The sequence below is a fragment of the Alloalcanivorax sp. C16-2 genome (assembly GCF_046507615.1).
GTDB lineage: Bacteria > Pseudomonadota > Gammaproteobacteria > Pseudomonadales > Alcanivoracaceae > Alloalcanivorax > Alloalcanivorax marinus_A.
On sequence record NZ_JBKFTL010000004.1, the window covers coordinates 113,695 to 229,037 of the forward strand.

General features: G+C 66.2%; 99 protein-coding genes and 1 tRNA gene (2 of these 100 only partly in view). 45 read left to right on the forward strand and 55 right to left on the reverse strand.

The genetic code is table 11. The features are described from left to right. Together ACLD02_RS15820 and ACLD02_RS15825 are read right to left on the reverse strand one after the other, a co-directional pair. Positions 1 to 338 carry the 5' portion of a PilN domain-containing protein gene (locus tag ACLD02_RS15820; RefSeq protein WP_203105876.1) on the reverse strand. The gene continues 250 nt to the left of window position 1, outside the view, so the window shows 338 of its 588 coding nt (coding positions 1–338); the start codon lies at positions 336 to 338; the stop codon falls past the left edge of the window. After that, positions 335 to 1,402: a type IV pilus assembly protein PilM gene (locus tag ACLD02_RS15825; RefSeq protein ID WP_203105877.1), complete on the reverse strand. Its 1,068-nt coding sequence runs from the start codon at positions 1,400 to 1,402 to the stop codon at positions 335 to 337. Before ACLD02_RS15825 ends, ACLD02_RS15820 begins: the two co-directional genes overlap by 4 nt. 197 nt (positions 1,403 to 1,599) lie before the next feature. Here ACLD02_RS15825 and ACLD02_RS15830 point away from each other — a divergent pair, with 197 nt between their 5' ends. Further along, on the forward strand, positions 1,600 to 4,137 hold the full coding sequence (locus ACLD02_RS15830; protein WP_203105878.1) for a penicillin-binding protein 1A: 2,538 nt from the start codon (positions 1,600 to 1,602) through the stop codon (positions 4,135 to 4,137). 92 nt (positions 4,138 to 4,229) lie between these two features. Here the strand turns inward: ACLD02_RS15830 and ACLD02_RS15835 are convergent, their stop codons facing one another. After that, complete coding sequence (locus tag ACLD02_RS15835; RefSeq protein WP_203105879.1) at positions 4,230 to 5,504, reverse strand: malic enzyme-like NAD(P)-binding protein; 1,275 nt, start codon at positions 5,502 to 5,504, stop codon at positions 4,230 to 4,232. 100 nt (positions 5,505 to 5,604) lie between these two features. After that, positions 5,605 to 5,826, reverse strand: a complete 222-nt coding sequence (rpmE, locus tag ACLD02_RS15840) for a 50S ribosomal protein L31 (RefSeq protein WP_203105880.1) — start codon at positions 5,824 to 5,826, stop codon at positions 5,605 to 5,607. Between the two features lie 129 nt (positions 5,827 to 5,955). On the opposite strand from rpmE, the gene ACLD02_RS15845 reads away from it, so the two are divergent. The 15 genes from ACLD02_RS15845 (at position 5,956) to tatC (ending at position 21,251) form a co-directional block, all read left to right on the forward strand. Beyond that, entirely contained in the window at positions 5,956 to 8,142 is a 2,187-nt protein-coding gene (locus ACLD02_RS15845) for a primosomal protein N' (RefSeq protein WP_410299129.1), read from the forward strand. A gap of 106 nt (positions 8,143 to 8,248) precedes the next feature. Continuing rightward, positions 8,249 to 9,805, forward strand: a complete 1,557-nt coding sequence (locus ACLD02_RS15850; RefSeq protein ID WP_410299130.1) for a DHA2 family efflux MFS transporter permease subunit — start codon at positions 8,249 to 8,251, stop codon at positions 9,803 to 9,805. A 33-nt stretch (positions 9,806 to 9,838) separates the two neighbouring features. Further along, on the forward strand, positions 9,839 to 10,978 hold the full coding sequence (locus ACLD02_RS15855; protein WP_410299131.1) for an HlyD family secretion protein: 1,140 nt from the start codon (positions 9,839 to 9,841) through the stop codon (positions 10,976 to 10,978). Between the two features lie 82 nt (positions 10,979 to 11,060). After that, positions 11,061 to 12,824, forward strand: a complete 1,764-nt coding sequence (gene argS, locus ACLD02_RS15860) for an arginine--tRNA ligase (protein WP_203105884.1) — start codon at positions 11,061 to 11,063, stop codon at positions 12,822 to 12,824. Next, complete coding sequence (locus tag ACLD02_RS15865; RefSeq protein WP_410299132.1) at positions 12,824 to 13,456, forward strand: SPOR domain-containing protein; 633 nt, start codon at positions 12,824 to 12,826, stop codon at positions 13,454 to 13,456. Before argS ends, ACLD02_RS15865 begins: the two co-directional genes overlap by 1 nt. A gap of 265 nt (positions 13,457 to 13,721) precedes the next feature. Then, complete coding sequence (gene hslV, locus ACLD02_RS15870; RefSeq protein WP_203105886.1) at positions 13,722 to 14,261, forward strand: ATP-dependent protease subunit HslV; 540 nt, start codon at positions 13,722 to 13,724, stop codon at positions 14,259 to 14,261. Further along, positions 14,261 to 15,589: an ATP-dependent protease ATPase subunit HslU gene (gene hslU, locus ACLD02_RS15875; protein WP_203105887.1), complete on the forward strand. Its 1,329-nt coding sequence runs from the start codon at positions 14,261 to 14,263 to the stop codon at positions 15,587 to 15,589. Before hslV ends, hslU begins: the two co-directional genes overlap by 1 nt. Positions 15,590 to 15,720: 131 nt before the next feature. Continuing rightward, positions 15,721 to 16,422 carry an FFLEELY motif protein gene (locus ACLD02_RS15880; RefSeq protein ID WP_410299133.1) on the forward strand — a complete coding sequence of 234 codons (702 nt, stop codon included), beginning with the start codon at positions 15,721 to 15,723 and terminating at the stop codon, positions 16,420 to 16,422. Next, the gene (gene ubiE, locus ACLD02_RS15885) at positions 16,419 to 17,177 is read left to right on the forward strand and encodes a bifunctional demethylmenaquinone methyltransferase/2-methoxy-6-polyprenyl-1,4-benzoquinol methylase UbiE (protein WP_410299134.1); all 759 of its coding nucleotides are present in this window, start codon (positions 16,419 to 16,421) and stop codon (positions 17,175 to 17,177) included. The genes ACLD02_RS15880 and ubiE overlap by 4 nt, the downstream gene beginning before the upstream one ends. Continuing rightward, positions 17,177 to 17,806 carry an SCP2 domain-containing protein gene (locus ACLD02_RS15890; RefSeq protein WP_410299135.1) on the forward strand — a complete coding sequence of 210 codons (630 nt, stop codon included), beginning with the start codon at positions 17,177 to 17,179 and terminating at the stop codon, positions 17,804 to 17,806. Before ubiE ends, ACLD02_RS15890 begins: the two co-directional genes overlap by 1 nt. Continuing rightward, positions 17,806 to 19,422, forward strand: coding sequence for an AarF/UbiB family protein (locus ACLD02_RS15895; protein ID WP_410299136.1), 1,617 nt, complete (start codon positions 17,806 to 17,808; stop codon positions 19,420 to 19,422). Before ACLD02_RS15890 ends, ACLD02_RS15895 begins: the two co-directional genes overlap by 1 nt. A gap of 83 nt (positions 19,423 to 19,505) precedes the next feature. Next, positions 19,506 to 19,844 carry a phosphoribosyl-ATP diphosphatase gene (locus tag ACLD02_RS15900; protein WP_203105892.1) on the forward strand — a complete coding sequence of 113 codons (339 nt, stop codon included), beginning with the start codon at positions 19,506 to 19,508 and terminating at the stop codon, positions 19,842 to 19,844. 2 nt (positions 19,845 to 19,846) lie between these two features. Next, positions 19,847 to 20,074 (forward strand): Sec-independent protein translocase subunit TatA, encoded by a 228-nt coding sequence (gene tatA / locus ACLD02_RS15905; RefSeq protein ID WP_203105893.1) that lies wholly within the window; start codon positions 19,847 to 19,849, stop codon positions 20,072 to 20,074. A 33-nt stretch (positions 20,075 to 20,107) separates the two neighbouring features. Next, complete coding sequence (gene tatB / locus ACLD02_RS15910; protein WP_203105894.1) at positions 20,108 to 20,485, forward strand: Sec-independent protein translocase protein TatB; 378 nt, start codon at positions 20,108 to 20,110, stop codon at positions 20,483 to 20,485. Further along, positions 20,478 to 21,251: a twin-arginine translocase subunit TatC gene (tatC, locus tag ACLD02_RS15915; protein WP_203105895.1), complete on the forward strand. Its 774-nt coding sequence runs from the start codon at positions 20,478 to 20,480 to the stop codon at positions 21,249 to 21,251. Before tatB ends, tatC begins: the two co-directional genes overlap by 8 nt. Positions 21,252 to 21,268: 17 nt before the next feature. On the opposite strand, the gene ACLD02_RS15920 is transcribed toward tatC, so the two are convergent. The 4 genes from ACLD02_RS15920 to dtd all read right to left on the reverse strand — a co-directional run bounded on the left by ACLD02_RS15920 (position 21,269) and on the right by dtd (position 25,258). Beyond that, positions 21,269 to 22,234 carry an alpha/beta hydrolase gene (locus ACLD02_RS15920; RefSeq protein WP_238401175.1) on the reverse strand — a complete coding sequence of 322 codons (966 nt, stop codon included), beginning with the start codon at positions 22,232 to 22,234 and terminating at the stop codon, positions 21,269 to 21,271. Positions 22,235 to 22,299: 65 nt separating this feature from the next. Next, entirely contained in the window at positions 22,300 to 24,114 is a 1,815-nt protein-coding gene (locus ACLD02_RS15925) for a DUF4105 domain-containing protein (RefSeq protein ID WP_410299137.1), read from the reverse strand. Positions 24,115 to 24,194: 80 nt separating this feature from the next. Continuing rightward, positions 24,195 to 24,674: a DUF3015 domain-containing protein gene (locus ACLD02_RS15930; protein WP_203105897.1), complete on the reverse strand. Its 480-nt coding sequence runs from the start codon at positions 24,672 to 24,674 to the stop codon at positions 24,195 to 24,197. A gap of 146 nt (positions 24,675 to 24,820) precedes the next feature. Next, entirely contained in the window at positions 24,821 to 25,258 is a 438-nt protein-coding gene (dtd, locus tag ACLD02_RS15935) for a D-aminoacyl-tRNA deacylase (RefSeq protein WP_410299138.1), read from the reverse strand. A gap of 57 nt (positions 25,259 to 25,315) precedes the next feature. Here dtd and ACLD02_RS15940 point away from each other — a divergent pair, with 57 nt between their 5' ends. Further along, positions 25,316 to 25,882, forward strand: coding sequence for a DUF3261 domain-containing protein (locus ACLD02_RS15940; protein ID WP_410299139.1), 567 nt, complete (start codon positions 25,316 to 25,318; stop codon positions 25,880 to 25,882). On the opposite strand, the gene pip is transcribed toward ACLD02_RS15940, so the two are convergent. Further along, complete coding sequence (gene pip, locus ACLD02_RS15945) at positions 25,782 to 26,756, reverse strand: prolyl aminopeptidase (protein WP_203105900.1); 975 nt, start codon at positions 26,754 to 26,756, stop codon at positions 25,782 to 25,784. The genes ACLD02_RS15940 and pip overlap by 101 nt on opposite strands. Between pip and ACLD02_RS15950 the strand changes: the two genes are divergently transcribed. Next, positions 26,755 to 27,210 (forward strand): nuclear transport factor 2 family protein, encoded by a 456-nt coding sequence (locus ACLD02_RS15950; protein WP_203105901.1) that lies wholly within the window; start codon positions 26,755 to 26,757, stop codon positions 27,208 to 27,210. The two genes, pip and ACLD02_RS15950, sit on opposite strands and share 2 nt — an antisense overlap. Before the next feature lie 71 nt (positions 27,211 to 27,281). Here ACLD02_RS15950 and ntrC read toward each other — a convergent pair whose 3' ends face one another. The 9 genes from ntrC to ACLD02_RS15995 all read right to left on the reverse strand — a co-directional run bounded on the left by ntrC (position 27,282) and on the right by ACLD02_RS15995 (position 38,396). Next, positions 27,282 to 28,706 (reverse strand): nitrogen regulation protein NR(I), encoded by a 1,425-nt coding sequence (gene ntrC / locus ACLD02_RS15955; protein WP_203105902.1) that lies wholly within the window; start codon positions 28,704 to 28,706, stop codon positions 27,282 to 27,284. Further along, a complete protein-coding gene (glnL, locus tag ACLD02_RS15960; RefSeq protein ID WP_274380714.1) occupies positions 28,703 to 29,812 on the reverse strand; it encodes a nitrogen regulation protein NR(II) in 1,110 nt (369 codons plus the stop codon). The genes ntrC and glnL overlap by 4 nt, the downstream gene beginning before the upstream one ends. Positions 29,813 to 29,942: 130 nt before the next feature. Continuing rightward, positions 29,943 to 30,656 carry a DUF4124 domain-containing protein gene (locus ACLD02_RS15965; RefSeq protein ID WP_203105903.1) on the reverse strand — a complete coding sequence of 238 codons (714 nt, stop codon included), beginning with the start codon at positions 30,654 to 30,656 and terminating at the stop codon, positions 29,943 to 29,945. 198 nt (positions 30,657 to 30,854) lie between these two features. Then, positions 30,855 to 32,261 carry a glutamate--ammonia ligase gene (gene glnA / locus ACLD02_RS15970; RefSeq protein ID WP_203105904.1) on the reverse strand — a complete coding sequence of 469 codons (1,407 nt, stop codon included), beginning with the start codon at positions 32,259 to 32,261 and terminating at the stop codon, positions 30,855 to 30,857. Between the two features lie 248 nt (positions 32,262 to 32,509). Continuing rightward, positions 32,510 to 32,758, reverse strand: coding sequence for a sulfurtransferase TusA family protein (locus ACLD02_RS15975; RefSeq protein ID WP_203105905.1), 249 nt, complete (start codon positions 32,756 to 32,758; stop codon positions 32,510 to 32,512). Positions 32,759 to 32,761: 3 nt separating this feature from the next. Beyond that, positions 32,762 to 33,865, reverse strand: coding sequence for a tRNA (5-methylaminomethyl-2-thiouridylate)-methyltransferase (locus ACLD02_RS15980; RefSeq protein WP_203105906.1), 1,104 nt, complete (start codon positions 33,863 to 33,865; stop codon positions 32,762 to 32,764). Positions 33,866 to 33,947: 82 nt separating this feature from the next. Beyond that, complete coding sequence (locus ACLD02_RS15985; RefSeq protein WP_410299140.1) at positions 33,948 to 35,786, reverse strand: sulfatase-like hydrolase/transferase; 1,839 nt, start codon at positions 35,784 to 35,786, stop codon at positions 33,948 to 33,950. Positions 35,787 to 35,862: 76 nt separating this feature from the next. Beyond that, the gene (locus ACLD02_RS15990) at positions 35,863 to 36,858 is read right to left on the reverse strand and encodes an alpha-L-glutamate ligase-like protein (RefSeq protein WP_203105908.1); all 996 of its coding nucleotides are present in this window, start codon (positions 36,856 to 36,858) and stop codon (positions 35,863 to 35,865) included. Next, positions 36,858 to 38,396 carry an inactive transglutaminase family protein gene (locus ACLD02_RS15995; RefSeq protein WP_203105909.1) on the reverse strand — a complete coding sequence of 513 codons (1,539 nt, stop codon included), beginning with the start codon at positions 38,394 to 38,396 and terminating at the stop codon, positions 36,858 to 36,860. The genes ACLD02_RS15990 and ACLD02_RS15995 overlap by 1 nt, the downstream gene beginning before the upstream one ends. A 357-nt stretch (positions 38,397 to 38,753) precedes the next feature. Here ACLD02_RS15995 and typA point away from each other — a divergent pair, with 357 nt between their 5' ends. Then, positions 38,754 to 40,562: a translational GTPase TypA gene (gene typA / locus ACLD02_RS16000; protein WP_203105910.1), complete on the forward strand. Its 1,809-nt coding sequence runs from the start codon at positions 38,754 to 38,756 to the stop codon at positions 40,560 to 40,562. Positions 40,563 to 40,761: 199 nt separating this feature from the next. On the opposite strand, the gene ACLD02_RS16005 is transcribed toward typA, so the two are convergent. Next, positions 40,762 to 41,121 carry a DUF2007 domain-containing protein gene (locus ACLD02_RS16005; RefSeq protein WP_410299141.1) on the reverse strand — a complete coding sequence of 120 codons (360 nt, stop codon included), beginning with the start codon at positions 41,119 to 41,121 and terminating at the stop codon, positions 40,762 to 40,764. Between the two features lie 93 nt (positions 41,122 to 41,214). On the opposite strand from ACLD02_RS16005, the gene ACLD02_RS16010 reads away from it, so the two are divergent. Further along, the gene (locus ACLD02_RS16010) at positions 41,215 to 41,682 is read left to right on the forward strand and encodes a tRNA (cytidine(34)-2'-O)-methyltransferase (RefSeq protein WP_203105912.1); all 468 of its coding nucleotides are present in this window, start codon (positions 41,215 to 41,217) and stop codon (positions 41,680 to 41,682) included. Here ACLD02_RS16010 and secB read toward each other — a convergent pair whose 3' ends face one another. Genes secB through ACLD02_RS16025 form a run of 3 tightly spaced genes read right to left on the reverse strand, consistent with a single transcriptional unit; the run spans position 41,683 to position 42,838 of the window. Next, on the reverse strand, positions 41,683 to 42,150 hold the full coding sequence (gene secB / locus ACLD02_RS16015; RefSeq protein WP_203105913.1) for a protein-export chaperone SecB: 468 nt from the start codon (positions 42,148 to 42,150) through the stop codon (positions 41,683 to 41,685). 12 nt (positions 42,151 to 42,162) lie between these two features. After that, a complete protein-coding gene (grxC, locus tag ACLD02_RS16020) occupies positions 42,163 to 42,417 on the reverse strand; it encodes a glutaredoxin 3 (protein ID WP_203105914.1) in 255 nt (84 codons plus the stop codon). Between the two features lie 4 nt (positions 42,418 to 42,421). Beyond that, positions 42,422 to 42,838, reverse strand: a complete 417-nt coding sequence (locus ACLD02_RS16025) for a rhodanese-like domain-containing protein (protein WP_203105915.1) — start codon at positions 42,836 to 42,838, stop codon at positions 42,422 to 42,424. A gap of 92 nt (positions 42,839 to 42,930) precedes the next feature. Here ACLD02_RS16025 and ACLD02_RS16030 point away from each other — a divergent pair, with 92 nt between their 5' ends. Genes ACLD02_RS16030 through ACLD02_RS16040 form a run of 3 tightly spaced genes read left to right on the forward strand, consistent with a single transcriptional unit; the run spans position 42,931 to position 46,248 of the window. Then, entirely contained in the window at positions 42,931 to 44,082 is a 1,152-nt protein-coding gene (locus ACLD02_RS16030) for a murein hydrolase activator EnvC family protein (protein WP_410299142.1), read from the forward strand. A gap of 43 nt (positions 44,083 to 44,125) precedes the next feature. Then, a complete protein-coding gene (locus ACLD02_RS16035; RefSeq protein WP_410299143.1) occupies positions 44,126 to 45,448 on the forward strand; it encodes a S41 family peptidase in 1,323 nt (440 codons plus the stop codon). Further along, a complete protein-coding gene (locus tag ACLD02_RS16040; RefSeq protein WP_203105918.1) occupies positions 45,445 to 46,248 on the forward strand; it encodes a divergent polysaccharide deacetylase family protein in 804 nt (267 codons plus the stop codon). Before ACLD02_RS16035 ends, ACLD02_RS16040 begins: the two co-directional genes overlap by 4 nt. A 38-nt stretch (positions 46,249 to 46,286) precedes the next feature. Here ACLD02_RS16040 and ACLD02_RS16045 read toward each other — a convergent pair whose 3' ends face one another. From ACLD02_RS16045 to hisB, 8 genes are all read right to left on the reverse strand, one after another. Continuing rightward, a complete protein-coding gene (locus ACLD02_RS16045; RefSeq protein WP_410299144.1) occupies positions 46,287 to 47,174 on the reverse strand; it encodes a bile acid:sodium symporter family protein in 888 nt (295 codons plus the stop codon). Positions 47,175 to 47,232: 58 nt separating this feature from the next. Further along, positions 47,233 to 49,044, reverse strand: a complete 1,812-nt coding sequence (locus tag ACLD02_RS16050) for a toxin-antitoxin system YwqK family antitoxin (RefSeq protein WP_410299145.1) — start codon at positions 49,042 to 49,044, stop codon at positions 47,233 to 47,235. Positions 49,045 to 49,061: 17 nt separating this feature from the next. Continuing rightward, a complete protein-coding gene (arfB, locus tag ACLD02_RS16055; RefSeq protein ID WP_410299146.1) occupies positions 49,062 to 49,475 on the reverse strand; it encodes an alternative ribosome rescue aminoacyl-tRNA hydrolase ArfB in 414 nt (137 codons plus the stop codon). Between the two features lie 170 nt (positions 49,476 to 49,645). Continuing rightward, positions 49,646 to 50,089: a YaiI/YqxD family protein gene (locus tag ACLD02_RS16060; protein ID WP_203106125.1), complete on the reverse strand. Its 444-nt coding sequence runs from the start codon at positions 50,087 to 50,089 to the stop codon at positions 49,646 to 49,648. An 8-nt stretch (positions 50,090 to 50,097) separates the two neighbouring features. Continuing rightward, a complete protein-coding gene (gene hisF, locus ACLD02_RS16065; RefSeq protein WP_203105923.1) occupies positions 50,098 to 50,871 on the reverse strand; it encodes an imidazole glycerol phosphate synthase subunit HisF in 774 nt (257 codons plus the stop codon). A 70-nt stretch (positions 50,872 to 50,941) separates the two neighbouring features. Beyond that, positions 50,942 to 51,688, reverse strand: coding sequence for a 1-(5-phosphoribosyl)-5-[(5-phosphoribosylamino)methylideneamino]imidazole-4-carboxamide isomerase (hisA, locus tag ACLD02_RS16070; RefSeq protein WP_203105924.1), 747 nt, complete (start codon positions 51,686 to 51,688; stop codon positions 50,942 to 50,944). A 60-nt stretch (positions 51,689 to 51,748) separates the two neighbouring features. Then, positions 51,749 to 52,393: an imidazole glycerol phosphate synthase subunit HisH gene (gene hisH / locus ACLD02_RS16075; RefSeq protein ID WP_161384304.1), complete on the reverse strand. Its 645-nt coding sequence runs from the start codon at positions 52,391 to 52,393 to the stop codon at positions 51,749 to 51,751. Positions 52,394 to 52,403: 10 nt separating this feature from the next. After that, a complete protein-coding gene (gene hisB / locus ACLD02_RS16080) occupies positions 52,404 to 53,012 on the reverse strand; it encodes an imidazoleglycerol-phosphate dehydratase HisB (RefSeq protein ID WP_161384305.1) in 609 nt (202 codons plus the stop codon). A gap of 87 nt (positions 53,013 to 53,099) precedes the next feature. Between hisB and ACLD02_RS16085 the strand changes: the two genes are divergently transcribed. After that, a complete protein-coding gene (locus ACLD02_RS16085) occupies positions 53,100 to 53,417 on the forward strand; it encodes an acetyl-CoA sensor PanZ family protein (protein WP_203105925.1) in 318 nt (105 codons plus the stop codon). Here the strand turns inward: ACLD02_RS16085 and ACLD02_RS16090 are convergent. Further along, entirely contained in the window at positions 53,386 to 55,308 is a 1,923-nt protein-coding gene (locus tag ACLD02_RS16090; protein WP_203105926.1) for a sensor histidine kinase, read from the reverse strand. The two genes, ACLD02_RS16085 and ACLD02_RS16090, sit on opposite strands and share 32 nt — an antisense overlap. An 87-nt stretch (positions 55,309 to 55,395) precedes the next feature. Between ACLD02_RS16090 and ACLD02_RS16095 the strand changes: the two genes are divergently transcribed. From ACLD02_RS16095 to ACLD02_RS16115, 5 genes are all read left to right on the forward strand, one after another. Continuing rightward, entirely contained in the window at positions 55,396 to 57,621 is a 2,226-nt protein-coding gene (locus ACLD02_RS16095) for an AsmA family protein (protein WP_410299147.1), read from the forward strand. Then, the gene (mutY, locus tag ACLD02_RS16100; protein ID WP_410299148.1) at positions 57,618 to 58,706 is read left to right on the forward strand and encodes an A/G-specific adenine glycosylase; all 1,089 of its coding nucleotides are present in this window, start codon (positions 57,618 to 57,620) and stop codon (positions 58,704 to 58,706) included. The genes ACLD02_RS16095 and mutY overlap by 4 nt, the downstream gene beginning before the upstream one ends. A gap of 19 nt (positions 58,707 to 58,725) precedes the next feature. Further along, positions 58,726 to 59,010 (forward strand): oxidative damage protection protein, encoded by a 285-nt coding sequence (locus ACLD02_RS16105; protein ID WP_203105928.1) that lies wholly within the window; start codon positions 58,726 to 58,728, stop codon positions 59,008 to 59,010. Positions 59,011 to 59,059: 49 nt separating this feature from the next. After that, a tRNA-Phe gene (locus ACLD02_RS16110) sits at positions 59,060 to 59,135 on the forward strand. A 662-nt stretch (positions 59,136 to 59,797) separates the two neighbouring features. Then, the gene (locus ACLD02_RS16115; RefSeq protein ID WP_410299149.1) at positions 59,798 to 61,114 is read left to right on the forward strand and encodes a PstS family phosphate ABC transporter substrate-binding protein; all 1,317 of its coding nucleotides are present in this window, start codon (positions 59,798 to 59,800) and stop codon (positions 61,112 to 61,114) included. Between the two features lie 53 nt (positions 61,115 to 61,167). Here the strand turns inward: ACLD02_RS16115 and ACLD02_RS16120 are convergent, their stop codons facing one another. Together ACLD02_RS16120 and ACLD02_RS16125 are read right to left on the reverse strand one after the other, a co-directional pair. Further along, positions 61,168 to 61,950: a helix-turn-helix transcriptional regulator gene (locus ACLD02_RS16120; RefSeq protein ID WP_410299150.1), complete on the reverse strand. Its 783-nt coding sequence runs from the start codon at positions 61,948 to 61,950 to the stop codon at positions 61,168 to 61,170. Between the two features lie 66 nt (positions 61,951 to 62,016). After that, a complete protein-coding gene (locus ACLD02_RS16125; protein WP_410299151.1) occupies positions 62,017 to 74,163 on the reverse strand; it encodes a filamentous haemagglutinin family protein in 12,147 nt (4,048 codons plus the stop codon). 324 nt (positions 74,164 to 74,487) lie between these two features. Between ACLD02_RS16125 and ACLD02_RS16130 the strand changes: the two genes are divergently transcribed. The 3 genes from ACLD02_RS16130 to ACLD02_RS16140 are packed head-to-tail and all read left to right on the forward strand — an operon-like array spanning position 74,488 to position 76,633. Then, the gene (locus ACLD02_RS16130; RefSeq protein ID WP_203105932.1) at positions 74,488 to 75,108 is read left to right on the forward strand and encodes an STN domain-containing protein; all 621 of its coding nucleotides are present in this window, start codon (positions 74,488 to 74,490) and stop codon (positions 75,106 to 75,108) included. Positions 75,109 to 75,110: 2 nt separating this feature from the next. Then, complete coding sequence (locus ACLD02_RS16135) at positions 75,111 to 75,656, forward strand: RNA polymerase sigma factor (protein ID WP_256245747.1); 546 nt, start codon at positions 75,111 to 75,113, stop codon at positions 75,654 to 75,656. A 2-nt stretch (positions 75,657 to 75,658) separates the two neighbouring features. Then, on the forward strand, positions 75,659 to 76,633 hold the full coding sequence (locus ACLD02_RS16140) for a FecR family protein (protein ID WP_203105933.1): 975 nt from the start codon (positions 75,659 to 75,661) through the stop codon (positions 76,631 to 76,633). Here the strand turns inward: ACLD02_RS16140 and ACLD02_RS16145 are convergent. From ACLD02_RS16145 to ACLD02_RS16175, 7 genes are all read right to left on the reverse strand, one after another. Beyond that, complete coding sequence (locus ACLD02_RS16145) at positions 76,626 to 77,090, reverse strand: YbjN domain-containing protein (protein WP_410299152.1); 465 nt, start codon at positions 77,088 to 77,090, stop codon at positions 76,626 to 76,628. The genes ACLD02_RS16140 and ACLD02_RS16145 overlap by 8 nt on opposite strands. Continuing rightward, complete coding sequence (locus ACLD02_RS16150) at positions 77,083 to 77,781, reverse strand: DNA repair protein (protein WP_203105935.1); 699 nt, start codon at positions 77,779 to 77,781, stop codon at positions 77,083 to 77,085. Before ACLD02_RS16150 ends, ACLD02_RS16145 begins: the two co-directional genes overlap by 8 nt. Positions 77,782 to 77,801: 20 nt before the next feature. Further along, on the reverse strand, positions 77,802 to 79,490 hold the full coding sequence (locus tag ACLD02_RS16155; protein ID WP_410299153.1) for a putative porin: 1,689 nt from the start codon (positions 79,488 to 79,490) through the stop codon (positions 77,802 to 77,804). A 64-nt stretch (positions 79,491 to 79,554) separates the two neighbouring features. Next, complete coding sequence (locus ACLD02_RS16160) at positions 79,555 to 80,271, reverse strand: energy transducer TonB (protein ID WP_410299154.1); 717 nt, start codon at positions 80,269 to 80,271, stop codon at positions 79,555 to 79,557. Positions 80,272 to 80,290: 19 nt separating this feature from the next. After that, the gene (locus ACLD02_RS16165) at positions 80,291 to 80,716 is read right to left on the reverse strand and encodes an ExbD/TolR family protein (RefSeq protein ID WP_161385425.1); all 426 of its coding nucleotides are present in this window, start codon (positions 80,714 to 80,716) and stop codon (positions 80,291 to 80,293) included. Positions 80,717 to 80,733: 17 nt separating this feature from the next. Then, positions 80,734 to 82,671, reverse strand: a complete 1,938-nt coding sequence (locus ACLD02_RS16170; RefSeq protein ID WP_203105938.1) for a DUF2341 domain-containing protein — start codon at positions 82,669 to 82,671, stop codon at positions 80,734 to 80,736. Between the two features lie 63 nt (positions 82,672 to 82,734). Next, a complete protein-coding gene (locus ACLD02_RS16175; protein WP_410299155.1) occupies positions 82,735 to 84,261 on the reverse strand; it encodes a ShlB/FhaC/HecB family hemolysin secretion/activation protein in 1,527 nt (508 codons plus the stop codon). 429 nt (positions 84,262 to 84,690) lie between these two features. Between ACLD02_RS16175 and ACLD02_RS16180 the strand changes: the two genes are divergently transcribed. The 6 genes from ACLD02_RS16180 (at position 84,691) to ACLD02_RS16205 (ending at position 90,053) form a co-directional block, all read left to right on the forward strand. Next, positions 84,691 to 85,074 carry a hypothetical protein gene (locus ACLD02_RS16180; protein WP_410299156.1) on the forward strand — a complete coding sequence of 128 codons (384 nt, stop codon included), beginning with the start codon at positions 84,691 to 84,693 and terminating at the stop codon, positions 85,072 to 85,074. 251 nt (positions 85,075 to 85,325) lie between these two features. After that, a complete protein-coding gene (locus ACLD02_RS16185) occupies positions 85,326 to 86,192 on the forward strand; it encodes a sugar phosphate isomerase/epimerase family protein (protein WP_410299157.1) in 867 nt (288 codons plus the stop codon). 10 nt (positions 86,193 to 86,202) lie between these two features. After that, positions 86,203 to 87,246 carry a fatty acid desaturase family protein gene (locus tag ACLD02_RS16190; protein WP_203105942.1) on the forward strand — a complete coding sequence of 348 codons (1,044 nt, stop codon included), beginning with the start codon at positions 86,203 to 86,205 and terminating at the stop codon, positions 87,244 to 87,246. Positions 87,247 to 87,257: 11 nt separating this feature from the next. Beyond that, positions 87,258 to 88,124 (forward strand): ABC transporter permease, encoded by an 867-nt coding sequence (locus ACLD02_RS16195; protein ID WP_410299158.1) that lies wholly within the window; start codon positions 87,258 to 87,260, stop codon positions 88,122 to 88,124. Positions 88,125 to 88,155: 31 nt separating this feature from the next. Beyond that, a complete protein-coding gene (locus ACLD02_RS16200) occupies positions 88,156 to 89,184 on the forward strand; it encodes an ABC transporter substrate-binding protein (RefSeq protein ID WP_410299159.1) in 1,029 nt (342 codons plus the stop codon). Between the two features lie 44 nt (positions 89,185 to 89,228). Further along, the gene (locus ACLD02_RS16205; protein ID WP_203105945.1) at positions 89,229 to 90,053 is read left to right on the forward strand and encodes an ABC transporter ATP-binding protein; all 825 of its coding nucleotides are present in this window, start codon (positions 89,229 to 89,231) and stop codon (positions 90,051 to 90,053) included. A 69-nt stretch (positions 90,054 to 90,122) separates the two neighbouring features. Here the strand turns inward: ACLD02_RS16205 and ACLD02_RS16210 are convergent, their stop codons facing one another. Beyond that, positions 90,123 to 90,731: a TetR family transcriptional regulator gene (locus ACLD02_RS16210; RefSeq protein ID WP_203105946.1), complete on the reverse strand. Its 609-nt coding sequence runs from the start codon at positions 90,729 to 90,731 to the stop codon at positions 90,123 to 90,125. Between the two features lie 97 nt (positions 90,732 to 90,828). Further along, positions 90,829 to 92,214 carry a type III glutamate--ammonia ligase gene (glnT, locus tag ACLD02_RS16215; protein WP_238401176.1) on the reverse strand — a complete coding sequence of 462 codons (1,386 nt, stop codon included), beginning with the start codon at positions 92,212 to 92,214 and terminating at the stop codon, positions 90,829 to 90,831. Between the two features lie 93 nt (positions 92,215 to 92,307). Here glnT and ACLD02_RS16220 point away from each other — a divergent pair, with 93 nt between their 5' ends. The 3 genes from ACLD02_RS16220 to ACLD02_RS16230 all read left to right on the forward strand — a co-directional run bounded on the left by ACLD02_RS16220 (position 92,308) and on the right by ACLD02_RS16230 (position 95,223). Beyond that, positions 92,308 to 93,303, forward strand: a complete 996-nt coding sequence (locus tag ACLD02_RS16220; RefSeq protein WP_410299160.1) for an alpha/beta fold hydrolase — start codon at positions 92,308 to 92,310, stop codon at positions 93,301 to 93,303. Between the two features lie 373 nt (positions 93,304 to 93,676). Beyond that, positions 93,677 to 94,396: a HipA family kinase gene (locus tag ACLD02_RS16225; protein ID WP_410299161.1), complete on the forward strand. Its 720-nt coding sequence runs from the start codon at positions 93,677 to 93,679 to the stop codon at positions 94,394 to 94,396. Further along, positions 94,393 to 95,223, forward strand: coding sequence for a DUF3037 domain-containing protein (locus ACLD02_RS16230; protein ID WP_410299162.1), 831 nt, complete (start codon positions 94,393 to 94,395; stop codon positions 95,221 to 95,223). Before ACLD02_RS16225 ends, ACLD02_RS16230 begins: the two co-directional genes overlap by 4 nt. A gap of 161 nt (positions 95,224 to 95,384) precedes the next feature. Here ACLD02_RS16230 and ACLD02_RS16235 read toward each other — a convergent pair whose 3' ends face one another. The 13 genes from ACLD02_RS16235 to ACLD02_RS16295 form a co-directional block, all read right to left on the reverse strand. Continuing rightward, on the reverse strand, positions 95,385 to 96,665 hold the full coding sequence (locus tag ACLD02_RS16235; RefSeq protein WP_410299163.1) for a peptidoglycan DD-metalloendopeptidase family protein: 1,281 nt from the start codon (positions 96,663 to 96,665) through the stop codon (positions 95,385 to 95,387). 91 nt (positions 96,666 to 96,756) lie between these two features. After that, complete coding sequence (hpxZ, locus tag ACLD02_RS16240; RefSeq protein ID WP_410299164.1) at positions 96,757 to 97,152, reverse strand: oxalurate catabolism protein HpxZ; 396 nt, start codon at positions 97,150 to 97,152, stop codon at positions 96,757 to 96,759. A 1-nt stretch (position 97,153) separates the two neighbouring features. Next, positions 97,154 to 97,837 (reverse strand): cysteine hydrolase family protein, encoded by a 684-nt coding sequence (locus ACLD02_RS16245; protein ID WP_410299165.1) that lies wholly within the window; start codon positions 97,835 to 97,837, stop codon positions 97,154 to 97,156. After that, positions 97,834 to 99,366 carry an ABC transporter ATP-binding protein gene (locus tag ACLD02_RS16250; protein WP_410299166.1) on the reverse strand — a complete coding sequence of 511 codons (1,533 nt, stop codon included), beginning with the start codon at positions 99,364 to 99,366 and terminating at the stop codon, positions 97,834 to 97,836. The genes ACLD02_RS16245 and ACLD02_RS16250 overlap by 4 nt, the downstream gene beginning before the upstream one ends. A gap of 2 nt (positions 99,367 to 99,368) precedes the next feature. Next, a complete protein-coding gene (locus tag ACLD02_RS16255; RefSeq protein WP_410299167.1) occupies positions 99,369 to 100,058 on the reverse strand; it encodes a cysteine hydrolase family protein in 690 nt (229 codons plus the stop codon). Position 100,059: 1 nt separating this feature from the next. Further along, the gene (locus ACLD02_RS16260; protein WP_203105952.1) at positions 100,060 to 101,064 is read right to left on the reverse strand and encodes a formamidase; all 1,005 of its coding nucleotides are present in this window, start codon (positions 101,062 to 101,064) and stop codon (positions 100,060 to 100,062) included. Between the two features lie 22 nt (positions 101,065 to 101,086). Then, positions 101,087 to 102,007 (reverse strand): ABC transporter permease, encoded by a 921-nt coding sequence (locus ACLD02_RS16265; RefSeq protein WP_194865632.1) that lies wholly within the window; start codon positions 102,005 to 102,007, stop codon positions 101,087 to 101,089. Further along, positions 102,000 to 103,124 (reverse strand): ABC transporter permease, encoded by a 1,125-nt coding sequence (locus tag ACLD02_RS16270; protein ID WP_410299168.1) that lies wholly within the window; start codon positions 103,122 to 103,124, stop codon positions 102,000 to 102,002. The genes ACLD02_RS16265 and ACLD02_RS16270 overlap by 8 nt, the downstream gene beginning before the upstream one ends. 27 nt (positions 103,125 to 103,151) lie before the next feature. Next, the gene (locus tag ACLD02_RS16275) at positions 103,152 to 104,264 is read right to left on the reverse strand and encodes a BMP family ABC transporter substrate-binding protein (protein ID WP_161385446.1); all 1,113 of its coding nucleotides are present in this window, start codon (positions 104,262 to 104,264) and stop codon (positions 103,152 to 103,154) included. Between the two features lie 219 nt (positions 104,265 to 104,483). Beyond that, positions 104,484 to 105,227: an ABC transporter permease gene (locus ACLD02_RS16280; protein WP_410299169.1), complete on the reverse strand. Its 744-nt coding sequence runs from the start codon at positions 105,225 to 105,227 to the stop codon at positions 104,484 to 104,486. Then, positions 105,220 to 106,038 (reverse strand): ABC transporter ATP-binding protein, encoded by an 819-nt coding sequence (locus ACLD02_RS16285; protein WP_410299170.1) that lies wholly within the window; start codon positions 106,036 to 106,038, stop codon positions 105,220 to 105,222. The genes ACLD02_RS16280 and ACLD02_RS16285 overlap by 8 nt, the downstream gene beginning before the upstream one ends. Next, positions 106,038 to 107,108, reverse strand: coding sequence for a ring-opening amidohydrolase (locus ACLD02_RS16290; protein ID WP_410299171.1), 1,071 nt, complete (start codon positions 107,106 to 107,108; stop codon positions 106,038 to 106,040). The genes ACLD02_RS16285 and ACLD02_RS16290 overlap by 1 nt, the downstream gene beginning before the upstream one ends. Continuing rightward, positions 107,105 to 108,163: an ABC transporter substrate-binding protein gene (locus ACLD02_RS16295; RefSeq protein ID WP_410299172.1), complete on the reverse strand. Its 1,059-nt coding sequence runs from the start codon at positions 108,161 to 108,163 to the stop codon at positions 107,105 to 107,107. The genes ACLD02_RS16290 and ACLD02_RS16295 overlap by 4 nt, the downstream gene beginning before the upstream one ends. A gap of 150 nt (positions 108,164 to 108,313) precedes the next feature. Between ACLD02_RS16295 and ACLD02_RS16300 the strand changes: the two genes are divergently transcribed. The 4 genes from ACLD02_RS16300 to ACLD02_RS16315 all read left to right on the forward strand — a co-directional run. After that, positions 108,314 to 109,216, forward strand: a complete 903-nt coding sequence (locus ACLD02_RS16300) for a LysR family transcriptional regulator (protein ID WP_410299173.1) — start codon at positions 108,314 to 108,316, stop codon at positions 109,214 to 109,216. A 363-nt stretch (positions 109,217 to 109,579) separates the two neighbouring features. After that, a complete protein-coding gene (gene atzF / locus ACLD02_RS16305) occupies positions 109,580 to 111,349 on the forward strand; it encodes an allophanate hydrolase (protein ID WP_410299174.1) in 1,770 nt (589 codons plus the stop codon). 1 nt (position 111,350) lies between these two features. Then, a complete protein-coding gene (uca, locus tag ACLD02_RS16310; protein ID WP_410299175.1) occupies positions 111,351 to 115,001 on the forward strand; it encodes an urea carboxylase in 3,651 nt (1,216 codons plus the stop codon). Positions 115,002 to 115,018: 17 nt separating this feature from the next. Then, on the forward strand, positions 115,019 to 115,343 hold the 5' end (the start) of the coding sequence (locus ACLD02_RS16315) for a GntR family transcriptional regulator (RefSeq protein ID WP_194865642.1). Its footprint extends 386 nt past the window's final position; the window shows 325 of its 711 coding nt (coding positions 1–325); the start codon lies at positions 115,019 to 115,021; the stop codon falls past the right edge of the window.

The following is a 115,343-nucleotide window of genomic DNA, read 5'->3' on the forward strand; positions in this document are numbered from 1 at the left end:
CCGTCGGGCAGGGTGCGCACCATCTGGTCAAACACGTAAACGATGGTCGGCCGGTTGCCCTGCAACTCCTGGATTACCTTCATGCGCGCCACCAGCTCGTCACGGCGGCGCTGCAGTTCCTTGATTTCCTTGATCTGGGTGTCCAGCTTGGCGATGGCGCTCTGAATATGGTTGTTGCGGCTCTGCTGGTCGGCGATCTGCCCTTCCACCATGCCCTTCCAAAGCCAGAAAATCAGCCCGGCGATGATCGCCGCGAAGATCAGCATGGCCACGAATTCGTTCTTTTTCTGCTTGCGCCGTTCTTCCCGCCACGGGAGGAGGTTGATGGTGGTGGTCATTGTTCGAAGCTCCTCAGCGCCAGTCCGCAGGCGATCATCAGAGCCGAGGCATCGTTCGCCAGGGCTCTCGCGTTGACCTTGTTGGCCAGCGCCATGTCGGCGAACGGGTCGGCCAGGGAGCAGCCGGTACCGACCTTGTCCTGAATCAGTTCAGGGAGCCCCTGGATCGAGGCGGAGCCGCCCGCCAGCAGGATGTAATCGACTTCATTGAACTGGGTGGAGCCATAGAAAAACTGCAGCGAGCGATTGATCTGCTGCACGATGGCGTCCTTGAACGGGCGCAACACCTCGGACTCGTAATCCTCCGGCAACTCCCCGGTTTTCTTGGCCAGCCCGGCCTCCTCCATGGAGATCCCGTAGCGGCGCTGAATTTCCTCGGTGAGCTGCTTGCCGCCGAACAGTTGCTCACGGGTGTAGACACTGCGGCCTTCATGAAAGACGTTGAGGGTGGTCATGGTGGCGCCGATGTCGAACACCGCCACGGTGTTCAGTTCCTCGGCGTTGGGCAGGGTAGGCAGAAGCATCTGGAAGGTGCGCTCCATGGCGTAGGCTTCCACGTCCACCACCTTCGGCTGCAGGCCGCCGATTTCCAGGGCGTCGGCGCGCATCTCCACGTTCTCGGTGCGCGACGCCACCACCAGCACCTCGGCCCGCTCCGGATTGTCCTGCACCGGGCCCAGCACCTGGAAATCCATGCGTACTTCGTCGAGCGGGAAGGGAATGTACTGATCCGCCTCCACCCGCAACTGGGTCTCCATGTCGTCCTCGCTGAGCGAGGCGTCCATTTCGATGGTCTTGGTGATGGTGGCGGAGCCAGGCACCGCCACGGCGGCGGTTTTCACCCCCGGCCGGGTGTGTCCCACCAGGCGGGCAACCACATCCCCGACGCCCTCCACGTCGTTGATGTTCTTTTCCACCACGGCGTTGGCCGGCAACGGTTCGACGCCATAGCTTTCTACCTTGTACCGGTTCCCCGCCCTGGAGAGCTCCAGCAATTTGACGGCGGTGGAACTGATGTCGATCCCCAGCAGTGTCTGGGCCTTTTTTCTGAGAAAAGGCAGCACAGTCGTCGTCCCGTGTGTTTGTAATGAAGGCTTTTTTGCTTCAAAAATATGTAGTTACGTGGTTTTTATGCCTAACCACTTTAGAAATTAGTAATAACAGAACGGATATTAGATCACAACAACCTTTCCACCGTATAATGACCTGCTTCACGGGTCTGCTAGGCCTTTCTTCCGATCGCCGGAGCAATTGCAACAATATGCGTTTGACCGTCTCCTGGATCCGGGCCCTCGCGCTGCTCGCGCTCGCCGCCATCGCCGGCGGCCTCCTGGTCCTCGCCGCCTGTTACCTCTATCTGGCCCCGCAGCTTCCCGCCGCCGGCGCCATCCGTGAAGTGGAGTATCAGATCCCGCTTCGAATCTACACCGACGACGGCAAGCTGCTCGCCGAATACGGCGAGAAACGCCGGGAACCGGTCACCTACGAGGAGTTGCCGCCATTATTCGTCAGGGCGGTGCTGGCCGCCGAGGACGACCGCTTCTTCGAACACCCCGGTGTCGACCCCAAGGGCTTGCTGCGCGCCGCCGTGGAGCTGGTGCGCTACCATGAGATCCGCTCCGGCGGCTCCACCATCACCATGCAGGTGGCGCGCAACTTCTTCCTCGACCGGGAGCAACGCTTCCTGCGCAAGTTCAACGAGATCGTTCTGGCGATCCAGATCGAGCGCATCCTGAGCAAGGAAGAGATCCTTGAGCTGTACCTGAACAAAATCTACCTGGGCCACCGGGCCTACGGCGCCGAAGCCGCCGCCCAGGTCTACTACGGCAAGCCGATCGGCGAGCTGTCGCTGGCGCAGTGGGCGATGATCGCCGGCCTGCCCAAGGCCCCTTCCGCCTACAACCCGATCACCAACCCGGAACGCGCCCTGGTGCGCCGCAACTGGATTCTGCAGCGCATGGTGAGCGTCGGCGCGATCAGCGAGGAGCAGATGGAAAGCGCCCGCCAGGCGCCGGTGACCGCCCGCTACCACGCCGCCCGTCCCGAAGTGGAAGGTGCCTATGCCGGCGAGATCGCGCGCCTGGCCGCGGAAGACCTGGTCGACCAGGACATCTATACCGAAGGGGTGCGCATCTATACCACCCTGGATGCCGACCGCCAGAATGCCGCCGTCACCGCCCTGCGCCAGGGCCTGCACGCCTATGACGAACGCCATGGCTACCGGGGCCCGCTGGGCCGGGTGGACACCGGCGGGCTACCGGAACTGGGCTGGCCGCAACCCGAGGACACCGAGGCCGCGCCGGACCAGGATCAGCCGGAACCGGAGCTGGCCGAGGAAACCGAGCCGGACCCCACGGACACCCTCGACGACGACCGCGCCGCCTGGGTGGACACCTTCCGCGACCAGACCAGCTATGGGCCGCTACGCACCGCCGTGGTCACCGAGCTGCGAGAACGGCAGGCCGCCGTGCTGCTGGCCGACGGCAAGCAGGCGCTGCTCGACTGGGACGACCTGCGCTGGGCCAAGCCGGCGCTGCGCAAGGGGTATGTGGGCGAAGCACCGAACCAGGCCGCCGATGTGCTGAACCCCGGCGACATTATTTACGTGCGCCCGGTGGGCGCAGGCGAGAACTCACACTGGCGCCTGGCGCAATTGCCCACGGCCCAGTCGGCGATCGTGTCCGTGGACCCGGACAGCGGCGCGGTACGCGCCCTGCAGGGCGGCTACAGCTTCTATGCCTCCAAGTTCAACCGGGCCACCCAGGCACGCCGGCAGGTAGGCTCCGCCTTCAAGCCCTTCGTCTATACCGCGGCCCTGGAGAACGGCTTCACGCCGGCCACCATCATCAATGACGCCCCGGTGGTGTTCGACGACAGCAACCTGGACGAGGCCTGGCGCCCCACCGGCGCCAGCGACCGTTTCTACGGCCCGACGCGGCTGCGCGAAGCGCTGTACCGCTCCCTTAACCTGGTCTCCATCCGTATTCTGCGGCAAATGGGCATCAGCCAGACCATGAATACCCTGGACCGGTTCGGCCTGCCGACAGAAACCTTCCAGCGCGATCTGTCCCTGGCCCTGGGCAGCGCCTCCCTGACCCCGCTGGAGGTGGCCACCGCCTATGCGATCTTCGCCAACGGCGGCTACCGGGTACAGCCGTTCTTCGTGGAACGCATCGAGGATAAGAACGGCAAGGTGCTGTGGAAGGCACCCGAGGTGGAGATGTGCGAGGCGCCCTGCGCCGTGGTCGCCGACACCGACAGCGTGCCGGAGAGCACGCCGGATTCCGACGACGAGGGCCGCTTCGTTCAACCGCCCCCCGTGAAGGCGCCCCGGGTGATCGACGCCGATGTGGTCTGGTTGATGAACTCCATCCTCCACGACGTGGTGGTGCGCGGCACCGGTCGTGATGCGCGCCGCCTGGGCCGCGACGACCTGCACGGCAAGACCGGCACCACCAATGATCAGGTGGATGCCTGGTTCTCCGGCTTCTCGCCGGCCCTGGTGGCCACCGTCTGGGTGGGCTTCGACAACCCCGCCACCCTGGGCTGGGGGGAGTATGGTGGCCGTGCCGCCCTGCCAATCTGGATCGACTACATGGGCAAGGCCCTGGACGGCGTGCCCGAACAGCATCCGCCGCAGCCGCCGGGCGTGGTGTCCGTGCGCATTGATCCGGAAAGCGGCCTGCGCGCCCGCCCGGAGAACGATGACGCCATCTTCGAATACTTCCGCCGCGACAATGTGCCGGAACTGGAAGCCCCCCACAGCAATGATGGCCGCAGCCCCGAGCAGATTTTCTAAAGCAACGGGCCACGTCCATCGCGGCTTCAGCCGCGAACAAAAAAGGCCGGCGAATGCCGGCCTTTTCCGTGGGGCGAGAAGAACAGCGCGCTTCAGAGTTCCGGGAAGATCTCATCCAGCGAATTGAGCGGGTAATGGGACGGGTAGCCCTTGCGGGCCACGCCGGATTCCACCGCCGCGTTGGCCACCGCCGCGGTCACCCGCCCCAGCAGGCGCGGATCGTTGGGCTTGGGAATGATGTAGTCGGCGCCGAATTTCAGCTCGCCGCCGCCGTAAGCGTCCAGCACCTCCTTGGGCGGCGCCTCGCGCACCAGCTCGGCGATGGCGTGCACGGCGGCGATCTTCATTTCCTCGTTGATGGACGTGGAGCGCACGTCCAGGGCGCCCCGGAACATGTACGGGAAACACAGCACGTTGTTCACCTGGTTCGGGTAGTCCGAGCGGCCAGTGGCGATGATCGCGTCGGCGCGGGCCGCCTTGGCCACCTCCGGGCGGATCTCCGGGTCCGGGTTGGCCAGGGCGAAGATGATCGGCTTGGGCGCCATCTTCTTGACCATTTCCGAGGTCAGCATGTCCGGGCCGGACACGCCAATGAACACGTCCGCGCCGTCCACGGCGTCGTCCAGGGTGCGCTTGTCGGTGTCGTTGGCCAGCGCCGCCTTGTACTGATTGAGGTCGTCACGGCGGCTGTGGATCACGCCCTTGCGGTCCAGCACCAGGATGTTTTCCTTGCGCGCGCCCATTTCGATCAGCAACCGCACGGAGGCGACGCCGGCGGCGCCGGCGCCCACGCACACCACCTTGATGTCCTGGATGCGCTTACCCTGGATCTCCAGGGCGTTGAGCAGACCGGCGCCGACCACGATGGCGGTGCCGTGCTGGTCATCGTGGAACACCGGCACGTCGCACTGCTCCTTGAGCACGCGCTCGATCTCGAAGCATTCCGGCGCGCGGATGTCTTCCAGATTGATGCCGCCGAAGGTGCGGTGAATGCGCATCACGGTGTCGATGAACGCCTGCGGGTCCTCGGCGTCCACCTCGATATCGAACACGTCGATACCGGCGAACAGCTTGAACAGGATGCCCTTGCCTTCCATCACCGGCTTGGAGGCCAGCGCCCCCAGATTGCCCAGGCCGAGAATCGCGCTGCCGTCGCTGATCACCGCCACCAGATTGCCCTTGGACGTGAACCGGTAGGCCAGTTCCGGTTCGCGCGCGATCTCGCGCACCGGCTCCGCCACCCCGGGGCTGTATGCCAGGCTGAGGTCGCGGCTGGTCGCCGCCGGCTTGGTCACCTCAACGCTGATCTTCCCCGGACGCGGTTTGGCGTGATATTCCAGGGCCGCCTTTTTCAGATCCTCGGACATGGGGGTCTCCACAAACACTCAATAACAAAAACAGACTTTGAAAAGTAAAAAGCACCCTGGCGGGTGCTTTTCACAGGCAAGACGAAGCGCTTTATAGTCGTTACTGATTCTTGCCTGAGCGCATCATGCCGAAACGCTGCTTGAACTTGTCGATCTGGCCACCGCTGTCGGCCTGCTTCTGCTTGCCGGTGTAGAAGGGGTGGCAGGCGGAGCACACGTCCACTTCATAGCTGCCGCCACGGGTGGACCGGGTTTCGATCACGTTCCCACAGCTGCAGGTAATGGACACGTCCTGGTAATCGGGATGAATCTCTGGTTTCATAGCAAAGCTCCTTCGGGTGTCGCTACCCGAGCCGATCGTCGGGCACCACACTGGCTTGCGCCGGGCAAAAGTGAAGGCGAATCATAACAGCTTGACACCGATGCGCAAGAGATAACCGGACCGCTCCCCGTGCCGTCTCCATCCGTTGTACAGGTCGCCCTGCCGGTCCCCCTCCCCGGCTGTTTCGACTACCGTCTGCCCCCCGGCGTCGCGGCGCCCGCCCGCGGTTGCCGCGTGGAAGTGCCGTTCGGTCGCCGTACCCTGGTGGGGCTGGTTCATGACCACCAACCCAGCGAGCTGAAACAGCTCAAAACCGTCAAACAGGTGCTCGACGACGAGCCGGTCATCGACCCGGCTCTGTATGCCCTGTGCGAACGGGCCGCCCGTTACTACCACCATCCCCTGGGCGAGGTGCTCAACTTCGTGCTGCCGGCGCTGTTGCGTCAGGGCCAGCCGGCCCGCGCCGGCGGCGAGGTGCGCTGGCGCCTCACCGACCGGGGTCGCCACGTGGACCCGGAACGTCTGGCGCGGGCACCACGCCAGCGCCAGGCCCTGGAGCTGCTCGGCGAGCACCCGCGCGGCCTGACCCCCGCCATGCTGGAAGCGCTGTCGGTATCACGACCGGCCCTGCAGGCCCTGCGCGACAAGGAGTGGGTGGAACGGGTGGAGGTGGCCGAGGCGCCACCGCCGGAGGTGGACGAAGTCCGCGCCGAACCGGCCCTGCGGGCCAATGCCGAGCAACGGGCCGCCATCGAGGCAATCATCGCCGCGGAGGGTTTTCAGCCATTCCTGCTCGACGGCGTCACCGGCAGCGGCAAGACCGAGGTCTACCTGCAGGCGATGGCGCCGGTTCTGGCCGCCGGCAAACAGGTACTGGTGCTGGTGCCGGAAATCGGCCTCACCCCACAGACCCTGCGCCGTTTCCGCCAACGCTTCGCGGTGCCGGTGACGGTGTTGCATTCCGGCCTCACCGATCGCGAACGGCTGGACGCCTGGGTGGCGGCCCGGGACGGTCACGCGCGCATTCTCATCGGCACCCGCTCGGCGGTGTTCACTCCCCTGGCGCGCCCGGGCCTGATCATCGTCGACGAAGCCCACGACGCCTCCCTGAAACAACAGGACGGCTTTCGTTACCACGCCCGCGACCTGGCTACCTGGCGCGCCCAGCAACTGGCGGTGCCGGTGGTCCACGGCAGCGCCACCCCGGCCCTGGAAACCCTGCAGCTGGCCCGCGACGGCCGCTACCACTGGCTGCGCCTGCGCCAGCGGGCCGGCGGCGCCGGCGCGCCGCCCATCGAGCTGCTGGACGCCCGCGACACTCCCCCGGACCGGCCACTGCTGCCCACCGCCCTTAAGGCGATCACCGAAACCCTGGCCCGTGGCGAGCAGGCCCTGGTGTTCCTGAACCGGCGCGGCTTCGCGCCGGTGATCCTGTGCCGCGACTGCGGCTGGCAGGACGAATGCCCGCGCTGCGACAGCCTGATGACCTGGCACCGCAGCGAGCACCAGCTACGCTGCCACCATTGCGGCCACCAGCACCGGGTGCCGCAACGATGCGGCCACTGCGGTTCCACCAACCTCACCGACGCCGGCGCCGGCACGGAAAAGCTGGAGAGCCTGCTCGCCGAGCACTGCGACGCGCCGGTGGTACGCATCGACCGCGACACCACCCGTCGCAAGGGCAGCCTGGACGCCAAGCTGGCGCAGATCCAGAAAGGCGAGCCGGCGGTGCTGGTGGGCACCCAGATGCTGGCAAAAGGCCATCATTTCCCGCGCCTGAGTCTGGCGGTGATCATGAACATGGACGCCGGCTTTCTCAGCGCCGACTTCCGAGGGCCGGAGCAGGCCGCCCAGTTGCTGTTGCAGGTGGCCGGCCGCAGCGGTCGTCAGGATCGCCCCGGCCGGGTACTGATGCAAAGCCGCCACGGCGACCATAACCTGGTGCGCCTGGCCGCCGCCGGCGACTATCACGCCCTCGCCGACACCCTGCTCGAGGAGCGGCGCGGCGCCGGCCTGCCGCCGTTCGGCCACCTGGCCCTGCTGCGCTGCGAGGCGATGACCATGGAACAGGCCATGGGCTTCCTGGAGGAATGCACCGCCCAACTACCGCAAGTGGCCGGCGCCCACGTGCTCGGGCCGGTGCCCGCGCCCATGGAAAAAAGGGCCGGACGCTACCGCGCCCAGTTGCTGGTGCAAAGCGCCAGCCGCCCCGCCCTGCATGGCCTGCTGGATGCCCTCATGCCCCTGGCCCGGTCACTGCCCTCGGGCCGGCGCTGCCGCTGGCACCTGGACGTGGACCCCATCGATCTGCTCTGACCCTGGCCGCCATCGAAAATAGCGATGGCAATAAGTCATGCAACTTGACTAAAATGGCCGCCTTCCCAAGCGCCCCGGCGCTTTCATTCCCGGCCAGGAGAGCTGCATGAGCCAGGTCGACGCCCTGTTCGACCGCTACGGCACCCGTTATCGAATCTGGGTCACCCTCACCGTGATGCTCGGCCTGGTGGCGCTGGGCATGTCGATCACCATCGTCAACGTGGCCATACCTTATATAAAGGGCGCCTTCGGCATGAGCGACAGCCAGGTGCAGTGGCTGTCCACCGGCTTCCTCGCCTCCACCACCGTCTCCCTGCTGATCGCCCCCTGGCTGGTGTCGGCGGTGGGCCAGCGCGCCACGTTCATGGGCCTGCTGATGGTGTTCATCGCCGCCTCCTTCCTGGGCGGCCTGGGCCAGAGCATGGCCATGCTGATCGCCGCCCGGGTCATCCAGGGCGGCATGACCGGGCTGATCCGGCCGGTGGCCATGGAAGCCCTGTTCGCCGCCTACCCGCCGCAGAACCGGGGCATGGCCACCGCCATGTACGGCATGTGCCTGGGCCTGCCACTGACCCTGGCCACGGTGATCGGCGGCTGGCTGGTGGAGCACTTCACCTGGCGCTATGTGTTCTTTATCACCCTGCCAATCTGCGTGGCGGCGGTGGTGATGGGCTTCTTCTTCCTGCCCGGCCGCGAACAAAAAGGCCCCCGGTCACCATTCGACTGGGCCGGCGTGGTGCTGCTGTTCACCGCCGTGTTCACGGTGCTGGCGGCATTGTCCAATGGCCAGCGCTGGGGCTGGGACGATCCGCGCGTCCCGATCCTGCTGCTGGCGGGCCTGTCCTGCGGCACCGCCTTCATTGTCTGGCAAAAACGCACCGCCCACCCGCTGCTGGACCTGGCGATCTTCCGCAACCGGGTGTTCGTCACCGGTACCCTGGCCATGTTCCTGTTCGGCGGGACCTTCTACGGCATCATGTACCTGCTGCCCCAGTTCGTGCAGTCGATCCTTCACTACAGCCCGATCTCCGCCGGGCAAATCTTCCTGCCTTCCACCGCGGTACTGGCGGTGCTGGTGCCCATGGTGGGCCGGCTCAGCGACCGCTATCCGCCGCACTGGATCACCCTGCCGGGGCTGGCCTGCACCCTGGCGGCGGTGTGGCTGATGACGCACATGGACTGGAACACCAGCTTCAACTATCTGGCCGTGGCCATGGCGGTGCTGTCCATCGGCATGGCGGCTTTTCCGCCGCCAACCCTGTCCAAGTCCATCGCCGCGCTGCCGCCCCGACTCACCGGCCACGGCTCCGGCGCCATCAACTTCGCCATGCAACTGGGCGGCGCCATGGGCACCGCCGCCCTGGTGATCCTGCTGGACCGGCGTACCGCCAGCCATGGCCAGCACCTCAACGCCGGGGTGCACGCCGGCAACAGCCTCGCCCAACAGCAACTGGGGCAGCTCGCCGAGCTGGCCGACCGGTTGGGCATTCCGGCCACCCAGCAGGGCGCCATCGCCGGCCATCTGATGGGCCGGATGGAAACCATCTGGGCCTCGATCCTGGCCTACCAGGACGGCTTCTGGGTTCTGGTCGCCAGCCTGGTGGTGGTGGCGATCCCCTCCCTGGTACTAAGCCGCCTGGGCCGGCCCGCCCACGCCCGATGAACTTATTCACGTGACCGAATCAAGGATTGCACCATGACTTCGTCCACCTCCGCTTCACCTCGTCGCCCGTCACGGCGACTCAAGCTCACCGCCCTGACGCTCCTGGTGCTGCTGTGCCTGGTATGGATGGCGTTCGCCATCGTTCACCGCCTCACCCATGTGAGCGCCCAGGACGCGCGGATCATGGCCAGCCAGGTCACCGTGAGCAGCCGCCTGGATGGCTGGGTCACCGATTTCACCATCACCGAAGGCGACCGGCTCGCCAAAGGCGACACCGTAGCGCGCCTGTACAGCGAGCCGGAACAACGGCGCCTGGCCTCCCTGGAAGCCGAGGTCGCCACCGTGCAGGCCAGGCTCGACTACGAGCGCACCCGGCTGGAGCTGGGCCAGCGGCAATTCGAGGGCGGCCTGACCATCACCAGCCAGGAACTGGACTCCGCCAAGGCCGCCGAGGAAGCCGCCCGCTCACGCCTGACCAGCGCCCGGGAGGACTACAAACGCACCGAGGCGCTGTATAAGAAGGGCTCCATCTCCAAACAGCGCCGCGACCAGGACTATTACGCCTATCAAACCGCCCGCGCCGAGTATCAACGTGCCAAGCAGGAAGTGGCGGTGAGTCAGTCCCAGGCCGACAACGCCCATGTGGGCTTCCTGAACGGCGTCCAGGTGCCGCTGCCGCCGCCGGAAGTGATGCGATCACGCATTAAGGTGGCGGAAAACGAACTCGCCCGGGCGCGCGCGGACCTGGAAGAGGAGCAGGTACGCCTGCGTGACCTTCAGGTCCCCAGCCCGATTGGCGGGGTGGTCAACAAGACCCTGGTGGACCAGGGCGAATACGTGAGCGCCGGGCAGCCGCTGCTGATGATGCACGACCCGGACGACCTGTGGGTGGAGGCCAACATCAAGGAAACCGACATCGGCGAACTGCGCCCGGGCCAGCCGGTGGCGATCACCGTGGACGCCTACCCGGACCAGCACTTCGCCGGCGAAGTGCGCATCGTCGGCCGCGCCGCCACCAGCCAGTTCGCGCTGCTGCCCGACCCGAACCCGTCCGGCAACTTCACCAAGATCACCCAGCGCATCCCCGTGCGCATCGCCATCACCGATGGCCCGCTGGAACGCATCGGCCCGGGGATGATGGTGGAGGTGGACATCGACGTGAGCGGCGGCTGAGGCCCGGATGCCGCCCCCGGGGGCGGCATTCCGCTGCGCTTTGCCGTACAATCGGCGGCCCAATCCATGGCCCCGGAACAACATGAAAGACCGTCTTGTCGCCCTGATCGAGCAAGCGCTGGAAAGCCTGACCGCCAACGGCACTCTGCCCGCCGACGCGCGGCGGCCGGTGCAGATCGATCGCACCAAGGACAAAAGCCACGGCGATTTCGCCACCAACATCGCACTGATGCTGGCCAAGCCGGCGGGCATGAAGCCCCGCGACCTGGCCCAGGCCCTGGTGGATGCCCTGCCCGAGGATCGGGCGGTGGCCAGGGTGGACATCGCCGGCCCTGGCTTCATCAACTTCTTCCAGGCGGAGAGCTGGCTCACCGATCAACTGGAAGCCGCCCTCGCCGACGCGCACCTGGCGGTGCCGCGCCCGGCGCGCACCCAGACCGTGGTGCTCGACTACTCCTCGCCGAACCTGGCCAAGGAAATGCACGTCGGCCACCTGCGCTCCACCATCATCGGCGACGCCGTGGCGCGCACCCTGGATTTCCTCGGCCACAAGGTGGTGGCGCAGAACCACGTGGGCGACTGGGGCACCCAGTTCGGCATGCTGTTGGCCTACCTGGAGGAGCGCAAGGACGAGGATGGCGACCAGGCTCTGAGCCGCGAGCTGTCCGACCTGGAAAATTTCTACCGGGCCGCCAAGAAGCGATTCGACGAATCCGATGAATTCGCCGACCGCGCCCGCGCCCTGGTGGTCAAGCTGCAATCCGGCGACGACTACTGCCTGAAGCTGTGGCGGGAATTCAACCAGGTGTCGCTGAGCCACTGCTTCGCCGTCTATGAGCGCCTGGGCGTGCGACTGGGACCGGACGATGTGCGCGGCGAAAGCGCCTACAACGACGATCTGCCCAAGGTGGTGGCCGACCTGGACGCCGCCGGCCTGCTCACCGAGGATCAGGGCGCGCGCTGCGTGTTCCTGGACGAGTTCAAGAACAAGGACGGCGACCCGCTGCCGGTGATCGTGCAAAAAGCCGGCGGCGGCTATCTGTACGCCACCACCGACCTGGCCGCCGTGCGCTATCGCGCCAACACCCTGGGCGGCGACCGGCTGCTGTACTTCGTGGATCAGCGCCAGGCGCTGCATTTTCAGCAGATCTTCGCGGTAGCCCGCAAGGCCGGTTTCGTCGACGATCATGTGGCCCTGGAGCATCTTGGCTTCGGCACCATGAACGGCCCCGATGGTCGCCCCTTCAAGACCCGCGACGGCGGCACCGTGAAGCTGATCGATCTGCTCGACGAGGCGGAACAGCGCGCCTACGACCTGGTGAAGTCCAAGAATGGCGACCTGGGCGAGGACGAGGCCCGCGCCATCGCCCGGGCGGTGGGCATCGGCGCGGTGAAATACGCCGACCTCAGCAAGAACCGCACCAGCGACTACATCTTCGATTTCAACCAGATGCTCAGCTTCGAGGGCAACACCGCCCCCTACCTGCTGTACGCCTATACCCGGGTGGTGAGCGTGTTCCGCAAGGCGGGCCTGAGCCTGAACCAGGTCGGCGACCTGAACGGCGATTTCCGGCTCGACCAGGACGCGGAGCAGGCCCTGGCCGCCCGCCTGGTGCAGTTCGGCGAAGTGGTGGAACAGGTGGCCGCCAAGGGCCAGCCGCACTTCCTGTGCGCCTACCTGTTCGACCTGGCCGGCCTGTTCTCGGCCTTCTATGAGCATTGCCCGATTCTGGCCGCCGAGGACGAGGCGCTGAAAACCAGCCGCCTGAAGCTGGCGGCGCTGACCGCCCGTACCCTGGCGCGCGGCCTGAACCTGCTGGGTCTGGAACCACTGGAGCGCATGTAATGGCGAAGAACACCCGCCGTGGCGCCAGCCGCGGTCGCAGCGGCAAGCAACAGAACCGCCGTCAGATCCCGGGTTGGGTATGGCTGTTCACCGGCGCCGTGGCCGGCCTGTTCGTGGCCTTCCTGGTGCATCTGGCCCACGTGCAGATGGAGCAGGGCGACGGCCCGCGCGCTGCCGACAAGACGCCGGCGCCGGCCCGGTCCGAGGAGCCCGAGCCGGCCGATAAGGACGACGGCGACAGCGAACCCAAGTTCGATTTCTACGCGGTGTTGCCGAAGATGGAAGTGATCGTGCCCAAGGGCGACGACGAGGAACGCCCGTCCAAACCGGTCAAGGAAGCCCGGCCCGCGACCTCGTCCGAGGACGACGACGCCCCGGTGGCCGGCCGCCACGACCAGCGCTTCGTTCTGCAGGCGGGCAGCTTCCGCAACCAGAAGGACGCCGACCGGCGCCGCGCGGAACTGATCCTCAAGGGCTACGACGTGCGCATCCAGCCGGTTAAGCTGGAGAACGGCGACACCTGGCACCGGGTGATGATCGGCCCCTACAACAACATCAACGCCCTGCATCGGGCCCAGGACAAACTCGCCGCCAACGGGGTGGAGACCCTGCCGATCCAGCTTAAGGAATAGGGCTGGACGCTGGCACGCTGGCACGCTGGCACGCTGGCACGCAACACGCTAAACCCGCTGCCGGGATGATTGCAGTGTTTTTCGGGAATAAGAGGTATAGCCGGCCCCTCACTCCGCCCCGCCAGGAAACACACCAAGCCTCTCCACCCTGGGTTTAGCGTGTTGCGTGTTGCGTGCTGGCGTGCCGGCGCGCTGGCGTCCCCACCACCTTGAATTTCCCCACCCCCACCCACACATCGAATTGACGTCAGAAAAGGAGACCTCCGTGGAGCAATATCACGGCACAACCATTGTTTCGGTGCGGCGCGGCAACAACGTCGTGATCGGCGGCGATGGCCAGGTGACCCTGGGCAACACCGTCATGAAAGGGAATGCCCGCAAGGTACGACGCCTCTATCACGGCAAGGTGATCGCCGGGTTCGCCGGCGGCACCGCCGACGCCTTCACCCTGTTTGAACGCTTCGAAGGCCAGTTGGAGAAACACCAGGGCCACCTGGTACGCGCCGCCGTGGAGCTGGCCAAGGACTGGCGCACCGACCGCGCCCTGCGCCGTCTGGAAGCCCTGCTGGCGGTGGCCGACAAGGACAACTCCCTGATCATCACCGGCAACGGCGATGTGGTGGAACCGGAGGAAGGCGGCCTGATCGCCATCGGCTCCGGCGGCCCGTTCGCCCAGGCGGCGGCCTCCGCGCTGCTGCGCAACACCGAGCTGCCGGCCCGGGACATCGTCGCCCAGAGCCTCAGGATCGCCGGCGACATCTGCATCTACACCAACCAGAATCACACCTTCGAGGAGCTTGAATAGTGGCCTCCCTGACTCCCCGCGAGATCGTCAGCGAACTGAACCGGCACATCGTCGGCCAGGAAGAGGCCAAGAAGGCCGTGGCCCTGGCCCTGCGCAATCGCTGGCGCCGCATGCAACTGCCCGAGGAAATGCGCGCTGAAGTGGCGCCCAAGAACATTCTCATGATCGGCCCCACCGGGGTGGGCAAGACCGAGATCGCCCGGCGCCTGGCCAGACTCGCCGACGCCCCGTTCCTGAAAATCGAGGCCACCAAGTTCACCGAGGTGGGCTACGTGGGCCGGGACGTGGAGTCGATCATCCGCGACCTGGTGGAAGTGGCGGTGAAACTGCTGCGCGAGAAGGAAATAGCGCGCAACCGGGACAAGGCCGAGGATGCCGCCGAGGAACGCGTGCTCGATGCCCTGCTGCCCGCCGCCCGGGGCGAACAGCCCGCCGATTCCAGCACCCGCCAGGTGTTCCGCAAGAAACTGCGCGAAGGCGAGCTGGACGATAAGGAAATCGAGGTGGAAGTGAGCAGTGCGCCCCAGGGCGTGGAGATCATGGCGCCGCCGGGCATGGAGGAAATGACCAGCCAGTTGCAGCAGATGTTCTCGCGCATGGGCGGCAATGGCCGCAAGCAATCCCAGAAGCTCAAGGTGCGCGATGCCCTGCGCATTCTGCGCGACGAGGAAGCCGCCCGCTTCGTCAACGAGGACGAACTCAAGGTGGCGGCGGTGGACCTGGTGGAGAACCACGGCATCGTCTTCATCGACGAGATCGACAAGGTCGCCAAGCGCGCCGAGTCCGGCGGCACCGACGTGTCCCGGGAGGGCGTGCAGCGCGACCTGCTGCCGCTGATCGAAGGCTCCACGGTGAGCACCAAGTACGGCATGGTGCACACCGATCACATCCTGTTCATCGCCTCCGGCGCCTTCCATCTGTCCAAGCCCAGCGATCTGATTCCGGAGCTGCAGGGCCGCCTGCCGATCCGGGTGGAACTGGACGCGCTCACCCCGGAGGATTTCGAGCGCATTCTCACCGAGCCGAAATGCTCACTCACCGAGCAGTACCGGGCGCTGCTGGCCACCGAAGGGCTCAAACTGGAGCTCACCGACGACTGCATCCGCCGCGTCGCCGAGGTGGCCTGGCAGGTCAACGAGCGCACCGAGAACATCGGCGCCCGCCGCCTGCACACGGTGCTGGAGAAGCTGCTCGAGGAGATCAGCTACGACGCCGACGACCTGGCCACCCAGTACCACGAGAAACCGCTGGTGATCGATGCCCAGGCGGTGGACCACTACCTGGGCCAACTGGCCGCCGACGAGGATCTGAGCCGCTACATCCTGTAAGCACCCCCTGGGCGCGATACAGGGTACAGGATGAAGGATGCAGGGGCGGGCCATGCCCTTCAGCCTGTATCCTGAATCCTGTATCGCGGCTCGCCGGGCCGCTTGCTATCATCCCTCGCCGGAGGGACCCCATGAACGCCGGCGAACACCTGCAACACTGCCTCGAACGCTTTTTCCAACTGCGCCAGCACCAGGACGACGCCGTGTTCCTGGCGCGCCTGGACCGTCTGCGCGCCTTCCAGCGCGAACGCTTTCTCGCCACCCACCGGGATTTGTTCGACGACCCGCTGCTCCGTCCGGGCATGGCGTTCCTCCTCGACGACGTCTACGGTGGCCGCGACCTGCCGCCGGTGGCCCGGGAAATCCGCCGTGCCCTGCCCAAGGCCATGCGCCTGCTGCCTGACCGGGTCATGGTCACCTCCGCCAGTGCGCTGGAAGCGGCGATCCTCACCCAGGAACTGGACGAGGCCCTGGTCCACGAACTGGCCGGCGCCCTGGATAACGCTCCCGCGCAGGCCGATTACACCACCGCCTACCGTGGCGCCGGTGGCGAGCCGGCTCGCCGCCGGCAACTGGCCCTGGTGGCCGGCCTCGGCCATCATGTCGACCGCTATGTGCGCTCGCGCGCCATCCAGACCACCTTCCGGCTGGTGCGCCGCCCGGCCCATGCGGCGGGCTTCGCGAACCTGTATGATTTCATGGACCGCAGTTTCCGGGTGATGAAGCCCGTGCCCAGCGTGGGCCGGCTGCTGGAACGGGTGGCGGAACGCGAGACCGCCATCCTGGACCGGGTCCTGGCCGATCACCCCGCTCCCTTCAAGGACGCCCGATGACCGATACCAACGACGACAAGGTGACCCACTTCGGCTACCAGCAGGTGCCGTGGCGGGAGAAACAGCAAAAGGTGGCCGGCGTGTTCCGATCGGTGGCCGGCAAATACGATGTCATGAACGACCTGATCTCGATGGGCAGCCACCGCGTTCTCAAGCGCATGACCATCGAACTGGCCGGCGTTCGCCCCGGCCAGCGGGTCCTGGACCTGGCCGGCGGCACCGGCGACCTGGCGATCAAGTTCTCGCGACTGGTGGGCGACAGCGGCGAGGTGGTACTCGCCGACATCAACGAGGCCATGCTGTCGGTGGGCCGCGACCGCCTGTTCGACGCCGGCTGCGGCCATAACACCCGGGTCGCCCAGGTCAACGGCGAGTGCCTGCCGTTCGCCGACAACAGTTTCGACTGCGTGACCATCGCCTTCGGGCTGCGTAACATCACCGACAAGGACGCCGCCCTGCGTTCCATGCTGCGCGTGCTCAAGCCCGGTGGCCGGCTGCTGATCCTGGAATTCTCGCACCCGGTGCACAAACCCCTGTCCAAGCTCTACGACCTGTATTCCTTCGCGGTCTGGCCGCGCCTGGGCAAGCTGGTGGTCAACGACTCGGAAAGCTACCGCTACCTGGCGGAATCGATCCGCATGCACCCGGACCAGGACACCCTCAAGGGCATGATGGAGCAGGCCGGCTACGCCCGCGCCGAGTACTTCAACATGATCGGCGGCATCGTTGCGTTGCACCGGGGTTTCAAGGTCTGATGCGCGAACCGGGCCTGCTCTCCACTACCGCCACGGCCACCGCCGAACGGGCCATCAACGCCGCCCTGCGCGGCGACCCGGCCAGCGCCGCGCGGCTCAGCCACCACGCTGGTCGGCTGCTGGCGGTGCGCCTCACTCTGCCCAGCACCGCCCTGTACGCGCTGATCGTGGAAGACGGCGTGGAGCTGTATCTGCGCAGCGAGGCGGAGCCGGACGTCACCGTCACCGGCAACCCGGTGGATCTGGCCGCCCTGGTCATGGACTGGCGCCGCCAGCCCGGCGTGATCGGCGGCCCGGTGCGGGTGGAAGGCAGCCGCGAGCTGCTGCAGGACCTGCGCGAGCTGGCCGCCGACCTGCGCCTGGACTGGGGCGCCCTGCTGGAGCCGCTGATCGGCGGCGAACTGGCCCAGCAGGTGGACCTGGGGGCGCGCCGCCTGTTCGGCTGGGCCCGCGACACCCTGAACCGGCTCGGCGACCAGGTCGGCGACTACCTGGGCAGCGAGGCCGGCCTGCTGGCCCTGCGCCGGGATCTGTACGAGTTCTACCAGGACGTGGACGAACTGCGCGGCGACGTGGACCGTCTGCAAGCCCGCGTGCAACACCTGAAAAACCGGAGTCCAGGCCGCTGATGCCCCCCGTCGCCCGTCTGTTCGTGGTGGTCCACGTGGCCTGCCGCTATCGTCTGTTTTCCCTGTTGCCGCGTCACCCGGCGCGGCCCTTGCTGCTGTTTTTCCAGTACCTGATGCCGGCCAGCTGGCTCGGCACCGGCGGCCTCAGCGAGGGCGACCGTCTGCGCCTGGCCCTGGAACGGCTGGGCCCGATCTTCATCAAGTTCGGCCAGCTCATGGCCACCCGCCGGGACATGCTGCCCCCGGAGTGGACCGAGGCCCTGGCCCGGCTGCAGGACGACGTGACCCCGTTCCAGGGCGCCGACGCCCGCGCCCTGGTGGAGGCCGCCCTGCCCCGCCCCCTGGACCAGGTGTTCGCCGACTTCGACGACGTGCCCCTGGCCGCCGCCTCCGTGGCCCAGGTGCACCCGGCCACCCTGCCCGACGGCGGCGAAGTGGTGGTCAAGGTGCTGCGCCCGGGCATCGAGGAGCGGGTGGAACGGGACCTCAAGGTGATGGATTTCGGCGCCCGGGTTCTGGAGCGCCTGTGGGCGGATGCCCGCTTCTTCCACCCGGTACGGGTGGTGCGCGACTACCAGCACGTGATCCGCGCCGAGCTGGACCTGGAGCGCGAAGCCCGCAACAGCGAGACCATGCGCCGGCATTTCCTGTTCAGCCCGCTGCTGCACATCCCCGCCGTGCACCTGGAATTGTCTTCGCGCCGGGTGATGGTGTCCGAACGCATCCACGGCATTCCGGTGAATGACATCGAACGCATCCGCGCCGCCGGCATCGATCCGCGCCAGCTGGCGGAACGGGGCGTGGAGATCTTCTTCACCCAGGTGTTCCGCCACAACTTCTTCCACGCCGACATGCACCCGGGCAACATCTTCGTCAATCCGGAGCACCCGGAATCGCCCCAGTACATGGCGGTGGACTGCGCCATCGCCGGGCGCCTGTCCAAGCAGGATCTGAACGTGCTGGGCCGCATGGTGCTGGCGGTGATGCGCGAGGACTACCCGGCCCTGGTCGATTTGGTGATCCGCGCCGGCTGGGCACGCGGGCCGGTGGACCGGCACCGCTTCGAGCAGGCGGTCACCGAGCTGATCGAGCCGGTGCGCGGCGCCTCCCTGGAATCCCTGGAGTTCGCGCCGCTGATCCTGAAGCTGTTCGATCTGGCGCGGGACTACCACATCGAGGCGCCGGTACAGTACATCCTGCTGATGAAGACCCTGGTGCACATCGAGGGCCTGGGCCGCAGCATCTACCCGCAGTTGGACATCTGGACCACCGGCCGGCCGCTGTTGGAACGCTGGATGATGGAGGAGTACGGCCCCACCGCCACCGCCCGCAAACTGCGCAACCGGCTCCCGGAGTGGACCGCCCAGCTGCCGGAGATGCCCGACCTGCTGCGCGACGCCCTGGAGAACCTGCGCCACCAGCCCCAGCAGCAGCGCGAGACCGCGCAGCGCTTCGAGGACGGCCTGCGCCGCCACCGCCATACCCTGCTGGGTGGGCTGGGAGGCCTGACCCTGGCCGGCCTGGCCGCCGGCGATGCCCTGTTCAACGGCGGTCGCGCCGCGCCCTGGCTTGCCACCGGCGCCGCCGTGCTGCTGTTCTGGGCCTGGCGCCGATAAGCCTTCACATTGCTGGGGTATAGTCAGCGCCGGTGCTAAACTGGCACGATCTTTGGAACCCGAACCGTCGAGAAAGCGCCCCCATGTCCGACATTCTCAACCAGCTCCACGAGGTCCTGGAGGCCCGCAAGGACGCCGATCCGGCGTCCTCCTACGTGGCCAGCCTGTACGACAAGGGGCTCAACAAGATTCTCGAGAAGGTCGGCGAGGAAGCGGTGGAGACCCTGCTCGCCGCCCGTGACACCGAAGCCGGCGGCGACCCGGAGGCCCTGATCGGCGAAACCGCCGATCTGTGGTTCCATTCCATGGTCATGCTGGCTCATCTGGGGCTCGGTCCCGATCAGGTCCTGGCCAGGCTCGAACAGCGTTTCGGTCTGTCCGGCCACGACGAAAAAGCCGCGCGAAAAGCGCGAGGAGAGTAATCATGTTTTCCGGTATCAGTATCTGGCAATTGATCATCATCCTGGCCATCGTGGTGCTGCTGTTCGGCACCAAGAAACTGCGCAACATCGGCAGCGACCTGGGCGGCGCCGTGAAAGGCTTCAAGGATTCAGTGAAGGAAGGCGAGCAGGAGCAGGACCAGAAGCGCCTCGCCGACGACGACAAGGACGCCCCCCAACAGGAACAGGAAAAGCACAAGGACCAGGCCTGATGGGGCCCGGCTTGATGCGGAGAGCCCCGGCGCATGTTTGATATCGGCTTTTCCGAGCTGACGCTGATCTTCGTCATCGGCCTGGTGGTGCTGGGTCCGGAGCGCCTGCCCAAGGCGGCCCGCACGGTGGGCTACTGGATGGGACGGGCGCGCTCCACCTTCAACCACCTGCGCGGTGAACTGGAGCGCGAGGCGCTCAACCAGGACATGCGCGAGCGCATGGAAAAGCAAATGCGCGAAATGGGCCTGGACGAGGACAGCATCCGCGAAGCCCGCGACAACCTGCTTTCCGAGCAGGACATCGCCCGCGCCCGGCGCCGCCCGCAGACCCTGGAGCACGACGAACACACCCAGCCCGATACGCCGCCCCACCACGACGCCCCGGAGTCCGAGAAGAAAGCCGATGAGTGAGGAATACGGGGAGGATACCCCGCAAACCCTGATCTCCCACCTGCTGGAATTACGCAACCGCCTGCTCAAGGCGGTGATCGCCGTGCTGGTGGTGTTTCTCTGCCTGTTCTACTTTTCCCGCGAGCTTTACACCCTGGTGGCGCGGCCGCTGATGGACGCCATGCCGGTGGGCACCCAGATGATCGCCACCGGGGTCGCCGCCCCGTTTCTGGCACCGTTCAAACTGACGCTTTATCTGAGCATCTTCGGGGCAATGCCGTTCATCCTGCACCAGGCCTGGGCGTTCGTGGCCCCGGGCCTGTACAAGCACGAGAAGCGGCTGGCGGTGCCGTTGCTGGCGAGCAGCGTGCTGCTGTTCTATGCCGGGGCCGCCTTCGCCTACTTCGTGGTATTCCCGCTGATGTTCAAGTTCTTCACCACCGTGGCACCGGAAGGCGTGGCGGTCACCACGGACATCAGCAGCTACCTGGACTTCGTGCTCGCCCTGTTCCTGGCCTTCGGGGTGGCATTCGAATTACCCATCGCCATCGTGCTGCTGGTGATCACCGGCATCACCACGGTGGAAAAACTGGCCGCGTCCCGGGCCTACGTAGTGGTGGGCTGCTTCGTGATCGGCATGTTGCTGACACCGCCGGACATCGTCAGCCAGACGTTGTTGGCGGTGCCCATGTGGCTGCTGTTCGAGGTCGGTTTGATCTTCGGTCGCCTGGTGCGTCGCCAGCAGGTGGAGCGCCAGGAACAGGAAGCCGCCGACCAGCGCGACTGAGCGGGGCCCCGCCCGGGTCAGAACCGGTAGGCGTCCACCGGCGTGACACGCGGCTCGCCGGGTTCCTCGGAGGCGCCGGTGGCGCGCCCTCCCCGACCGGGCAACGTGTCACCGTCCCGCGCCGGGGTACGCGCCCGCGGCGCCGGTTCGGCGCAGCCGTTCTCCTCCAGGAAATCCAGCATGCGATCGCGTACCGCCGGGTCCCGGGTGCCCTGGGCGTGACCGCCTTTCAGCGCCTGAAATGTCTTCGGCTCGGCGGCGGCGGCGAACAGACGCTCGCCCTGGGCGAACGGAATCACCGGATCTTCCGTGCTGTGCATCACCAGTAATGGACGCGGCGCCAGATCGGCGATATGCCGCTCCGGGTCCCGCCCGCGCTCCGGCAGGGTCGGCAGCACCATCCAACGTAGCGGCCACAGCAACCAGCTGCGTTTCATTACGTCGTTGGCGATGCCCCGGTAGCTGGCGAAGCTGGCTTCCAGCATCACGCAATCCACCTCGCCGTCGTTGTTCTCGCGGGACAGCACGCCGGTGCCCAGGGCGCCGCCCAGGCTCTGCCCGAATAGCACCAGGGGCTTGTCCGCCAGCCGGCCGGAGGCCTCCAGCCAGTCCAGCCCCAACTGCACGTCCGCCAGCGCCCCGGGCAAATCCGGGTCGCCCTCCGACAGACCATAGCCGCGATAATCCAGCAGAAAGACGTTGTAGCCACGCTCCGGCAGCCAGTGCACGTTCATCAGGTGAGTGCTGATGTTTTCCGCGTTGCCGTGCAGGAAATACACCGTACCCCGGCTGTACCCCTGGGCCGGCAACCACCAGCCATGCAGGCGCAGCCCATCAGGATGAATCAACACCACATCCTCGTAGGCCAGCCCCTGACGGGCCGGATTCTGGACCCAGGGCTTGGCGGGGTAGAAAAACAGGCTGCTGCAGCCGCTCATCACGGTCAGCAGCAGGACGCTAAGAATTAATCCAAGTGCTTTCAATGATGTCCCCGTTTAAACCGCTGAAACAGAGCATTCAGCCACCGGCCATGATCCGGCGGCGGGGCTCAGTCGAAGTACCAACGCCACTGCAGCTTGAATTCGGTGTCGCCGTCGCCGCGCCAGCCTTCCCGTTCCACCTCGGCACGCAAGCCGTGCTGCCGGGCAAGGGCGTACTGAACCGCCAGGGTGGTGCGATGCCGATAGACGTCGTTGATGAAGTAGTGGCCGGCGCCGCCAAGCTGCCATTGCCAGCGCCCGGCATGATACAGGATTCCCGCCTCGGCGCCGCCCCCGGTGGTGATCAGGGGCGCGAAGTCGCTGTTGTTCTCGGCCCGGGCGCTGGCCAGCAGATAGGGCTGCAGATTACCAAGCCGCCAGCTGGCGCCGGCGCCGCCCTGAACATAACGCGCCAGCCGTCGCCGGCCGGCCCGGACCCGCTCCAGGCCGCCCTCCACATACCAGCTCAGCGGCTTGGCGAATTCGGTCCGTGGCGCCAGGGAGCGAATGCTGACCACATCGAGAGCCTCCAGGTCCACCGCCTGGGATTCGGTGCCGCGCAGGGTGATGCCAAGCCCCTGGATCTGCGCGCCGTCCAGGAAACCGGCGCGGTTGTCCAGCAGGTCGTGGTAGGTAAGCCGGTAGGTCAGCTCGCCGAAATCGTCGGCACCGCGCTGACCGCCGGCGACGGCCAGCATCTGCGAACCGTGGCCCTGCTCCGGCGGCGTTCTGCCCGCCGGCGCCGGCTCCGGCACCGCCGGCAAACGGTTGACCAGCGACAGCAGCGCGAAGGAACGGCCAGCCACGTCCTCGGTACGCGCCGCCTTGCGGTTCACGAAACGTACATAGCGATAGGCGGTGCGCGCCATCAGCGCCCGCCGGGTCTCCGGGTAGGCCTGGAACGCGGCGCTGTCCGCCAGCCCCGGGTCGTCCGCCAGGCGCCGCGCCAGCACCCGCTCGTCGCGGTCCAGGCGCTCACTGAGCGCCTGCAATTCCTGCTCCTTGGAGGGACGGTAATGCCGCTCGGTGACCAGCCCCTCCTGATCAAGCGAGCGCACCGTGTTCACCGGCAGCTCGGCGAAGCGCAAATCGTCGAGCAGGCCGCTGCCGGGGCGCGCCACTTCCACCAGTTCCAGCAATCGGAACGAGCAGTTCTCGTCGAAAAAGTAATAATCGAAATTGATGTCCTTGAGTTCCCAAAGGTGATCGATCATCCAATCGATCTCACCCTGGTCGAGATCCAGGGTGTATTCCCAGATATCGCGGCTCTCCATGTTGGAGTACTGCTGGATCTTCTGAACATAGGGCACCAGGTTGAAACGCCCCGGATAACCGCCAGCCAGGCCACGGTAAATATAGAACAGGGAATTGTCGTCCTCGGTGGTGACGGCACCGAAGTTGATCGCCCAGGACAGCCACACCGCGCCGTCATCGCCCTGGTCGAGGCGCATCAGGGTGTGCCCGAACATGGACGAGGGGCTGTTCAGGTAGGACGCCGGAAACACCAGCACGGCGCGCTTGGCGTGCACGGCGGCGCGCCATTCCTGGTAGTCCGCGCAGTGCGCGAAGGGCGCCGGGTCGTCCCAGCCCAGCTGCTCGGCGAGAAACCGGTAGCGGGCCGGGAAGCGGCAGCGTTCGGCGGCGCCGGCCGGCGCCAGGGCGCGACGGGTGGCGCGCAGTTCGGCGAGCGGATCGTCGGCGCCGTCGGCGGCCAGAAAGAAATCGTCGTCGTCCACGTAGCTGCGCTGGCGATCACGCAGGGTGGCGCCGGGGTTGATGTGCAGCAGCGCCCGCCAGCGCGGTTGTTCGGCGAGCGTTTCAAGGTCGGCGGCCTGGGCCCCCAGACAATAGAAAAGAATTACGCACGACAGTGCGAAGCGCATGGATGATCCCGGGAAAGAATGACGGACACAAAAAGCCCGCCCTCAACGACTTGTTGGGGCGGGCCCGGGGTAAACCGGCCTTATACGTACTTGGCCAGTTTCTGGTCTTGCTGCATCACCGCGGTGATGTTCTGCATGACTTCCGCGGCGCTCACGTCCTGACGGGGGAAGATGGCGGCGAAGTTGTCGTGCATGACGCTGTTGAAATGCGCGCGGTCGGTGCCTTCCACGCCGATGGAAACGGACAGGGCGGTCAGGGCTTCACCGTCGCCGGTGGCCATGTCCTGGGCCACTTCCTCGAGCACGCCGTTCATGGACAGCAGGCTTTCACCGGAGTAGGTCAGCGCGCCGCTGGTGTCACAGCCGTTGGTGCCACTGGTCATGCCGAAGGTGGCGTTACCGGAGGTACCGTTGACGATGGTCGCCAGCAGGTGCACCGGCATGCCGGATTTGCCTTCGAAAATCAGGTTGCCCCAGCCGCAACCGGGACCGCCGGGCGCCGTGGCCTGAGCGGAAACGGAAGCACCAAGCAAGGCCGCTGCCAGAAAAACTTTTTTCATGGGATCTCTCCTGTTATCGATGATTGTCCATAGGCTCCCATGCGGATTCCCCCGGGAGCTGGAATTCATCATAAAGGAGGGTCATGGGGTTGCAATATAGCGTTGGTGCAAAAACCATCCGTTTACAAAAAGCAAGCGGACCTTGATCACATCTCCAACATAAAGGTGACCGGCCCGTCATTGGTCAGGCTCACCTGCATATCCGCGCCGAAGCGGCCAGTGGCCACGGTCAGCCCGGTGGCGCGCAGGGCGGCGACCAGGGCTTCGTAGAGACGCTCTCCATCCGCCGGGGCGGCGGCGCCGGAAAAACCCGGCCGTCGCCCCTTGCGGGTATCCGCCGCCAGGGTGAACTGGGACACCAGCAGCACGGCGCCACCCTGCTCGCGCACATCCCGGTTCATGCGCCCCTGGTCATCGTTGAATATGCGATAGCCGGCGACCCGTTCCGCCATGCGCGCGACCATGGCGTCGTCGTCATGGCGCTCCACGCCCACCAGCGCCAGCAGCCCGGCGTCGATGGCGCCAACGGTTTCTCCCGCCACCTCCACCCTGGCGGAGGTCACTCTCTGCAACAGTACTTTCATGGTTTTCCCGATCATCTTGTGTAGCGGGGGCCGGCACTGTGGTGTAATCAACCGGCCATGAAAAAACTCGCTCCGCTTTTGCTGCTATTGCTGGCCGGCTGCCAGGCCTGGCTGACGCCGCCGCCGTCGCCACGCCCGCTGGCGCCGCCGTTCGGTGAATTCCGGGAATTCCAGCGCGAGCTGACGATTCGCCTCGACGACGGACGCCGGGTCAACTACCGGGTCCGGCTGAGCCTGACGCCGGAGCGCTCGCGCATCCGCCTCACCGACATGCAAGGCCGGCCGGTGCTGACTTTCGAGCACGGCCCTGGACGTACCGAGATCAGCCGCACCCCGGCGCTGCCGGCGACGCTCTCCGCCGACGCCCTGATCGCCGACCTTCAACTGGCGCTGTGGCCGGAGCCGCGCCTGCGCGCGCCGCTGCGACCGCCCTGGCGGCTGGAACGGGACGGCGACACCCTGCGGCTTTACGACGGCCAGACCCTGGAAGCATGGGTGTCGTTCCAGAAGGGAGAGCCCCGGGTTACGCCGATCCCGGTGTATAACGCCCGCTACGGCTACCTGATGCTGCTGTTGCCCGTGGACGGCTCAACGCCTTCACCGAACGCACCAGGGCCTGGGTAATCGCCGGCTCCATGGTGGAATGCCCGGACGCCGCTACCCAGTGCAAACGACTGTTGGGCAACGCCTGGTGCAGCAGCCAGGCCTGCTCCGGCGGGCACACCATGTCGTAACGGCCATGCACGATTTCCACCGGGCATTGCAGTTCACCGAGCCGGGGCAGCAGGGGCCGCTCCAGGAAGCCACCGTTCACGAAGTAGTGGGTTTCCAGCCGCGCCATGGCCAGGGCGTTGTGGTCCACGTTCAGTTCCGCCGGCGGCGTCAGGCTGGACAGGCGCGCCTCCCACAGGGTCCATTCCCGGGCCAGCCGCTCGCCGTCCGGCCCCTCCAGGGCACGGTGGTAGCGATGCAGCAGGTCACCGCCGTCATCCTCCGGCAGAGCGTCCAGCAGGCGCTGCCAGTGATCCGGATAGAAACGGGCGGCGCCATGCTCGGTGTAAAGCCAGTCGATGTCCTGCTGGCGGCACAGGAACACGCCCCGCAGCACCAGGCCGGCCACTGAATCCGGGTACGCCAGGGCGTAGGCCAGCGCCAGGGTCACGCCCCAGGAGCCGCCCAGCACCAGTTCCCAGCGCGGGATGTCCAGGTGGGCGCGGATGCGCTCCAGGTCCGCCACCAGGTCCGGCAGGGTGTTATGCTCGGTGCAGGCGTAGGGCTGGCTGCGCCCGGCGCCGCGCTGGTCGTAGACCACGATGCGGAAGCGGTGCGGATCGAACAGCCGCCGCAGCATCGGCGAACTGCCCCCGCCCGGGCCACCGTGCAGCGCCACCACCGGCGGCCCGTCCGGATTGCCACTTTGCTCCACGTACAACCGATGGCCGTGACCCACGTCCAGGTGTTCACGATGATAGGGTTCAACAGGGGGAAATAACGACATGCGGACCTTCCGCCACGGGCGACGGCTTCCAGCATACTGTTTGCTGGTATTGCTGCAACTGGCTCTCGCCGGTTGTGACCGGCCACCGCCGGAACAGGCACTGCGGGACGCCGTGGCCGAGCTGGAAACCGCCCTGGAAGCCGGCGACGTGGATACCGTCATGGACCGGCTGGACGATGGTTTCCGCTACCGGGATCTGGATCGCAAGGCGGTGGGCCGCCGGCTGGTGGGCGCCTTTCTGCGCTACCCGAAACGCCAGGTCACCTTCATGAACGTGCGGGTGGAGCTGGCCACGCCGGCGGACAACGCCAGCGTGCGCTTCAATGCTCTCGTGTGGGGTGGCCGCGCCACCCTGCCGGACGACGCGGACGGCTTTCAGGTCAGCAGCCACTGGCGCCGTGACGGTGGCGACTGGTTGCTGACCGGGGTGGAGACGCGGGGGTGGCGACAGTAGCGACCGCCGTTATCGCGGCTGAAACGGAACGCCGCCCGACCGCTCCCGCCCCATTGCAAAGCCGCGATGTGTCAATCGTCGCCGCTGAATTCCGCCTCCATGTCCAGCTCCTTGATCTTGCGGGTCAGGGTGTTGCGTCCCCAGCCCAGCAAAGCGGCGGCGTCGCGCTTGCGCCCGCCGGTATGCTGCAGGGCCACCTCGATCATGGTGCGCTCGAAAGCCGGCACCGCCTGATCGAGAATGCCCCGGTCACCGCGCGCCAGAGCACGGTCCGCCCAATGGCGCAGGGATTTCAGCCAGTCGCCGCCGGCTTCCGCCGGTTTGCTGGCGCTCTGACGCAGTTCCGGCGGCAGATCATCCACCAGCACTTCCCGGCCGGAGGCCATCACCGTGAGCCAGCGGCAAGTGTTTTCCAGTTGTCGCACGTTGCCTGGCCAGGGCATGGCGGCCAGGTATTTTTCCGTATCCTTGTGCAGCACCTTGGGCTCCACGCCCAGCTCGTTGGCGGCGTGCTGCAGGAAATAACCGGCCAGGCGGGGAATGTCCTCGCGGCGCTCCGCCAGCTTGGGAATATGAATGCGGATCACGTTCAGGCGGTGGAACAAATCCTCCCGGAAATCGCCGTCGCGAACCAGCTTCTCCAGATCCTGGTGGGTGGCGGCGATAATGCGCACGTCCACGTGGATCGGCGTGGTGCCGCCCACCCGGTAGAACTCATTCTCCTGCAGCACCCGCAGCAGCCGGGTCTGGGCCTCCAGCGGCATGTCGCCGATTTCATCCAGGAACAGGGTGCCGCCGTTGGACTGCTCGAAGCGCCCCACCCGTTGGCTGTTGGCGCCGGTGAAGGCGCCCTTCTCGTGGCCGAACAGCTCGGACTCGATCAGATCCTTGGGGATCGCCGCCATGTTCAGCGCCACGAACGGCTTCTCCCGGCGCATGGAGTGGTTGTGCAGAGCCCGCGCCACCAATTCCTTACCGGTACCGGACTGGCCATTGATCAGCACCGTCACGTTGGAGTGGCTGAGCCGACCGATGGCGCGGAACACCTCCTGCATGGCCGGTGCCTCACCGATGATCTCGGTGGGCGTCTCCTCGGCGGTGGGCGCCACCTCCTGCTCCGCCTCCTGGCGGTGCTTGATGGCGCGCTTGACCAGCGCCACCGCCTCGTCCACGTCGAATGGCTTGGGCAGGTATTCAAAGGCACCGCCCTGGTAGGAAGCCACCGCCGAATCCAGATCCGAGTGGGCGGTCATGATGATGACCGGCAGATTGGGATTGTTGCGCTGCAGGATCTTGAGCATGCGCAGGCCGTCGGTGCCGGGCATGCGCACATCGGAAATCAGCACGTCCGGCTCCGGGCCGCCCTCGTCGAGACGGTTCAGGGCTTCGTCGGCGTCCTCGAAGCAGGCCAGTTGGTACCCCTCCTGACTGAGGGCTTTCTCGAGCACCCAGCGAATGGAACGGTCATCGTCGATCACCCAGATGGTAGCCGTCATGATCCATTGCTCTCCGTTGTGTCCAGCGGTTCCATGGGCAGCAGCAGGCTGAACAGGGTTCGCCCGGGTTCGCTCTCGCACTCAATCAGACCCTGGTGCTGACTGATGATCGACTGGGCGATGGACAGGCCCAGCCCGGAGCCATTGGCACGGCCGCTGACCATGGGATAGAAAATTGTTTCCTGCAGGTCCTTGGGAATCCCCGGACCGTTGTCCTCGATGTCCACGCGCAGCACCAGCCGGTGGCGCTGGGCGCCGATGGTGAACTGGCGCAGCACGCGGGTGCGCATCACCACCCGGGCGTTCTCGGTGCCCGCTTCCAGCAGCGCCTGCATGGCGTTGCGCATCAGATTGAGCAGCACCTGGATCAGTTGATCCCGGTCGGCGGTGACATCCGGCAGGCTGACGTCGTAATCGCGCACCAGGGCCACCCCTTCCGGGTATTCGGCGAGCAGTAGCTGGCGCACGTGCTCCAGGCATTCATGCACGTTCACCGGCGCGAAGGCCGGCGGCTTGCGCGGCCCCAGCATGCGATCCGCCACCGAGCGCAGGCGGTCCGCCTCATCGATGATCACCCGGGTGTACTCCGCCAGTTCCGGGTCCGGCAGGGCCCGCTCCAGCAACTGGGCGGCACCGCGGATGCCCCCCAGCGGATTCTTGATCTCATGGGCCACGCCTCGCACCAGGGCCCGGGTGGCCTGATGGGCATGGATCAGCCCCTCCTCCCGGGTAATGCGCAGCAGCCGGTCCAGGGACTGCATTTCAATCAACAGCGCCATGGCCTGGCCCGGTTCATGGATCGGACTGACGCTGTAGTCGACCACCGCCTGCTGGCCGGGCGCCACATTGAGCTTGGCCTCCCGGCGGGTGAAGGGATGCCCCTCCTCGATGCACTGTTTCAGTGCGGACCGGGCTTCCTCGTCGTCGAAGAAGTAATCCGGCAGCCGCTGCCCGAGTACGCGGGCGGCGCTGGTGGACAGCAGCATTTCCGCCGCCGGATTGAGGTAGCGCACGCGCAGGTCGTCGTCGAGCATCATCACCGCCGTGCGGAGGTGGTCGAGCAATCGTTTCTGCAGCACCGTGTCTGAATTCATCATTCGGCCCATAACAGGGCATAAGCAATTATCAGGCCACCCGTCATGGGGCTCGAAGGCCCCGGGAACGGGCGACCCGGCGGGTCGTCTCGGTGCAGTGTAGAAAGAAGAGGCGGGGAATGCACCGATTTGGTGCGAATTATCAGCGCGTGGCGCGCGTCGCCGGCGCTCCCAGGGCACCGGCGGCGCCCCGTTGCGCGGCACTCCCGCCCTTGGCGCTGCCTCCGGCGGCGGCGGCGCCCCCCCGTTGCGCGGCGCCGCCCACGGACGGCAGCCCACCGCCGGCGCCAGCGCCGTCGGCGGCACTGACCCGGTGCACATAGAGGGTGATCGGATCGGAAGTGATCAGGATCCGCCCCTGGGAATCCTTGATCACCGCGCGCAGGGAATGGGTGCCCGGGTCGGGAAAGTCCAGGGAGAGGCCCTGCACCGGCGTGCCATTGTCGATCAACTCCACCCGATGGCCCTCCGGCGGACGCGGCTCCACCCGCACTTCTATCGTCACCGGGTTATCCTGGGGAAGGCGCACCGTGGCCTGGTTGGCGGGGCTGACGATGGTGAGACTCCGGTAACCGTTGAAGTCCGTGGCGTCCGGCCCACGCCGCGGGTCGCTCGCCCGGTCGTCGTCCGGGGCGCGCGGAATGGCGTCCTCCCGGGGCCGGGGGCTGTCCATGGTGTTGGTGGGGCCGACGCTCACCGGCTCGGCGCCGCTGTTTTCCGGCGGGTTATCGGTAAACACCACATTGCCGTTCTCATCCACTACCCGGTAGATGCCCGCGGACGGCGCGGCGTCCGTGTCGGTCTGGGCCAGCGCCGCCAGCGGCAGCAGGATCAACAGCAGCGGCCAGGTTTTCATGGCATTCCCCCGAATAAGACGATGCCCCGATTCTGCGGCCTGCCCACCCCCGAAAAAAGGGCCCCCGCCACAAAAAAATGGTTCATCGCGCTTTGACGGAAAGTCTCGCTCCAGTCGGGGCGCGACTTTCCGTCAAAGCGCGATAAACCAAAAAACCCCGCCGGAGCGGGGTTTTTCGTGGTGCCTCGGGGCGAACCCTTAGCAGCTGTAGTACATATCGAACTCGACCGGGTGCGGGGTCATGTTCAGGCGCTCGATCTCTTCGCGCTTGAGCTCGATGTAGCCTTCCAGCATGTCCTTGGTGAACACGTCGCCCTGGGTCAGGAAGTCCTGATCCGCTTCCAGGGCGTCCAGCGCCATGGTCAGGGTATGCGCCACGGTCGGGATGTCCTTGGCTTCCTCGGCCGGCAGGTCGTACAGATCCTTGTCCATGGCGTCGCCCGGGTGGATCTTGTTCTTGATGCCGTCCAGGCCGGCCATCATCAGCGCGGCGAAGCACAGGTACGGGTTGGCGGACGGGTCCGGGAAGCGGGTCTCGATGCGACGCGCTTTCGGGTTGCTCACCCACGGAATGCGGATGGAAGCGGAGCGGTTACGGGCGGAGTACGCCAGCATTACCGGGGCTTCGAAGCCGGGCACCAGACGTTTGTAGGAGTTGGTGGAGCCGTTGGTGAAGGCGTTCAGCGCGCGGGCGTGCTTGATCACACCGCCGATGTAGAACAGCGCTTCCTCGGACAGGCCCGCGTACTCGTCACCGGCGAACAGGTTCTTGCCGTCTTTGGCCAGGGACATGTGCACGTGCATACCGGAGCCGTTGTCACCGATCAGCGGCTTGGGCATGAAAGTGGCGGTTTTGCCGTAGGCGTGGGCCACGTTGTGCACGCAGTACTTGAGGATCTGCACTTCGTCGGCTTTCTTGGTGAGGGTGTTGGCGCCCACACCGATCTCGCACTGGCCGGCGGTGCCCACTTCGTGGTGGTGCACTTCGATTTCCAGACCCATCTGCTCCATGGCCGCGCACATGGCGCCACGCAGGTCGTGCAGGCTGTCCACCGGGGGAACCGGGAAGTAGCCGCCTTTCACGCCGGGACGGTGACCGATGTTGTTCTTCTCGAACTCATCGGCGGACACCCAGGCCGCTTCCTCGGAGTAGATGCTGTACATGGAGCCGGACATGTCGGACTTCCACTGCACGGAATCGAATACGAAGAACTCCGGCTCCGGACCGAACAGCGCGCTGTCGGCGATGCCGGTGGACTTCAGGTATTCCTCGGCGCGCAACGCCACGGAACGCGGGTCCCGCTCGTAGCCCTGCATGGTGGCGGGCTCGACGATGTTGCAGCGCAGGTTCAGGGTGGCGACGTCGGTGAAGGGATCGAGGACGGCGGTTTCGTCTTCCGGCATCAGGATCATGTCGGATTCGTTGATACCCTTCCAGCCAGCGATGGAGGAACCGTCGAACATCTTACCGTCCTGGAAGAAATCGTCATCGATCTCGCCCACCGGCAGAGTGACGTGCTGCTCCTTGCCGCGGCTGTCGGTGAAACGCAGGTCCACCCACTTCACGTCGTTGTCTTTGATCAGTTTCAGCGTCTTTTCAGACATTATCGAGCGTCCTCCTGGAACGGGTATGTTTCTGGCTGCTCGCCGCCTTGGCTGCCGGCACGCGAAGAGCCGTTATTCTTGGGAGCCTCTGCTTGGCTACCCAGGCCACGGGGGCCCGCACGCCTATAGGGTGAGCAATTATTGTGCCAGCCCTTTTTTGGCGCACCCTCGGGGGTTTGACGCCCTCTGGATGTATTTTGCCCGGCGCAAAGCACCACAAGAGTGCACACCGACGGCACAACGCACCATTATAGTGCCACCGACGCTTCGCCGACCCGGAGGGTGATCACCACTTCCCGGTCGTCCTGCTCGGTTTTCAACACTTCATGGCCATTGATGCGGCACCAGGCGGGAATATCGTTGAGCGCGCCGGGGTCCGTGCAGGTTACCCGCAGGACGGCCCCTTGCGCCAGTTCATTGACCTTGTTCTGGGTTTTGATCACCGGAATGGGGCACAGCTGCCGGCGCACATCCAGTTCATGAACGTTTTCGGTCATGGTTCAGCCCACATGCCAGGAAAGAGGGATGTCATCGGGCAGCGCCGGGGCCACCGTGATTTCCCGGGCCACGCCGCCGGGCTCCTTCACTTCCAGGACCACCTCGTCGTCGCCACGGCCCTTGGAATAGCGCGCCACGATGGCCGCGGCCCGGCGCAATTCCTGTTCGGACTCGAAGGTGCCGTCCACCAGGGCCAACGGCCCCGGGCAACTGACCGTGGTGAGGCTGGTGAACTGGTAGCGGTAGCCTTCCAGGAAGCGGTTCTCGCCTTCTTCCCGGCTGATGATCAGCTTGTGGTGCTCGGCGGGCCGGATATGACGCCCCACCTTGAGCAGCATGATGTCGTCCAGCTCGTAGCGGCGCTCGTTGCGGGCGCGCCACAGGTCGGCCAGCTTGTTGGAATAGGATTCGTCGGTGAGGAAGCAGCAGCCGCCGGCGGGCTGGGCATACTCCTCCAGGCCAAAATGCCTGGCCAGGGCCATCTGCGGCTTGCGGTTGCGGCCGGAAAAGTCGTACAGCCGCTCGCGGTCCACCCAGCCTTCGCGCTCCGGCAGGGTTTCCGGCAGGTTGCGCGCGCTCAGCGGGCGCAGCAGCCGGTCGTCGGCGCCGGATTCGCTGCTGATGATGGGCATGGTTTCCTTGCGCTGGCTCTTGGGCCGCTGGCCCACCACCTCACCGGTGATGATGAAATCGAACCCCTTCTCGCCGGCCAGCTCGCGGGCCTTGTTGAGCATCAGGGTGGCCTGGTTGACCATGAAGATCTTGCAGTCCAGGCAGGGGTTCAGGTTGGCGCCGTAGCCGTGCTTGGGGTTGAGCACCACATCCTTGTACTCCTCGGAGATATCCAGGATGTGCAGCTTGATGCCCAGCTTCTCGGCTACCCAGAGCGCATTGTTGCGCTTGTTCTTTTCCTTATCCTTCTTGCGGATGGCGTGGGTATGGCCTTCCACGCAGAAACCGGTGAAGAAATTCACCCCTTCCACGTGGATGCCCTGCTCCTGCATCACTTTCACCGCCAGCATGGAGTCCAGCCCACCGGACACCAGGGCGATGGCGCGCCGCTGGATGGGTTCGGGGGTGGTGATCGGGGTTGCGGCCTCGGACATAGGATTTGCTCAGCGCGTTGCTCAAAAATCGGGCGGCGCAGTATAGCAAATCACACCCCGTTGACGAACCGGAGCGTCAAGTTCAGTGCCGATAGAAGCGCGACATGTCCCGCAGCACCGCCACCAGCCGGTCGCGAACCCGGACCATCACCGCGTCGCGGTCGGCCACCGGCTCGTCGCTGGAACCGGCCACCGCCATTTCGCCGAGTCCGCCGGCGTTCATCGGCATCGCCACCTTATAGCGGGGCCCCAGGTAGGCCACCGCGTCCCAACTGGCCGCCAGCCGGTAGCGGTCCGGCGGGGCCTGGTCCAGGGGCAGCCCCACCGCATAGTCCGTCGGCGGGTTGGTGACCCCGAGCAGGGCAAGCAGGGTGGGCGCCACATCCAGGTGACTGGTGGGGGTGGCGACCACGCCGCCGGGCACACCGGGGCCGGCCAGCACCAACGGTACGCGCACCTGCTCATCGTGGAACTCCGAGTTGTGCCCCCAGCGGCCATGTTCCATGAATTCCTCGCCGTGATCGCCGGTGATCACCACCAGGGTGTCATCCAGCCGACCATCGCGCTCCAGCCGGTCCAGCACCCGGCCCAGTTGCTGGTCCAGGTGATGCACCGAGTTGATGTAGCGGTTGAAGATGCCGGGCATGTCCTCGTGCACATCCATGGTGGCGTAGTTCAACTCGCGCAGGTAATCCGGCCGGATCACGCTCTCCTCGGGGAAGTAGTAACGGGCATGGGGGGATTCAAAGAACATGAAGCCGAAGAAAGGCCGGTTCTGGTCGGCGCCGATGAAGTCCAGCAGCCGGGTCACGTTGCGCCGATCGCGCTGCCAACCCGGTCCTTCATCGTCGCTGACCATGGCCGGGGAAGGCACGGTGGCGAACACGGTCTGGTCGAACTCCGGATAGCTGAAGCGGGCGCTGGTGAAGAGCCCCGGCCGATAACCGCGCCGCAGCAATTCGCTGACCAGCACCGGCGGTCGTCGGCTCTCGCGGAACGGGAACCAGTAATTCCCCGGTAAGCCGTAGAACAGCGAGAAGATGCCCATGCGGGTGCCATTGCCGCCACTCATGTGGTCGCTGTAGCGCCGCCCGTGGCGTTCCGCGAAACGCCACAGATTGGGCATGATCTCCGGGGTCAGCATGTCCGCGCGCAGGGACTCCGCCACCAGGAAAAGCACATTGGGCGACGGCGCCCCGGACGCGCTGCGCAGTGGGTGCAGCGGGTACTTCAGCGGACCATCGGCGGACACCGACCATTGCTCACGGGGCGGCGCCGTGTAGCCCAGATCCCGGGCCAGTCCCTCGAAGGTGGCCGGTTGATAGAACGGCACCGCCCGCGCCGCGTTCAGCACCGGCCGGTAGCCGTTCAGATCGCTCAGGCCGTAGGCCACCCGCTCGCCGGCCATGCACAGCAGCAACACCACCAGCAACCCGCGCCAACCACGGCGATGGCCGGGGTGGCGGCGAACCAGCGCCATCAGCGCCGCTTCCAGGGCCACCACCGCCAGGACCATCGCCGCCACCGTGGGCAGGGTACCGTCGCCACCGCCCATGGAATCGATACCCCCTGGCGTCACCAGCAGATTCCAGACGAACCCGTTGATATGGAACCCGTAAAGCTCATGGATCTGGCTGTCCACCAGCAACAGCAGCAAGGTCACCGAGGCCAGCAGCACCGCCAGCCCCCGCGCCAACAGCGGGCTCAGCCATCGGTGACACAAAGCACTCAGTAGCCAGGCGGGAAGCAGGTAGAGCGCCGCGTAACCGGCCAGGGCGGCGATCAGAAACACGGCGGCGCCGAGCGGGTCCGGCGGCAGCAGCGCGGCGCGACCGATATACCCTCCCACCGCCAGCAGCAGCAGGTAGTTAACGGTGAAAAAGGCGCCGGGGAAAGCGGCGCGGGGCTGGGCCTGATCCATGATGCGGGGTTACCGGTCGCTGCGGAAACCCCGCATCATGGTCATTGAAGCTTAACGAAACCTGAAAGCATGACGCTCAGGGAGGCGTCGGCGCCTCCGGCAGGTCCGGCACCGCGAACAGACGGCGGGACAGCGCCACCCGGGACGCGGCCGCTTCGGTGCCGGCGTCCTCGCCGCGCGCCTCCAGGTGGTCCTCGATCAGCCGGCAGCGGCGCAGCAGGCCATCGTCGTTGGCGATCTGGATGTTCAGCCCGGGGCGGGCGTTGAGCTCCAGCATCAGCGGGCCCTTGTGCTTGTCCATCACCAGGTCCACGCCCAGGTAGCCCAGGCCGGTGAGGTCGTAACAGCGCGCCGCCAGGGCCAGGCATTGGTCCCAGTCGGGCACCTGGACGCCAGCCACCGGGTGGGCGGTGTCCGGGTGGCGGTCGATCTTCAGGTTGTGCCAGGTGCCGCTCAGGGTGACGCCGGTGGCGATGTCCACGCCCACGCCGATGGCGCCCTGGTGCAGGTTGGCCTTGCCGTCGGACTGGCGGGTGGGCAGACGCAGCATGGCCGCCACCGGATAGCCCTGCAGCACGATGATGCGCACGTCCGGCACGCCGCCGATGCTGATGCGGTCGAACAGGTCCGTGGAGCGAACCCGGTACTCGATCAGGGCGCGGTCACGGTGGCCGCCCAGGGAATAGAGCCCGGAGATGATGCCGGAGATATGAAACTCCAGCTCCTCGGGGCTGATCATGCGGCCCGAGGCGCTGCGGTAGTAACCCTCGAAACGATCGGAGATCACCAGGATGCCATCGCCGCCGGCCCCCTGGGAGGGCTTGATCACGAAGTCACCATGGGTCTCGACGATGTGCTCGAGCTGGCTGATGCCCTGCTCGGTATCGATGATGCCGTACATGTCCGGCACCTGGATACCGGCCTCCAGGGCCATGTTCTTGGTGCGGATCTTGTCGTCCACCAGCGGGTAGAGCCGGCGGTCGTTGTACATCAGCACATAGTCGCCGTTGCGCTGGTTGATGCCCATCACGCCGCGGCGGCGCAGCGCCCTCCAGGTGGCGATCCCGAACATCAGCGCTCTCCTTCCTCGGTCATGGCCCGGAAGCGCACCAGCTCCATCAGCCGGTAGCCCCGGTAGTGGCCCATGAACACCATCACCGCCGCCAGAATCAGCAGCACGCCGGGGAAAGTGAACACGAAGTAGACCAGTGGCGACCACACCATCAGCAGGTGGCAGAGCACCGCCGCCACCAGGGTGCCGATGGCCACTTTCAGGGATTGGGCGCCACCGCGCTCCTCCCAGACGATGGACACCCGCTCGATCACCATGGTCAGGATCACCATCGGGAACAGGGCCACGGACAGGCCGGTGGACAGGCCCAGCTTGTAACCGAGCAGGCTGATCAGGCCCATCATGATCACCACGAAGGTGAGCACCACCGACAGCCGCGCCAGCAACTGCAGCTTGAGATGCTCCAGATAGCCGCGCACCGACAGGCCGATGGCGGTGATAAAGGTGAACAGCAGCACACCCCAGATCACCTGGGTCTCGCGGAACGCCAAGGCGATCAGCACCGGCGTGAAGGTACCCAGGGTTTCCATGCCGATCAGCGAGCGGATCAGCAGCACCAGCAACACGCCCACCGGAATCATGATCAGCACCCGGAACAGCTGCTGGGAAGGCACCGGCAGTTCATAGAGGGAATAATCGATGAAGCTGCTGGCGTCCTGGGAGCGCAGCGACTGCGCCAGCCGCAGGGCGCTCATCTCGTTGCGATGGACGCTGAAGCTGACCTTGGCGCCGCGGGCACCTTCCAGGGTCAGCAGAGGCTGCTCGCCGCTCCACCACACCAGCCGGTCCTCGGGCAGACCCTGGCGGCCATCGGCCGGATTGAAATACAGCCAGTTCTGGCCGTTGAAGGTGCGCAGCCACAGTTCCGGCTGCTGGCTGCTGGTCTCCTGAAGCTGCAGGGTATGCACCGGCTCGGCGGGAATGTGCGCCACCGCCAGCAACAGGTCCACCACCCGGGCCCGGTTCTCCGGGCTGTGGTCGCCGCCCAGCAGCAGGCGCACGTTGTCGCTGTCCTCGCTGTTGACCCGTTTGATGGTCTCGCTGACGAAGGTCTCCACATCGGCGGAGTGCTGGCGGATCGGCGCCAGCAGGGCGTCGGCGGCGACCCGCTCGGCGCCCTTGAGCTCAGGGCTGGGCCGGAACTGGGGGCCATTCTCCGGCGGCAACGCCGGGTCCGCGAAGCGGGAAGTGAGCATCAGCCGGTAATAAAGGTTCTGCTGGCCTTCACCCCGACGCGCCGACCAGGTCACCAGCCGGTTGCCGTTCTCCCGATTCACGTTCACCCCATAATTGTTGGAGATGAAGCTCTCGTTGAGGGCGGTGAAGCCGCTGTTCAGAGGCGGCACGAACATGCGCGCCTTGATCGGAGTGTTGGGACGGGCCTGGAAGCTCAACTGGGTGTCCACCACCCAGACCGGATCGCTCTCGCTTTCCGTCAGGGGGACATCCTGAACCAGAATCTGGTAGGCAATACTGCCCGCACCCAGCACCAGAAGAGCCACGGCCAGCAACCGGGCGTGCAATTTCACAGAACGCATTTTTCAGCCTTATTCCAATCTTCCCTTCGGCGAGGGCGCCGCGACCGCGCACATGGTCCGCTAACCGACCGGCGATGTCACCGCCTCCAGCGCCGGAATCCGGCTCCGGACGAAAATTCTTGTAAACGGGTCACGCTCGCTGGCCGCCGCAAAACCGTGCATGGGCCCGGATGCGCCCCGGAATGGCGCACATTCTGCCACGAATTCCGCCGTTATGGCGTATAAGTGGCTTCATCCGGCCAAGGGACTGTACAATGCGCCGCCGAATCCAATCGCCTCCCCCGTCGCCGGCCCCGCCGCGCGGCCGACCGCCGCTGAGCGGGCGGAGGCACATTTTTCTCTACGGAGCCACAATCTGTGATTGAACGCCTGCGCAATATCGCCATCATCGCCCACGTTGACCACGGCAAGACCACCCTGGTGGACAAGCTGTTGCAACAGTCCGGCACCCTGGGAGACCGCGCCGGCGACGTCGAACGGGTGATGGACTCCAACGACCTGGAGAAGGAACGGGGCATCACCATCCTCTCCAAGAACACCGCCCTCAAATACGGCGACTACCGCATCAACATCGTCGACACCCCCGGCCACGCCGACTTCGGCGGCGAGGTGGAACGGGTGATGTCGATGGTGGATTCGGTGCTGCTGCTGGTGGACGCGGTGGACGGCCCCATGCCGCAGACCCGCTTCGTGACCCAGAAGGCGTTCGACGCCGGCCTCAAGCCGATCGTGGTGGTCAATAAGATCGACCGCCCCGGCGCCCGCCCGGACTGGGTCATCGATCAGGTGTTCGACCTGTTCGACACCCTCGGCGCCAGCGACGAGCAGCTCGACTTCCCGGTGGTCTACGCCTCCGCCCTGAACGGCGTGGCGGGCATGGAACCGGACGCCCTGGGCGACGACATGACCGCCCTGTTCAACACCATCATCGAGCGCGTGCCGGCCCCGGAAGTGGACCAGGACGGCCCGTTCCAGATGCAGATTTCCTCGCTGGACTACAACAGCTACCTGGGCGTGATCGGCATCGGCCGCATCAAACGCGGTAAGGTCAAGGCCAACTCCCAGGTCAAGATCATCGACCGGGAAGGCGCCGTGCGTAATGGCCGCATCCTGCAGATCATGGGCTACCACGGCCTGGAACGGGTGGACGTGCAGGACGCCGGCGCCGGCGACATCGTCTGTGTCACCGGCATGGACCCTCTGGATATCTCCGACACCCTGTGCGACCCGAACAACGTGGAAGCACTGCCGGCGCTGACCGTGGACGAACCCACCGTGAGCATGGTGTTCCACGTCAACACCTCGCCGTTCGCCGGCCAGGACGGCAAGTTCGTCACCAGCCGCCAGATCCGCGAACGCCTGGAAGCGGAGCTCAAGCACAACGTCGCCCTGCGCGTGGAAGAAACCGGCAGCGCCGACCAGTTCCGCGTCTCCGGCCGGGGCGAGCTGCACCTGTCGGTGCTGATCGAGAACATGCGCCGCGAGGGCTTCGAGCTGGCCGTGGGCCGCCCGCAAGTGATCGTGCGTGAAGTGGACGGCCAGAAGCAGGAACCCTACGAAAACGTCATGGCCGACGTGGAAGAGCAGCACCAGGGCGCCATCATGGAGCAACTGGGCCTGCGCCGCGGCGAAATGACCAACATGGAACCGGACGGCAAGGGCCGGGTGCGCCTCACCTTCGTGGTGCCCAGCCGTGGCCTGATCGGCTTCCGCAGCCTGTTCCTGACGCTCACCTCCGGCACCGGCATTCTCAACAGCACCTTCAGCCACTACGGCGACTACAAGCCCGGCGACATGGCCTCGCGCAACAACGGCGTGCTGGTGTCCATGGTGAAAGGCAAGGTGCTGGCGTTCGCCCTGTTCAACCTGCAGGAACGCGGCCGCATGCTGATCGACCCCAACGTGGAAGTGTACGAAGGCCAGTTGATCGGCATCCACAGCCGGGGCAACGACCTGGTGGTGAACCCCACCAAGGGCAAGCAGCTTACCAACATGCGCGCCTCCGGCACCGACGAGAACGTGATTCTCACCCCGCCGGTGCGCTTCAGCCTGGAGCAGGCCCTGGACTTCATCGAGGACGATGAACTGGTGGAAGTGACCCCCCATTACCTGCGTCTGCGCAAGAAACTGCTTACCGAGACGGAACGCAAGCGCGCCAGTCGCTAGAAGGCCTCTCCATCGGGGCCGCGTCTTGGCGTGACCCCGATTCGACTAAAGCGGTGCGCCATCCTACCGCCGAGCCACCTCCCATCGCGACTAAAGTCGCTCCTACAACCCGTTTCTTTGTAGGAGCGACTTCAGTCGCGATCAACACCCTCTCCAACAAACACTTCGCCGCTCCGCGCCCCGGATGGAGAGACGGCGATCAGAGCGTCAACAACCAGGCCATCACCAGGCCGCCCAGCACCACGCCCACGAGCAAACCGTTGCGGAACGCCCGACCGGTGTCGCCGGCGCCCTGGCCGCGCACGCCATCGCGTAAACGCTGGCGCGGACCGGGCTCGGGGTTGGGCGGCTGCTCCGCCTCGAAGTTCCGCACCACGGCGCGGGCCCGCTGTTCGTCGTCGTCCGCCACCCAGACACTGGCCAGACCGGCGGCGGGCAACTCGCCCACCGCGCCCTGCAGCATGTCGCCGCGCACCTGGGCCATGATGCCGGCCTGTTCCATCAGCCCCGCCACCATGTGCGCCTCCAGGCCGTCGCGCGCTTCGTAGACCCGTTTCATGCTTGTCTCCGCTGGCTTTCCGGCATCATTATCACGCCAGCCCGGCGCCGGGCAAAGCGACGCCGGCACGCCAAGCGGTTACCATATGAGCCCATGCTGCACATCGCCCTGTACCAACCCGAGATTCCGCCCAACACCGGCAACATCATGCGCCTGGCCGCCAACACCGGCGCCATGCTGCATCTGATCGAGCCTCTCGGCTTCACGCTGGACGAAAAACGGCTGCGGCGCGCCGGACTGGATTACAGTGAATACGCGCGCGTGGAGGTGCACCCCGGCTACCCGGCGTTTTGCCAGACAATGGCGGGAGCCAGGCAGTTCGCGCTGACCACCAAGGGCGGGCCAGCGCCCAGTGACGTGGCCTTCCAGGATGGGGATGTGCTGCTGTTCGGCCCGGAGACCCGGGGGCTGCCGGCGGACCTGCTGGCGGCGATGCCGGAGGAGCGCCGGCTGCGTCTGCCCATGGGGCCCAACAGCCGCAGCCTCAATCTCAGCAACGCGGTGGCGATTACCTTCTACGAAGCCTGGCGGCAGCTTGGTTATCCAGGAGCGGTGCGGTAGCTACTGCACCGTGGCGCCTTCGGAGCCGGCCTGCTGCTGTTGGCGCTGCTGCTGGTAGAGCGCCTCGAAATTGAGCGGCTGCAGGATCATCTGCGGGAAGGAGCCCTTGGACACCAGGTCCGAGACCACTTCGCGTACATAGGGGAACAGCACATTGGGGCAGTAGGCGCCAAGCAACTGATCGCGCTCTTCGCCGTCGATGCCCACCAGGGTGAAGATTCCGGCCTGTTTGACCTCGGCCAGGTAGAAGGTCTTCTGCTCGTCCTCGGACTTGGCGGTCACGGTAACGGTGACTTCCACCTCGTACTCATTGCCGTCGCCAAGGCGTCGCGCGGCGTTATTAAGCTGCACGTTCATCTTCGGCTTCCAGTCCTGCAGGAAGATATCCGGCGCCCCCGGGCACTCGAACGAGGCGTCCTTGAGGTAAACGCGTTGCAACTGGAAGGTTTTCTTCTCTTCTTCGGCCATGGTCCTTCTCCGTTATCCGGCGAGCAGTTCGTCCAGTTCCCCCGCCCGCTCCAATGCAAAAAGTTCATCGCAACCGCCCACATGGCGGTCGCCGATCCAGATTTGCGGCACCGTGCGGCGACCGCTGCGCGTCATCATTTCCTGGCGCGCGCCGGGCTCCCGGTCCACGTCGATTTCGTGCACCTCGGCCTCTTTCCGCGCCAGCAACTGCTTGGCGCGAACACAAAACGGGCACCAACGGGTGCTGTACAGCGTAACCCCGGCCATGGCCTCAGCCCTTGGCCACCGGCAGGTTATCGTTGCGCCAGGCGGTCACCCCACCCTGCATGCGGTACAACTCGGCGAAGCCCTTGCCTCGCAGCTGGCGGCCCAGATGGGCGGCCTGATTGCCCATCTTGCAGGTCAGGATCAGCGGTTTGTCCTTGTGCCGCTCCAGCTCGCCCATGCGGTCGGTGGCCTGGCTCACGGGGATGTTCAGGCTGCCGGGGATATGGCCGGCGCGGTACTCGTCCGCCGGGCGCAGGTCCACGATCACCGCGTCCTTCTGATTGACCAGGTTGGTGGCCTGCTGGGGCGTGATCGCCTTGCCGCCGCGCCGCGACTCGATCACGAAGAACGCCGCCCACAATACGAAGAAGGCGGAAAACAGAAGGTAATGATTGCTGGCGAATTCGATCAGGCGATCCATACTAGGCCCCGTTGACGCGTTAGCCGCCTTGTCGGCGGAAAATCGGCGCCAAGTATACACATCACCGGTCGGTTAAGGTAAAACCCGCAGCCATGAAGCCGCTTTTTCTCTTGATAATGCTCCTGCCCGCGCTGGCCGGGGCGGAGCAGCCCAGCGAAGCCGACCTGGAAAAGCTCAAGGACCGCATCGAGGCGCTCTCCGAGCAGCAGCAGCAGGAAACGTCCCGGCGCGACGACCTGCAGGCGCGTCTGCGCGACACCGAAACCCGGGTCGGCGAATTGACCCGCCAGGGCCGCGAGCTGGAGCGCGAAGCGGAAGCCGCCCGCCAGCGCCTGGTGCGCCTGGAAGCACAACAAGCGCGCCTGGCCGGCGAGAAGCGCACCCAGTTGCGCTGGCTGGCGCGCACCGTGCGCGCCAGCTATCAGAGCGGCCGGGAAGCGCGCATCAAGCTGCTGCTCAACCAACAGGAGCCGGACCGCATCGCCCGCCTGCTGCGCTACCAGGAGTACATCCAGCGCGCCCGCACCGACCGGCTGGCGGTGCTGGAGGATGAACTGCTCGACCTGCGCCGGGTCGCCAAGGAGGTGGAGGGTGCCCGCGCCGATCTGCTCGACCGGCGCACCGACTTGGCCAGCAGCAAGCGTGAGCTGGAAGCCGCCGCCAAGGAACGCGAGCAGGCACTGGCCAGTCTGAACCGTTCCCTGGACGCGCGCGGAGGCGATATCGAACGCCTCAAGGCGGATCAGCAACGCCTCGAGAAGCTGCTCGCCGACATGCAGCGCAGCCTGCCGTCGGTACCGCCGCCGGGACGCGGCGAGCCGTTCGGCAAGCTGGCCGGGGAACTCCCCTGGCCGGTACCGGGTCAGGTAGTGGCGAGCTTTCACTCCGCACGGGAGGGCGCGTTGCGCTGGGAAGGCGTGGTACTGGCCGCCGACGAAGGCACGCCGATACGCGCCATCCACCCTGGGCGGGTGGTCTTCGCCGACTGGATGCGCGGCTACGGCCTGCTTACCATCGTCGACCACGGCGGCGGCTATCTGACGCTGTACGGCTACGCCCAGAGCCTGCTGCGCGACGTGGGCGAGTGGGTGGCCACCGGCGATACCCTGGCCCTGGCCGGTCGTTCCGGCGGCAACAGCCGCAGCGGTCTGTACTTTGAAATACGCCGCAAGGGGCAGGTGGTGAACCCGGCGCGCTGGTGCGACCGCCGTGTTACACTGCCGCCCATTGCCCGCAATGATTGAGACAAAGCCCCCGCATCGGGGGCGCCCAGCCTTGGGGATTCACATGCTGCACACTGCCCGTGCCCTGCTGCGCTCCGCGCTCGTTACTCTGGTGTTCATTGCCCCGGCCAGCCAGGCCAAGGACCCGCAAACCGACCGGCAAGCCGAGCAGGACGGCGTGCCCGTCACCGAACTGCGTGCCTTCGCCGAGGTGCTGGAACGGGTACGCGGCGCCTACGTGAACGAGGTGGACGAGAAGGAACTGATCCAGGCGGCGATCCGCGGCATGCTCATGGAGCTGGACCCGCACTCCGCCTACCTGACCCCGGATCAGTTCGAGGATCTGCAATCCACCACCAGCGGCGAATTCGGCGGCCTGGGCCTGGAAGTGACCATGGAGGATGGCTTCGTCAAGGTGGTGGCGCCGATCGACGACTCCCCCGCCAGCCGTGCCGGCATCCAGGCCGGCGACCTGATTCTCAAGATCGACGACACCTTCACCAAGGGCATCGGCCTGGCCGACGCCGTGGAACTGATGCGCGGCGAAGCGGGCTCCGAGGTGACGCTGTCGGTGCTCAGCGAGGGCGATGAAAAACCCCGCCCGGTGACCCTGAAGCGCGACCGCATCAAGGTCGAGAGCGTGAAAAGCGAAACCCTTGAGCCAGGCTACGGCTACCTGCGCATCTCCCAATTCCAGAGCCGCACCGGCCAGGACGCCAAGGCCGCCGTGGAAAAACTCACCGCCAACGGCGACCTGCGCGGGCTGGTACTGGATCTGCGCAACAACCCGGGCGGCGTGCTCGGCGGCGCCGTGGAAGTGGCCGACCTGTTCCTGGACAGCGGCCTGGTGGTCTACACCCAGGGCCGCGACCCGGAAAGCCGCAACAATTACGAGGCCACCCCCGGCGACCTGCTCAATGGCCTGCCCCTGGTGGTACTGGTCAACGGCGGTTCCGCCTCGGCCTCCGAGATCGTCGCTGGCGCCCTGCAGGATCAGGGCCGCGCCGTGGTGGTGGGCACCCGCACCTTCGGTAAGGGCTCGGTGCAAACGGTGCTGCCGATCAGCGGCGATAGTGCCCTGAAGCTGACCACCGCCCGCTACTACACCCCCAACGGTCGCTCGATCCAGGCCGAGGGCATTCATCCGGACATCCCGATCCAGGTGGCCAGCGTGGAGCTTTACCAGGAACGCGGGCCCCGCGAATCGGATCTGCCTCACCACCTGATCAACCAGGACGGCGAGGAGCAAGACAGTGACGGTAGCGAGGAACCCCTGGCCAGCCGTGACTACCCGCTGTCCCAGGCACTGTCGATCCTCAAGGGCATCAATCTGGCCGAGCGCCGCCGCCCGGCGGTCGACGACGGCAAAAACACCGCCTCTCAGTGAAACGCGGCGTCGCCCTGGTGGCGGCGCTGCTGACCGGGCTGCTGGCGGTGACGCCGGCCCCGGCGGCACCGCGTATCGCCATCATCATCGACGATCTCGGCTACAACCGGCGCGCCGGCGAGGCCGTTATCGCCCTGCCCGCCCCGGTGACCTGCGCGGTGATCCCGGAAACGCCCCATGGCCGGCGGCTCGGCCGCGAAGCCGCCGAGGCCGGCAAGGAAGTGATGATCCACCTGCCCATGGCCACCCTGGACGCCCGCGCCCTGGACCCGGGCGCCCTCCATGAAGGCATGAACGAGGCGCAGGTCGGCGCCGTGCTGGACCGCGCCCAGGCGGTATTGCCGGACGCACGGGGACTCAACAACCACATGGGCAGCGCCCTCACCGCCGAGGCGGCGCCCATGGCCCGGCTCATGGACCAGCTCCTGCACCGACATCTGTTCTTCGTCGACAGCCGCACCAACGCCGCCACCCAGGCGGAACGCGCCGCCCGCCGCGCCGGCCTGGCGGCGGGGCGACGGGACGTATTCCTGGACAATCAGCGCGACCTGGCCCACATCAACGAACAGTTCAACCAACTGCTGCGGCTGGCGCGCCGGCGCGGCCAGGCCATCGCCATCGGCCACCCCTACCCGGAAACCGTGGATTATCTGCGCCAGGTACTGCCGCTCATGGAGCAGGCCGGGGTGCGCGTGGTGCCGGTATCTGAACTACTGGCGCCCCCGGACAGGGCCGCTTCCGCGGCAGCGCCCCGGCGGCCCGCCACCTCAACGGCGACCAGCCACCGGACCAGGCCATAGCGGCATCGCGGCTGAAGCGGAATGCCGCCCAGCCGCTCCTACGGGATCGGGGAAGGCGACGAGCGACCGATGCCGGTGAGCCGGCTATAGCCGAGCATCAGGAAGCCGAACAGGAACATCAGCACCCCGTACACCGCCGCCGGCACCGACATGGCGTCGGAGTGCAGCAGGGTCAGCGTGACCATCAACCCCAGGGTGCCGTTCTTGATGCCCAGCTCGATGGCCACGGTGAACGCCTGGTCCCGGGGCAGCCCCATGAGCCGGCCACCGGCCATGCCCAACACCAGACCGATGATATTAAGCAGCACCACCGCCATGCCGCCCTGGCGCAGCAATACCAGGGCCTCCGCGCCCAGGTCGATAAGCAGCAAAGCGATCACCGCCACCAGCACCAGCAACCCGAACACGCTGACCAGCTTCTCGCCCTTCTCCGCCCAGCGTTGACGGAAATGCCGGATGGTCATGCCGATGCCCACCGGAATCAGAATGATCACCACCAGGGTGAGGATGGTGCGCAGCACCGGCAGCTCCAGCACCTGGCTGCTGTCCTGGAAATGGCCCAGGGCCCAGCTGGTGAACATGGGCAGGGTGACGATGGTGATCAGGCTGGCGGCCACGGTAAGCACGATGGACAGGGCCACGTCGCCACGACCGAGGAAGGCGAACAGGTTGGAGGTGGTGCCGCCCGGGCAGGCGGCGATGATCACCAGCCCCACCGCCAGCGCCGGTGACAGGTCCAGGCTCACCGCCAGGCCCACGCCCACCAGCGGCAGCAGGATGATCTGCGCCACCAGGCCGTAGACGGTGGCCCGCGGCGCCACCAGTACCTCACGGAAATCCTTGGGCGTGAGGGTAAGCCCCATGCCCACCATGATCAGAAAAAGCGCGGCGGGAAGCCCCACGGACACCAGAGCGGCCTGATCCATACGATGATCCTTTTGTTGTTATCGGGACGATCGTACCTTAGCGCGCCTCCGCCGGCCATCAGGGTGCGTGATTCAGCATCCGGTATTCCCAGGTGTTGTTGCGCACCATGGGAAAGCCGATCCAGCCCGCTTGCGGTTCACGGGCGTGGCGCGGCTCGCCCGCTTCAGGGGTTTCCCCCGGGCCGGCCAGGGCCACCAGCTCGGTGAACCAGGTGGCGGCGTTGTCCAGCAGTTGCTCCGCCGGGCGACCCAGCAGGTTCGGGTCACCGGATTCCAGGTGCGCCTTGAGCACCACCCGGCCGGCCTCCGGCGCGTACCACAGCAGCTCCCGGGTAAAGCCGTCCACCTGCCCGTCGCCGCCGTTCTCGATGCGCTCCAGAGCGTCGCCTTCGCCGCTGGCCTGATCCTTGCGCCAGGCGATCTCGCGGCTGATGCGCAGCGCCTTGAAGGTGCCGGCGCCCACCTGGATGGTTTCCACCGCGCTGACCTTGCTGGTGGTTTCGGTGCGGTAGCGGTACTGCCAGTGGGCGCCGTCCGTGGCCGGCACCTGGACGATGTCCTCGGTGCGGTAGCGCCACACGTCTCCGGGATGCAGGGGGAAGCGCAGCATCGGGCCGTCTTCCTGATCCACCGGCTGATAGCGGTCCAGGTCCTCTTCCAGGGTGGTCTCACCGACCCGGTAGCGGGCTTGCCCGTCACTCTTCCCGGTGAGAGTCAGCGCCACCGGTTGCGCGTCGTTGAACTGGTAGAGCCAGGTGGTGCCCACCTCGGGCAGGGTACGTTCGACGTCGCGCAGCGCTTGCGGCGCCGCCGGCTTACCGTCGTCGTCATGAACCACCAGATCGGCGCCGATTTGATAGCCGCCCTGGTACTCGCCCTGATCGTCGTAGCGGGTCACGGTCACCCGACCGCTGTCCGGGTCCACCTCGAACCAGCGGCCCACGGGCTCGTCGTCCCGGTAGAAGCCCCGCGCCAGCCAGGTATCGCCGCGCCGGCGGGTGAACTCGCCCTGCCGCTTGCCGTTGCGATAGTGATCCACCTGGCGCACACCGTCGTCGGTGGTGAAAATCTGCTCGCCGTCCTCTTTGTAGCCCGCCGACAGACGCCGTTGCCGGCCTACCAGCTCACCGTCCTCGTTGAAGCGCTCACGGATGGACCAGGTGTCCGCCTGGTCCATGGTGAGCCGCTCCACCACCCGACCGTTCTTCAGGTCCTCGCTGACCTGGGTGCGGTCGTTACTGACCCGGCGCCGGGTCAGCTCGCCGGCGGCGTCATAGCTCAGTTGCACCCGCTGGAAACCGCCCTGGTCCGCCGGCTCGGTGTATTCCCGCAGCATCAGCGAGCCGTCTTCCCGATACCGTTTCACGCGGTCGCCGCGATCACCCTTGTCCGGCAGGTTTTCCAGGGCCACGCTGCCGTCCTCGTGGAAACCCTTGAGCACGCGATAGCCGCGCGGTTTGAAGTCACGGACCTCGCGCACCCGTCCGTTCGGCCAATAGAGCGTGGCGCGGCCGTCCACGCGACCCTGGTCGCTGTAGCGGCCCTCCATGCGCGGCTGCCCATTGTCGTAGTAGTAGGTGAACCGGCCACGACGGTTGTCATCGTCGAGCAGGTCGTCCGCTTTTGGGTCGGCGATCCGGCCCTTGAAATAGAGACTGCCGTCGGCCTTATCCACCACCACCCGCCAGCCGCCCTCCACCTGCTCCAGCGGCCAGTGCAGTTGGTAATAGGGCTCGCCATCGGTGAACAGCATATTGCCATCCAGGGCACGGGTATCGGCGCCGGCCGGGCCGCTCAACAGCAGCGCCAGCAGGCCGGCCAGAATCGGCGCGGGCAGGGTCATGGAGAATCCTTGAGAAACAGGTTTCATGGGCAAATCCGGCGGGCTCAGGGCTGAACCTTGCCGCGCAGGGCCTTGGTCTGGCCATGCCGGGTTTTCTTGTCCATGCGTTTGTTGCGGGCCGCCTTGGAAGGCTTGGTGGGTTTGCGCTTCTTACGCTCCACCGTGGCGCTCTGGATCAGGGCGCGCAGGCGCTCCAGGGCGTCGTCCAGGTTCTTTTCCTGGGTACGGAAACGCTGCGCCTTGATCACCACCACGCCGTCGCCGCTGATACGGCGGTCGGACAGCGCCAGCAGGCGTTCCTTATAGAACTCGGGCAGCGACGAGGCCCGGATATCGAAGCGCAGATGGATGGCCGAAGCCACCTTGTTGACGTTCTGACCACCGGCGCCCTGGGCGCGAATCGCCTGCCAGTCGATCTCGGCGGCGGGGATGGTTACGGTGTTGGAGATTTGCAGCATGGTGTAATCCTGAGACGGTGGTACCGCGGCACGCTTGCACGCTAACACGCAACACGCTAAATGCGGCGGCGCCTGAAGGCCTTGCGAGTTCGCAGAGTCATACCTGCAAATCCGCAAGCTTTTCCGCCACGGGTTTTGACTTGGCGTGCAAGCGTGCTGCGTGTCAGCGTCTAGCGTCTAGCCAAAAACCGGTCCAGGGCATTGGCGAAGGTCTGCACGTCGCTCTTGCTCAGCGACGAGGGCCCGCCGGTCTGCATGCCGGCGGAGCGCAGCTCCTCCATGAAGTCGCGGCGGCCGAGGTGTTCGCGGATGCTCTCGGCGTCGTACAGGGTACCGCGCGGGTTCAGGGCGGTGCCACCGGCCTCCACCACCCGGGCGGCCAGAGGGATGTCACCGGTAATCACCAGATCCCCGGCGCTCACCTGCTCGGCGATGTGGTCGTCCGCCTTGTCGAACCCGGACGCCACCTGCATTGAGCGGATGTGCGTCGAGCGTGGCGCGCGGATGTGGTGGTTAGCCACCAGGATGGTGGTAATGGCCAGCCGGTTGGCGGCGCGGAACAACACATCGCGGATCACCGCCGGGCAGGCGTCGGCGTCCACCCAGATCGTCAACGACACGACTACAACCGCATCTCGATGCCGGCCCGGGCCATATACTCCTTGGCCTCGGCGATGCTGTACTCACCGAAGTGGAAGATCGACGCCGCCAGTACCGCGTCGGCGCCGCCCTGGATTACCCCGTCCACCAGATGCTGCAGATTGCCGACGCCGCCGGAGGCGATCACCGGCACCGGCACGGCATCGGAAATACGGCGGGTCAGGGCGATGTCGAAACCGTTCTTGGTGCCATCGCGATCCATGCTGGTGAGCAGAATCTCGCCGGCGCCGTAATCGGTCATCCGCGTGGCCCACTCGATGGCGTCGATGCCGGTGGGCTGGCGGCCACCGTGGGTGAAGATCTCCCAGCGGTTGCCCTCGCTCTCACCGCTCACCTTCTTGGCGTCGATGGCCACCACGATGCACTGCGAACCGAACCGCTGCGCCGCTTCGCGCACGAAATCCGGGTCCTTCACCGCCGCCGAGTTGATGCTGACCTTATCGGCGCCGGCGTTAAGCAGATTGCGAATATCCTGGATCGTGCGCACGCCGCCGCCCACGGTGAGTGGGATGAACACCTGGCTGGCCATGCGCTCCACGGTTTCCAGGGTGGTGTCCCGGTCCTGATGGCTGGCGGTGATGTCCAGGAAGGTGATCTCGTCGGCGCCGGCTTCGTTGTAACGGCGCGCCACTTCCACCGGATCGCCGGCGTCACGGATCTCGACGAACTTCACGCCCTTGACCACGCGACCGGCGTCCACGTCGAGACACGGAATAATGCGTTTTGCTAGCGCCATGATTCGTTCTCCAGCATTGATATCGCGGCTGAAGCCGCTCCTACCGGGGCTTCATGCCGTGGGAGCGGCTTCAGCCGCGATCGACCGAGAGTTCGTCGGCCAGGGCCTGGCCCTGCTCGAAATCCAGGGAACCCTCGTAGATGGCGCGGCCGGTGATGGCACCGGTGATGCCGGTGGCGTGGCTCTCGCACAGATTGCGCACGTCGTCCAGGTCGGTGATGCCGCCGGAGGCGATCACCGGGATGGAGATTGACTCGGCGAGGCGCTCGGTGGCTTCCACATTGACGCCCTGCAGCATGCCGTCGCGGCTGATGTCGGTGTAGACAATGGCGACCACGCCGTCGTGCTCGAACTGGCGGGCCAGGTCCACCACGTCGATGTTGGTGACCTCCGCCCAGCCATCGGTGGCGACTTTACCGTCCTTGGCATCCAGGCCGACGATGATGTGGCCCGGGAACCGACGGCACATGTCCTTGACGAATTGCGGTTCCTTCACCGCCTTGGTACCGATGATCACCCACTGCACGCCGGCATCCAGGTAGGCCTGGATGGTCTCGGCACCGCGGATACCGCCACCGATCTGAATCGGCAGGCCGGGGTGGGCGCGGGCGATGGCGTTGACGATCTCGCCGTTCACCGGCTCACCGGCGAAGGCACCGTTCAGGTCCACCAGGTGCAGGCGCCGGGCGCCTTTCTCCACCCAGTGGTCGGCCACCGCCACCGGGTCCTCGGAGAACACCGTGTCATCGTCCATGCGGCCTTGCTTAAGGCGCACGCATTTGCCGTCCTTCAGATCGATGGCGGGAATCAGTTGCATGGGGTTCTCTCTGTTGCGAATACGGTTTCGAATGGCAGGCGCCGGGCACCGGCGCCGGGTCTAGGGCTGCCAGCGCAGGAAGTTGGCCAGCAGGCGCAGGCCGGCGTCGGCGCTTTTCTCCGGATGGAACTGCACCGCGAACACATTGTGCTTGGCGGCCGCCGCGGCGAAGGCGATGCCGTATTCACAGCGGCCGGCCAGCTCTTCCTCCGGTAATCCGGTGGCGCAATAGCTGTGCACGAAGTAGAAGCGGCTGTTGTCCTCGATGCCGTCCCAGACCGGATGATCCAGGGTTTGCTGCACCTGGTTCCAGCCCATGTGCGGCACCTTCAGGCGCTGCCCTGTCTCGCCGAACTGCTCGCCGAAGAAACGGACCTGGCCGGAAAACACGCCCAGGCAATCCACCCCGTCGTTCTCCTCGCTGAAATCCATCATCGCCTGCATGCCCACGCAGATGCCGAGCACCGGCTTGTAGGCGTCGATGGCGTCGAGAATGGCGCGGTCCAGGCCGGTCTCGGTGATCACGCGGATACAATCGCGAATCGCGCCGACGCCGGGGAACACCACGCGGTCGGCACCGCGCACCTGATCCGGATCGCCGGTGATGACGATGCGCTGGCCGTCGGCGGCCATTTTCTCCAGTGCCTTGCCGGCGGAGTGGAGATTGCCCATGCCGTAATCGACCACGGCCACGGTTTCAGTCATGGGAAGCCCTCTATTCCGGCTGTTCGGTCAGGGTGCCCTTGGTGCTGGGCGTGACGCCGGCCATGCGCGGGTCCGGCTCCACCGCCACCCGCAGCGCGCGACCGAAGGCCTTGAACACGGTCTCGGCCTGGTGGTGGGCGTTCTTGCCACGCAGGTTGTCGATGTGCACGGTGATCATGGCGTGGTTGACCAGCCCCTGGAAGAACTCATAGAACAGGTCCACGTCGAAACCGCCGATCATGCCGCGGGTGAAGTCCACGAACATCTCCAGGCCGGGGCGGCCGGACAGGTCGATCACCACCCGCGACAGAGCCTCGTCCAGGGGCACATAGCTGTGGCCGTAGCGGCGCACGCCCTTCTTGTCGCCCCAGGCGCGGGCCAGCGCCTGCCCCAGGGTGATGCCGACATCCTCCACCGTGTGGTGGGCATCGATGTGCAGGTCACCCTCGGCGTGGATCTCCAGATCGATCAGGCCGTGGCGGGCCACCTGATCCAGCATGTGCTCCAGGAAGGGCAGGCCGGTGTCCAGCTTGCTCTGCCCGGTGCCATCCAGGTTCACGCTGACGCGGATCCTGGTTTCCAGGGTGTTGCGCTCTACGGTGGCGCGGCGTTCGCTCATCGGTACCTCCAGAATGCGGAACACCGTATTATACGTACCCCCCGCGCCCCTCACCAGCGGGCACCGACATCGCGACCCGGAGACAGTATGCCGATCACAGTGGAATTCCACCCGTCACGGCCGGAACTGGCGCAAACCTTCGCCCAGGTACTGCGCGACGACCCGGACTACGCCGGCGATCTGGAGCTCACCCTCCAGGAAGGCGCCGCCAACGGCAACGAAATCGCCGCCGCCCATTTCAATGGCCGCCCGGTGGCCGTGGCGGTGCTGCATGGCGACAATCTGGCCTGGATGGTGGTGCACCCCGCCACCCGCGGACGCGGCGTGGGCCGCGACTTCCTGCGTGGCATCGAGGCGAAACTGGGCCATGGCGTCACCCTGCCCGAGAAATGCCGGCGCGGTTGAGCCGGATCACCAGGGTGAAGCCCTGGTCCGGGCCCTCGCTCTCCGCCCAGACGCGCCCGCCGACCTGCTCCACCATCACCCGCGCCGTGGCCAGGGACAGCCCGTAGCCCTCCTCGTGATGACGCGAACCCATCACGAAGAACGGCTCGAAAAGGCTCTCCAACTGCCCTGGCCCGGCCCCCCGACCAGCGTCGCTGACACGGATCTCCGCTTCCTCCGACAATGCCCGCCCGGTGATGCCGATGGGGCTGTCCGGATGACTGAAACGAATCGCGTTGTCCAGAGCAATGGCCAGCACCTCGCGCAGCTCGGCCTCGTTGGCGCGCACCAACAGATCGGCCGGCACCCGGTTGTCCACGGTCAGCCCGCGCTCGCGCAGAGCCCCGGCCCGACTGGCCAGCAGCGCCTCCAGCAACAACAGCGGCTGGCAGCGCTCCACCGGGGGCGCATCGTGGCGGTCGGCCAGATCGAAGTAACGCAGGGACGTGCTGACCATGCCCACCAGCCGCTGCTGCCCCTTGCGCACCATCGCCCGGGCATCGGCGGCCTGCTCGTCATCCCCCAGGGAATCCGCGGCGCCGATCCAGTTGATCGGCGTGTTCAGCTCGTGGCTCACGTACTGCAGGAAGGTGGATTTGTCCCGGTTCATCTGCTCGATCTCGCGCACATGGCGCTCCAGACTCTCGCGGGCCTCCTCGAACAGCTGGTTGCGCTCCTGCTCCAGGAAGCGGATGCGGTCCCCCAGCGCCAGGGACAGCATCACCACCACCCACAGCGCGCCGATGTGCGGCAGCATGGTGGTCACCGAGACGTAGGGCACCCAGTCCAGGTTGCCGAGCACGAAGATGAAAATCAGCCCCAGGAATACGAACCAGGCCGCCACGTACAGGCGCGCCGCCCGGTAGCCCCGGGACCAGACCGTCCAGCCCAGCCAGCTGAACAGCAGCACCGTGATCACCACCAGCAGGGTGGACAGGTAATAGGACCAGGGCGCCGGAATCAGCAACTGCACCACCAGCAACACGGCGATGCCCAGCAAATAGCCCCGGATCAGCCGGTCATAGCGGGGAAAGCGCTCCTTGAGCCCGAGAAAGTGCCGCGAATACATGGCCAGCGCCGGCGTGCATATGTAGATGCCCAGCCAGTAGTACTCGTTAAGCTTGGGCACCTCCGGCCACAGGAACTGCAACCCGAGGCCGTTGATGTTCAGGTTGAACACCGTTATGCCGACCAGAAAAGCGACGAAATACAGGTACACCGGCTCCTTCAGGGACAACGCCAGCAGGGCGTTGTAGATCACCATGATCAGCAGGCATCCATAGAAGACGCCATACACCAGAATGTCCCGGTAGGTGTACTCCACCAGGCCGGTGGCGCTGTACAGCATCGGCGAGAGGTTGATGGCGCCCTTGCCGCTGATACGCACATAGTAGTGCCGGGACGCCGGTGCGCCGGTTTCCAGGGGGAAGATGAAGGCGCGATGATCCATCAGGCGGTGCCGGAACGGCAGGGTGTCGCCCATGTCCACGCGCCGGTAGCCACCGTCCACGGTGGGCGCGAACAGGGTGATGTTATCCAGAATCGGGTAACGCTCCACCAGATACCAGTCCTCGCCGGCCACGGCGCCGGCGTCCAGGGCGAAGCGCAGCCAGATCACGCTGCCGGTGAAGCCGAAATTCAGTTCCGCGGAATCGTTGGGCCGGAAGCGCGACGCCAGGCGACCGCGCACGGTCTGGAAGTCCCAGTGGCCTTCCGGGTCCACCAGCACATCCATGGACCGCGCCACCTCCACCTGGTCGCGCTCGCCGGAGAGAACCACCGGCTCCGCGCCCCGGGCCAGAGCACACCCCAGTAACCCCAGCAAAACCAGGATATTACGGAACTTTAACAAAAGCGGCTCCCCAAAGCGTGATATTCGTTATGATGTCCCGCAAACATAATCCCGGCCCCTGGCCCGAGGCGCAAGGAGAGGCTCGTTATGGCACGCGCGATTAAAATCGTGGTCATCGTCCTGGTGGCCATCGTGGTATTGCTCGCCGCCACGGTGTTCGTGATCACCCAGGTGATCGACCCCAATGATTTCAAACCGCAGATCCGTGAGCAGGCGCTCACTCAGGCCAATCTGGAGCTGGAGATCCCCGGCGAACTGGACTGGCAGTTCTGGCCCTCCCTGGGCGTCAGCCTGGGCCGCACCGAAGCGCGCCTGCCCGACGAGGAAGAGCTGTTCGCCGCCATCGACAGCGCCAGCGTCAGCGTGGCGGTCTGGCCGCTGCTGTTCGGCAACGTGGAAATGGACGGCGTCACCCTGGACGGCCTGGAAGTGAACCTGGTGGAAACCGCCGACGGCGCCAACTGGGAGAAAATCGGCCCGCAAGAGGACGCCGAGCAGCCCGCCGCCGAGGAGGAGCAACCCGCCGAGGACAGCGAAGGCGGCACCCTGGACATCCCGCTGACCATCCCCAGCGTCGCCATCACCAACGGCCAGGTGAGCTACCGCAACACCACCGATGGCACTGACATCCGCGTCGAGCATTTCAACTTCGAGGCCCAGGACGTGAGCCTGGAAGAGCCCTTCCCCATGCAGCTGTCGCTGCGCTACCAGGACCAGAGCGACGTGCGCGTGGACCTGAGCCTGGATACCACCCTGGCCGCCAACCTGGACAGCAACCACTTCGTGCTCGACCCCATGACCCTGGACGCCCAGATCGGCGGCCTCACCGTCAACCCGGTGGACGTGCACCTGGAGCAGAAGCTGGACGTGAACCTGGACGAGGACCGCGCCGCCGTCTCCGGCCTGCTGCTGGAAGCCGCCGGCACCCGCACCACCGGCGACGCCACCGTCACCGGCCTGACCGGCGACATGAAGGTGGCCGGCCAGATCAAGACCGAGCCCTTCGACGTCAACAAGGCCCTTGAGGCGATCGGCGAGCAACCCATCGAGACCCGCGACGATGCCGCCCTGAGCAAAGTAGCCCTGGACGCCACCCTGGCCGGCCCCGCCGGCAGCGTGATGGTGGACCCGCTCAAGGTCACCCTGGACAGCAGCACCCTGAGCGGCAAGGCCGGCCTGGAAAGCCTGGACACCGGCAAGATCGTGTTCGACCTGGTGCTCGACAAGATCACCCTGGACGGCTACCTGCCGCCGGAAAGCGGCGACGACAAAGAGGAAGCGCCCACCGGCGCCGGCGGTGGCGCCGGCAAGCAGGCCGGCACCGAGCAGCTCTCGGAAGCCGAGCTGATCCCCGTGGAAAGCCTGCGCCCGCTGGTCATGGACGGCCAGCTCAAGGTCAACGAACTCAATTTCGAGACCATCCAGGCCAAGGACCTGACTTTCAAGGTCACCGCCAATAACGGCGTGCTGCGCCTGGCCCAGGCCTCCGGCCAGACCCTCAACGGCAGCTTCGCCGGTAGCGGCAGCCTGGACGTGTCCGGCAAAACGCCGCGCATCAGCTACAAGCAGAAAGTCACCAGCATGCAACTGCAGCCGCTGGTCACCCTGGCCCTGGGCGAGGACCTGGCCAAGGGCCTGTTCTCCCTGGACATGAACTTCAACGCCGCCGGCAACAGCGAGAAGGCCCTGGTGCAATCCGCCAAGGGCAACGCCACCGTCAATCTGGCGGACGGTACCGTGCGCGGCCTCAACCTCTACAACACCCTGGTCGGTGGCGTGAACGACATGCTCGGCCGCTTCCAGGGCCTCAGCGCCCTGATTCCCAACCAGGAATCCGGCAAGCTGCCCAACGCGCTGTCCGAGGACACCAAGATCATCGACCTGACCACCAAGGCCAGCCTCGACAAACAGGTCGCCAACCTGGACAGCCTGGAAGCCAAACTGGAAAAAGGTACCCTCTCCGGCAACGGCTGGCTCAACCTGCTGACCCAGGAATTCGACCTCAAGGTGGGCATGCAATCCCCGGAACTGGGCGGCAGCAAATACCTGGAAGACGTCACTTGGCCGCTGCGCTGCCAGGGCAGCCTGGCCGGCAGCCCCGCCAAGTGGTGTGGCCCGGACCGCGACGGCTTCGCCAAGATCGCCCAACAGGCCGCCACCAACGCCGCCAAGAGCAAGCTCAAGGACAAGCTCGGCATCGACGCGGAAGGCGACACCACCGAAGAGGTGCTCAAGAACGCCGCCAAGAAGAAAGCCGAGGGAAAAATCCAGGAAGAGCTGGGCGACAAGCTCAAGGGGCTGTTCAACCGGTGAGTGAACCGCTCGGCGAACCGGCCTTCAGCGAGGCCGTGCTGGCTTGGTATGACCAGCACGGCCGCAATGACCTGCCCTGGCAGCACCCTCGCACCCCCTACCGGGTGTGGGTCTCGGAGATCATGCTTCAGCAGACCCAGGTGACCATCGTGATCGGCTACTTCGAGCGCTTCATGGCCACCTTCCCGGACGTGCACGCCCTGGCCGCCGCCGACGTGGACCAGGTGCTGCACCTGTGGACCGGCCTGGGCTACTACGCCCGCGCCCGCAACCTGCACAAGGCCGCCCGCCAGTTGGTGGAGGAACACGGCGGCGACTTCCCCGAGACCGTGGACGAAGTGGCCACCCTGCCCGGCGTCGGCCGCTCCACCGCCGGCGCCATCCTGGCCCAGAGCCGTGGCGTGCGCGCCCCGATCCTGGACGGCAACGTCAAACGGGTGCTCACCCGCCTGCACGCCGTACCCGGCTGGCCCGGCAAGAAACCGGTGGAAAACCGCCTCTGGGAACTGGCCGAGCACCACACCCCTCATGAACGTCTGGCGGACTACACCCAGGCGGTCATGGACCTGGGCGCCACCCTCTGCGTGCGCCGCCCCGACTGCCCGCGCTGCCCGGTGATCCATCTCTGTCAGGCCCACGCCGACGGCAACCCCCAGGACTACCCGGGCCGCAAACCGGCCAAGGACAAACCGGTACGCGCCGCCCGTATGCTGATCCTCCAGGACAGCCACGGCCGCGTCTGGCTGGAACCGCGCCCGCCCAGCGGCATCTGGGGCGGCCTCTGGTGCTTCCCCCAGCTGGACACGTCATCCGAAAGCCCGGACGACGCCCAGCACGACGCCCTGGAACGCCGTGGCCTGGCCGCCCGCGACCAGGAAAACCTGCCCGGCTTCCGCCACACCTTCAGCCACTTCCACCTGGACATCGAACCGCGTCTGATCCGGGTGGACAGCCACGGCGAGGCCGTGCAGGATGCCGAGGGCCGCTGGGTAAGCCCCGCCGACCCCGGCGAACTGGGCCTCGCCGCCCCGGTCAAGAAACTGCTCGATCAGCTCCACGGCCCCCGCCAACGGGGCCTGCTGTAAACCGAACCACGAGGACGCCATGACCCGCACCGTGTTCTGCCGCAAGCACCAGCAGGAAATGGAAGGCCTGGATAAACCGCCCTTCCCCGGCCCCAAGGGCCAGGACATCTACGAAAACGTGTCCCGCGCCGCCTGGCAGGAATGGCTCCATCACCAGACCCTGCTGATCAACGAGAAACATCTGAACGTCATGGACCCCAAGGCCAAGGCCTTCCTGGACGAGCAACGCGAGCGTTTTTTGAACAACGAAAGCGTAGAAAAAGCAGAGGGTTACGTTCCCCCCACCAAAGACGCCAATCAATAGCCCCGCGCCCTTGACGGCGCCGGGGTCAGCCGCTTTAATACGCCCCCACGCCCGGATAGCTCAGTCGGTAGAGCAGGGGATTGAAAATCCCCGTGTCGGTGGTTCGATTCCGCCTCCGGGCACCAAATAGAAAAGCCTCGCTCCTTGAGCGAGGCTTTTTTGTTTGGGGCCCGGAGGCCGGATGAGGAACCACCGCCTGGTTCGACCAAATGCACCGCATTTGGCGACGAGCGCGAAGCGCGAAGCCCGCAGGGTCGGAACAGCCAAAAGCTGTTCCGATCAATCCGCCTCCGGAATAGAAAGCCCGCTCGCAGAGCGGTGCCTTTTTGTACCCGGCACCCGGAGGCCGGATGATGAACCACCGCCTGGTTCGACCAAATGCACCGCATTTGGCGACGAGCGCGCAGCGCGAAGCCCGAAGGGTCGGAACAGCCCAAAGGCTGTTCCGATCAATCCGCCTCCGGAATAGAAAGCCCGCTCGCCAGAGCGGCGCCTTTTTACACCAGGCCCCCTGCGGCCTCCCGCACCGTCCGGCCACCAAACCGTCATTCCCCAATACCCTCCCCGTAGCCCCACCCACTCAACAACAACCACTTAGCGGCCCCCCTGGCCCGGTCGGATTCCCGCTGCCCTTCCCCGCACCCCCTGACAACGATCTGTCGTTTTCCGGAAGCGCAAAATTATTCGTAATGGAACCAAAGCGACATTCGCTCTCGATAGCGTGATTCATGCGGCACCCGCCGCGGGGATTACTCATAAATCGCACCCAATATCGAGGGAATGACTCATGAAGACCATCATCAAGAAGGCGGCCCTGGCCGCCGCCATCATCAGCGCACCGCTGGCCGCTTCCGCCACCGATCTGGTCGGCGGCGGCGCCTCTCTGCCGGCACTCGCCTACATCGGCGACGGCTTCACCACCACCAACCCGGAGTCCCGTCTTTCCACCGACGAACTACGCACCGGCCTTTTCGCGGGCTTTGATCCGACGTTCACTCCGTACCAGCAAGTCGGCGTGACCTCCGGCTCCATCTTCGCCGCTTTCCAGAGCGCCAACCCGTCCCACACCGCCAGCTACTGCCAGACCGGCAGCGGCACCGGCAAACGGGTTCTGGTGGGTGTCAGCGGCTTCAGCGCCGACGGCGACTGCCGTGACTACAGCGCCAGCCCGGTGGGCTTCAGCGCTCCCGCCGGCCAGAGCCGCCCGGACTTTATCGGCTCCGACGCTCCGCTGACCGCCGACAACGTGGATGACTTCGTCAACGGCCCCAACACCGCCGGCGACGGCATCTTCCAGATGCCGGCCCTGGGTGCTCTGATCGCTCTGCCCGTGAACCTGATCGGCAGCTCCCGCCCGGATCTGTCCAACCAGCAGGTGTGCGAGATCTTCTCCGGCATTTCCCAGACCTGGAACGACGTGGACAGCAGTCTGCCGACCCAGCCCATCCACGTGATCGTGCGTCAGGACACCAGCGGCACGGTGTTCGCCTTCACCCAGTACCTGGCGGCCACCTGTAACGGCAACTTCGGCCTGGCATCCAACTTCTTCAAAACCTCCGAGAGCTTCACCGCCGCCATTTCCCCGGCCAATCCCGCCAGCCTGTACGCCAACTACAGCGAAGAGTCCGGCAACGCCGGTGTGGTTGCCGGCGTCGGCGCCAATTCCTGGTCCATCGGCTTCGCCAACCTGGCCAACGTATTGGACGCCGGCCAGGACTACGCCGACGTGAACAGCACCGACCCGGCCACCGTCACGTCCGTGAACTACGGCACCGGCGACCTGCTGGCCGACACCGTTCTGGGCGATGTGGACCCGAACACCGGTCTTCCGCAAACCCAACCCGTCTCCGACATCCCGGTCAGCAACCCCAACACTCCTGACGGCTGCGTCAACGTCATCGACCCGGCCGCCCAGCTCAACCAGGGCTACCCGATCGCCGCGGTCACCAACCTGCTCGGCTACACGGCGAACAACGCCGATCCGCAGGCCCTGCGTGCCCTGGCCCGTGAAGTGGTAAATGGCTCGGGCTCCCTGCCCACCGGCTATGTCCGCCTGGGCACCGCCAACGCCATGGATCAACTGGCCGGCACCTGCATCAACTGATCGACCCATCAAACGCACGCCAGTGCGGAGGGCGCCCACCCGGCGCCCTTTTTTTATGCGGTTTGTTCGGGGACGGTCGTCGGCGTCGGCAGGAAGAAGCGGTCGTACAGCTGATAAGAAAGCAGGGCCTTGGTGATGGCATGCTGGCGATTACGGGCACGCAGCTTGTGGCAGGCCCGCTGGATATGGCTGGACACGGTGCGTTCACTGATACCAAGCGCCGCGCCGATCTCGGCGTTGCAAAACCCCTCACTGGCACCGCGCAAACAGGCCCGTTCACGATCACTGAGCGGTTCCTCGGGGCGCTCGTCGGGCTCGGCGGCATCGGCAAGAAAACGCCCGACCCGCTCCAGCAACACCCGGCCGAGCAAGGTGGCGCAGGGCAGGTAAGTCCGGATATGCAGCCAGGCCTGGTCGTCATCACGGTCCATCGCCAGATCCAGCCAGGCCAGTTCACCGGGACCATTCAAAAGCGGCACCGTGCAGCCCGCCCGTAGCCCAAGGGCGGCACGGCGACGCATGGTGACCCGATAGGCCCGTTCCTGGAAATCCGCGCGCATCATCAACGCCCGCCAATCGATCGGCAGCGCCCCTTGGGTGGCGTACCGGGCCAGCGGGTCGTTGTCCACCGGCCAGTCTGGTGAGATCGGGTTCAGGGAGAGGTTATGCAGCGTGAACAGACCCGCGCCCCCCAGCGACTGCCCCCGCCAGGTGAACACGTAATGTCGGAAGCCGTGCGCTTCCATCAGATAGCTTAAACCGGCCCGCAACCGGCCCGGAGTGGTGATCCGGGCCAGGGACAGTATCTGGCCGGCGGTATCCTGTTCGTAGAACATCCGTGTTCCCCCTTCCTTTCTTATCGTTAATAAAACGCACCCCTGCGCGGGACGGCGTATTCGCAGTTACAACATGCTGCGGCGCTCCGCCTCGGTGAGTTCGGCGCTTTGCCGTTCGTCCAGGGCGCCGGCGCCCAGCACCCGCACCGCGCCATCGGGCCGGTAGTCCGTGGCACCGGCGCTGCGATCCTGTTCAGGCACCAGCCGCTCCTCGCCGTAGCCGAGGATCTCCACGGTGATCACCGAGGGCCGGTCGCCGCGGTTGCCACGGCTCACCTGCTCCGCCGCCTGCACCGCGCTGTTGGCGGCGTTGGTGGCGTTGGTGAGGGCCCCCACATTGACCCGCGCCACCGCCGGCAGGCCACTGGACTCGCCTTGCACCTGGATGTTTTCCGCATTGACCACTTGCAGGGCGGCGATGTTCACATTGCCGGATACCCGAATACCCGCCTCGCCGGCGTCGATCACCCCAAGCGGCGCGATCAGGTCGATATCGCCGGGCGGCACTTCCGGGATGGGGGCCAGCGTGGCGATACCGGCACCGGTGGTCGGCGCCACCGGCGACAGGCTCACATTGCCCAGGCCGTCGTAGACCCGGCGCGGCGGCGTGTACACCAGGGTGGTTTTGGCGCCACGGCCGGCGTTGATGTCGCCGGCGGCGGACCAGGCGAAGATGTCGCCGCCGTAGGTGGTGAAGATGCGCGACAGCCCCAGGGCGATATCGCCCTGGCTGTAGAGCTGAATATCGCCCCGGCCCTGGGTAAGGATGCCGTTGTCGCCGCCCTCCGGGCGCACGCCGTCCACGCCCACGATCAGATCGCCGCCGGGCACCAGCATTTGGATATCGCCGCCACCCTCGGTGCGCACCAGGCCGGAATATTCACCGGTGGAGAACATGGTGTAATCACCTTGGTAGCCGGAGGTGCCCGCCTCGCTGTCCACCTTGGGCAGGAAGGTAGAGATAACACGACGGCCGCGCAGGTAGCTGCCGCTGCGGTCACCATCAGCATCGTTGTATTCCCGACCGCCGGCGCGCAGTTCCGCATAGTAGAGCTCGCGCAGGAAGATGCGTTGCTGTTCCGGCGACAGCGCCTCGAAATACGCCAGCGCGGTGGTACCTTCCAGGGCGGCATCACCGTATCGGTCTTCCAGCCAAGAGCTCAGCTCCTGGTCATAGACCTTGACCACCTTGTCCGGCTGGTCCGCCAACGGCCGGCCCGGATCGGCCAGGTTGGCCGGGTTCAGGTAGGCGCCGATCAGCGCCTGATAATCCGGGCCGTCCGCGCCCATGCCCACGTTGATGGCAATGTCCGCGCCGCTGCCGATATCGCCGGAAAGGCCCGCCATGCTGCGCACCCAGCCCCGATCCGCCTGGTAGAAGTTACGGCCGGCGGTCACTTCCAGGGTGCCGGGGCCCACGGCAGCGGCATCAACGTAAATCAAATCCCGACCGGCCTCGATCAAGGAGACATCCGTATCGGCGTTGTGCCCGAAAGCCACGGCGCGACGGTGTTGCCCATTGAAAGCAGAATCAATGGTCTGGCCCAAACCCACGATATCGCGACCGGCACGAATCCAAGCCGGCCGGCCCAGCAGCCCCGAGCTTCCTGTGGACGGCAAGGTTCCATAGCCCAGGTTGTAGATATCGCCGTCTACCGCGTAGAAGCGGGTCGGCGCCAAACCAGAAACGCCGTCGGCATCTTCATGCGCCTCGACCCCCAAACCTAAGCGGTAAATGGAATCCGCGGCGAGCACCTCCACCCCCCCATCCAATGAAGGACGCACTTGAATGCTATCCCCCGAGTTACTCGTCCCGTAAATAGAGCCTTCGGACGCCACCAGACTGAGAGTGGAGGGAGCCTCGATACCCGTCGTGCTTAACGTTATGTCCCCGCCCGCCGCGAAAACCGAGGTTTTTGTCCGGTCGGTCCATAGCCCGGCGCCCGGCAGACCGGCGGTCGGGTCCAGGGTCCGGAATACCGCGTCCCCCACGCTCAACAGACGAGCCGCGCCATCACCCTGTGTCACTGAAAGAAGGCCGTAGGCGTTAACACGGGCCCTGGTGATCAGATCGTCCGGCCGAGGATCAGAGTTGCTGCCTGGCACCTGAAACGTCTGCCAGGTCTGCCCGATGGCGCCGGCCCGCACCCGGATATCACCACGCAGATTGGCCACGTTACTTCTCGTACCGTCCCGCAAAGGATTGATCGCCCCGGCGCTGACGCGAAGCTCGCCACCCCCGGTTTGCCGGACGGTACCGTCCGCGTCACGCCAACCGCTGGCGCCCACCACCAGGTTCAGAGCCCCCACCGGTGTGGCGTCGGCACCAATAAAGGCGTAGGTGCCAAGCTGCTCGCCGGCGGACACCGACAGATTGCCGCCACCCAAGGCCCCGATGCCCTGGAACGTGGAGAATTTGGCCCTGGAGGTACTGTTTTTGCTATAGGTGCCCGGATGAATCCACCAGGCGTCCAAGGCGCCGTCGGCGGAGGCGCCCTGAGTCCAAAGCCAGTCCGACGCTGGCAGATCGCCACTCAAATCGCCGCTGGTATAGCCATGGAGGTTACGACCGGCCTGTACCAACACCTCGCCACCACCGGTCAGGAAACCGGCCTGCACATCGGTAACCGCCTCGGAATCCTGATATTCGGCATAGCTCGCTCCCAGCTCTCCCCCGTCCGGGCGGGCCACGTCGGGCACCTCCCCGGACGGCAGCGCATTGCCGGCGGTGTAGACACCATAGGCGGAGTCATGCCGGTAATCCCGGGCGGCAAGCAGTTCCAGGTCCCCCTGGCCGGTGCGAATCACACTGGTGACTGGCCGCTCATCGTTGGTGATGCCCCGGAGTACCAGAGGTGCATCGGGATTATCTAGTACCAGATCTCCGGCCAGGGCGCCGGCACGCACCGCGCGCCGGCTGGCGGAGGCCAGATCGGCGCCCGCCACCATGCGGATATCCCAGGACTCCTGGCCCCGGTCCAGGACGGGTGCCAGGGCGGGTATGTCCTGCCGCACCGGTGTCGAGCTTTCCAATGAAGACAGCTGGAACCCCTTGGGCAGAGTGACGCCCGCCGGCAACTCAATCCGTCCTCTCTGGGCAACATCAACGATGACGTCGTAGGGCGTGAGGTCGGTGCCGGCGGGCAGTAGCGTGGGCTCAATGCGCCCTCCCCTGGTGAATACGAATCCGGCACCGAATCGCGTGCCGGCGGGTGCGAAAAGTATCAGATTCGTGCCCGCCGGTACCACGCCGGGCCCATAAACCACACCGGTTTGCGGGTCCCTGACCGCCGTCGGCAAGGTGATGTCGGCAGTCAGGGGGCCGATAATCAGCGTCTGGCTAATAATGACGACTTCGCGGGCCACGGACGCCCCTGGCCTGATACCCAAAGTACTGGGCATCACGTCGAAGGGCAGCGCTCCCTCCGGATCGGCGATATCCCACCCCGCCGTGAGCGCCAGGGGCTCCCGCAGCACCAGGTCTCTGAGCAGAATGTTGGAGTTATTCACTGTTCCGGGCTCGAGCTCGAAATCCAGGAAATACTCACTGTCCGGGCTGGTCAGCGGCACGCCGAAGCCGTCGCTGATATTGCCGTTCACGGTGAGATCGCCGCCGGCCCGCAGGTTGAACACGCCGGCGGTGCCGGAACCTCTTACCGCCAGGTCCACATCCGGACCGTAGCGGTAGTTCGCCAGGTCCAGATCCCCTTCCACGCGCAGGTTACCGCCCTCGGTGGCGGAGACGATCTCCACGCCGGGGCGCAACTGGAAGGTCTCGGTGGCGTCGCGCAGGCCGGCCAACCGTGCCATCAGGTCGGCATTGGCCAGCGCGCCGTTGACGAAGACCTGGCTGTCCTGGTGAATGCCGTCCATATAGGCTTCGTCGACCACCTGAGTGGTGTCGTCCTCGGCGTCCACCGGGGCATCGTCGTAGGTCCAGAAACCGTTCACCGCCAGTCGCTTGGCACCGCGCACGGTGAGCGGGCCGCCGGCGTCCACCGCCACGTCGTCGCCCTGGCTGCCGCCCAGACGGGGGGCATTCAGGTTGATCACGCCACGAGCCTCGCCGCCGGCGCTCACGTCCAGGGTGGCGCCGTCCGCCAGCACCAGGCGGCCATCCCGGGTGGTGAGGTCCAGGGTGGCCCGGTTGCTGCCCTCGATGGCGCCGCCGTGGCTGTCGCGCTTGAGCGTGTCGCCGCTGGCGTCGAGCACCGCGCCGCTCTCGATGGTCAGATCGTCACGGGCGGCCAGCCGCAGGCTGCCGGCGTGGTCGCCGCCGGCGCAAACCGTGCCGGCCACGGTGAGGCTGCCGCCATCGGCGGTCACGGACAGATGACGCGCCCGCAGTTCATCGCCGATGACCAGGTCACCGCTACCCAGGGTAAAGTCCCGGCGGTAATCGAAGCCGCCGCCGCCGAGCCGCAGGTTAAGGCCGACGAAATCGAGGATGGTCAGGCCCTCCACCTGAATCGAGCCGCCCTCGAAGCCGTTGTCCGGCTGATCCCCGGCGCGGGCGATCAGGTCACCTTCCAGAGCCACCTGCCCGTTGGCGGCGGTGGCCTTGACGGTGCCGGCGTCGCTGCCCCGGGCGGACACGTCCAGGGTCGCGCCGGCGGCCTGGCGCACATCGCCCTGGCGACTTTCCAGCACCACATCACCGCCGAAGCTGTGGCGGGTCACATCGAAGAAGGTCACTTCCCGGCCGGCCACGTCCAGGACGCTGCCCGCCGCCAGTTCCACATCTTCCTCGGCGCGGATTTCAATATGCCCGCTGGGCGCCGCCACGGTGCCGTCGATGCGCACCCGGTTGCCGTCCAGGGTGAGCCGCCCGCCCAGGTCCAGGCCGCTCCGGTCCACCGGTTCGGCGCCCTCCGGTCTGGCCACCGTCAAATCACCGCCAGCGCGGAAGGTCATGTCCGAGCGTGCCTGGCCGGTGAGCACCGGCGCGTTCAGCGTCAGGTTACCGCCCTGATAGTCACCGTCGCCGATCGTCCGCTGGTACACCGAGAGCTGGCTGGCCCGTTCACTGCTGATGCGATCCGAGGCATTGAAGGTCACGTCCGCGAAGCCCAGCATCCATCGCTCAAGGGTCAGGTTGGTCGATTCATCGGTGAGAGGCCCGTTGAATCCGAACAGCACTTCATCGGCGTCCACCTGGAAGGCCCCCGTGCCGGTGCCGGCACCGCCGTCGATTACCGGGCCCGGCTGCGCCGCCACCGGATCGGCGCCTTCCATATAACCCAGCCCGCTCCAGGTGAACCGTTCGGTGCGAATGGTGGCGGTGTCCCCGTCTCCACCCAGGCCGTAGATGGCCGGTGTGATAAAGCGCAGATCCGCGCTGGATTCGCCGGTGCCCGGGTCGAAGGTATCCAGACTGACCGGCCCGATGAAGTTAATGGAATTGGAGGCCTGGAAGCTCAGGCTTTCGATGCCGGGCCCGTCGGCCGGGCGCAGCAGACCATCAAGCACACTTTGAGTCAGCCGCCAACCGGAGGACAGCACACCGTCGGAAGCAGCCTGCGCGAGCGCCGCGTCGGTGCCCACGTTGATGTCTTCCACACCCAGCAACAGGTCCCGGGCGCCCAGGGAAATATCACCGATTTCCGCGCCGCCGGATGCCAGCAGCGCCACCGAGCCTTCCCCGAACAGCGCCGCGCCGTCCTCGACCCGCAGGCGGCCGTCGCCGCTGGCGCCGCCGAAGGTCATCAGATCATTGCCGACCACCAGCAGGGCCTGATCCTCGGCCGGAGCCAGAACAATACCGTTGGCCGCGGTCCAGCCCGCCGCCTCGAAGCCCCGGGTGTCGATGGTGGCGCCGGATTCCACCACCACGTCATCGGCACCGTTGACCTGCCCGCCCAGCACCACGGTCCCCGCGCGCAGGGTGGCGCCGGAACGCACCACCGTGGACACCCGGTAGGAATCCAGTCTGCCGTCGAATGACGGCGCGCTCACCCCCAGACCGAGAATAGTGGCGCCCAGGGCGTTGATGTCGTCGTCCACCAGGGTGATGCGGTCCCCCGCGCCCTGCCCTTTCTCGGCCACCACCTCCAGCGGTTTGCCGGTAAACGCCACCATGCCGCCGGCGCCGCCCTCGACCTGCCGGTTGCGCAGCTCCCCGTCGAAACGAAAGACCTGTTCCCCATCGTCCCGCGCGCCACCGAAATCGAAGGTCAGGCTGCGCATGTCCTCGGGAATCAGATACGGCGCCCGCGCGGCACCGAACTCCGCCTGACGGTTCAGCACCCATTGCGTCAGCGTGGTCTCATCAAAGTCGCCGTAGCGGCGTACCTGGGCGCCGGACATGATCGAGGCCCGGCGCGGCTGCCGGGCCAGCAGCCCGGTATGCGCCACCCCCAGATAAACGCTGGCATCGTACAGCCCGGGCGCGCTGCTTCGAACACCCCGGTCGAAACGCTCGGAAGCCCCGAGTTCCACCCGGTACCCACCGGGCATCAGGGCGTATTCGGCGGGCAACAGGGTATAGGTGCCCGCTGGCAGGCCAGGCACGCCGGCGCCGATGGTTATCCGCTCACCCACCCGGGCGGGCCCGGCCAGGGCCGGGTCGATCGGCGCCACATCGCCGTAGTGGCCCGGGACGATGGCATACACTTCGGCATCACTGTCGCCAGCGTGCCAGGGCGCCGCATTGGCCAGGGCGGTATCAAGAATATTCACTGAGCCCCGCTGGCCGGACCGGAATCCGATGCCCTGGAGCACGCCGCCGGCGGAGGTGTCCACCACCGCGCCTTCCCGGGCGAGGAAAGTGGCGACATCGAAGACGATGCCACCGCCGGTACGCTGCCTCTGGGCGGCGTCGGATATCGGTTCGTCAAACTCAACCTTTTCGCCATCGTAGTAGTAGTTGATGCCGTCGGTGGTGTACCCGTAGGGCAGGATCAGACCATCGGCACTGATCGAGGTGATGCTGTTTGCCCCTAGCGCCACATCCACCTGCACATTACGGACGTCATAGGGCGGGTTGGCCCCGCTTCCGAAAGCGGTGTTCACGACGTCCTTCCCCACCGAGATCAACCCCAACGGCGCCATCACCGCGCCGTTCTGTTCGATGTTCGGTGCCAGTAAATACAGCGCACCGAATACCGAAGGTGGCAGATCCGGGGTCCCCTCCCCTCGCCGCCGGATACTGAGCACGGCGTCGCCGGCGTTTTCGATGTCCGGATTGATATCACCGACTCGCAGGGCATTATTGGTACTGTGGGTAACTGGATAGAGGCGCTCGGCGATCACCTCCAGCTCGTGCTGCGCGGTCAGCACGGCGTTGTCCATCCGGATATCGCCCCGGCTGTCCAGGGTCACCCGCGCGAAGCCCGGCAAATCCACCTCCGCCTCACCGCCGCCGAGCAGCCCCCGGGTACCATGCCCGCCGAAAGCCACCGCCCCCTGGCCCAGATCGATCAGGTCCGCGCTCACCGAAAAGCGGCTGCTCTCATGGGTGGAATTCGGTGAGATATGGCCATTCTCGAACTCGAAGAACGGACCGGTGCCTTGCTGGTTGCTGCTGCCGGGGACCGTCGGCAGCTCGGTACGACCGGCCAGCCTGACGTAGGGCGCGGCCAGCGCCACCTGGATATCCCGGGTTTCCGGGGCGGCTCCGATCACGGCGGCGGACAATTCAATCTTGCCCCCCAGGTCGAGGCCGGTGTCGCCCTCGAACAGGATCGCGTCTTGGGCCCACAGCGACAGACTATCAATCCCCCAGGCCTCGATGTCCTCGCTGTCGAACCGGGCCTGGCCGAAACGCAGGGCGGAATCGTCCTTGCCGGCGGTCAGGTCCGAGGGCAGACCGGACTCAATGCCCTCGCCAACCACGATGGTACGCAACTCGGTTTGGCGTTCGTCACCGATGTTCACCGGCAACCCGATGGTTTCCAGCATCACATCCAGGCGGCCACCGGCGGCGCCATCACCGCCGCTTTCGGCACGCAGCTCACCATCGAAGTAGATCCCAGCATTGGAACGCATCGCCAGGCCACCGGCGTCGCCGGATACCGTGGTGGGTCCTTCGAGGCCCAGATCCAGGTCCGCCTGCGCGCCGGACACGTCGATGACCGCGCCATCCCGGACAATGATGAACTGATTGTTGACCGGATAAAGGCCCTCCACCTTTTCCTCAGGCAGGTTGCTGCCCAGGGTCACCTGCCCGCCATTCAGTACCTCTCCATAGCGACGGCCTCTCAGGTCGGTGCCGGTGTGAGCAACCCCGGAGACGTCCAGCAGCGCGTTCTCGCCAATCCAGACGGAACGAGCCGGTGCCGCCGCCTGCAGTTGAGCATCGCTGGACGGATTGAGAATATCGATGCGCCCGGCCCGGGCCCTCAGGGTACCGTCCACGGTGGTCTGGCCACCCCGCAGGACAATGGACTGCTCCGGGTCCACCTGGATAACCGCATCTTTGCCCACGCTAATGGCACCGGGCCGGCCCTGGCCCTCGGAACGCAGGGTGAGGCTGGCCCCGCCCCGGCGGACCACGCGTCCATCCCGCTCCGGAAGGACCTGATAAAGAGGCGGCGTCCATTTCTCCAGAGCTCCCTCGCGCGTCGCCGCACCGCTGGCTCCCATCCGGAAACGGTATACCGGCATGGTCACGTCGATGCTCGCCCCTTCGGAAACGGCCACCCCTTTATGGCCGTTGACGTCATAATGAGAAAAGCCGCGCTGAAAATCCTCGGCGGCCAGTTGCAGCACCGGCTTCACCCGCACATCGCGACTCAGCACGCTGCCCGCGGCCAGGGTTTCACCGGCGGCGAAGACCACATCGTTGGGCAGCGGCATACCCGCCGGCAGCGTTTGCTGGCTGGGCTGCACCGGAATGCCGTTGGGGAAGGCATCGGCGGGCACGATGTAATCGGCAGGCAAGGTGCCGATGGAGGCGCCCACCACATTGGTGATCACCGATCCGGCCGGCACCGTCTGATTGGAACCATAAACCGTCCCGCCGACCAGCACCCGGAAGGTGCCGGTGGCTGACTCGGGTATGGTCCAGTCCGCCGCCAGGGTCAGCGTATTGGTGGGGCTGATGGTGATGGCGCTGTTACCGAGCGCCTCGCCGGGCACGGCGACGGTGCGTTCGTACTGATAGTCGAACGGCAGGGTCTGGCCGGCGGCGATGACCACTTCCTCCAGCAAGGTCAGGTCCACCGGTGCCTTTTCACCGGCGGCGAGCAGCCCTCTGGTTTCGAAGGCATCGCCGCCCACCACCACCGCTTCCCCGGTGCGTAGCGTGAGCGTGCCGCCGCCGTCCACGCCGAAACCAAGCAGATCTCCATCCAGGGTCAGCACACCGCTCCGCGGCGTGCCGCTGTTTTCATTGACGGTGGTGGCGGCGCTCAGGGTGATGTCGCCGCCACGGCCGCCCATCAGTTCGCCGTCGGCGTCCACGGCGCCGCCGGAGGAAACATCGATGCGGCTGCCCAACTCCAGGGTGACATCCTGGCTGGACAGGACCTGGACGCGACCGCCATCGCGGTGCGCCAGGGAAGCCCGGAATGGTTCACGGCGCTGATTGCTCCACAGGCCCCGGGCATCCAGGAAGCCTTCAGCGCCCAGGCGCATCCGGGTTTCGCCGTCCGCGCCTTCCAGGGCGGTACGCACCAGGGAACCGGTGTTGTTGTACGCCTCGATAATATTGGTCAGCGTAATGTCACCGCCACGCGCGGTAACGGTGCCATCCACGTCCACCTGGCCGGAGGCCAGGCGGACGTAGCCGCCCGGGGTGACGGCCAGGTCGTTGTCCACACGGATGGCGCCGGCCGACACCAGGTCCACGCCGCCCAGACCCTGCTGGTTGAGGTGTTCGGCATCCAGCCAGACGGTGTTCAAGCGCTCGCCGAGTTCCGCGTCCCGGTCGAGCTGGTCGGCGATGGCGTCGAAGTCGCCGATGCGCACGTCGGATTCGAAGCCGCCGGCGAGTCCCTGCACGCCGTAGCGGCCGAGCAGCAGGCGGCCGCCGAGGGCGACGCTGTTCTGGGCTTGCTGGTAGCCGTCCAGGCCGGCGTCGCGGGCGCGGTCCTGGCGTTCGCCGTTGTAGACGCTGGCGTCGATATCGCCGTCAAGAACGGCGGTGGGCGCGCTGACGATGAGCTGGCCGGCGTCGCGGCCGGTGACGTAGCCGTTTTCCACCCGTTGTTCGCGGACCACCGCCGGGTTGTAGTAGCCGTCGGTCTGGCCCCAGCGTTCGCTGTGGCGCTGGTAGCCCCGGTAGACCCCGGTGTAGCGCATATAACCGGGGGCGTTGGCGGCGTTGTAGACGCGACCGTCGGCGCCCATCAGCCAGGTCTGGCGCACATAGCCGCCGGCCACGTTGAGGGTGCCGCCGGACAGGTTGACGCTGGAGCCGCTCTGGCTGATCACGGCGTCGCCGTGCAGGCGCACGGTGCCACCGGCGGCGGCCCATTCCCGGGCGGAGTGTTCGCGGGTGTCCAGGTAGCCGCTCACTTCCAGCAGGCCGCCGGCGGTGTACCAGCGGTCTTCTTCATAGCCACCGGTGCCGGCGGGTACCAGGATCAGTTCGCGGCGGTCGATCCAGATGTCCTCGTTCTTGAGGCCGTCGTCGTCCCGGTTGATGGGCGAGTCGCGCAGTTCGTTGCTTTGCACGTTCACCAGGACGTTGTTGGCTTCCATGGCCACGCGTACGCCCACGGCACCAGAGACATCCACTTCGGCACCGGTTTCCAGGCGCACCCGATCCTCGGCGGCCACGGCGATCTGGCCGCCGGTGGCCTGGGTGAGGGAGTCCTTCTCGAAGATCACGTCGCCGCCGGAGACGATCTCCACCCGGGACTGGTCACGACGGTCCGGCAGATCCGCCAGGTTGTCGAAATGGCCGTCGGTCATCTCGTCGCGGAGCAGGTCCTGGTCCGCGGATTCCTCGATAAGCTGCTGGCGGCGGCTGTCCGTGGCGGTGCCGCTGTCCTCGTCGATGAGCACGGCTGTGACGCTGTCCGCGCCCAGGGTGACGCTGCCTTCGGCGTCGCTGGCGGCATTGAGCAGGTGCACCGTGCCGCGGGCGTCCACGCTGGTGGTCGCCACGGCCACCCCTTGCTGGCGCACGTCGTGACCGGTGAGGGTGATGTCACCCTCCGGGGACAGGATCAGGCCTTCGTTGGTGACCTGCCCGGCGTCGCTGCCGATATCCAGGGAGGTGGCCACTTCGTTGCCCCGGGTGGTGGAGGCGGTGTTCTGTTCGGTGCCCTGCCCCTTGCGGATATAGAAGTCGTCACCGGCGGCCAGGGTAGTCTGGCCCCGGTCGGTGACGATCTCACCGCCGTTGTTGACGCTGCGCCCCAGGAACATGGCGTAACCGCCGCCCTGGGTGCTGGTGCCCGGCGCCCGCGTGGTGATGCGCGCGCCCGCCTGGATGTCGATGTCGCCGGCGGCATCGGTGAACACCGGCTGGGTGCCCTCCTCATCGAAGTAGATACCCCGTTCGCGGAATTGTTCGTCGCTGATGTCGGCGGCGGCGGCCACCAGGTTGCGCGCGTTGACCTGGCTGGTGCCGCTGAACACCACGCCGTTGCGGTTGGCGATCATCACCGTGCCTTCGCCCTGAATGCGCCCCTGGATCTGGCTGGGCCGGGCCTGGGGATCATTGACCCGGTTCAAGGCCGCCCAGTTGGACTGCTGCTGGAAGTCCACGGTGGTGTCGCGGCTGACGTTGAAGGTCTCCCAGTTGAGGATCGCCTTGTCGCCGGTCTGCTTCACCGTCACCGTGGTGTGGCCGTCGCTGCTCACCTGGGTGGGCGCGTCCGCGTTGTGCCAGCCGGCGGTGCCTGGATTGGTGTCCACCTTGAGGCCGCCGTCGGCAAGGCCATCGGGAATCCCCGAGGCGGCCTGCCGGGCCGCTTCCCGGGCGGCCTCCTGGGCGGCCCGTTGCGCGGCCAGGGTATTGGCGGTGCGCCGCAGGTTGTCCAGGGAATGCTTGAGCTTCTGCGCCGCGCGTTGTTCCGCCAGGGTCCGCACCCCGCCGCTGTGTCGACCGCCGGCGGTGGCGGCGGCCTGCGCCGAGGCTCGCGCCGCCGCCTTGGCGGCCATCCAGTCGGAGCCCATCACCCGCGGGCCGGCTTCCGCCAGGGTGACGGAGCCCATCGCCAGCACCACGGCCACGGCACGGGCCAGGGGTTTAACGGCGAAGGGGGCGGCGCTGGAACGGTTCGCCGGCGACGTCGACGGGGCGGCATGCTTCAGCTTCATGGATTGACTCTCTCAACGCGGACGGGAAATGCACCGGCGTTGTTTCAATGGTCGCCGGGTTACTTGGCATAGACGTTCCGGGAAGCCGCCGATTGAACCGATTTCATGGAAAATTCATAAAACCGGCGTGGCCGCGCCGTGCCACCCCGCCGGCCCGGGCACTTTTTCTTTCGCCGTGAAATATTTCCGCCACAAAAGACGGCCATAATGCGAAATTGCGCATTCATATCAGTTGTGCTTCCCGATTAATGAAAAGACTTTTGGGCCGTGGCCAGAGCCGCCGATAAACGTTGTTGGGTTGCAGCCCGCCGTGTGGGCCGGCTGATGGCGGTGGGGTTTCTGTGTTTGGGGATGGCGGCGTTCGGCGACACCGGCGAGCAAGACTTCGACCTGCCGGCGCAGCCCTTGTCCCGCGCGCTTGAGCGATTCAGCGAACAAACGGGGGTGTCGATTTTGGTAACCAGTGATCTTACCCGCGACAAACAATCCGGCGCCGTGCGCGGCCACTTCACCGCCATGGCGGCGCTGAGCGGGCTGCTCGCCGGAACCGGTCTGCGGGCCCGGCGCATCGGCGAATCCGCCCTGACCCTGGTGCGCCAGGACAACGGCGGCGAGAACGGCGACGCCCCCCCTGCCCCGGCGCGAGTGGCACCCGCCTATGCCACCGCACTGCGGCGGCACTTCAGCGAACGGCTGTGCGACCGGCTCGGCGACCAGCTTGGCCGCGTGCGGGTGGCGGTGCAGCTGTGGATTTCCCCCCGGGGCCGGGTGGAAAAAGTCCATGTGCTCGATTCCGAGGACGCGCCGCGCTGGGGCGACACCATCCGCGACGGCCTGCTGAGCAGCCAGTTGGCGCCGCCGCCCGCCGGCCAGCCCAACCCGGTGACGGTGCTGATCACGCCCTCCGACGAGGCCGCGCCCTGCGCCGGCCAGCGGGAGGGCTGACCGTGCCGGATACCCTGCATCAGCCGCTGCGGGATCTGTTCCTGCTGCGTTACGACGAACTGCGGCAACGCCTGCGCCAACGTCTGGGCTCGCCGCAACTGGCCGAGGACGCCCTGCACGAAACCTGGCTGCGCATCGAGACCCTGCGCGACGGCACCGTGGTGCGCCACCCGGCGGCCTATGTGTTCCGCATCGCCTTGAACGTGGCCGAGGAACAACGACGCAAACAGGCCCGGGTTATGAATCTGGACGAGGTGGAAGATCTCTACGCCATGGCCGACGAGATGGCCGATCCGGCCAGGGAAGCCCTTGGCGAACAGGAGATCGAGCTGTTCCGGCGCGCTCTGGCGGAACTGCCCCGGCGGCGGCGCGCCATCGTTACCGCCGCGCGGCTGGAGGATACTCCCCACGCGGACATCGCCCGGCGTCATGGCGTGTCCCTGCGGACCGTGGAAAAGGAATTGCGCGCCGGCCTGGAGTATTGTTGTCAGCGTCTGGACCGCGAGTACATTCAGCGGTTCGGCCCGAAACGGAAAGAGTCCCCGTGATCATGCATGATTCCTCCCGCGCCGGCGCCAGGGACCGCGACCGGATCCAGCGTGAAGCCCGGGAATGGCTGATTCTTCTCGAATCCGGTCGCGCCACCGCCGCCGACGGCGATGCCTTCCGGGAATGGTGCGCGCGCAGTGCGGAACACGCCCGCGCCTTCTCCCACTGCCGGCGGGTCTGGAGCGGCATGGGCGAGGCGGCGCGATCGCGGCCCGACAACGTCACGCGCCTGGAAGAGCGGCAACGGCCGGGGCTCAGCCGGCGCGCCTTTCTCGGCGGCGCCGCGGCGGCCTGCGCCGGCTGGGTAGTGATGCGCTCGCCCCTGGACCTGTGGCCCGGCGCCGAGGTGCTCACCGCCGATCTGTGGACCGCCACCGGCGAGCAACGCGAGGTGGTGCTGCCGGACACCGCCACCGTGCAACTCAACACCCGCACCCGGGTGGATCTGCAGCGCCGGGACGGCGCCGTCACCGGCCTGGTGCTGCGCGGCGGCGAAACCGAGGTGACCACGCTGCCGTACACGCCGGCCCGCTTCACGGTAAGCGCCGGCAACGGCCACGTTGAAGCCCGCGGCGCGCGCTTCAATGTGCGCTACACCGACGACCGGGTGCGGGTAACCTGCCTGATGGGGGAAATCACCGTGGCCCATGGCCGCGACCGCTCGCGGCTGCGGCCGGCCCAGCAGGTGGTCTATAACGAAACCCGTCTGACCGGGGTCACGGCGGTGGACCCGCAAAGGGTGAGCGCCTGGCGCCAGCGCATTCTGGTGTTCGATGGCACGCCGCTGGCGTCGGTGGTGGAGGAAGTGAATCGCTATCGTCCGGGCCGCATCCTGCTGCTGGACGAGGCCCTGGGCCGCACTCCGGTGCAGGCCTATCTGTCCCTGGACCGGCTGGAGGACTTCGCGGCGCTGGTCCGCGAAGTCCGGGGCGCCACCGTGCGCGACCTGCCCGGCGGCGTGTTGATCATCAGCTAGCGGCGGGCTCTCCGGCCTCGGCTTCCTGTTCCGGGGCCCGGTAATTGCGCAGATACAGCAGCAGTTCGCGCATCAACCGGTCCCACAGCTCCACGCTGGTGCGCAGGTGCCCCCGGCTGACGCCGCCGGCCACCAGCACGTCCATCTCCAGCACCAGGAAATCGCCCTGCTGACTGAGACGGCCGAACCGTTTGCTGCGGTTCCAGGTGGCCACCATGCCCTCCGGGAGTACACCATCGATGCGCAGCGCGCAGCTGAGGGTAACGTCCAGCAGGCGCTCGCCGTCCTCCACATGGGGGTTCCCGGGGCGCACCGCGAAACCCACGCCCTGGCTGGCGCTGAGCAGCTGGCGCAGGCCGTTCTGTTCGCTTTCGTTGGTGCGGTAGCCGGCTTCCTGAAGCAACTCTGCCAGGTCGCCGAGGGTCACGCTGTCGATCATCGGGGTTGCATCACTCATTGGAATCTCGCTCCTCGGATTGGGTCGGGGTCGTCTGATCCTCCGGCGCCGTCACCTCTACCTGGTTGTTGTAGAGGCGGTCGCCAAAGTCCTGGGCCCGGTTTTCGAACTCCACCCGCGCCGACGCCGCCAGCGGCTGGCGCATGCGGAACAGGCTGCCGGCGCCCAGGCTTTCGTAAGCGTCCAGGATTTCCCGGCCGGCCTTGAACAGGGCGTCGTTGCGCGCCACGCAGGTTTCCAGGGCGTCCGCCTGGGCCTGGGCGCGTTGGGCCAGTTGCCGCCGTTGCGCCTCCTTGTCGCGGGCCATTTCCAGCAGTTCGTCGTAGGCGGCGCGCACCTTCTGGTTCTGCTGGCGGCTTTCGGCGAGACGGCCACGGCTGGCCCGTTGCTGGCTCTCCAGCCGGCCCTGGCTGGCCTCGAGGCGCCCGCGCAGGGCCGCCACTTGATCCAGCGCCGCCTGACGTTCCGCTTCCGCCTGGCTGACCCGGTTCTCAAGTCGCGCCTGGTTGGAACGCAGCGTCTGCAGCTCCTGGCGGGTGTTGCGCAGTTCCGCGCGCAGCCGCTGTTCCAGGCTCTGGTCGGTCTGCGCGATGGCCGGCACGCTGAGCGCCAACAACAGGCCGGCCAGCATCAGGGCGCCGCCACGGCGTGGCGCTTTCAACGCTTTCGACGGCTCTTGTGTTTTGTTCATGACATTCCTCCCGCGCGCTCTCAGAAGCGCGCGTTGAGTTCCAGTTGCAGGACATCGATGGCCAGCGGTTGCCCGTACACCTCTTCCGCGCTCAGCCAGCGGCCACGGGCGGACAGGTCCGGGGTGAACGCATAGCTGCCGCCCAGGAAGTAGCCCTTGGCGTTGGTACCACCGAGATGGAAGGAAGAGTCATTGAAGGCGTCCGGCAGGGCGTCCGGCTCGATGTACTTATAGCCGAAGAACACCTGCCAGTTGCCGGCCCGGGCCAGGTCCAGATCATCACCAAAGGCGGCGTGCACCATCCAGGCATCGGCGCCGCTTTCCAGTTCGCCGTTGGTGTCGAAGTTGTTGAGAATCAGGCCGTCCGAGCGCTCGAACATCTCGTCCTCGTCGTAGGCCAGGTTGTGGATGTAGTTACCCGCCAGACTCAGCTCATAGTCGTTGAACAGGGGCGTGCGCCAGCGCAGGTTGATGTCGAGGAGCTGGAACTCCGACGCCAGGCCCACCAGTTGCGGCATGGCGGTGTCCGCCTCGTTGCCGGGTTCGAGAACGATGTCGCGCAGCAGGAAAACGCTGTTGCCCTTCTGCATGAAGGCCGGCGCCGACCAGTCCGAGCGACAGCTTTGGTAGCCGGCGTAGAGGGGGCACGGGGACGAACGCTGGCCCTCGATATTGTTGAAATCGTAGTAGGCCAGGGCGGCCAGGAACCGCTGGTCCTCCTGGAAGCGCCAGTCGATGCCAAGCTGGGCACCGAGCAGCCATTTGTCCTCGCTGGCTTTCTTGTTCTGTTCGTCGGACGGGAAGTCATCGGAGATGTAGCCCAGCGGGAAGGCCCCCAGGGTGCCGAAGAAGGCGCCGTGCTCCCCCACGGACACACCGTTCCAGCCCGCCGAGACGCCGTCGAAGCCCAGTTCCCCGGAGTAAAGAATGTCCGTGGACACGAAGGGGCTCTTGGCGCGGCCGGCGGTGAAGGTCCAGATCCCCGGGTGCCAGCTGATCCAGGCCCGGTCCAGCCAGATGTCCTTCTTGCTCAGGCCGCCGCCCAGGGTCTGGGTGGTGGACACCGGACTGTCGCTACTGCCGGTGGCCAGGCGCAGGCCGGTGCGCCAGTGCTTGCCCAGGTCCGCTTCCAGGCCGAAGCGCGCACGGACGCGCAGCAGGTTCTCCCGGTCCTGACGGGTATTCAACAAGGGTGGAAAGACGTTCGGGACGGAAATGTCGTACTCGGTGTCGTTCCATTCCTGATAATCGGCCACCAGGTCGCTGTTGTCGTTGGCGCGGAAGCGGGACTCGTTGCGCACCCGCACGTCACCAAACCATTCCACCCGGGACACCCATTCCGGGAAAGTGTTGGGCGCCGCCCAGTTCTCCTCCTTGGCCTGGGTGATCACCTCTTCCTTGACCTCGGCGCGGATCCCGTCGCGCACGGTTTCCGGAATATAGGGCACGCGCACGTCCCCTTCACGCACGTCCGGCTCCCGGGCTTCCTGTTCGGCCCGGGCTTCCCGGCGCGCCTGTTCCATCAAGGCCCCGGCCTGCTCCTCGGTGATCACGCCCTGTTCCACCAGCAGGCGGATCAGATGCACGGTGGTGTTGCCGGACACGGCCGGCGACGCTTGCGCCTGGTCGCCGGTCTGCGCCTGGGCGGGTCCGGCCAGGGCGACCGCGACCGCCAGGGCCAGCGCCCAGCGGTTGAATTGCCTGTTCATGCTTAAGGGCTCCTGAAAAAGATCGTGTTTGGGGCTGCCGTGTTGCTGGCCGCGAGGTCGTCGTTCATCCCGGCCGCCGTCCCTGCAGTGACATGCGCACCGGCAAGGTCAGTGACCGCGGCGGTTTCTGATCCAGCGCGTCCATGTCGCGCAGGGCGTTCACAATCCGCCGGTCCACGTCCTGGTCGCCGCTGGAGGACAGCATCTCCACCCGCGTGACCCGGCCGTCCGGGTCCAGCCAGAGATTCACCTCCACCCGATAGCTGAGGTGGCGAATGTCCCGGTTTTCGCGCAGCTTCCGCTGGAAGGCGTAGGACAGGTACTGGCCGTAGGTGGCGTTGCCCGCCGCACCGGCGCCGGAGCCGCCCATGCCACCGCCGCTGCCGGCGCCGATGCTGAAGGCGTCGTTGCCGGCCTGGGCCTCCCCGTCGATCTGCATCGCCTCGGACAGGTCCTGGGACGGCGAAGGCGGCTCTTCCGGGGTGGGTTCCTCCACCGGCGTGGGCTCCTCGGGCACTGGCTCCGGTTCCACCTTCTCCTCCGGTTCGGGCTCCGGTTCCGGCTCCGGCTGTTCCTCCGGCGGCGGCGGTGGCGGCAATGGCACGATCATGTCCTGCTTGGGCACCTGACGGCGCACTCCGGCGGTCTGATTGGCCCAGTACCAGATCAACGCGCCTACCAGGGCCACCGCCAGCACCACGCCCAGGGTGATGGCCACGGCGGTGACGCGGCGGTTGCGCGCGGCGTCCCGGCGGCTCGATTTCGGTGCTTGCTGTGGCATCTCGTTCCGGTCCGTCCGATCAGTTCTTGGGTTTGCCGGTAACCAGGCCGACCTGGGCCAGCTCCAGGCGGCGCAGGACGTCGAGCACCTCCACCACCTTCTGGTACTGCACCGCCGCGTCGCCGCGTACCACCACCGGGAAATCCGGATTGGTGGCCTTTTCCGTGCGCAGCCGGTCTTCCAGCTCGTCCAGCGTCACCGGGTAGGCGTCCAGGAAAATCTGGCCATCGTTGTTCACCGACACCGCCTTGGTCTTGGGCTCGGACAGGGACACCGAGGCACTGGCCTTGGGCAGGTCCACCTGAATGCCGGCCACCTGGGCGGTGGCGGTGAGGATGAACATCACCAGCACCACCATCAGCACATCCACCAACGGCGTGATGTTGATGCCATCCACCGGGCCGTCCTGTTCGTCGTCGTCCATGGAAGCCTTAACGGAAGCCATGCGGTTCTCCTTATTCCTTATGCCAGGGCGTCCCGGCGGCCGACCGGCAGGTCGTCCGCCACGGAGGGGGAGTGAGGGGAGCCGGCGCCACGCAGTTCCGCCAGCCGGGTCACGAACTCGTCCAGGAACACGCGCATGTCGGAGCTGATTTCCCGATTGCGGCCGTTCAGGCGGTTGTAGGCAAACAGCGCCGGGATGGCGACGAACAGACCCGCCGCCGTGGCCAGCAGGGCCGCGGCCATGCCCGGGGCCACCGCGTTGATGTTCACGTTGCCGGCCATGGCGGTACCCAGGAACACCACCATGATGCCCAGCACGGTACCCAGCAGGCCGATGTAGGGGCCGCCGGCGATGGCGTTGGAGAGCACGCCCAGGCGGTGGCCCAGGGCGCGGTTTTCATTGGTACGCACCGCGTCCATGGAGGCGCGGATGGCTTCCAGGGTTTCCGAGGAAATGCGGCCGGTGTCGGCGCCCTGCTCGCGGCGCACGCGCAGCTCGCGCACCGCCACCTGATAGAGCCGCCACAGGGACGAGTGCGCCAGACGCTCGCCCAGATCCCGGTCATCAGCCAGAATTTCCAGGCGGGTGCCAACACCGGCGAAGGCGTCGCGGAACTCGGCGTTGGCCTCGTCGGTACGACGGGCCTGGCGGAATTTCTGGAACATGACCACCCAGGTCTGCACCATCATCAGCGCCAGCACACCGATGATCACCCAGGCATCCACCGGCACCGAGGAGAGCAGGAACCCCAGGGCGCCGAAGCCAAACCCGGATTGCTCTTCGTCCACGCCGAACACCAGCAGCCGCGACTCCGGTCCCTGGGACAGGGCGCTGGCGCGCAGCAGGGCGGGGGACCGCTCCACCCGCGACAAGCGCACCTCGTCCATGGCGCCGGTGAAGCCGGCGGCGGGCGCCGGGACGGCCGGGGTTTCACCTCCCCCCGCCTCCGCCAAGGCGGCGTCGGTCGCACCTTCGCCGTTGCCTTCCCCGGTATTTTCCCCGGTACTGTCATTAGCGCCTTCAGCGCCACCTGCCACGCCCGTCCGGTAACCAGGCACGTCACCGCCCAGGGCGGCGACGCCGTTGAAGGCCGGCAGCGCCACCGCCATCTGGCCCGCCTGACGGCCATTGAGATACAGCGTTACACCCTGGGCGCCAGTGGTCACCGCCAGGTGCTGCCATTGGTCGGCGGCCAGCGGCTGGCCCCGCTCGCTGCGCTGGCCATTCACTTCCACGAAGGGCACGCCGTTGGCGATGCCGATCAGCAGGGCATTGCCGCCCTGGCGGCGGGCGTAGAGAAGCTGCTCGCCGGCGGCCTGGGGCGCCTTGATCCAGGCGCTGAAGCTGAAGGCGCCGCCGGCGGCCACCGCCAGGGACGGAGAAGCCGGCAGCATCAGCGGCTCACCGCTGAATTGCGCGGCCTGGGCGATCACGCCGGTGGTGGTGCCGGACACCGGGTTGGTGGAATCGTTGTTGTAGGCGGTGGCGTCATCGGCGCTGCCGCCCGGCGCGCCGTCGAAGTGATAAACGCCGGCGTAGTCGGCGTCGAATACCTGATTGCTGTCCGGCAGGGGCGCCTGCGGATTGCCGTAATACATCCAGATGTCCTGGCGGGCTCCGCCCTGGATCTCCGGCACGTCCACCCAGATGTAAGCCACCCCGAGCAGGGCATCGAAACTCTCGATGCGATGGTTGAGCACCGTTTCATCGTCACCGAGCACGAAGCGCAGGTCAGCGCCGTTTTCCTTGACGCCGTCGAAGCTGAAGTTGCCCGTGTGCAGGCGGACCAGCACCGGCATCCGCCCCACCCGCTCGGTGATAGCGGCGCCTTCCTGGGTGGTATCCACGGTGATCTGCTTGCGGTAGCTCCAGTCTTCCTGCCACCAGGCCTGGGCCAGAGCCGGCGCCAGCGCCCCCAGGCAGGAGAGAATGAGTATGAGTAGACGTTGTCGCATGGTCAGGCACTCCGAAAAAAAGCAATTGGGTCCGTTGTCGTTAAGGTCTTCATGGCACGGCGTTCAAAAGCGCGCGGTAACGCTGAAATGCACCCTGGGGTCGTACTTCTCGGTGTCGCCGGTTTCCGCCAGCGGGTAGCCCAGATCCACGGAGCCGCTGACGTAATCCCACAGCTCGGCGCGGGCGCCGATGCCAACACTGGCCAGATCGAAGCGGGCCTCCTGTTCCGGCAGCGGATCACGCAACTGCAACTGGGCCCCTTCCCCGAACACATGGAAGCGCAGCAGGCGCCAGGGGTTGCCGAACCAGCCGTCCAGGGAAGGGGTACGCAACTCCAGGCTGGCCAGGTAGCCGTCATCGGCGGCCTGCTCGGCGGCCAGATAACCGCGCACCGAGCCGGCGCCGCCCACGGCGAATTGCTCGTTGGAGATCAGCGGCCCGGAGGCCGCCTGGCCCCGCACCTTGCCCGCCAGCACCCAGTTCTTGAGCTGCCACTCCAGGTTGGCGTCCGCCTTGAGCACGGCGAAGTCCGGGCTCGCCTTGTAGCGCTTGTAATCGAATTCCCGCCAGCCACTGCCACCGGAGGGAATCTCGTCGGAGGCGGTCACCAGACTGAGGTTCAGAAAACCCTGGTAGTCGTCGGTGAAGAAGTAACCGTCGTAGGAGAAGGTGAAGGGCGCGTATTCCAACGGCACCTGGTCCTCGTCACCGCCGAAGCGCAGCGCCTCCTCGAAATCCTTGAAATCGATGCCGGCGGTGAAGGAGTGCCCCCAGGTTCCGTCGAAAGGCAGGCTGTACACCGCCGCGACGCCATAGGAGTGGCCCCGGCCCAGCACATTGGTGCCGCCCACCGTGGCCACGTCGCTGTCCGAGGTATAGCCGCTTAGCCGGGTGGACCAACGCTCGCCCAACGGCGCTTCGTAGCTGAAGGACCAGACCTCGGCGTTGTCGGTATTTTCCGGCGCGGTGAAAAAGGTCAGGGAAGCACTGTGGCCACGTTGCCAAAGGTTGGAATGGGACAGGGTGGCGACCGTGCGCAGCTTCTCGGTGTCGGCGCTGTAATCGTTATTCAGGGTCAGGCTGGCGTTCCAGGGCCGCTGATCCTCCACCGACAGGTCCACGTCCATGGTACCGGGTACTCGTCCTTCCTTGACCAGCGGCATGACCTGACGCTTGCCGGAGCGGTTAACCTTGGTGAGCTGTTCCTGGACCAGCTCGAAATCCGGCACCACGCCCCGGCTAAGCGCCGGCACTTCCTGGCGGATCGCCAGCGGTGAATGGTACTTGGCGCCCACCACCCGCACCCGTCCCACGGTGACCTCGGAAACCAGCAGATAGACCACCCCGCCGGACACCTTCTGCTCCGGGAGCTCCACGTACACCGATTGATAGCCCCGCTCCTGGTAGGCTTTCTGCAGGGCGGCGCGGGCGCTCTGAATGTCGCTCAGTGTCCGGTCCGGCCCGAGATACGGATACACCGCTTTTTCGATGGCGCGGTTATCCAGCACGGTGTTGCCGCGAACGATGTACTCCCGAATGGTAACGGTGGTGGTGGCCGCCTCCTGGGCGGCCAGCGGCGGGCTCAGCAACAGCAGAATAAAAAGCCACGCGCCCCCCTTGGTAATAAAACATGACGTTCTTCCGTGCGCATCAAACATGGGCAAAGGACTCGGCACTAAAAAAAGAGGCAGTGATTCAGTTAACAGTTTTAAGACGTGGCCCGCCCACCATGACCGAACTTTTGTCACCAAAAATTCATAACGCCGGTTAGAGGATTCCAACGGCGGACGCGAAAAAAGCCGCCGCCCTGCGAAGGGCGGCGGTCACCTGATTGCCGACCGTGTTCCGTCTTTGTTATGAATGGAATGCTCCGATCAACACAGAACAAGACTGTTTCAACGTGGCGAAACCGCATTCATTTCATAAAAAATTCATCCGGCTTGCGCGGCCCGACATTGTGGCGTCACCGGGATGGCGGCAAGGTAGGCCGGACCCGGAACAGGAAGGAATGAACCAGGATGGCGGCACGCCACGAACCCATGGGTCCGCGGTGCCTGGCGACGGCACTGGCGGGCATCGCCCTGCTGGCCACGCCGGCCGGGGCCGCCCCGAATGATGGCGTCGGAAACGACGACGCCCCGCCCTGCATCACCGTGGAGGTAAACGGCCAACGCGCCCTGCCCTATGAGTGCCTGCAGGAAAAAATGGCGCCGAGCCAGGCCGGCGAGCAGGTCAGGAACCGGCCACGGCTGAACGCCGAATCCGTAATTAACCAGTCACCCAACCGCAGCGGACAATTCAGCCGTTCCACCCTGCGTAACCGCATGGGCAACACCTTCGGACAGGGTGTCCGGCCGCAACGCCCAGCCCGGCGCGAAGCCCCTCCGCCCCTCCCGCGCTAACCCCCGACCAATCGATACCCCTGAAACCTCCTGGTGCGCCCCGCTCCCTATCCGTGCACCGCACCACCCACCACGCCAACCCCGCCGAACAAAAATCATCCTTTAAAATCAACATCTTGTAATCATTTTTTAGCCTAATTAATTTTGGCATAAATGCTGCTTAGACATGTATAACCACGGACAGAACCGAACCGGCACGTCCCGCCCTCCGGTTCCGCCCGTCCCCAGGAACAGCGACGACGGGAGGCTTTATGCAGCTCAGCCATTTCAAAACCCTGTGGGGGCATCCGGGCGACGCCGCCGACGCGGCGCGGCTGGCGGTGGACGCCGGCTTCCAGGGCCTGGAGGCACCATTACCGACGGACGACGGGGATCGCGACGCCCTGGGCCGCGCCCTGGCCGCGTACGGCCTGCGCTGGATTCAGGAAATCTGCACCGCCGGCAGCTATGTGCCGCGCCGCCAGGCCACGGTGGAGGAGCACCTGGCGGACTTCGAGGCGCAGTTGGCCACCGGTCGTGAACTGGGCGCCGAGTTCGCCAACGTGATGGGCGGCTGCGACGCCTGGTCCATCGACGACAGCGTGCGCTTCTTCTCCGAGGCCCAGGACATCGCCACCGGTCTGGGTGTCACCGCCAGCTTCGAAACCCATCGCGGGCGCAGCTTTTTCTGCCCCTGGAACACGGTGGCGATTCTGGAGCGCGTGCCGGAGCTGGCGGTGACCTGCGACTTCAGCCACTGGGCGGTGGTGTGCGAGCGCCTGCCGGACACCGAGTGGGACAGCATCGAGCGGGTCGCCGAGCAGGCGCTGCATGTGCACAGCCGGGTGGGCTACGACCAAGGGCCCCAGGTGCCCCACCCCGGCGCGCCGGAGTTCGCCGGTGCCCTGGCCGCCCACCAGCGCTGCTGGGAAGCGGTGTGGTCGTCCCAGCGCCGGCGCGGCCTGGCGGAGACCACCATGACCCCGGAGTTCGGCCCCGATGGCTACCTGCACACCCTGCCGTTCACCGGCGCGCCGATCGCCGACCTGTGGGACCTGAACCGCTGGATCGCCGACTGCGAGCGCCGGCATTTCCAGCAATGGTCCGTGCCCCACGACCTGAAACGCCAGGCGGTTTGAGGAGGTTCCCATGGCAATGATCAAGCCCATGCCAATGATCGAGAAAGTACGCGCCAGCCTGCGCCACCCCGACGGCCTGGCGCCGAACGCGGCGGCGCTGGCCTACATCCTGCTCACCTATGTGGGCGGCTGGCTGCTGATGGCCCGGCCCGGTTGGCTGCTGCCCGCCCTGGGCGTATTGGCCTGCGCCCACGGCATGGTGGTGGCCGCCTATCTGATTCACGACTGCGCCCACAACGCCCTGTTCAAGAACACCGCTTACAACACCCGCCTGGGCAAGGCGCTGAACTGGATCGCCGGCGGCTGCTACGGCACCTACGAGGATCTGCGCTACAAGCATCTGCGCCACCACGTGGACAACGCCGACACCATCGCCTTCGATTACCGCGCCTGGCTGAAAGCCCACCCGCGCACCGAGAAGCTGGTGTTCGCCCTGGAATGGGCCTATGTGCCGGCGGTGGATTATCTGATGCACGCGGTGCTGATGGTGGCGCCCTTTATCGGCTACGGCGACCCGGCGCAGCGCAAGCGCACCGCCGCCGTGCTGCTGGTGCGTCTGAGCCTGCTCGCCGCCCTGGCGGTGTGGAGCCTGAAAGCGGTGCTGCTGTACTTCGTGGCCTATGCGTTGCTGCTTACGGTGTTGCGTTTTTTCGATGCCTTCCAGCACAACTACGACATCATCGCCACGCTCAACGACAAGGAAGCGCCGCTGCCGCACAAGGGCGACCGGGAGTACGAGGAGAGCAACACCTACACCAACCCGATCTCACGGCGCTGGCCGGCACTCAACCTGCTGGTGCTGAATTTCTGCTACCACAACGCGCACCACACCAAGCCCACCCTGCCCTGGTACAAGCTGCCGGCGGCGCACCGTGAACTGTACGGCGATGACTTCGCCCGGACCCTGCCGTTCAAGGACCAGCTGCGCAGCTATCACCGCCATCGTCTGGATGGCATCCACGCGGAGACCTACGGCCAGGTGGAAGCCACCCGGGCGATTCGCGAAGGCAGCGCCGTGCCGGTGTACGGCCTGAGTTTCCTGACCGCGTTCTGAGGAGGCCGGCGATGACCGCGTCACTACGGAATTCCATCACCACCGGCGACACGCCGGCCCGACCCACGGCACCGGCCCTGAAACGCCGCTGGCTGGATTTCGGTCAGCACCTGGACTGGCGCCGCCGCGTGTTGCTCGGGCTTACCGGCTGGCTGCTGTTCGTGTTCGGCTGGTATTTGGCCGCCCACGCCGGGCTGGCCTCCGAGCGACTGTTTCCCGGCCCGGTGGCGGTGGCGCGTGCCCTGATCGATCTGTTCATGGAGCAGGGCTTTCTCGGCGACGTGTTGTCCAGCATTCGCCGTATCCTGATCAGCTTCTCCCTGGCGGTAGCCATCGCCCTGCCCCTGGGTTTGCTAATGGGCGCCTTCGCGCGCATCGACGGCCTGCTCAATCCGCTACTGGGCGCCTTCCGTTACCTGCCGGCGCCGGCATTCATTCCACTGCTGCTGATGTGGCTGGGCACCGGCGACAGCCAGAAGATCGCCCTGCTGCTGATCGGCGTGGTGTTCTTTCTGGCGATCATGCTCGCCGACGTTACCCGCCAGGTGCCGGCGGCCTTCATCGAAACCGCCAAGACCCTGGGCGGTGGCCGCCGGGTAGTGCTGTGGACCGTGGTGTTCCGCCATTCCCTGCCCGGCTACCTGGATACCTGCCGGCAAATGCTGGCGGTGAGCTGGACCTATCTGGTGATCGCCGAAATCGTCGCCGCCACCGACGGCATCGGCGCCATGATGATGCGCGCCAAACGCTTCGTGCACGTGGACGACATCATGGCCGGCATCGTCACCATCGGTTTGCTGGGGCTGGCCTTCGACGCCCTGTTCCGTCTCGTTTATCGCTGGCGCTTCCCGTACCTGCGCGGGGAGCACCAGCGCTGATCCGTTTTCCCTTGCCAAGAGGCTTTTCATCATGCGACTGATCAAGCTGCTTTTACTGACCACCTCGCTGTGCCTGATTTCCCTGGGCGCCGGCGCCGCCGAGCCGGTGCGCCTGTCCCTGTTTTCCTGGCCCGGTTACGGTTTCTGGTTCATCGCCCAGGAGAAAAATCTGGTGCCGGACCTGGATCTGGAAATCAGCGTCATCGAGGACCCCTACGAAAGCTTTTCCCTGATGACCTCCGGCGGCCTGGACGTCACCTCCAGCACCGCCGAGTACGGCCCCATCGCCGCCGACAAGGACGTGCCCATCAAGATGGTCACCTACACCAATCCCTCCTACGGCACCGACAAAATCGTGCTGGCCCCGGGGATAAACAGCGCCGAGGACCTGAAGGGCAAATCCGTGGCGGTGCTGGTGGGCGGCCTGACGCAGATTTTCATGGGCATCTGGCTGGAACAGAACGGTGTCAATTTCAATGACGTGGAGTACACCAACCTGATCATGGATGACGCCGTTGGCGCCCTGGTGGGCGGCAACGTGGCCGCCGCCGAATTCTGGGAACCGTTCGGCTCCCACGCCCTGGAAGCCCAGCCCGACGCCACCGTGGCCGCCACCTCCTCGGAAGGGGACTGGATTGAAACCGCCCTGCTCGGCGACGCCATGTACATGAGCGATACCTTTCTGAAGGAACGCCCGGAGGCGGCCACCAAGACCCTGGACGCCTACTTCAAGGCGGTGGCCTGGTGGAAGGAGCATCCCGCCGAGGGCAACAAGATCATCGCCAAACACCTGGGCTTCCCCCTGACCGACGTGGAAAAAGTGCTCGGCAAGGATGGCAAGATTTACAAGGGCGGCATCTGGGTGTTCGACGCCGCACAGGCCGCTCGCTTCATGGGCGTGGCCCCGGGTGATCTGCCGCTTGGCCTGAGCAACGGCCAGATCAGCCAGCATTGGGAAACCACCACCGACTGGTGGCTCAAGTTCGGCCTGGTGGACGAGCGCCACCCCATGGAAGCCGGTGTGAATCTGGCGCCGCTGAAAGCCATTAGCGGCGATTAAAAGCCTTTACCAACCACTGAAGCCATGCTGACGGGAGCACCGCCATGAACACCGGTTCCGGTTTGATCCTCAAGGATGTCGGCAAGACCTTCCGCGCCGGCGGTCGTGATCCACGGGTGGCGCTGGAGGCGGTGTCCCTACGCCTGCCACCGGGCCAGGTGGGCGTGCTACTGGGCCCGTCCGGCTGCGGCAAATCCACCCTGCTGCGCATGGTGGCGGGGCTGGAGGAACCCACCTCCGGCACCCTGTCGCTCAACGACCGGCCGGTGACCGGGCCGGGCCGCGATCGCGGCATGGTGTTCCAGAGCTACACCTCATTTCCATGGCTGACGGTGCGCCAGAACGTGGCCTACGGGCTGAAGATCACCGGCGACAGTTCCAGCCTGCGCGAAGGGGCGGTGGAACATTTCATCCAGGCGGTGCGCCTGGAGGACGTGGCCGACGCCTACCCCCATGAATTGTCCGGCGGCATGCGCCAGCGGGTGGCCATTGCCCGCACCCTGGCCAACCATCCGGAACTGCTGCTCATGGACGAGCCGTTCGGTGCCCTGGACCCGGAGACCCGCTGGCAAATGCAGGAGCTGCTGCTGGGCATCGTGCGCAAGGAGCGCACCACGGTGCTGCTGGTCTCCCACGACATCGAGGAAGCGCTCTACCTGGGCGACGTGGTGTTCTTCCTGTCCAGCCATCCGGGCCGGTTGCGGGAAGTGATCCGTCCGGATTTCAAGAAGGAGGTGCCCGCCGGAGACCGCGAGGCCTTGCTCGACCATCCGGAATACCGGCGGCTGGACATGCACATCCGGCGGCTGATGAGCGAGGAAGGCACTACCCGGGCGAGCCCAGTGGCGGAAGCGGCGGATCGCGGCTAAAGCCGCTCCTACGGTGTAAAGAATGGGGTAGGAGCGGCCGGGCGGCGATCCGCTTTAGCCGCGATATCTTTAAAGCTTCAACAACTCAATCAAGCGTCCGGTGAAGAACGGAATCTCTTCTTCCAGACTGAACAAACGCGGCGAGAACAACCAGGTCTGCGTCACCCCCATCAGATGGGTGTAGCACAGCAGGCCCAGTTCCTGGGCAGCGTGATGACGCGGGATGTCCCCATCCCGCTGAGCCCGTTCCACCTGGGCGGCAAGCGCGGCCACCAGATCCCGGGTCAGCTTGCGCTCGCGGCGCAGGGTGTGATCCAGGTTGTTGGTAAGCTCGGTTTTGTTGAGGAAGATTTCGAAGGATTGGCGGTAACGGGTGTCCTCCACCAGCAGCCGCAGCCAGCGGTCGGCGAAGGCACCCAGCACCTCCAGCGGCGGACCATCGGCGTGGTGGGTTTCCTTGGTGAGCGCCAGCAAAGGGCCCTGGGACAGCAGCAATACCGCCTCGAACAACTCATCCTTGTTCTTGAAATGCCAGTAGATCGGCCCCCGGCTGAAGCCCGCCTGGGTGGCGATGTTGGCCAGAGTGGTGTTGGTGTAGCCGTTGCGGCTGAACAGCACCAAAGCGGCATCGAGAATCTTGAGCCGGGTTTGTTCGGCTTCTTCCTTGGTACGTCTCATTCGGGCAATCGCGCTCCGTACGGGCGGTGGGGGTCCGACAGGAAAGGGTAAAGCGCCTGGCGGTCACCGCCAAGCGCTCGCCGGGAGCTGCCGTGGTTCAGAACATTTTCAAATAACGGCGTACTTCCCAATCGGAGACCTGGTTGTGGTACTGCTCCCATTCATCCCGCTTGAAATCCACGAAGGTGTCGAACATCAAATCACCGAACACTTCCCGAGCCAGCGGGTCCGCCTCGAAGGCGTCCACCGCTTCGCCCAGGGTGCGCGGCAGCATCTCGATGCCCATCCCGCGAATCTCCGCGCGGCTGTAGTCGTTCATGTTCTCCCGGTGCGGCGCGCCGGGTTCCAGCTTCTCGCGAATACCTTCCAGGCCGGCGGCGAGCATCAGGGCCGCGCCCAGATAGGGGTTGCCGCCAATATCCGCGGCCCGGCATTCCACGCGGCCACCCTGGGAGGGAATGCGCAGCATGTTGGTGCGGTTGTTGTTGCCGTAGCAGCAATACACCGGCGCCCAGGTGGAGCCGGACATGGCGCCGCGCTGTACCAGCCGCTTGTAGCTGTTCACCGTGGGCGCGATCACCGCGCAGATGGCGCGGGCGTGTTTCAGCACCCCGGCGATAAAGTGATAGGCCAGCGGCGAGACGCCACAGCCATGGGGATCATCATCGCCGGCCTCGAACAGATTGCGACCGGTTTCCAGATCCGCCAGCGACATATTGAAGTGCGCGCCGCTGCCGGTGCGGTCGGCGAACGGTTTGGGCATGAAGCTGGCGAAGGCGCCGTGCTTGCGGGCGATCTCGTTGGCCATCATGCGGAAGTACACCAGCCGGTCCGCCATGTTCAGGGCATCGGTGTACATGAAATCGGTTTCAAACTGGCCGTTGGCGTCCTCATGGTCAAAGGAATACACGTCCCAGCCTTGGGCGTTCATGGCTTCCACGATTTCGCCGACGATCGGCAGGTTGTCCATCAGCGGGCGCGGGTCATAGCAGGGTTTTTCCAGATCGTCCCGGTCGCTGACCGGCGCGAAACCGCCATCATCACTGTCGCGAAACAGGAAGAATTCGGTTTCGATGCCAAGATTGAAGCCCAGCCCCAGTTCCGCCGCCGCTTCGAGCTGGCGCTTGAGAATGCCGCGCGAGCAGGCCTGGAACGGCTGGCCATTAAGATGCAGGTCGCTGGCGAACCACACCAGCTCCGGATTCCAGGCGCAGGGCGTGGCGGTGGCCGGGTCCGGCATGGCCGCCACTTCATCGTCGTTGATGTCCTGGGGCACGCCGTCCAGGGCCGCGCCGGTGTACAGTTCCGAGCCACTCAGCATGCGGTCCAGATGGGCCAGCGGCACGAACTTGCCCTTCACCACGCCGTGGATATCCACATAGCTGGCCATGGCGTACTTGGCGCCCTTGTCGAGCAGATCCCGGGCCAGATCGTCGGCACTCGGGACGGCGGCCACGGAAGGGCCGTTGGCTTTGGCGTTCATTATGTCTCTCCAGACGTTACCGCACGGAAAATAGGTACAGGCTTTGCATTCAATATACATGCCAGCTTGTATATATAATCCGGAGACCCACCCGTGACAGTGATCGAACGGCACATCCAACTCGGCGACTGGCCCCTGAAGAGCGGCGGCATGCTGCGCGACGCCCGCCTCACCGCCCTGCAGGCCGGCACCCTCAACGCGCGGCGCGACAATCTGGTGCTGATTCCCTGCTACTACGGGGGCACCGCCCGGGGCAGCCTGCCCCTTCTTGGTGCGGGCAGCCCCCTGGCCAGCGGCGATTACTGCGTGCTGTTGTTCGACCTGTTCGGCAATGGCGTCGCTTCCTCTCCCAGCAACGCCCATCCTTCCCAGCGCGGCCATCGCTTCCCGTTCGTGGCCCTGGAGGATAACGTGGCCGCCCAGGCCGCCGCCCTGGAGGCCTGGTTCGGCCCGGTGGAGATCGCCCTGGCCAGCGGCTGGTCCATGGGCGGCATGCAGTCCTATCAATGGGCGATTCGCTATCCGGAGCGGGTCCGGCGCCTGCTGCCGGTGTGCGCCACCGCCCGCTGCTGGCCCCACAACCGGGTGTTCCTGGACGGCGTACGCGCCGCCCTGAGAGCGGACGCCACCTTCAACGGCGGCGACTACCAACAACCACCGGAGGCCGGCCTGCGCGCCTTCGCCCGGGTCTACGCCGGCTGGGCCTACAGCCAGGCATTCTTCCGGCGCGGCCTGTATCGAAAGCTGGGCTTCGACAGCATCGAGGCGCTGCTGCGTTTCTGGGAGGAGGACCATCTGGCCCAGGACGCCAACGACCTGCTGGCGGTACTCGCCGCCTGGGAGACGGCGGCCCCGTGCGACGGCGACCTGGCCACCGCCCTGGGCGCGATCCGCGCCCGCGCCCTGATCCTGCCGTCGCGTAGCGACCTCTATTTCACCGTGGACGACGCCCGCCACGAAGCCGGACTGATCCCCGGCGCCAGCCTGGAAGTCCTGGACTCGGACCTGGGCCACGCCGCCGGCGCCCCGGGCCGCGACCCCGCCAGCACCGCCGCCTGGTTCCAGGCCATGGCGCGCCTGCTGGCCTAGGGCCTGTTCACACTACTTGCATCGCGCCTGCTGGGTGTCATTTTGGACCTCCAGCCAGGCGGAGGGAGCGTCGTTTGGTCAGTCCAAATAAGCGACCGACAACGACGCTGGAGGTCCAAAAGGGCGCCAGCCCTTCGGGTTGCGGCTATAAATCCACCCCTCCGCGTTACTCGTCGTTCATTTGGAGCCACCAAACTTCTCTCCTCGTGCCTTGATGGGTGGATTTATAGCCGCAACAGGTGCAAGGCAAGTAGTGTGAGCAGGCCCGAACCGCAAGCTCCACCGGTGTTCTGGATTCTCCGCCCATAGTACGATTCAGAATCATCTTCGGCGGAAGTCGAGTATGGAGCAGGGAGAACCAATCAGGTGGCCCGTGGACCGAGTTCAGATAAAAGAAGTCATAAAACCCGCCGACCAGGGATTCAGTCGCCCCTTCCTGTGCCGCGGCGTGGATGATGACTTTTATTATGTGAAGGGAAGGAATACCACGCCGGACAGCATGTACAAGGAATGGATATGCGCGCACCTGGCAACCGCCCTGGAGCTGCCCGTCCCCGAATTCCGCATTGCTGAACTGGACCCTGAATTGGTCGAGGCCCTACCCCCCGATCTTGCCCCAATCGGCAGTGGCCCGGCCTTCGGCTCCAGGAAAGTACCACGCGCCCTATGGCTCGAACCGGCATCAGTCAACCAAGTCCCCGCTGCTCTTCAACGACGAGTGGTCGCTTTTGACTGGTGGATTCGAAACACGGACCGCACCCTTCACAATCCGAATCTGTTATTCGATCGGGAGTCACTGGTGGTATTCGACCACAATAATGCCTTTGACACCGATTTTGATCCGGAGGACTTCCTGGCGAGCCACATTTTTAAGGATGAAGCCCGCAATCTGTTCTCCGACTACATTGAAAGAGAATTTTTTCGAGAGTGTTTTGAGCGGCACCTGCCAATCTTTGACGAGGCGTTCGATACGGCGCCGCCAGAATGGAAATGGTACGATAGCGACGCTACGGTGCCGGGCAATTTCGCTCCCCGACCCTGCAAAGAGGCATTAGAAAACTGCCTCAATAGAAGTTTTTGGAATATACCATGAAGCGCTTCACCTGCAAGTACAGCGTTATTCAGTTTCAGCCCTACCCGGAAACCGGTGAGTTCGCCAACGTCGGTGTCCTGCTGGCTTGCGAAAAGGCCGGGTTTCTGGATTTTCGTCTGGAAACCAGGAAGACATCCAGATACACCGCTTTTTTCCAGAACCTGGATGTAAAGCTTTACCGTTTCGCCACCACCAATCTGGCCCGGGAGATGGAGCGTGTCCGCGATCTGGTCACCGGCGGCGGCCAGCGCGACCTGATGGCGGCTTTCGAAGGGCTAATCCATCCGCGAGAAACGGTTCTACGCTTTGGTGCTCCAAGAGTCGTGCTCACCGAAGACCCCAAAGCCGAACTGGACGCATTGTTCGAACATTACGTCCGCCACGGTTTTGCGAAAGATGCCAATTACGAGGCAAGGCTGGAGAAAAAGGTCAGAGAAAGCCTTAAGGGCCTGAACCTCCCGGCACCGTTCAAGACAAGAAAGTTGGGCACCGACGTATACAGCGTTCAGTTTCCGCTCGTCCAGATGATCAATGACAGGGCGGCCAAGGCCATCAAACCTCTTTATCTCGGCCTGAAAACACCGAACGCCATCTATGATCATGCCGACCGGTGGAGCGTTAAACTAAAGCGCCTCGAACACTTTGGCCTGAAGCCCGAAAAAGTGCTCTTCGCTATCCAGGGGCCCCATCCCGGCGATAGCACGGATGCCAAAAAGCGGCATTTCGCTTTCCAGGAAGTCCAGGAAGACCTGGCCCGATACGCCGAGATTGTTCTCGATCAGGACCATGACAGTCGCCAGGCAATCCGCGACTTCGCCATTCAATAAACGCTGCCTCAAGACAAGTCGCAGCCGACGCCATCGAACCGCCCCCTCCGCAGGAGCGGCCAGGCGGCGCTCTGCTTTAGCCGCGATCAGCCTGGAAGCCATCGCGGCTAAAGCCGCTCCTACAAAACCCCCTCTACCTTTAAGCGCCACCTAACGCGGGGTTATCGCTCCGGGTCGCGGTGGGCCACTTCGGTGCCGTCGTTGGCGTCGGCGGGGAAGTCGAAGTAGGCGGCATATTGGTTATGGAAGCGTTTAAGCTCGTCGCTGGCCAGTTGCCCCTTGGTGGGCAGCGATACCTTCATGGCGTTCACCGGCCGGCCGTTCATGCGCAGCTCGTAGTGCAGGTGCGGCCCGGTACTGCGCCCGGTGTTGCCACTCAGGGCGATCACCTGGCCCTGGCGGACGGTGTCGCCGGGGTGCACGCTCACCTTGCTCAGGTGCATGTAGCGGGTCTGATAACCATTGCCGTGATCGAGCACGACATAGTTGCCGGCCAGCAGGCCACGGGTAACGCGGCGCACCACGCCGTCCGCCGGCGCTTCCACCGGCGAACCGGAGGGCATGGCGAAGTCGGTGCCATAGTGAGGACTGATGCGGCCGGTGATCGGATGGTGGCGGTGCAGGTTGAACGGTGAACTGATCCGGTAGCGGTGTGACTCGGCGAACGGGTGGCGCCAGAAGCTGGGCAGCAGGCTGGTGCCATCGGGCCGGTAGAAACGGTCGTCGTCGAAACGGGCGGCGCTGGCTTGAAGGCGGGCGCCCTCATAGTCGAAGCCCATCAGCCTGGCGGAGTAAGCGCGCTCGCCGCCGTCCAGGCGTTCCACGTCCACCAGCAGGGAGAAACGGTCGCCACGGCGGGCCTGGCGAGACAGCGGCAGCAACTCGGCGAGCTGCGCGCTCACCGATCCGGCGGCGCCGGCGAGGGCCGGTTGGCCGGCCAGAGCCGCCGCCAGGGAAGTGCGGATGATGCCAGCCACGCGCACCCGGTGGTGGGCACGCTCTTTTTCCAGCACCTGGCCGTGGATGGCGTCGCCGTCCAGATCCCATTCGTAACCCCGGGCATCGCTTTCCCACAGCCGCAGGGCCAACAGGCGGCCATCACTGTCGGCGCGCCATTCCAGGTGCTGGCCCGGGCGCAGACGGTTAAGCCGCTGGCCCTGATCGGCGTCCTCGATAAGCCGGTAGAGAGTGGCCGTGGGCAGTTGCCATTGTTCCTTCCACAGATGGGTCAGCAGATCGCCCTGCTGAATGGTGTAGTGCTCCCAGGGCAGCGGCGCCGGGGTCGGGTCCAGGTTGTGGAAATCGGTGTCGGCGGCCAGCCGCAACAGCGCCTGGTCGGTCATCGGCGGCGGTTCCGGACGCGGGTGGTAACGCCACCAGAATGCCACCGACAGGGCGATCAACAGCGGTGGCAACACAATGGAAAACGGTGAGCGGGACATGGCATTCCCCCGGGGCCGATGACGGAAGACGGTGTAAGGATCGGCTGATGTTATAGTATTACACCGCCAATTTGAACGCGCCGTCGCCGTTTCAGAGCGTGCTCAGGTCCACGCTCACATGGGCGGCCACCACCTTCCAGCCATCCGCGAAGCGCACCCAGGTCTGCATCTGCCGCCCCACCCGCTCGGTGACGCCGTCACGGAATTGGGTGCTGACCGTGGCGTAGTCGTCACCGAAGGTGGTGATCACGGTATTGAACAGTTTGCGGCCCGGGCCCACCGGCTGGCACTGGCGCCGGTAGCGGGCGATTTGCTCGCCGCCATGCAGGTTCTCCGCCACGCCGTAGCGTACCGTGGCGGCGTGATCCCAGAAGTAGCCATCCAGCACCTCCAGGTTGTTATCCAGTAGCGCCCGCTCGTAATCCTCGAAGGCGGTGCGTACTTCCGCCACCACCCGGGGCAGGTTGATTTCCGGTGAAGCCGTCATATCAGGATTCCTTTTTCGTGGCCTGTGTCAGGGCCACGTCCAGGGCGGCCAGACCGGCCACCTGGCCGACGATGCCACCCTGGGCCGTGACCATTTCCAGGGTGGCCCGTTTGAATTCGGGGAAATAACTTTCCGTGGCATCCTCGATCAGCAGGCCGCGATAGCCTCGGTCGCAGGCTTCGCGCATGCTGGTCTGCACGCACACTTCGGTGGTGACGCCGGCGAACAACAACGCCTTGATGCCGGCCTCGCGCAGCCGCCGGTCCAGGCCGGTGGCGTAAAACATGCCCTTGCCCGGCTTGTCGATCACCCATTCGCCGTCCAGCGGCGCCAGCTCCGGCACGATCTGGTTGCCCGGCTCGCCGCGCACCAGGATGCGGCCCATCGGCCCCGGGTCACCGATGCGCAGACCGGGCTTGCCCTGTTGGTGTTTGGCCGGCGGGCAATCGGACAGGTCCGGGGCGTGGGATTCGCGGGTGTGAATCACGGTGAGACCGTGGCGGCGCGCCAGCGCCAGCAGCTCCGCCACCGCCGGAATGATGGCGCGCAGAGGCGTCACGTCGTTGCCCAGGGCGGCGCCGAAACCGCCCGGGTCGAGGAAGTCCCGCTGCATGTCGATCACCACCAGGGCGGTGGTGGCCGGCTCGAACCGGTAAGCGCCGGGGCGCGCCTCCACCTCGATCATGACGCCGCCCGCTCGCCGCCGCCGGCCATGTGCGCGCCCAGCTCGGCGCGGTCGGCCCGGCCCGCCGGGGTCTCGAACACCAGCTCGCCGTCGTGGATCACCAGGATGCGGTCCGCCAGTTCCAGCAGTTCGTCCAGGTCCTCGCTGAGCAGCAGCACGGCGGCGCCCCGGTTGCGGGCGTCCATCAGCCGCTGGTGGATCATCGCCACGGAGGCGAAGTCGAGACCGAACACCGGGTTGGACACGATCAGCACGCGCACCTCCTCGGTGAGCTCCCGGGCCAGTACCGCGCGCTGCACGTTGCCGCCGGAGAGGGTGCCGATGGGCCGGTCCGGGTCCGGCGGCGTGACCTGGAAACGCTCGATCAGGCCACGGGCCTGCTCGCGGATCACCCGGCGGCTGACCCGCCAGCCCTGGCGGCGGATCGGCGCCTGATCGAAACTGCGCAGGGCCAGGTTCTCCGCCACCGACATGCTCGCCACGCTGGCGTTACGCAGCGGCTCCTCGGGCAGGCTGTGCACGCCCCGGTCGAGCATTTCCCGGCGGCTGGCATGGTAGGGCTCGCCGTGCACGCGCACCGCGCCGGCTTCCCGTTTGCGCTGGCCCAGCAGAGCCTCGGTGAGTTCCCGCTGGCCGTTGCCGGAGATGCCGGCCACGCCCAGGATCTCCCCGGGCCGCACCACGAAGGAGGCGCCGTGCACGGCGCGCACGCCCTTGTCGTTGTTTACCTCCAGGCCGGCCACTTCCAGGGCCGGCCCGCGATCCGGGTCCACCGGCGGTCGTTCGCCGGCCACGGTGCGGTCGTCGCTGCGCCCCATCATCCATTCCGCCAGCGCCTCCGGGCTGGTGTCCGCCACCTTGCAGCTGCCCACCAGGGCCCCTTTGCGCAGCACGGTGACGTCGTCGGCGAAGGCGGTTACCTCGCGGAATTTATGGGTGATCATCAGTACCGACACCTGGCCGTCGTGGGCCAGATCGCGCATCAGCCCCAAGACTTCATCCGCTTCCTGGGGGGTGAGCACCGAGGTGGGTTCGTCGAGAATGATCAGGCGCCGGTCCAGATACAGCTGCTTGAGGATTTCCAGCTTCTGTTTTTCGCCGGCGGCCAGGGCCGCCACCGGCCGGTCCGGGTCCAGCTTGAACGGCATTCCGTCCATGAAGGCGCTCAGCCGTTCGCGCTCCGCTTTCCAGTGAATACGTGCCGGCAGATCGCCCCGCGCCAGCACCAGGTTCTCGGCCACGGTGAGCCCGGGGGCCACGGTGAAATGCTGGTACACCATGCCGATGCCCAGGCCGTGGGCGTCCCGCGGCAAACGCACGGCGTACTCCCGGTCGTCCACCAGGATGTTGCCCTCGTCCAGGGGCGAGTAGCCCACCAGCCCCTTCACCAGGGTGCTCTTGCCGGCGCCGTTCTCGCCCAGCAGGGCGTGCACGGTGCCGGCGCGCACCGTCAGGGACACCTTGTCCAGGGCCCGGAACGTGCCGAAGGTCTTGCTGGCGCCGATGGTTTCCAGCTTCAGGGCACGCATGGTCACAGTGCTCCCAGGCCGTCCAGCAGGGCCCTGGAATCGGCCACGCTGCCGAACACGCCGCCCTGCATTTTCACCATCTTGATGGCGGCGTCATGGTTGCCTTGATCGGTGGCGCCGCAGCAGTCCTCCAGCAGCAGGCATTCGAAACCGCGGTCGTTGGCTTCACGCATGGTGGTGTGCACGCACACGTCCGTGGTGATGCCGGTGAGAATAATATTGTCGATGCCCCGGGTGTTCAGAATCAGCTCCAGGTCGGTGGCGCAGAACGAGCCCTTGCCGGGCTTGTCGATGATCACCTCGCCGTCCAGGGGCGCCAGTTCCGGAATGATGTCCCAGCCCGGTTCGCCGCGTACCAGGATGCGGCCACAGGGGCCGGCGTCACCGATGCCGGCGCCGATCCGTTGCGAGCGCCAGCGTTTGTTGGCGGGCAGGTCGGCCAGATCCGGGCGGTGCCCTTCGCGGGTATGGATGATCATGAAGCCCCGTTCGCGCAGGGCCGCCAGCACGCTTTTGATCGGCTCGATGGGCGCCCGGGTCAGGGACAGGTCGTAGCCCATGCTGTCCACGTAACCGCCCTTGCCGCAAAAGTCGGTCTGCATGTCGATGACGATCAACGCCGTGTTGTCCGGGCGCAGGTCGCCGTTGTACGGCCAGGGGTAGGGATCGGCGGTGATGAAGTGCTCGCTCATATCAATGCTCTCCTGGCGTGTAGGTCCGTTCCGGCGGTTCGAAACCGAAGGCGCTGCCGTCGGTGTGTTTCACCTTGTCTTCCCAGGGCAGCCGGTAACGGCCCGCCGCCAGGTCACGCATATAGGTGTAGGGGCAATCGCCGGCGCCGCCTTTCACCGCCACGTAGCCACGGTGACCGAACTGGTAGATGTTGTTCTCCACGCCCCAGTGCTCGCGCGCTTCGCGCACCAGGTCCGGACGCAGCTCGCAACACACGATTTCGTCGGCACGGCCACCGCCTTCCACCAGCGGCACGCCGTCGAAATCGACGAACATGGCCTCGCCCATGGAATCGAAGGTGCCGTCTGAGCCGCACATGCAAACGCTGGCGGTCTGCATCAGGTTGGTGAAGGCGTTGGCCTGGTTGGTGATCTTCCAGGAGTGGCGGATCGGCGCCGTGTAGCCGGCGGTGCGGATCATGATTTCCGCGCCCTTGTAGGCGCACTCCCGGGCCATCTCCGGGAACATGCCGTCGTGGCAGATGATCAGCGCCAGGGTGGAACCGTTGGGCCCCTCGCACACCGGGATGCCCTGGTCGCCGGGCTCCCAGGGTTCCACCGGCACCCAGGGGTGCATCTTGCGGTAGTAGAGTTTCAGCGCGCCGGTGTCGTCGATGATCAGACCGGAATTGAACGGGTTGCCGTTGGGGTTGGCCTCCATGATCGAGAAGCAGCCCCAGATTTTGTGATCGACGCAGGCCTGCTTGAGCGCCGCCACTTCCGGGCCGTCCAGGTCGCACATGATGTCCGGCGAGGTGTCCATGGACAGGCCGTGCAGGGAATATTCCGGAAACACGATCAGATCCATCTCCGGCATGGAGCGCCGGGCCTTGCCGATCATCTCGATGACGCGTTGCGTCTGTTGCCAGAGCTGATCCCGGGTGCGCGGATCGGGCAGCGCCAGTTGCGCCAGCCCCATCACCACGCCGTTGGGGGTTTTGTTCAAACCGGAGAGTCCGCTGGACATGGGAATACCTTCTCTCGTCGGGTTATCGGTTCAGGCTGAGTTCGCCGGGCGCGCCACTGAGGGTTCGGTCCGGCCGGCAGGTGATCACCATCACCGCCAGGGTCAGCACATAAGGAATGGCGTTGAACAGGTAGTAGCCCCAGCCAATGCCGATGGCCTGCAGGGCCGGGCCCACGGCGCCGGCGGCACCGAACAGCAACGCCGCCCACAGACAGTTGATCGGTTGCCAGCGGGCGAAGATCACCAGTGCCACCGCCATCAGGCCCTGGCCGCTGGACAGGCCCTCGTTCCAACTGCCCGGGTAGTACAGCGACAAATAGGCGCCGCCCACGCCGGCCAGGAAGCCGCCCACGCCGGTGGCCACGATGCGCACCCCGGCGGGCCGGTAACCGAGCGCCTGGGCGGAGTCCTCGTGGTCACCCACCAGCCGCAGCACCAGCCCCCAGCGGGTGCCGCGCAGGCCCCAATGCAGCACGAACGCCAGCGCCACGCCGATAAAGAACAGCACATTGACGTTGAGCGCCGAGCGCACCCGGGTGTCGTCGCTCCAGCCGCCCAGGGGAATGGACGGCAGCATGGGCGCGCTGGGTTGAATGAAATCCTTGCCCAGGAAGAACGCCAGGCCGGTGCCGAACAGAATCAGGGCAATACCGAAGGCGATGTCGTTGACCCGGGGCAGCGAGCAGATCACGCCGTGCACCAGCCCCAGACACAGGCCGGCGCCACCGGCGGCGAGCACGCCCAGCCAGGGCGAACCGGACAGGTAGGACACCGCGTAGCCGGTCATGGCGCCGGTGACCAGGATGCCTTCCAGGCCCAGGTTGATGCGCCCGCCTTTTTCGGTGAGGCATTCCCCCAGGCTGACGAACAGAAAGGGCGTGCCCACGCGGATGGCACCGGCCAGCAGCGCCAGCAGGAAGATCGACAGGTCGGACTCAACCATGGCTGGTTTCTCCTTTTTCCTCGAGCCCGGCGCGCGGCGCCGCGATCCAGTGCCCGCGCAGCCACAGGCGCCAGTCGCCGGTGCGGCGGGTCAGGGTTTCCCAGGCCAGCAGGTTGATGAACAGCATGCCCTGCAGAATCAGGGTGGTGGCGTCGGGCAATCCCAGGCGCCGTTGCAGCAGCCCGCCACTGGCTTCCAGACCACCCAGCAGGATCGCGCAGGCGATGATGGCGAGCGGATTGTGGCGGGCGGCGAAAGCCACCAGGATGCCGGCGGTGCCGTAGCCGGAGATCAGCGCGGTGTTGGCGCTGCCCTGCACCGCGCTCACCTCGAACATGCCCGCCAGACCGGCGGCGGCGCCGCCCAGCACGCAGGTGAGCAGCACCAGCCGGTCCACCGGCAGCCCCAGCATGCGCGGCGTGCGCGGGTTGCCACCCACCACCCGCAGGGCGAAGCCGATCACGCTGTAGCGCACCAGTACCCAGGCCAGCACGCAGGCGACGATGCCCGCCACCAGGCCCCAGTGCACATAGAAGCTGTCGCTGATCACGCCGATCTGGTAGCTGCTATCCAGTGGCGGCGTGGACGGTTTGTTGAGGCTGTTGGGATCACGCAACGGCCCTTCCACCAGATGCCGGAAAATCGCCAGACCAATGTAGGAAAGCAGCAGGCTGCCGATGGTCTCGTTGACGCCGCGCTTCTGGCGCAGCCAGCCGCTCAGACCGATCCACAGCCCGCCGGCCAGCATCGAGGCCACGCCCATGGCGATCAGCATCGGCCAGGCCGGCAGCGCCGGCAGCCACAGCGGCGTCACCGCCGCCGCCAGGCCACCCAGCACCAGCGCGCCCTCGCCGCCAATGATGATCAGCCCGGCACGGGCCGGCAGCGCCACGCACAGCGCCGTGAGCATCAGCGGCGCGGCCCGCATCAGGGTGTTTTCCCAGGCGAACAGCGAACCGAAGGCGCCTTCGAACACCAGCGGCCCGGCCTGCCAGGCGGGCCGGCCCTGGATCAGCAGGAAGGCGATGAACAGCACCGCCGTGGTGACCAGGGCGCACAGCGTGGGCAGGGCCGGCAGCAGCAGCACGCCGGCCCGCCCCAGCCAGGGTTTCAGCATGACGGGCTCCCGCTAACGCGCGCTCGCTCAGATCTGGCCACGCACGCCCTCCACCAGGTAGTCCATGCGCTCCAGTTCCACGGCGGTTTGTTTGTAGTCGGTGCCGTCCGGGATCACGATCTCGCCACCGTTGTTCTTCAGCGGGCCGCCGAAGATCACGAAGTCGCCGCTCATCATTTCCGCCTTCACCGCGTCGGCGTTCTTCTTCGCCTCGGCGCTGACCTTGGGTCCGTAGGGAGAGGTTTTCACGAAGCCTTCTTTCAGGCCGCCGCGCAGGAAGTTGATCATCGGCTCGCCGGCCTGGGCCGCCTGCACGTGTTTCTTGTACGGCGTGACCCAATTCCATTCGGCGCCGGTGAGATAGCCTTCCGGAGCCAGCGCCGCCTGGCTGGCGTGGTAGCCGCAGGTCATCACGCCGCGCTTCTCGGCGGTTTCCACCAGCACCTTGGGGCCGTCCACATGGCAGGTGAGCACGTCGCAGCCGCTGTCGATCAGGCTGTTGGCGGCTTCCGCTTCCTTCACCGGCAATGACCAGTCACCGGTGAAGATCACCGAGGTGGTGATGTCCGGGTTCACCGAGCGCGCACCCAGGGTGAAGGCGTTCAGGTTGCGCAGCACCTGGGGAATGGGCTTGGCGGCGATGAAACCGAGCTTGGCGGACTTGCTCATGTGGCCGGCCACCACGCCGTTCAGGTACTGGGCTTCGTCGATGTAACCGAAGAAGCTGCCCACGTTCATCGGGTGCTTGCCCTCTTCCCAGAGACCGCCGCAGTGGGCAAAGCGCACATCGGAAAAGCGCCGCGCCACCTTCAGCACGTGTGGGTCGAAGTAACCGAACGAGGTGGGGAAGATCAGGCTGGCGCCGTCCTGGCGGATCATCGCTTCCATGGCCCGTTGCACGGCCACGGTTTCCGGTACGTTCTCCTGCTCCACCACCTTGATGCCGGGCATTTGCTTGATCACCGCGGCGGCTTCCGCGTGGGACTGGTTGTAGCCGAAGTCATCCCGAGCGCCCACGTACAGAAAGCCCACGGTGAGGTCGCCGCCACCGGCGGCGCGCAGCAGGTTCACGGGCAAGGCGGCGGAGGCACCGAGGAGGCCGGCGGCCTTGAGGAAATCACGACGCTTGAGTTGAGACATTGAGCTGTCCTTTAACGCTGGGCGCGCCGGCACACGGCGCGGGGAGGGTTGGAGTGCATCCTGGAATGCATGTTGGTATACAAGTAGCAGTGTTCATGCCAAATCATGAAAACCCTGTTTTCACAGGGCTTTCAGACGCCCCCCTCCCACTCAGCCCGGCACTGCCGGCACCGCTTGTGTGCAAGAAAGCGGTTTCCGCACCACCGGCGGGCACGGCAATCAGCCGCGCACCGCCCAGAAGGTAAGCCGCCGCTCCAGCCATTCGAACGCCTGGTACAGCACGATGCCCATGGCGCCCACCACCACCAGGCCGGCGAACACCAGCGGCACCTCGAAGCGGCTGCCGGCCACCATCATCATGTAGCCGACGCCGGCGTTGGCGGCCACGGTCTCGGAAATCACCGAGCCCACGAAGGCCAGCGTCACCGCTACCTTCAGGGCAGCGAAGAAGTACGGCAGGGTGCGCGGCAGCCCCACCTTGCGCAGCACCGTGAGTCGGTTGGCGCCCAGGGAGCGCATCAGGTCGTTGAGTTCCGGTTCCACCGTGGCCAGGCCGGTGGCGATGTTGACCACGATGGGAAAGAACGAAATCAGAAAGGCGGTGAGGATCGCCGGCACCGTGCCGATGCCGAACCAGATCACCAGGATCGGCACCAGGGCCACCTTGGGAATGCTGTTGAACGCCACCATCAGCGGGTACAGACCGGCGTAGATTTTTTCGCTGGCGCCTACCGCCAGCCCCAGCAGTACGCCGAAACCGATGGCCAGCGCCAGCCCCACCAGGGTGGTCATCAGGGTTTGCAGGGAGTGCTGCAGAATCGGCTCCCACTGCGCCACCAGGGATGGCGCCGGCAGAATGAACGTCTTGATCTGGAAAGTGCGCACCACGCCCTCCCACATCAGGAAGGCCCCCAGGGTCACCAGCCAGGGCAGCACCCGCCGGTTGAGCATCCAGTCAGCCATGGGCGGGCTCCTCGGTGTGTCTCGTTTCCACGGTTTCACGCACTTCCACGATGTGCCCGCGCAGGCGCTGCACATACTCCACGAAGTCCGGCTCGAAGGTGCCCTCCACGGTGCGCGGCCGGGGCAACTCGATGTCCTCGCGATGCACGATGCGCCCCGGGCCCTTGGAAAACACATAGACAGTGTCAGCCAGATAGACCGCCTCGCGCAGATCATGGGTGACCAGCACGGTGGTGGGGCGGCGCTCTCGCCAGATGGACTGCACCAGGCCCCACAGGTCCTCCCGGGTAAAGGCATCCAGGGCGGCGAAGGGCTCGTCCAGCAATAGCAGATCCGGTTCGTGAATCAACGCGCGGCACAGGGAGGCGCGCTGCTGCATGCCGCCGGACATTTCCCAAGGGTAGCGGTGGGCGTATTCGCCCAGACCGAGCCGCTCCAGCAACGCCAGGGCACGCTGGTGGTATTCGGCGCGACGGGCGCGGAAACCGGTGGGGCCGCTCACCACTTCCAGCGGCAGCAGCACGTTGTCGAGCACCGTGCGCCAGTCGAGCATGGTGCTTTTCTGGAAGGCCACGCCGACGGCGCCCCGGGACGCGCCCGGCGCCGCGCCGCCCACGGTGACGCGGCCACCGGTGGCGGTTTCCAGGCCGGCGATCAGGCGCAGCACCGAGCTCTTGCCGCAACCACTGGGGCCCACCAGGGCGACGCTGCCGCCACTGGGCACGGTCAGGGAGATGTCCACCACCGCCGGCGTTTCACTGCGCGCGTAACACAGGGTGGCGTTGTCCAGTTCGATGAAACCTTCGCTCATTACGGTTTCTCCACGATCACCGCCAGCGGGCCGCCGCCGTCCGGGCCCTGGTGTTCGGCGCCGCCGGACACGAACAGAGCCAGGTCGCCGGTGCGCCCCCCCAGCACGCCACCCACCAGGGCGCGGGCATGACGGGTGGCGTTGATGTCGCTGTCGTCCCACATGGTGTGGCGGTGGCCACGTATTTCACCGCTGCGCGACGGCTCCGCCTTGGCCAGAAGGGCGCGCAGCTCGCCGCCGCCCAGGGGCGCCAGGGCGCGATCCAGGGCATCGCCATCCAGAGCGTCGGCCATCACGTCGTGGCCGATGCGCAGGGTCGGGTCCCAGCCCGGGGCGTTGCCCAGTACCAGGATTTCGTTGCGCATCAGTTCGATGCCGGCGGAGGTGCTGGCGCGACCGGACCACAGTGCATGGTCATGGCAGATGGCGGCGTCGCTGAGCGACGCCTCCTCCACCTCGCCCAGGGCCAGGGCCACGCCCAGGGCCGAGGCGCCCCGGGAATAGCCCATGGATTCGTAGGTGTCGGTGGTGGCCACGGTGGCGCCGCGCAGGCGGGCGTCCTCGCAGCGGGCGGCGGTGAGCAGCGGGCATTTGATCTGCACGTAGTGCACGTCCCCGGCCCGTTCGATGCCGGCGCTGGCCATGGCCCTTCGTACCGCTTCGGCGGTGGCGCGCACCTGGTCCATGCGGCCGATTTGCTCCGGGGCGAACGCCTCGGAGAAGGCGATGCCCGCCGCCAGGCCCGGCTGCTCCGGCGCCGGCGAAGCGGCGTCGTCCACCTCGAACACCAGCCAGTGCGGCGACAGGCCGCCCTCGGTGCCACCGGACATGACGAAGGCAATGCGCTCGGCCACGGTGTCCTCGGGCAGCGCCAGGCGCTCGGCGAAAAAGCGCTTGAGCACGGTGGTGGCGAAGGCGCGGGTAAAGTCGTTAACGCAGCCGTTGCCCTCGGTCTTGCCGAGCACCGCCACCACCCGTTCCGGGTGCAGGCGACCGTCGGCCAGGGCCTCGCGCAGCGGCGTCAAATCATCCGGGCCAGCGCATGGGAAACGATGGACTCGGGTTCTCATGGCGCCACGCTCCGGTCTTTCAGGGCGTCCAGGAATTCACCATCGAACACCTGCTCCGGCGCCGGCGGGTTGTCCAATTCCAGGGCTTGCGCCACCACATCGATGGACGCGGCCAGCCGCTCCGGGTCCACGGCGCCCAGGCCGTTTTGCTTCACTTCCTCGGTGATCAGCTGGTTATCGATCAGAAAGCGCATGCGCTGCTCTTCCAGCTGCACATTGATCAGGCTGTCTTTCTTGCGCAGCGCCTGGGCGGCGGCCAGCGGGTCATCGATGCTGGCCTTGAGGCCGCGATGACTGGCGCGCACCAGGCCCTGGACCACCTCCGGCTCCTCCTCGATCATGCGCTCGGTAACGATCAGGCCATTGCTGTACAGCGGCACGCCGTAGTCGGAGTAATAGAAGATGCGGATGTCATCCTCGTCGATGCCGAGCTTGAGCAGGTTCGGCACCGCGCTGGGCGGAAAGCCGGCGATGGCGTCCACCTTGCCCTGCACCAGCATGGCTTCGCGCAGGTTGGGGGCCACGTTCTCGAAGCGGATGGCGTCGCTGTTCAGGTCGGCGGCCTCGGCGAACAGCGGGAACATGCGGTAGGCGGAATCGTTGGCCGGCGCGCCAATCGCCTTGCCTTCCAATTGTTTCGGCGTCTCGATACCGGATTCCTTGAGGGTAATGATCGCCAGCGGGGGCCGGTTGTAGATCATGTACACCATGCGCTGGCGGTTATCCGGATGGCGGGCGTTGAATTCGATCAGGGTGTTGATGTCGCCGAAGCCGGCCTCGTAGCTGCCGCCGGCGATGCGCGTGATCACCGCCGAGGAGCCCTCACCGGCGTCCACGGTGACGTCCAGGCCCTCTTCCTCGAAATAACCACGCTGGGCGGCCAGCACGAAGGGCGCGTTGGAGGCTTCGAAGGCCCAGTTGGCGGTGAAGCGCACCTCGCGCTCGGCGCGGGCGGCGGACGCCAGCGACAGGCTCAGCGCCGCCAGCAGCCCCAGGAAGAAAAAGACGGGCCGGGGACGGCCCGCGGACGGTAACAAAGCGGTTCTCGGTTGCATGGAAATCTCTCTCCTCGCGCCCGGCCCCATGCCTGGGCGTTCAATGCGAGGCAAGATAGAATCCCCGGAGCGAGGCCGACCAGCGTTATTTTTACCGCATAGCGCTGCCTTTTCGGCATCACTCCCTCGGACAACGCCGGACCATGCCCCATGCAGAACATCCGCTTTCTTCGCTACATCGACGCGGTCGCCCGTAGCGGCTCGATCCGCAAGGCCGCCGAGCAATTGAACGTGGTGTCCTCGGCGGTGAACCGCCGCATCCTGGACATCGAGGAACAGATCGGCACGCCCCTGTTCGAGCGCCGCGCCCGGGGCGTGCGCCTCACCGCCGCCGGCGAGCTGTTCGTGGCCTACGCCCGCAAGCAGATGGCGGAGCTGGAACGCACCCTCTCGGAAATCGAGGACCTGCGCAGCCTGCGCCGGGGCGAGGTGCGCATCGCCGCCATCGAGGGCATGGCGGCGGAAATGCTGCCCCGGGCCATCCATACCTTCCAGAAGACGCACCCGAAGATCCGCTTCACCACCTTTATTTGCGGGCGCGAGGAGGTCTATCAGTACCTAAAGGAATTCCGCGCCGACATCGGCCTGGTGTTCAACCCGCCGCCGGACCCGGAGATACGCACCTTGATGGATGTGGAGCAGCGACTGTGCGCTTTCGTGTCGCCGGACCATCCGCTCACTGATCGGGACAAGGTGCGGCTGTCCGATTGCGTGGCCTATCCGCTGGCGCTGCCGGACCGCACCCTGGGCGGGCGCGCCTTGCTGGACGAATTCCTGGCGCGGCGTTCGTTGCGTCTGGAGGCGGCGCTGGAGTCCAACTCCTTCGAGATGATGCGCAACTTCGCGGTGAAGAGCGGCGGCGTGTGTTTTCAGATTCAGATCGGCATGCCGCCTTCGCATCTGCCCGGCGGCATGCGCGCCCTGCCGCTGGCGGATCGGGGGTTGAGCCGGGGGCGGCTGGTGTTGGGCATGGAGCATTCCCGGGCGCTGCCGGTGGCCACCGCCCGGTTCGTGGAGCACCTCAAGAACGAGCTGGCCGACGCCGCCGGCTGAATGTCGGGGTGCGCGCGTCCCGGTGTGACGTCTCGGTGCGGGCTCTCCAGCGGGGACGCGTCTCGGTGTGGGCCCCTTTCCGGGAACGTCGTGAATCCGTCCCTGGAGACTCCCGGAAGGGCATAACCCAGACTCGCGCCCCCGATGGAGCTGAATATCCAATCAGGCCGCCGCCCATGGCCGCACAAAAACGGTGCCGGGCGCCCCGTGATGAAGCAGAAAATAGCAGCTTCGCTCTCGGTCGCGAATCTAACCGGCCACCGCCATCGCCCGTGAACACTGGCCCCGGGACGTTCGCCGACAAGCTGGCACCGGCCTTGCACCGTTCAGCATACCTACTGGTATACAACGAGGTATGCGAACGTGCTTGGCTGGACCATCGATCAATGGCGCTCCGCCTACCGGCGTAAAAAGCTGACGCCGGTTGCCGCCATGAAGGCGCTGTCCGCGCAACTGCAGGACAGCGAACGGGCTCTCTGGATTCACCTGCTCGACGAATCCAGTCTGCTCGCCCAGGCGGAGCGCCTCAGCGATCCGTCCCTGCCTCTGTACGGCGTGCCCTTCGCGGTAAAGGACAACATCGACGTGGGCAGCCTGCCCACTACCGCCGCCTGCCCGGCCTATGCCTATACCGCCAAGGAAACCGCCCCGGCGGTGCAGGCGCTGCTCGACGCCGGCGCCATCCTGGTGGGCAAGACCAATCTGGATCAGCTCGCCACCGGCCTGGTGGGGGTGCGTTCGCCCTACGGCGAGGTGCCCAACCCGTTCAATGGCGACTATGTCACCGGCGGTTCCAGTTCCGGTTCCGCCGCCGTGGTCAGCCTGGGGCTGGTGCCCTTCGCGCTGGGCACCGACACCGCCGGTTCCGGCCGGGTGCCGGCGGCGCTCACCAACATCGTCGGCCTGAAGCCCACCAAGGGCAGCATGAGCACCCGGGGCGTGGTGCCCGCCTGCCGCACCCTGGATTGCATCAGCGTGTTCGCGGTGAGCGTGGACGACGCGGAGACCGTGTTCGATATTTATAAGGGCTACGACGAACGGGACGGCTACGCCCGCCATGCGCCCTCCGGCGTGCCCACCGCCCTGCCGGAAAAACCGCGCCTGGGCGTGCCCAAGGAAACACCCTGGTTCGGCGACGACCAGGCCGCCGCCGCCTGGCAACGGCAACTGGAGGAACTGGACGCCATCGCCGAGCTGGTGCCCATGGACCTGGAGGTGCTCCACGAGGCCGCCCGCCTGCTCTACCAGGGCCCCTGGGTGGCGGAGCGCTATACCGTGGCGGAGCCGTTGCTGGATCAGCCCGACGCCCTGCTGCCGGTGATCCGCGACATTATTCTGCCGGCCCGGGACATGAGCGCCGCCGACGGTTTCCGCGCCCAGTACAAACTGGCCGACCTGCGCCGCCAGGCGGACCAGTTGATGGCGGACATCGACGCCCTGGTGGTGCCCAGCACGCCGGGCATCTACACCCGGGCGGCGGTGAACGCGGACCCGGTCACCCTCAACAGCCAGCTCGGTACCTGGACCAACTTCGTCAATCTGCTCGACATGTGCGCCCTGTCGCTGCCCGGCGGGCTGCGCGACGAGGACCGCCTGCCCACCGGCATCACCCTGATCGGCCCGGCCTGGTACGACGCCGCCCTGGCGGAGTTCGGCCGCCGCTGGCAGCGCCACCGTCCGTGGAAGGCCGGCGTCACCGACCAGCAACCACCGCTGCCGCAGGCGGAGGACGACAAGGACCGGGACGACGGCACCGTCACCGTGGCGGTGGTGGGCGCGCATCTGTCCGGCATGCCGCTGAATTACCAACTCACCGAACGCAACGGCGTGCTGCTGGAAACCACCCGCACCGCGCCCTGCTATCGCCTCTACGCCCTGGCCAACACCACGCCGCCCAAACCCGGCCTGATCCGCGCCGACGACGGCGCCGCCATCGAGATCGAGCTGTGGAAGCTGCCGGTCACCGAGTTCGGAAGTTTCGTGGCGCTGATCCCCGGCCCACTCGGCATGGGCACCCTGGAAACCGAGGACGGCCGCCAGGTGAAAGGCTTCATCTGCGAAGGCTGGGCGATTCCCGACGCCAAGGACATCACCGCCCTGGGGGGCTGGAGAAACTACATAAAGGGGTTATGAAATGGCTTTGAAGAAGGTCCTGATCGCCAACCGCGGCGAGATCGCGGTGCGCATCTGCCGCACGCTCAAGAGCATGGGCGTTGCCTCGGTGGCGGTGTACTCCGACGCCGACCGCAACAGCCAGCACGTGGCCGCGGCCGACGAGGCGGTGGCACTGGGCGGCCAGACTGCGGCGGAAAGCTACCTGCGCACCGACCTGATTCTGCAAGCGGTAAAGGACACCGGCGCCGACGCGGTGATCCCTGGCTACGGCTTTCTCTCCGAGAACGCCGACTTCGCGGAGGCCTGCGCCGCCCAGGGCGTGGTGTTCGTGGGCCCGACCCCGGACCAGCTGCGCCGCTTCGGCCTCAAGCACGAGGCCCGCGCCCTGGCCGAGGCCGCCGGCGTGCCCCTGGCCCCCGGCACCGACCTTCTTAAAAGCCTGGACGAAGCCAGGCAAGCCGCCGCCCGCATCGGCTACCCGGTAATGCTCAAGAGCACCGCCGGCGGCGGCGGCATCGGCCTGAGCCGCTGCGACGATGAAGCGGAGCTGGTGGACGCCTTCGAATCCGTGAAACGCCTGGGCGAAAGTTTCTTCTCCGACTCCGGCGTGTTCATCGAACGGTTCGTGGCCCGGGCCCGCCATGTGGAAGTGCAGATCTTCGGCGACGGCAAAGGCAAGGTACTGGCGCTCGGCGAACGGGAATGTTCCCTGCAACGGCGCAACCAGAAAGTAGTGGAGGAAACCCCGGCCCCTAACCTGCCCCAGGCCACCCGGGAAAAACTGCATGACAGCGCCGTGCGCCTGGGCGAATCGGTGAACTACCAATCCGCCGGCACGGTGGAATACATCTACGACGACGAGCGCGATGAATTCTATTTCCTGGAGGTGAACACCCGCCTCCAGGTCGAGCACGGCGTCACCGAAGCCGTGTTCGGCGTGGACCTGGTGGCCTGGATGCTGAAACTGGCCGGTGGCGAGAGCGTGCCCCTGGGCCAGGACTACCGGTCCGATGGCCACGCCATGGAAGTGCGCATCTACGCCGAGGACGCGCTCAAGGATTTCCAACCCAGTCCGGGCGAGCTCACCGAAGTATCCTTTCCTGAAAACATCCGCCTGGATGGCTGGGTGGACACCGGCACCGAGGTGAGCCCGCACTATGACCCGATGCTCGCCAAGGTGATCGTGCACGGCGCCGACCGCGCCACCGCCCTCGACAACATGCGCAATGCCCTGGCCGCCACCCGCCTGTCCGGCATCGCCACCAACCTGGATTACCTGCGCCAGATTCTGCGCGATCCGGCGGTGGCGGAGGGCAAGGTTTCCACCCGCTACCTGGAAAGCTTCCAGTACACCCCCACCGCCTTCGAGATCGTCGACCCGGGCACCTACACCACGGTGCAGGACTACCCGGGCCGAGCCGGCTACTGGGACATCGGCGTACCGCCGTCAGGCCCCATGGACGACTACGCGTTCCGGATGGGCAACCGCATCGTCGGCAACCACGCCAGCGCCGCCGGGCTGGAAGCCACGCTCGTGGGGCCGTCTCTGCGCTTTCACAGCGACACGGTGATCGCGATCACCGGCGCCGGTTGCGACGCCACCCTGGACGGCGAGCCGGTGGCACTCTGGCAACCGGTGGCGGTAAAGGCCGGCCAGACCCTGGTCACCGGCAAGGCCACCAGTGGCTGCCGCACCTACATCGCCGTGCGTAACGGCATCGACGTGCCCGACTACCTGGGCAGCAAATCCACCTTCGTACTCGGCCAGTTCGGCGGCCACGGCGGGCGCACCCTGCGCAAGGGCGACGTGCTCTCGATCTGCCAGCCGCAACTGGCCGGCTGCCCCACCCCGGCCCCGGAGCATGAGCCGGCGGCGCCGGACGCCGCGCTGATTCCGGATTACCCGCAGCAATGGGAAATCAAGGTGCTGTACGGCCCCCACGGCGCGCCGGACTTTTTCACCGAAGAGGCCATCGAGGAATTCTTCAGCGCCGACTGGCAGGTGCACTACAACTCCAACCGCCTGGGCATCCGCCTGGTGGGCCCGAAACCGACCTGGACCCGCACCGACGGCGGCGAGGCCGGCCTGCACCCGTCCAACATCCACGACTGCGAATACGCCGTGGGCAGCGTCAACTTCACCGGCGACTTCCCGGTGATCCTCACCAAGGACGGCCCGAGCCTGGGCGGCTTCGTGTGCCCGGTGACCATCGCCAAAGCGGAGCTGTGGAAGGTGGGGCAGTTGAAACCCGGTGACAGCATCCGTTTCGTGCCGATGGCGTTTGATGAGGCGCTGGCGTTGGAGAAGGCGCGGGATCGGGCGATTGAGATGTTGGAGCCGGAAAGCGCCGGGGAAGAGTCGGCTACCTTGGAGGGATCGCGACTGAAGTCGCTCCTACAGCAAGACTCCACGTCGGCGACGATGTTGGCGGAGCTGGACGCCACCGACCAGGCGCCGCGCATCACCTACCGGCAGGCCGGCGATAAATACATTCTGATCGAGTACGGCGACAACGTGCTGGATCTGGACCTGCGCTTCCGCGTCCACGCCCTGATGGAAAACCTCAAGGGCGACAAAGTAGAAGGCATCCTGGAACTGTCCCCGGGCGTGCGCAGCCTGCAGGTGCACTACGATTCCCGGGTCATCCACCAGACCGACCTGGTGAACACCCTGCTGGCTCGGGAAGCCGCCATCGGCTCCGTGGCCGACATGGTGGTCACCTCCCGGGTGCTGCATCTGCCGCTGGCGTTCGAGGACAGCGCCACCCTGGACGCAGTGAAGCGCTACCAGGAAACCATTCGCGGCGACGCACCCTGGCTGCCCAACAACGTGGAGTTCATCCGCCGCATCAACGGGCTGGATTCCATCGAGCGGGTCAAGGAGATCGTCTACCAGGCCAGCTACATGGTGCTGGGCCTGGGCGACGTTTACCTGGGCGCGCCCTGCGCGGTGCCGGTGGACCCGCGACACCGGCTGATGACCTCCAAGTACAACCCGGCGCGCACCTACACCGCCGAGGGCACCGTGGGCATCGGCGGCGTCTATATGTGCATCTACGGCATGGACTCCCCCGGCGGCTACCAACTGGTGGGCCGCACCGTGCCGATCTGGAACAAGCACCTCAAGAACCGCCAGTTCAAAACCGGCGAACCCTGGCTGCTGCGCTTCTTCGACCAGGTGCGCTACTACCCGGTCAGCGAAGACGAGCTGGCGGGCATGCGCGATGCCTTCCGCGAAGGCCGCCTGGAAGTGGAGATCACCGAGGAACAATTTTCCCTGGCGGATTACCACCGCTTCCTGGATGACATCGAGCCGGAAATGGTCGCCTTCCGCGAAAACCAGCAGGCCGCCTACCAGCAGGAAGTGGCCCGCTGGCAGGACGAGGACGCGCAAATCGAGTCCGCCATCCTGGGCGGCGGCGGCGCCGACATCGGCGAGGTGGACGGCCACCTGGTGAGCGCCGAGATCAGCGGCAACGTCTGGAAGCTGCTGGTGGAGGAAGGCGCCACCGTGGAGGAAGGCCAGACCCTGGTGATCGTGGAAGCCATGAAGATGGAGTTCGAGATCACCGCCAGCGCCGCCGGCACCATCACCGGCCTGCACTGCCAACCCGGTGCGATCATCAACGCCGGTGATCCGGTGGCGGTGATCGACACGGACGTGGCCTGAAGGAGCGCCCCATGAAGATGGTCCTCAAACCGAACCCACGCGAGAACCTGGCCGAACGCATCTACCGACAGCTCAAGCAGGACATCTTCGATTTCCGCCTGCTGCCCGGCGACCGTTTCAGCGAGAACGAGGTCGCCGAACGCATGGGCGCTTCCCGCACGCCGGTGCGCGAGGCGCTGTTCCGCCTGGAGCGGGAAGGCTATGTGGAAGTGCTGGCGCGCAGTGGCTGGCAGGTCAAACCCTTCGACTTCAAATACTTCGAGGAACTCTACGACGTGCGCACGGTGCTGGAATGCGCCGCCGTGCGTCGCCTTTGCGAACAGGAAGGTCCATCGCCGCAGC

Coding starts and splice junctions, on each gene's coding strand:
- ACLD02_RS16250 (WP_410299166.1), bottom strand. CDS start 99,366: ATGCGTGCCCTGAAGCTGGAAACCATCGGCGCCAGCAAGACCTTCGGC.
- glnT (WP_238401176.1), bottom strand. CDS start 92,214: ATGAACGCCAAAGCCAACGGCCCTTCCGTGGCCGCCGTCCCGAGTGCC.
- ACLD02_RS16230 (WP_410299162.1), top strand. CDS start 94,393: ATGAAGCGCTTCACCTGCAAGTACAGCGTTATTCAGTTTCAGCCCTAC.
- grxC (WP_203105914.1), bottom strand. CDS start 42,417: ATGGCCGGGGTTACGCTGTACAGCACCCGTTGGTGCCCGTTTTGTGTT.
- tatB (WP_203105894.1), top strand. CDS start 20,108: ATGTTTGATATCGGCTTTTCCGAGCTGACGCTGATCTTCGTCATCGGC.
- ACLD02_RS16145 (WP_410299152.1), bottom strand. CDS start 77,090: ATGAGTGATGCAACCCCGATGATCGACAGCGTGACCCTCGGCGACCTG.
- ACLD02_RS16005 (WP_410299141.1), bottom strand. CDS start 41,121: ATGAAACGGGTCTACGAAGCGCGCGACGGCCTGGAGGCGCACATGGTG.
- ACLD02_RS16190 (WP_203105942.1), top strand. CDS start 86,203: ATGGCAATGATCAAGCCCATGCCAATGATCGAGAAAGTACGCGCCAGC.
- ACLD02_RS16045 (WP_410299144.1), bottom strand. CDS start 47,174: ATGGATCAGGCCGCTCTGGTGTCCGTGGGGCTTCCCGCCGCGCTTTTT.
- argS (WP_203105884.1), top strand. CDS start 11,061: ATGAAAGACCGTCTTGTCGCCCTGATCGAGCAAGCGCTGGAAAGCCTG.
- ACLD02_RS16280 (WP_410299169.1), bottom strand. CDS start 105,227: ATGGCTGACTGGATGCTCAACCGGCGGGTGCTGCCCTGGCTGGTGACC.
- ACLD02_RS16170 (WP_203105938.1), bottom strand. CDS start 82,671: ATGCGACAACGTCTACTCATACTCATTCTCTCCTGCCTGGGGGCGCTG.
- ACLD02_RS15855 (WP_410299131.1), top strand. CDS start 9,839: ATGACTTCGTCCACCTCCGCTTCACCTCGTCGCCCGTCACGGCGACTC.
- ACLD02_RS16300 (WP_410299173.1), top strand. CDS start 108,314: ATGCAGAACATCCGCTTTCTTCGCTACATCGACGCGGTCGCCCGTAGC.
- ACLD02_RS16115 (WP_410299149.1), top strand. CDS start 59,798: ATGAAGACCATCATCAAGAAGGCGGCCCTGGCCGCCGCCATCATCAGC.
- arfB (WP_410299146.1), bottom strand. CDS start 49,475: ATGCTGCAAATCTCCAACACCGTAACCATCCCCGCCGCCGAGATCGAC.
- secB (WP_203105913.1), bottom strand. CDS start 42,150: ATGGCCGAAGAAGAGAAGAAAACCTTCCAGTTGCAACGCGTTTACCTC.
- ACLD02_RS16270 (WP_410299168.1), bottom strand. CDS start 103,124: ATGCTGAAACCCTGGCTGGGGCGGGCCGGCGTGCTGCTGCTGCCGGCC.
- ACLD02_RS16180 (WP_410299156.1), top strand. CDS start 84,691: ATGGCGGCACGCCACGAACCCATGGGTCCGCGGTGCCTGGCGACGGCA.
- ACLD02_RS16050 (WP_410299145.1), bottom strand. CDS start 49,044: ATGAAACCTGTTTCTCAAGGATTCTCCATGACCCTGCCCGCGCCGATT.
- ACLD02_RS15980 (WP_203105906.1), bottom strand. CDS start 33,865: ATGTCCGAGGCCGCAACCCCGATCACCACCCCCGAACCCATCCAGCGG.
- ACLD02_RS15865 (WP_410299132.1), top strand. CDS start 12,824: ATGGCGAAGAACACCCGCCGTGGCGCCAGCCGCGGTCGCAGCGGCAAG.
- ACLD02_RS16125 (WP_410299151.1), bottom strand. CDS start 74,163: ATGAAGCTGAAGCATGCCGCCCCGTCGACGTCGCCGGCGAACCGTTCC.
- ACLD02_RS15975 (WP_203105905.1), bottom strand. CDS start 32,758: ATGACCGAAAACGTTCATGAACTGGATGTGCGCCGGCAGCTGTGCCCC.
- ACLD02_RS16265 (WP_194865632.1), bottom strand. CDS start 102,007: ATGGTTGAGTCCGACCTGTCGATCTTCCTGCTGGCGCTGCTGGCCGGT.
- ACLD02_RS16235 (WP_410299163.1), bottom strand. CDS start 96,665: ATGTCCCGCTCACCGTTTTCCATTGTGTTGCCACCGCTGTTGATCGCC.
- ACLD02_RS16120 (WP_410299150.1), bottom strand. CDS start 61,950: ATGTTCTACGAACAGGATACCGCCGGCCAGATACTGTCCCTGGCCCGG.
- ACLD02_RS15880 (WP_410299133.1), top strand. CDS start 15,721: ATGAACGCCGGCGAACACCTGCAACACTGCCTCGAACGCTTTTTCCAA.
- ACLD02_RS16245 (WP_410299165.1), bottom strand. CDS start 97,837: ATGATCGAGGTGGAGGCGCGCCCCGGCGCTTACCGGTTCGAGCCGGCC.
- ACLD02_RS15850 (WP_410299130.1), top strand. CDS start 8,249: ATGAGCCAGGTCGACGCCCTGTTCGACCGCTACGGCACCCGTTATCGA.
- glnL (WP_274380714.1), bottom strand. CDS start 29,812: ATGGGCCGAATGATGAATTCAGACACGGTGCTGCAGAAACGATTGCTC.
- ACLD02_RS16085 (WP_203105925.1), top strand. CDS start 53,100: ATGCCGATCACAGTGGAATTCCACCCGTCACGGCCGGAACTGGCGCAA.
- ubiE (WP_410299134.1), top strand. CDS start 16,419: ATGACCGATACCAACGACGACAAGGTGACCCACTTCGGCTACCAGCAG.
- ACLD02_RS16010 (WP_203105912.1), top strand. CDS start 41,215: ATGCTGCACATCGCCCTGTACCAACCCGAGATTCCGCCCAACACCGGC.
- ACLD02_RS16285 (WP_410299170.1), bottom strand. CDS start 106,038: ATGAGCGAAGGTTTCATCGAACTGGACAACGCCACCCTGTGTTACGCG.
- ACLD02_RS16205 (WP_203105945.1), top strand. CDS start 89,229: ATGAACACCGGTTCCGGTTTGATCCTCAAGGATGTCGGCAAGACCTTC.
- ACLD02_RS15900 (WP_203105892.1), top strand. CDS start 19,506: ATGTCCGACATTCTCAACCAGCTCCACGAGGTCCTGGAGGCCCGCAAG.
- glnA (WP_203105904.1), bottom strand. CDS start 32,261: ATGTCTGAAAAGACGCTGAAACTGATCAAAGACAACGACGTGAAGTGG.
- ACLD02_RS15925 (WP_410299137.1), bottom strand. CDS start 24,114: ATGCGCTTCGCACTGTCGTGCGTAATTCTTTTCTATTGTCTGGGGGCC.
- ACLD02_RS16260 (WP_203105952.1), bottom strand. CDS start 101,064: ATGTCCAGCGGACTCTCCGGTTTGAACAAAACCCCCAACGGCGTGGTG.
- ACLD02_RS15830 (WP_203105878.1), top strand. CDS start 1,600: ATGCGTTTGACCGTCTCCTGGATCCGGGCCCTCGCGCTGCTCGCGCTC.
- ACLD02_RS16105 (WP_203105928.1), top strand. CDS start 58,726: ATGACCCGCACCGTGTTCTGCCGCAAGCACCAGCAGGAAATGGAAGGC.
- ACLD02_RS16130 (WP_203105932.1), top strand. CDS start 74,488: ATGGCGGTGGGGTTTCTGTGTTTGGGGATGGCGGCGTTCGGCGACACC.
- ACLD02_RS16155 (WP_410299153.1), bottom strand. CDS start 79,490: ATGAACAGGCAATTCAACCGCTGGGCGCTGGCCCTGGCGGTCGCGGTC.
- hisB (WP_161384305.1), bottom strand. CDS start 53,012: ATGAGCGAACGCCGCGCCACCGTAGAGCGCAACACCCTGGAAACCAGG.
- ACLD02_RS16210 (WP_203105946.1), bottom strand. CDS start 90,731: ATGAGACGTACCAAGGAAGAAGCCGAACAAACCCGGCTCAAGATTCTC.
- ACLD02_RS15930 (WP_203105897.1), bottom strand. CDS start 24,674: ATGAAAAAAGTTTTTCTGGCAGCGGCCTTGCTTGGTGCTTCCGTTTCC.
- ACLD02_RS15990 (WP_203105908.1), bottom strand. CDS start 36,858: ATGTTCGGGATCGCCACCTGGAGGGCGCTGCGCCGCCGCGGCGTGATG.
- ACLD02_RS16025 (WP_203105915.1), bottom strand. CDS start 42,838: ATGGATCGCCTGATCGAATTCGCCAGCAATCATTACCTTCTGTTTTCC.
- ACLD02_RS15985 (WP_410299140.1), bottom strand. CDS start 35,786: ATGGATCAGGCCCAGCCCCGCGCCGCTTTCCCCGGCGCCTTTTTCACC.
- pip (WP_203105900.1), bottom strand. CDS start 26,756: ATGTCGTTATTTCCCCCTGTTGAACCCTATCATCGTGAACACCTGGAC.
- ACLD02_RS15895 (WP_410299136.1), top strand. CDS start 17,806: ATGCCCCCCGTCGCCCGTCTGTTCGTGGTGGTCCACGTGGCCTGCCGC.
- ACLD02_RS16150 (WP_203105935.1), bottom strand. CDS start 77,781: ATGAACAAAACACAAGAGCCGTCGAAAGCGTTGAAAGCGCCACGCCGT.
- rpmE (WP_203105880.1), bottom strand. CDS start 5,826: ATGAAACCAGAGATTCATCCCGATTACCAGGACGTGTCCATTACCTGC.
- ACLD02_RS16195 (WP_410299158.1), top strand. CDS start 87,258: ATGACCGCGTCACTACGGAATTCCATCACCACCGGCGACACGCCGGCC.
- ACLD02_RS16030 (WP_410299142.1), top strand. CDS start 42,931: ATGAAGCCGCTTTTTCTCTTGATAATGCTCCTGCCCGCGCTGGCCGGG.
- hpxZ (WP_410299164.1), bottom strand. CDS start 97,152: ATGACGGCTTCACCGGAAATCAACCTGCCCCGGGTGGTGGCGGAAGTA.
- tatC (WP_203105895.1), top strand. CDS start 20,478: ATGAGTGAGGAATACGGGGAGGATACCCCGCAAACCCTGATCTCCCAC.
- ACLD02_RS16095 (WP_410299147.1), top strand. CDS start 55,396: ATGGCACGCGCGATTAAAATCGTGGTCATCGTCCTGGTGGCCATCGTG.
- hisA (WP_203105924.1), bottom strand. CDS start 51,688: ATGCAACTGATTCCCGCCATCGATCTGAAGGACGGCAAATGCGTGCGC.
- ACLD02_RS16035 (WP_410299143.1), top strand. CDS start 44,126: ATGCTGCACACTGCCCGTGCCCTGCTGCGCTCCGCGCTCGTTACTCTG.
- ACLD02_RS15965 (WP_203105903.1), bottom strand. CDS start 30,656: ATGAAAACCTGGCCGCTGCTGTTGATCCTGCTGCCGCTGGCGGCGCTG.
- ACLD02_RS16165 (WP_161385425.1), bottom strand. CDS start 80,716: ATGGCTTCCGTTAAGGCTTCCATGGACGACGACGAACAGGACGGCCCG.
- ACLD02_RS16140 (WP_203105933.1), top strand. CDS start 75,659: ATGCATGATTCCTCCCGCGCCGGCGCCAGGGACCGCGACCGGATCCAG.
- ACLD02_RS15835 (WP_203105879.1), bottom strand. CDS start 5,504: ATGTCCGAGGATCTGAAAAAGGCGGCCCTGGAATATCACGCCAAACCG.
- ACLD02_RS16295 (WP_410299172.1), bottom strand. CDS start 108,163: ATGCAACCGAGAACCGCTTTGTTACCGTCCGCGGGCCGTCCCCGGCCC.
- dtd (WP_410299138.1), bottom strand. CDS start 25,258: ATGAAAGTACTGTTGCAGAGAGTGACCTCCGCCAGGGTGGAGGTGGCG.
- ntrC (WP_203105902.1), bottom strand. CDS start 28,706: ATGACGGCTACCATCTGGGTGATCGACGATGACCGTTCCATTCGCTGG.
- tatA (WP_203105893.1), top strand. CDS start 19,847: ATGTTTTCCGGTATCAGTATCTGGCAATTGATCATCATCCTGGCCATC.
- hisF (WP_203105923.1), bottom strand. CDS start 50,871: ATGGCGCTAGCAAAACGCATTATTCCGTGTCTCGACGTGGACGCCGGT.
- uca (WP_410299175.1), top strand. CDS start 111,351: ATGGCTTTGAAGAAGGTCCTGATCGCCAACCGCGGCGAGATCGCGGTG.
- ACLD02_RS15940 (WP_410299139.1), top strand. CDS start 25,316: ATGAAAAAACTCGCTCCGCTTTTGCTGCTATTGCTGGCCGGCTGCCAG.
- ACLD02_RS16290 (WP_410299171.1), bottom strand. CDS start 107,108: ATGAGAACCCGAGTCCATCGTTTCCCATGCGCTGGCCCGGATGATTTG.
- ACLD02_RS16160 (WP_410299154.1), bottom strand. CDS start 80,271: ATGCCACAGCAAGCACCGAAATCGAGCCGCCGGGACGCCGCGCGCAAC.
- ACLD02_RS16200 (WP_410299159.1), top strand. CDS start 88,156: ATGCGACTGATCAAGCTGCTTTTACTGACCACCTCGCTGTGCCTGATT.
- hisH (WP_161384304.1), bottom strand. CDS start 52,393: ATGACTGAAACCGTGGCCGTGGTCGATTACGGCATGGGCAATCTCCAC.
- ACLD02_RS15995 (WP_203105909.1), bottom strand. CDS start 38,396: ATGCGTTCTGTGAAATTGCACGCCCGGTTGCTGGCCGTGGCTCTTCTG.
- ACLD02_RS15950 (WP_203105901.1), top strand. CDS start 26,755: ATGCGGACCTTCCGCCACGGGCGACGGCTTCCAGCATACTGTTTGCTG.
- ACLD02_RS16255 (WP_410299167.1), bottom strand. CDS start 100,058: ATGAGCGAGCACTTCATCACCGCCGATCCCTACCCCTGGCCGTACAAC.
- ACLD02_RS16275 (WP_161385446.1), bottom strand. CDS start 104,264: ATGTCTCAACTCAAGCGTCGTGATTTCCTCAAGGCCGCCGGCCTCCTC.
- ACLD02_RS16185 (WP_410299157.1), top strand. CDS start 85,326: ATGCAGCTCAGCCATTTCAAAACCCTGTGGGGGCATCCGGGCGACGCC.
- ACLD02_RS15890 (WP_410299135.1), top strand. CDS start 17,177: ATGCGCGAACCGGGCCTGCTCTCCACTACCGCCACGGCCACCGCCGAA.